96 protein-coding genes, 1 tRNA gene, 2 pseudogenes and 1 riboswitch (2 of these 100 running past the window's edge) are annotated in these 114,834 nt (G+C 71.8%); of the genes and pseudogenes, 63 read left to right on the plus strand and 36 right to left on the minus strand.

Annotated features, from left to right (window positions below):
* The 6 genes from AIF0345_RS04700 to AIF0345_RS04725 form a co-directional block, all read left to right on the plus strand.
* A protein-coding gene (locus AIF0345_RS04700; protein WP_268916542.1) for a hemolysin family protein crosses the window boundary here: on the plus strand, window positions 1–892 show its 3' portion. Its footprint begins 485 nt before the window's first position; 892 of the gene's 1,377 nt are visible here — the last part of the coding sequence; its start codon lies off the left edge, out of view; its stop codon occupies window positions 890–892.
* A complete protein-coding gene (locus tag AIF0345_RS04705) occupies window positions 889–1,986 on the plus strand; it encodes a CNNM domain-containing protein (protein ID WP_285297437.1) in 1,098 nt (365 codons plus the stop codon). Before AIF0345_RS04700 ends, AIF0345_RS04705 begins: the two co-directional genes overlap by 4 nt.
* Before the next feature lie 327 nt (window positions 1,987–2,313).
* Window positions 2,314–2,679 (plus strand): hypothetical protein, encoded by a 366-nt coding sequence (locus AIF0345_RS04710; RefSeq protein WP_268916544.1) that lies wholly within the window; start codon window positions 2,314–2,316, stop codon window positions 2,677–2,679.
* 532 nt (window positions 2,680–3,211) lie between these two features.
* The gene (locus tag AIF0345_RS04715; protein WP_285297440.1) at window positions 3,212–4,054 is read left to right on the plus strand and encodes a M23 family metallopeptidase; all 843 of its coding nucleotides are present in this window, start codon (window positions 3,212–3,214) and stop codon (window positions 4,052–4,054) included.
* A gap of 28 nt (window positions 4,055–4,082) precedes the next feature.
* Window positions 4,083–4,829: a glycerophosphodiester phosphodiesterase gene (locus AIF0345_RS04720; protein WP_229118393.1), complete on the plus strand. Its 747-nt coding sequence runs from the start codon at window positions 4,083–4,085 to the stop codon at window positions 4,827–4,829.
* Window positions 4,830–4,869: 40 nt separating this feature from the next.
* Window positions 4,870–6,594, plus strand: coding sequence for a carboxylesterase/lipase family protein (locus tag AIF0345_RS04725; RefSeq protein WP_285297442.1), 1,725 nt, complete (start codon window positions 4,870–4,872; stop codon window positions 6,592–6,594).
* Between the two features lie 66 nt (window positions 6,595–6,660).
* On the opposite strand, the gene AIF0345_RS04730 is transcribed toward AIF0345_RS04725, so the two are convergent.
* Together AIF0345_RS04730 and AIF0345_RS04740 are read right to left on the minus strand one after the other, a co-directional pair.
* Window positions 6,661–6,864: a hypothetical protein gene (locus tag AIF0345_RS04730; protein ID WP_285297444.1), complete on the minus strand. Its 204-nt coding sequence runs from the start codon at window positions 6,862–6,864 to the stop codon at window positions 6,661–6,663.
* 673 nt (window positions 6,865–7,537) lie between these two features.
* Window positions 7,538–7,610 (minus strand) — tRNA-Arg (locus AIF0345_RS04740).
* 243 nt (window positions 7,611–7,853) lie between these two features.
* Between AIF0345_RS04740 and argS the strand changes: the two genes are divergently transcribed.
* The 4 genes from argS (at window position 7,854) to AIF0345_RS04760 (ending at window position 12,643) form a co-directional block, all read left to right on the plus strand.
* A complete protein-coding gene (gene argS / locus AIF0345_RS04745; protein ID WP_169740327.1) occupies window positions 7,854–9,530 on the plus strand; it encodes an arginine--tRNA ligase in 1,677 nt (558 codons plus the stop codon).
* Window positions 9,531–9,689: 159 nt separating this feature from the next.
* Window positions 9,690–11,108 (plus strand): diaminopimelate decarboxylase, encoded by a 1,419-nt coding sequence (lysA, locus tag AIF0345_RS04750; RefSeq protein WP_285297447.1) that lies wholly within the window; start codon window positions 9,690–9,692, stop codon window positions 11,106–11,108.
* A 156-nt stretch (window positions 11,109–11,264) separates the two neighbouring features.
* Window positions 11,265–11,444, plus strand: coding sequence for a hypothetical protein (locus AIF0345_RS04755; protein WP_156966625.1), 180 nt, complete (start codon window positions 11,265–11,267; stop codon window positions 11,442–11,444).
* A 449-nt stretch (window positions 11,445–11,893) separates the two neighbouring features.
* Window positions 11,894–12,643: a hypothetical protein gene (locus AIF0345_RS04760; RefSeq protein ID WP_285297449.1), complete on the plus strand. Its 750-nt coding sequence runs from the start codon at window positions 11,894–11,896 to the stop codon at window positions 12,641–12,643.
* 1,120 nt (window positions 12,644–13,763) lie between these two features.
* On the opposite strand, the gene AIF0345_RS04765 is transcribed toward AIF0345_RS04760, so the two are convergent.
* The 5 genes from AIF0345_RS04765 to AIF0345_RS04785 form a co-directional block, all read right to left on the minus strand.
* The gene (locus AIF0345_RS04765) at window positions 13,764–15,515 is read right to left on the minus strand and encodes an ABC transporter ATP-binding protein (protein ID WP_285297451.1); all 1,752 of its coding nucleotides are present in this window, start codon (window positions 15,513–15,515) and stop codon (window positions 13,764–13,766) included.
* On the minus strand, window positions 15,512–17,335 hold the full coding sequence (locus AIF0345_RS04770; protein WP_285297453.1) for an ABC transporter ATP-binding protein: 1,824 nt from the start codon (window positions 17,333–17,335) through the stop codon (window positions 15,512–15,514). Before AIF0345_RS04770 ends, AIF0345_RS04765 begins: the two co-directional genes overlap by 4 nt.
* 88 nt (window positions 17,336–17,423) lie before the next feature.
* The gene (locus tag AIF0345_RS04775; RefSeq protein ID WP_268916553.1) at window positions 17,424–18,329 is read right to left on the minus strand and encodes an energy-coupling factor transporter transmembrane component T; all 906 of its coding nucleotides are present in this window, start codon (window positions 18,327–18,329) and stop codon (window positions 17,424–17,426) included.
* A complete protein-coding gene (locus tag AIF0345_RS04780; RefSeq protein WP_285297455.1) occupies window positions 18,326–20,122 on the minus strand; it encodes an ABC transporter ATP-binding protein in 1,797 nt (598 codons plus the stop codon). Before AIF0345_RS04780 ends, AIF0345_RS04775 begins: the two co-directional genes overlap by 4 nt.
* Window positions 20,119–20,751, minus strand: a complete 633-nt coding sequence (locus AIF0345_RS04785; RefSeq protein WP_285297457.1) for an ECF transporter S component — start codon at window positions 20,749–20,751, stop codon at window positions 20,119–20,121. The genes AIF0345_RS04780 and AIF0345_RS04785 overlap by 4 nt, the downstream gene beginning before the upstream one ends.
* 254 nt (window positions 20,752–21,005) lie before the next feature.
* On the opposite strand from AIF0345_RS04785, the gene AIF0345_RS04790 reads away from it, so the two are divergent.
* From AIF0345_RS04790 to AIF0345_RS04825, 8 genes are all read left to right on the plus strand, one after another.
* A complete protein-coding gene (locus AIF0345_RS04790) occupies window positions 21,006–22,340 on the plus strand; it encodes a homoserine dehydrogenase (RefSeq protein WP_043561219.1) in 1,335 nt (444 codons plus the stop codon).
* A 2-nt stretch (window positions 22,341–22,342) separates the two neighbouring features.
* On the plus strand, window positions 22,343–23,245 hold the full coding sequence (gene thrB, locus AIF0345_RS04795; RefSeq protein WP_268916556.1) for a homoserine kinase: 903 nt from the start codon (window positions 22,343–22,345) through the stop codon (window positions 23,243–23,245).
* A 355-nt stretch (window positions 23,246–23,600) separates the two neighbouring features.
* Entirely contained in the window at window positions 23,601–23,891 is a 291-nt protein-coding gene (locus AIF0345_RS04800; RefSeq protein ID WP_268916557.1) for a hypothetical protein, read from the plus strand.
* A 46-nt stretch (window positions 23,892–23,937) separates the two neighbouring features.
* Window positions 23,938–24,618 (plus strand): DUF6891 domain-containing protein, encoded by a 681-nt coding sequence (locus AIF0345_RS04805; protein ID WP_285297462.1) that lies wholly within the window; start codon window positions 23,938–23,940, stop codon window positions 24,616–24,618.
* A gap of 367 nt (window positions 24,619–24,985) precedes the next feature.
* Complete coding sequence (rho, locus tag AIF0345_RS04810) at window positions 24,986–27,052, plus strand: transcription termination factor Rho (protein ID WP_285297464.1); 2,067 nt, start codon at window positions 24,986–24,988, stop codon at window positions 27,050–27,052.
* Window positions 27,053–27,437: 385 nt separating this feature from the next.
* A complete protein-coding gene (locus AIF0345_RS04815) occupies window positions 27,438–28,481 on the plus strand; it encodes a Gfo/Idh/MocA family protein (RefSeq protein WP_285297466.1) in 1,044 nt (347 codons plus the stop codon).
* A gap of 11 nt (window positions 28,482–28,492) precedes the next feature.
* A complete protein-coding gene (locus AIF0345_RS04820) occupies window positions 28,493–28,879 on the plus strand; it encodes a sugar phosphate isomerase/epimerase family protein (RefSeq protein ID WP_285297468.1) in 387 nt (128 codons plus the stop codon).
* 48 nt (window positions 28,880–28,927) lie between these two features.
* A complete protein-coding gene (locus tag AIF0345_RS04825; RefSeq protein ID WP_353962068.1) occupies window positions 28,928–29,458 on the plus strand; it encodes a sugar phosphate isomerase/epimerase family protein in 531 nt (176 codons plus the stop codon).
* Between the two features lie 31 nt (window positions 29,459–29,489).
* Here the strand turns inward: AIF0345_RS04825 and AIF0345_RS04830 are convergent, their stop codons facing one another.
* The 6 genes from AIF0345_RS04830 to AIF0345_RS04855 are packed head-to-tail and all read right to left on the minus strand — an operon-like array spanning window position 29,490 to window position 33,623.
* The gene (locus tag AIF0345_RS04830) at window positions 29,490–29,801 is read right to left on the minus strand and encodes a substrate-binding domain-containing protein (protein ID WP_285297891.1); all 312 of its coding nucleotides are present in this window, start codon (window positions 29,799–29,801) and stop codon (window positions 29,490–29,492) included.
* Complete coding sequence (locus AIF0345_RS04835; RefSeq protein ID WP_268916561.1) at window positions 29,759–29,905, minus strand: hypothetical protein; 147 nt, start codon at window positions 29,903–29,905, stop codon at window positions 29,759–29,761. The genes AIF0345_RS04830 and AIF0345_RS04835 overlap by 43 nt, the downstream gene beginning before the upstream one ends.
* A 58-nt stretch (window positions 29,906–29,963) precedes the next feature.
* Window positions 29,964–30,620 (minus strand): TetR/AcrR family transcriptional regulator, encoded by a 657-nt coding sequence (locus AIF0345_RS04840; RefSeq protein ID WP_285297469.1) that lies wholly within the window; start codon window positions 30,618–30,620, stop codon window positions 29,964–29,966.
* The gene (locus AIF0345_RS04845; protein ID WP_285297470.1) at window positions 30,617–31,750 is read right to left on the minus strand and encodes an ABC transporter permease; all 1,134 of its coding nucleotides are present in this window, start codon (window positions 31,748–31,750) and stop codon (window positions 30,617–30,619) included. Before AIF0345_RS04845 ends, AIF0345_RS04840 begins: the two co-directional genes overlap by 4 nt.
* The gene (locus AIF0345_RS04850; protein ID WP_285297471.1) at window positions 31,747–32,826 is read right to left on the minus strand and encodes an ABC transporter permease; all 1,080 of its coding nucleotides are present in this window, start codon (window positions 32,824–32,826) and stop codon (window positions 31,747–31,749) included. Before AIF0345_RS04850 ends, AIF0345_RS04845 begins: the two co-directional genes overlap by 4 nt.
* Before the next feature lie 14 nt (window positions 32,827–32,840).
* Complete coding sequence (locus tag AIF0345_RS04855) at window positions 32,841–33,623, minus strand: ABC transporter ATP-binding protein (protein WP_268916565.1); 783 nt, start codon at window positions 33,621–33,623, stop codon at window positions 32,841–32,843.
* Window positions 33,624–33,920: 297 nt separating this feature from the next.
* Between AIF0345_RS04855 and AIF0345_RS04860 the strand changes: the two genes are divergently transcribed.
* The 12 genes from AIF0345_RS04860 to AIF0345_RS04915 all read left to right on the plus strand — a co-directional run bounded on the left by AIF0345_RS04860 (window position 33,921) and on the right by AIF0345_RS04915 (window position 46,070).
* Complete coding sequence (locus AIF0345_RS04860) at window positions 33,921–34,808, plus strand: hypothetical protein (RefSeq protein WP_285297473.1); 888 nt, start codon at window positions 33,921–33,923, stop codon at window positions 34,806–34,808.
* Between the two features lie 263 nt (window positions 34,809–35,071).
* Window positions 35,072–36,397, plus strand: coding sequence for a hypothetical protein (locus AIF0345_RS04865; RefSeq protein ID WP_285297475.1), 1,326 nt, complete (start codon window positions 35,072–35,074; stop codon window positions 36,395–36,397).
* A gap of 317 nt (window positions 36,398–36,714) precedes the next feature.
* Entirely contained in the window at window positions 36,715–36,927 is a 213-nt protein-coding gene (rpmE, locus tag AIF0345_RS04870) for a 50S ribosomal protein L31 (RefSeq protein ID WP_043562944.1), read from the plus strand.
* A gap of 138 nt (window positions 36,928–37,065) precedes the next feature.
* On the plus strand, window positions 37,066–38,154 hold the full coding sequence (gene prfA / locus AIF0345_RS04875; RefSeq protein WP_285297477.1) for a peptide chain release factor 1: 1,089 nt from the start codon (window positions 37,066–37,068) through the stop codon (window positions 38,152–38,154).
* 84 nt (window positions 38,155–38,238) lie between these two features.
* Window positions 38,239–39,132, plus strand: coding sequence for a peptide chain release factor N(5)-glutamine methyltransferase (prmC, locus tag AIF0345_RS04880; RefSeq protein WP_285297479.1), 894 nt, complete (start codon window positions 38,239–38,241; stop codon window positions 39,130–39,132).
* A 662-nt stretch (window positions 39,133–39,794) separates the two neighbouring features.
* The gene (locus AIF0345_RS04885; protein ID WP_268916618.1) at window positions 39,795–40,052 is read left to right on the plus strand and encodes a type II toxin-antitoxin system Phd/YefM family antitoxin; all 258 of its coding nucleotides are present in this window, start codon (window positions 39,795–39,797) and stop codon (window positions 40,050–40,052) included.
* Between the two features lies 1 nt (window position 40,053).
* Complete coding sequence (locus AIF0345_RS04890; protein WP_268916571.1) at window positions 40,054–40,317, plus strand: Txe/YoeB family addiction module toxin; 264 nt, start codon at window positions 40,054–40,056, stop codon at window positions 40,315–40,317.
* A gap of 59 nt (window positions 40,318–40,376) precedes the next feature.
* Window positions 40,377–41,093, plus strand: coding sequence for a DNA alkylation repair protein (locus tag AIF0345_RS04895; protein WP_268916572.1), 717 nt, complete (start codon window positions 40,377–40,379; stop codon window positions 41,091–41,093).
* A 186-nt stretch (window positions 41,094–41,279) separates the two neighbouring features.
* Complete coding sequence (locus AIF0345_RS04900; protein WP_285297482.1) at window positions 41,280–41,438, plus strand: hypothetical protein; 159 nt, start codon at window positions 41,280–41,282, stop codon at window positions 41,436–41,438.
* A gap of 3 nt (window positions 41,439–41,441) precedes the next feature.
* Window positions 41,442–43,715 carry a UvrD-helicase domain-containing protein gene (locus AIF0345_RS04905; protein WP_285297484.1) on the plus strand — a complete coding sequence of 758 codons (2,274 nt, stop codon included), beginning with the start codon at window positions 41,442–41,444 and terminating at the stop codon, window positions 43,713–43,715.
* Window positions 43,716–43,806: 91 nt separating this feature from the next.
* The gene (locus tag AIF0345_RS04910) at window positions 43,807–45,216 is read left to right on the plus strand and encodes an MFS transporter (protein ID WP_285297486.1); all 1,410 of its coding nucleotides are present in this window, start codon (window positions 43,807–43,809) and stop codon (window positions 45,214–45,216) included.
* Entirely contained in the window at window positions 45,213–46,070 is an 858-nt protein-coding gene (locus tag AIF0345_RS04915) for a carbohydrate deacetylase (RefSeq protein WP_285297488.1), read from the plus strand. The genes AIF0345_RS04910 and AIF0345_RS04915 overlap by 4 nt, the downstream gene beginning before the upstream one ends.
* A 73-nt stretch (window positions 46,071–46,143) precedes the next feature.
* Here the strand turns inward: AIF0345_RS04915 and AIF0345_RS04920 are convergent, their stop codons facing one another.
* Window positions 46,144–47,187, minus strand: coding sequence for a LacI family DNA-binding transcriptional regulator (locus AIF0345_RS04920; RefSeq protein WP_285297490.1), 1,044 nt, complete (start codon window positions 47,185–47,187; stop codon window positions 46,144–46,146).
* Window positions 47,188–47,537: 350 nt separating this feature from the next.
* Between AIF0345_RS04920 and AIF0345_RS04925 the strand changes: the two genes are divergently transcribed.
* From AIF0345_RS04925 to AIF0345_RS04940, 4 genes are all read left to right on the plus strand, one after another.
* Window positions 47,538–48,587, plus strand: a complete 1,050-nt coding sequence (locus AIF0345_RS04925) for a Gfo/Idh/MocA family protein (RefSeq protein ID WP_285297492.1) — start codon at window positions 47,538–47,540, stop codon at window positions 48,585–48,587.
* A 51-nt stretch (window positions 48,588–48,638) separates the two neighbouring features.
* Window positions 48,639–50,174: a sugar ABC transporter ATP-binding protein gene (locus AIF0345_RS04930; RefSeq protein WP_268916577.1), complete on the plus strand. Its 1,536-nt coding sequence runs from the start codon at window positions 48,639–48,641 to the stop codon at window positions 50,172–50,174.
* On the plus strand, window positions 50,171–51,205 hold the full coding sequence (locus AIF0345_RS04935; protein WP_268916578.1) for an ABC transporter permease: 1,035 nt from the start codon (window positions 50,171–50,173) through the stop codon (window positions 51,203–51,205). Before AIF0345_RS04930 ends, AIF0345_RS04935 begins: the two co-directional genes overlap by 4 nt.
* A gap of 119 nt (window positions 51,206–51,324) precedes the next feature.
* Window positions 51,325–52,299: an ABC transporter substrate-binding protein gene (locus AIF0345_RS04940; RefSeq protein WP_043562967.1), complete on the plus strand. Its 975-nt coding sequence runs from the start codon at window positions 51,325–51,327 to the stop codon at window positions 52,297–52,299.
* Window positions 52,300–52,605: 306 nt separating this feature from the next.
* On the opposite strand, the gene AIF0345_RS04945 is transcribed toward AIF0345_RS04940, so the two are convergent.
* From AIF0345_RS04945 to AIF0345_RS04965, 5 genes are read right to left on the minus strand one after another with little or no spacing between them, the layout of a single operon-like run.
* Window positions 52,606–53,295: an N-acetylmannosamine-6-phosphate 2-epimerase gene (locus AIF0345_RS04945; protein ID WP_268916579.1), complete on the minus strand. Its 690-nt coding sequence runs from the start codon at window positions 53,293–53,295 to the stop codon at window positions 52,606–52,608.
* Complete coding sequence (locus AIF0345_RS04950; RefSeq protein WP_285297496.1) at window positions 53,288–54,211, minus strand: alpha/beta hydrolase; 924 nt, start codon at window positions 54,209–54,211, stop codon at window positions 53,288–53,290. The genes AIF0345_RS04945 and AIF0345_RS04950 overlap by 8 nt, the downstream gene beginning before the upstream one ends.
* The gene (locus AIF0345_RS04955; protein ID WP_268916581.1) at window positions 54,208–55,008 is read right to left on the minus strand and encodes an alpha/beta fold hydrolase; all 801 of its coding nucleotides are present in this window, start codon (window positions 55,006–55,008) and stop codon (window positions 54,208–54,210) included. Before AIF0345_RS04955 ends, AIF0345_RS04950 begins: the two co-directional genes overlap by 4 nt.
* Window positions 55,005–56,363 (minus strand): sugar porter family MFS transporter, encoded by a 1,359-nt coding sequence (locus tag AIF0345_RS04960; RefSeq protein WP_268916582.1) that lies wholly within the window; start codon window positions 56,361–56,363, stop codon window positions 55,005–55,007. The genes AIF0345_RS04955 and AIF0345_RS04960 overlap by 4 nt, the downstream gene beginning before the upstream one ends.
* 2 nt (window positions 56,364–56,365) lie before the next feature.
* Window positions 56,366–57,376: an ROK family protein gene (locus tag AIF0345_RS04965; RefSeq protein ID WP_285297498.1), complete on the minus strand. Its 1,011-nt coding sequence runs from the start codon at window positions 57,374–57,376 to the stop codon at window positions 56,366–56,368.
* 184 nt (window positions 57,377–57,560) lie between these two features.
* On the opposite strand from AIF0345_RS04965, the gene AIF0345_RS04970 reads away from it, so the two are divergent.
* The 4 genes and pseudogenes from AIF0345_RS04970 to AIF0345_RS16645 form a co-directional block, all read left to right on the plus strand.
* Entirely contained in the window at window positions 57,561–58,247 is a 687-nt protein-coding gene (locus tag AIF0345_RS04970) for a GntR family transcriptional regulator (RefSeq protein WP_285297499.1), read from the plus strand.
* Window positions 58,248–58,782: 535 nt separating this feature from the next.
* Complete coding sequence (locus AIF0345_RS04975) at window positions 58,783–60,222, plus strand: sugar porter family MFS transporter (RefSeq protein WP_285297501.1); 1,440 nt, start codon at window positions 58,783–58,785, stop codon at window positions 60,220–60,222.
* An 88-nt stretch (window positions 60,223–60,310) separates the two neighbouring features.
* Window positions 60,311–61,489, plus strand: a complete 1,179-nt coding sequence (locus AIF0345_RS04980; protein WP_285297503.1) for a Gfo/Idh/MocA family protein — start codon at window positions 60,311–60,313, stop codon at window positions 61,487–61,489.
* A gap of 96 nt (window positions 61,490–61,585) precedes the next feature.
* A pseudogene (locus AIF0345_RS16645) lies at window positions 61,586–61,693 on the plus strand (LacI family DNA-binding transcriptional regulator); the annotation flags it as partial.
* A 371-nt stretch (window positions 61,694–62,064) separates the two neighbouring features.
* Here AIF0345_RS16645 and AIF0345_RS04985 read toward each other — a convergent pair.
* Window positions 62,065–63,093: a LacI family DNA-binding transcriptional regulator gene (locus tag AIF0345_RS04985; protein ID WP_043562981.1), complete on the minus strand. Its 1,029-nt coding sequence runs from the start codon at window positions 63,091–63,093 to the stop codon at window positions 62,065–62,067.
* Between the two features lie 251 nt (window positions 63,094–63,344).
* Between AIF0345_RS04985 and AIF0345_RS04990 the strand changes: the two genes are divergently transcribed.
* From AIF0345_RS04990 to AIF0345_RS05020, 7 genes are all read left to right on the plus strand, one after another.
* The gene (locus tag AIF0345_RS04990; RefSeq protein ID WP_043562982.1) at window positions 63,345–64,250 is read left to right on the plus strand and encodes a sugar phosphate isomerase/epimerase family protein; all 906 of its coding nucleotides are present in this window, start codon (window positions 63,345–63,347) and stop codon (window positions 64,248–64,250) included.
* Between the two features lie 214 nt (window positions 64,251–64,464).
* Entirely contained in the window at window positions 64,465–65,223 is a 759-nt protein-coding gene (locus tag AIF0345_RS04995) for an NAD(P)H-binding protein (RefSeq protein WP_268916588.1), read from the plus strand.
* A gap of 83 nt (window positions 65,224–65,306) precedes the next feature.
* Window positions 65,307–65,750 (plus strand): helix-turn-helix domain-containing protein, encoded by a 444-nt coding sequence (locus AIF0345_RS05000; RefSeq protein WP_229118517.1) that lies wholly within the window; start codon window positions 65,307–65,309, stop codon window positions 65,748–65,750.
* A gap of 122 nt (window positions 65,751–65,872) precedes the next feature.
* Window positions 65,873–66,190, plus strand: coding sequence for a ribonuclease HepT family protein (locus AIF0345_RS05005; protein ID WP_268916589.1), 318 nt, complete (start codon window positions 65,873–65,875; stop codon window positions 66,188–66,190).
* Between the two features lie 369 nt (window positions 66,191–66,559).
* Window positions 66,560–66,787: an LbetaH domain-containing protein gene (locus tag AIF0345_RS05010; RefSeq protein ID WP_156966731.1), complete on the plus strand. Its 228-nt coding sequence runs from the start codon at window positions 66,560–66,562 to the stop codon at window positions 66,785–66,787.
* Between the two features lie 83 nt (window positions 66,788–66,870).
* Complete coding sequence (locus AIF0345_RS05015; RefSeq protein ID WP_268916590.1) at window positions 66,871–67,188, plus strand: nucleotidyltransferase family protein; 318 nt, start codon at window positions 66,871–66,873, stop codon at window positions 67,186–67,188.
* A complete protein-coding gene (locus AIF0345_RS05020; RefSeq protein ID WP_043562992.1) occupies window positions 67,185–67,532 on the plus strand; it encodes a HepT-like ribonuclease domain-containing protein in 348 nt (115 codons plus the stop codon). Before AIF0345_RS05015 ends, AIF0345_RS05020 begins: the two co-directional genes overlap by 4 nt.
* Before the next feature lie 411 nt (window positions 67,533–67,943).
* On the opposite strand, the gene AIF0345_RS05025 is transcribed toward AIF0345_RS05020, so the two are convergent.
* The 4 genes and pseudogenes from AIF0345_RS05025 to AIF0345_RS05040 form a co-directional block, all read right to left on the minus strand.
* Entirely contained in the window at window positions 67,944–68,588 is a 645-nt protein-coding gene (locus tag AIF0345_RS05025; protein ID WP_285297504.1) for a DJ-1/PfpI family protein, read from the minus strand.
* Between the two features lie 115 nt (window positions 68,589–68,703).
* Window positions 68,704–69,147, minus strand: coding sequence for a formylglycine-generating enzyme family protein (locus AIF0345_RS05030; RefSeq protein WP_285297505.1), 444 nt, complete (start codon window positions 69,145–69,147; stop codon window positions 68,704–68,706).
* A gap of 26 nt (window positions 69,148–69,173) precedes the next feature.
* Window positions 69,174–69,431 (minus strand): annotated as a pseudogene (locus tag AIF0345_RS16530) (hypothetical protein); the annotation flags it as partial.
* Between the two features lie 536 nt (window positions 69,432–69,967).
* Window positions 69,968–70,825, minus strand: coding sequence for a hypothetical protein (locus AIF0345_RS05040; RefSeq protein ID WP_285297506.1), 858 nt, complete (start codon window positions 70,823–70,825; stop codon window positions 69,968–69,970).
* Between the two features lie 315 nt (window positions 70,826–71,140).
* On the opposite strand from AIF0345_RS05040, the gene AIF0345_RS05045 reads away from it, so the two are divergent.
* Together AIF0345_RS05045 and AIF0345_RS05050 are read left to right on the plus strand one after the other, a co-directional pair.
* Entirely contained in the window at window positions 71,141–74,119 is a 2,979-nt protein-coding gene (locus AIF0345_RS05045; protein WP_285297507.1) for an ATP-dependent helicase, read from the plus strand.
* A gap of 260 nt (window positions 74,120–74,379) precedes the next feature.
* Window positions 74,380–75,426 carry a CPBP family intramembrane glutamic endopeptidase gene (locus AIF0345_RS05050; RefSeq protein WP_285297508.1) on the plus strand — a complete coding sequence of 349 codons (1,047 nt, stop codon included), beginning with the start codon at window positions 74,380–74,382 and terminating at the stop codon, window positions 75,424–75,426.
* Between the two features lie 59 nt (window positions 75,427–75,485).
* Here the strand turns inward: AIF0345_RS05050 and AIF0345_RS05055 are convergent, their stop codons facing one another.
* From AIF0345_RS05055 to AIF0345_RS05070, 4 genes are all read right to left on the minus strand, one after another.
* Window positions 75,486–76,205, minus strand: coding sequence for a nitroreductase (locus tag AIF0345_RS05055; protein WP_043564027.1), 720 nt, complete (start codon window positions 76,203–76,205; stop codon window positions 75,486–75,488).
* 79 nt (window positions 76,206–76,284) lie between these two features.
* Window positions 76,285–76,917 (minus strand): sugar O-acetyltransferase, encoded by a 633-nt coding sequence (locus AIF0345_RS05060; protein WP_268916597.1) that lies wholly within the window; start codon window positions 76,915–76,917, stop codon window positions 76,285–76,287.
* On the minus strand, window positions 76,914–79,394 hold the full coding sequence (locus AIF0345_RS05065; RefSeq protein WP_285297509.1) for a glycoside hydrolase family 3 C-terminal domain-containing protein: 2,481 nt from the start codon (window positions 79,392–79,394) through the stop codon (window positions 76,914–76,916). Before AIF0345_RS05065 ends, AIF0345_RS05060 begins: the two co-directional genes overlap by 4 nt.
* The gene (locus tag AIF0345_RS05070) at window positions 79,391–81,064 is read right to left on the minus strand and encodes an MDR family MFS transporter (protein WP_268916599.1); all 1,674 of its coding nucleotides are present in this window, start codon (window positions 81,062–81,064) and stop codon (window positions 79,391–79,393) included. The genes AIF0345_RS05065 and AIF0345_RS05070 overlap by 4 nt, the downstream gene beginning before the upstream one ends.
* Window positions 81,065–81,312: 248 nt before the next feature.
* On the opposite strand from AIF0345_RS05070, the gene AIF0345_RS05075 reads away from it, so the two are divergent.
* The 3 genes from AIF0345_RS05075 to AIF0345_RS05085 all read left to right on the plus strand — a co-directional run bounded on the left by AIF0345_RS05075 (window position 81,313) and on the right by AIF0345_RS05085 (window position 84,689).
* Window positions 81,313–82,599 carry an ABC transporter substrate-binding protein gene (locus tag AIF0345_RS05075; protein ID WP_268916600.1) on the plus strand — a complete coding sequence of 429 codons (1,287 nt, stop codon included), beginning with the start codon at window positions 81,313–81,315 and terminating at the stop codon, window positions 82,597–82,599.
* A gap of 147 nt (window positions 82,600–82,746) precedes the next feature.
* Complete coding sequence (locus tag AIF0345_RS05080; RefSeq protein ID WP_273168776.1) at window positions 82,747–83,811, plus strand: carbohydrate ABC transporter permease; 1,065 nt, start codon at window positions 82,747–82,749, stop codon at window positions 83,809–83,811.
* The gene (locus tag AIF0345_RS05085; protein ID WP_268916602.1) at window positions 83,808–84,689 is read left to right on the plus strand and encodes a carbohydrate ABC transporter permease; all 882 of its coding nucleotides are present in this window, start codon (window positions 83,808–83,810) and stop codon (window positions 84,687–84,689) included. The genes AIF0345_RS05080 and AIF0345_RS05085 overlap by 4 nt, the downstream gene beginning before the upstream one ends.
* A gap of 18 nt (window positions 84,690–84,707) precedes the next feature.
* Here AIF0345_RS05085 and AIF0345_RS05090 read toward each other — a convergent pair whose 3' ends face one another.
* The 3 genes from AIF0345_RS05090 to AIF0345_RS05100 form a co-directional block, all read right to left on the minus strand.
* Window positions 84,708–85,553 carry an SDR family oxidoreductase gene (locus AIF0345_RS05090; RefSeq protein WP_285297510.1) on the minus strand — a complete coding sequence of 282 codons (846 nt, stop codon included), beginning with the start codon at window positions 85,551–85,553 and terminating at the stop codon, window positions 84,708–84,710.
* Window positions 85,554–85,607: 54 nt separating this feature from the next.
* Window positions 85,608–88,133, minus strand: coding sequence for a glycoside hydrolase family 31 protein (locus AIF0345_RS05095; RefSeq protein WP_285297511.1), 2,526 nt, complete (start codon window positions 88,131–88,133; stop codon window positions 85,608–85,610).
* A gap of 136 nt (window positions 88,134–88,269) precedes the next feature.
* Window positions 88,270–89,439, minus strand: coding sequence for an ROK family transcriptional regulator (locus AIF0345_RS05100; RefSeq protein ID WP_285297512.1), 1,170 nt, complete (start codon window positions 89,437–89,439; stop codon window positions 88,270–88,272).
* 128 nt (window positions 89,440–89,567) lie between these two features.
* Here AIF0345_RS05100 and AIF0345_RS05105 point away from each other — a divergent pair, with 128 nt between their 5' ends.
* Window positions 89,568–91,424 carry an alpha-glucosidase gene (locus AIF0345_RS05105; RefSeq protein ID WP_285297513.1) on the plus strand — a complete coding sequence of 619 codons (1,857 nt, stop codon included), beginning with the start codon at window positions 89,568–89,570 and terminating at the stop codon, window positions 91,422–91,424.
* A 392-nt stretch (window positions 91,425–91,816) separates the two neighbouring features.
* On the opposite strand, the gene AIF0345_RS05110 is transcribed toward AIF0345_RS05105, so the two are convergent.
* From AIF0345_RS05110 to AIF0345_RS05120, 4 genes are all read right to left on the minus strand, one after another.
* Complete coding sequence (locus tag AIF0345_RS05110; RefSeq protein WP_285297514.1) at window positions 91,817–92,434, minus strand: Imm5 family immunity protein; 618 nt, start codon at window positions 92,432–92,434, stop codon at window positions 91,817–91,819.
* 176 nt (window positions 92,435–92,610) lie between these two features.
* Window positions 92,611–93,225 carry an Imm5 family immunity protein gene (locus AIF0345_RS05115; RefSeq protein WP_285297515.1) on the minus strand — a complete coding sequence of 205 codons (615 nt, stop codon included), beginning with the start codon at window positions 93,223–93,225 and terminating at the stop codon, window positions 92,611–92,613.
* Between the two features lie 142 nt (window positions 93,226–93,367).
* Entirely contained in the window at window positions 93,368–93,703 is a 336-nt protein-coding gene (locus AIF0345_RS16840; protein WP_449701838.1) for a hypothetical protein, read from the minus strand.
* Between the two features lie 185 nt (window positions 93,704–93,888).
* Window positions 93,889–95,199, minus strand: coding sequence for a chloride channel protein (locus AIF0345_RS05120; protein WP_285297516.1), 1,311 nt, complete (start codon window positions 95,197–95,199; stop codon window positions 93,889–93,891).
* A gap of 216 nt (window positions 95,200–95,415) precedes the next feature.
* Between AIF0345_RS05120 and AIF0345_RS05125 the strand changes: the two genes are divergently transcribed.
* The 3 genes from AIF0345_RS05125 to AIF0345_RS05135 all read left to right on the plus strand — a co-directional run bounded on the left by AIF0345_RS05125 (window position 95,416) and on the right by AIF0345_RS05135 (window position 100,662).
* Window positions 95,416–96,675, plus strand: coding sequence for an MFS transporter (locus tag AIF0345_RS05125; protein WP_285297517.1), 1,260 nt, complete (start codon window positions 95,416–95,418; stop codon window positions 96,673–96,675).
* Between the two features lie 187 nt (window positions 96,676–96,862).
* Window positions 96,863–98,596: an ABC transporter ATP-binding protein gene (locus AIF0345_RS05130; protein ID WP_285297518.1), complete on the plus strand. Its 1,734-nt coding sequence runs from the start codon at window positions 96,863–96,865 to the stop codon at window positions 98,594–98,596.
* Window positions 98,593–100,662, plus strand: a complete 2,070-nt coding sequence (locus AIF0345_RS05135) for an ABC transporter ATP-binding protein (protein ID WP_285297519.1) — start codon at window positions 98,593–98,595, stop codon at window positions 100,660–100,662. Before AIF0345_RS05130 ends, AIF0345_RS05135 begins: the two co-directional genes overlap by 4 nt.
* 105 nt (window positions 100,663–100,767) lie before the next feature.
* Here AIF0345_RS05135 and AIF0345_RS05140 read toward each other — a convergent pair whose 3' ends face one another.
* Window positions 100,768–103,101 carry a 6-phosphofructokinase gene (locus AIF0345_RS05140; protein ID WP_043563473.1) on the minus strand — a complete coding sequence of 778 codons (2,334 nt, stop codon included), beginning with the start codon at window positions 103,099–103,101 and terminating at the stop codon, window positions 100,768–100,770.
* Between the two features lie 354 nt (window positions 103,102–103,455).
* Here AIF0345_RS05140 and sucC point away from each other — a divergent pair, with 354 nt between their 5' ends.
* From sucC to AIF0345_RS05185, 9 genes are all read left to right on the plus strand, one after another.
* Window positions 103,456–104,652 carry an ADP-forming succinate--CoA ligase subunit beta gene (gene sucC / locus AIF0345_RS05145; RefSeq protein ID WP_285297520.1) on the plus strand — a complete coding sequence of 399 codons (1,197 nt, stop codon included), beginning with the start codon at window positions 103,456–103,458 and terminating at the stop codon, window positions 104,650–104,652.
* A 3-nt stretch (window positions 104,653–104,655) separates the two neighbouring features.
* The gene (gene sucD, locus AIF0345_RS05150; protein ID WP_285297521.1) at window positions 104,656–105,606 is read left to right on the plus strand and encodes a succinate--CoA ligase subunit alpha; all 951 of its coding nucleotides are present in this window, start codon (window positions 104,656–104,658) and stop codon (window positions 105,604–105,606) included.
* Entirely contained in the window at window positions 105,603–107,276 is a 1,674-nt protein-coding gene (locus AIF0345_RS05155; RefSeq protein ID WP_285297522.1) for a cell division protein PerM, read from the plus strand. The genes sucD and AIF0345_RS05155 overlap by 4 nt, the downstream gene beginning before the upstream one ends.
* A 262-nt stretch (window positions 107,277–107,538) precedes the next feature.
* Entirely contained in the window at window positions 107,539–108,936 is a 1,398-nt protein-coding gene (locus AIF0345_RS05160; RefSeq protein ID WP_285297523.1) for a GntT/GntP/DsdX family permease, read from the plus strand.
* Window positions 108,937–109,028: 92 nt separating this feature from the next.
* Complete coding sequence (locus AIF0345_RS05165; protein WP_285297524.1) at window positions 109,029–110,381, plus strand: D-serine ammonia-lyase; 1,353 nt, start codon at window positions 109,029–109,031, stop codon at window positions 110,379–110,381.
* A gap of 34 nt (window positions 110,382–110,415) precedes the next feature.
* Window positions 110,416–111,108, plus strand: a complete 693-nt coding sequence (locus AIF0345_RS05170; protein WP_285297525.1) for a helix-turn-helix transcriptional regulator — start codon at window positions 110,416–110,418, stop codon at window positions 111,106–111,108.
* A gap of 6 nt (window positions 111,109–111,114) precedes the next feature.
* A riboswitch (ZMP/ZTP riboswitch) is annotated at window positions 111,115–111,200 on the plus strand.
* 53 nt (window positions 111,201–111,253) lie between these two features.
* Window positions 111,254–113,026 (plus strand): bifunctional phosphoribosylaminoimidazolecarboxamide formyltransferase/IMP cyclohydrolase, encoded by a 1,773-nt coding sequence (gene purH / locus AIF0345_RS05175; protein WP_404976002.1) that lies wholly within the window; start codon window positions 111,254–111,256, stop codon window positions 113,024–113,026.
* An 82-nt stretch (window positions 113,027–113,108) separates the two neighbouring features.
* Window positions 113,109–113,507: a hypothetical protein gene (locus AIF0345_RS05180; RefSeq protein WP_043563462.1), complete on the plus strand. Its 399-nt coding sequence runs from the start codon at window positions 113,109–113,111 to the stop codon at window positions 113,505–113,507.
* A 156-nt stretch (window positions 113,508–113,663) separates the two neighbouring features.
* On the plus strand, window positions 113,664–114,834 hold the 5' portion of the coding sequence (locus AIF0345_RS05185; RefSeq protein ID WP_285297892.1) for a dicarboxylate/amino acid:cation symporter. 152 nt of this gene lie beyond the right edge of the window; the window shows 1,171 of its 1,323 coding nt (coding positions 1–1,171); the start codon lies at window positions 113,664–113,666; its stop codon lies beyond the right edge, outside the window.

Below are 114,834 nucleotides of genomic sequence, written 5' to 3' on the forward strand. Positions count from 1 at the left end.
GGTCCTGCACCGCATGGGCATCGAGCCGGTCGAGGAGATCAGCGGCACCCGCAGCGCCGGAGAGCTCGCGGCCCTCGTGCGCCACAGCGCCGAGGAGGGCGCCCTGGACCCCTCCACCGCCACGCTGCTGACCCGCTCGATCGGGCTCGGGGCGCTGACCGCCGTCGACGTCATGACCGACCGGGGCCGCCTCCACGTCCTGGACCAGGACGACACGGCCGACGCCGTCGTGGCCCTGGCCCGCACCACCGGCCACTCCCGCTTCCCGGTCATCGGCGAGAGCCCCGACGACGTCCTGGGCATCGTCCACCTGCGCCGCGTCATCGCCGTGCCCTACGAGCGGCGGGAGAGCGTGCCGGTGACCTCCTCCTCCCTCATGACGCCCGCCCCGCGGGTGCCCGAGACCATGCCGCTGGCCGCCCTGCTGGTCGAGCTGCGCAACCAGGGCTCCCAGATGGCCGTCGTCGTCGACGAGTACGGCGGCACCGCGGGCGTGGTCACCCTCGAGGACGCCATCGAGGAGATCGTCGGCGACGTCGCCGACGAGCACGACCGGCGCCGGGCCGGGGCGCGCGCCGACGCCTCCGGGGACTGGCTCGTGCCCGGCTGGACGCGCCCCGACGAGCTCGCCGCGCGCACCGGCCTGCACGTGCCCGACGACGGCCCCTACGAGACCCTCGCCGGCCTGGTCATGACCGAGCTCGGGCGCCTCCCGCAGATCGGCGACACGATCGCCACGCCGCGGGCCGCGCTCACCGTGGAGGCCATGGAGGGGAGGCGCGTCACCCGCCTGCGGGTGCGCCCCGTCGCCGGGCCCGCTCGGGACGACGCCGCCGGGGACGCCCCCGCGCCCCGGGGCCCCGCCGGGCGCGACGGGGAGGAGGGCCGATGAGCACCCCGGTCGCCCTGATCATCACCGTGGCGCTGCTGGCGGGCAACGCCTTCTTCGTCAGCGCCGAGTTCGCCGTCACCTCCTGCCGCCGCTCCCAGCTCGAGCCGCTCGCTGCCGCCGGCGACGCCCGGGCCGCCACCGCTCTGTGGGCCCTCCAGCACATCTCGCGGATGCTCGCCACCGCCCAGCTCGGCGTCACCGTGTGCTCGACGGGCCTGGGCGTCGTCGCCGAGCCGGCCATCGCGCACGCGCTGACGCCCCTGCTGGCCAGGATCGGCATCGGCGACGCCGGGGCGCACGCGGTGGCCGTCGTCATCGCCCTGGTCCTGGTCGTCTACGTCCACGTGGTCTGCGGGGAGATGGTCCCCAAGAACATGTCGATCGCCGCGCCCGAGAAGGCGGTGCGGCTGCTCGCCCCGCCCCTGGTGTGGGTCTCCCACGTCTTCGGCCCCGTGATCACCGTGCTCAACGGCTTCGCCAACTGGACGCTGCACCTGATGGGCCTGGAGCCCAGGGAGGAGGTCGCGGCCGCCTTCAACGCGGCCGAGGTCGCCTCGATCGTCGAGCGGTCCACCGCCGAGGGCGTCCTGGAGGACGACACGGGTCTGCTCACCGGCGCCCTGGAGTTCTCCGAGGAGACCGCGGGCAGTGTCATGGTGCCCGTGGACTCCCTGGTCACCCTGCCCGGGGACTGCACGCCCGAGGACGTCGAGCAGGCCGTCGCCGCCACCGGCTTCTCCCGCTTCCCGCTCGTGGGCGGGGGAGCGGGCGGCGAGGCCGCCGACGCCGGTGGGGCCGGTGAGGGCGAGACGCGCGACGGCCCGATCGTCATCTCCGGCTACGTCCACCTCAAGGACATCCTGTACGCCACCGAGGCCCAGCGCAGCGAGCCGATACCGTCCTGGCACGCCCGCGCGCTCGTGCCCGTGCACGCCGGCGACGAGGTCGAGGACGTGCTCGCCGCCATGCAGCGGACCGGCGCCCACCTGGGGCGGGTGGAGGACCCCGAGGGCGTCACCATCGGCGTCGTCTTCCTCGAGGACATCCTCGAGGAGCTGATCGGGGAGGTTCATGACGCCATGCAGCGCGGCTGACGGCGAGCCTCGCGTGTCTGCGCGGTCGGCCCGACGCGGTGTGGTGTACTGGCGCGCCTGGAGTGTGCCCGGGTCCACGGAAGAGGCGCGCTCCGGGTGTTAAAGTGCCAAGGTGGAGATCAGCGACCAGTCGACGACACGGCGTCAGCGCCGTGAGGCTGAGCGCGCCGCACAAGCGCAGCGTGAGGCCGAATCACATGCGATGAACCGGATCGGCGCCCGTCAGCAGCCTCGCGGGCGCACCACCGCGTACACGGGCGCGCATGCTGGTCCCGCAGGGGACGCACGGCCCGTGCCGCGCAGGAGCTCCGCCCGGGCGCCCTCCGGGTGGAGGCCCGGGCCTCCGACGGCCGCGCCACCCACGCCCGCGACGCCGGTCACGGGACGCCCCAGACGCGCGGCCGACCGCCCCGTCGCGGCACCTGCGCGGCCCGCGGCCCCCGCGACAGGGCCCGCGGAGTCTGCCGCATCCTCAGCATTCTCAGCATCTTCGGCGTCCTCCGCGACTTCTTCCGCTTCCCCGGCCCTGAGGCCCCGGGCGCCCTCGTCCTTCCGCCCCCGGCCCGCTCCCCGGGCGCCACTGGGCGGGCGCACCGTCCCGGCCCCATCACCCCCCTCTCCCGCCCGCTCGGGCCCGCAGTCTCCTGCCTTCCGCGCCGCGCCGCCGACGCCCCGGGAGACAGCGCCTCGTGAGCCCGCCGGTCCCGGCGAACCGCCCACCGGCGTCATCGCCTGGGACGACATCATCTCCTCGCCGGCGTCTCCGCCCGGGAGAACGTCCCCGAAGTCCAGGAGCGGCACCCGCTCCAGGCGTCCCTCGCGTCCCGGGGCCGGCGCGGGGACCCGCGCCGGCGCGCAGCCCGAGCCCGCCCGAGACGCGGGGCGGGGCGCCGGGCGCGCCTCGGGCCGTGCGCACGCTTCGAGGCCCGGGCCGGTTCCCGGGCCCGGGCCGGTTCCCGGGCCCGCTCGGGCCGTCCGGGGCGGCCCTTCTGCGCCTGCGGCCCCCGTACCGGCGGCCCCCGCGCCCGCGGCTCCCGTACCGGCGGCCCCCGCGCCCGCGGCTCCCGTACCGGTGGCCCCCGCGCCCGCGGCTCCCGTACCGGCGGCCCCCGCGCCCGCGGCTCCCGTACCGGCGGCCCCCGCGCGGGAGGTGAAGGACCGCGCCCCGCTCGGGCGCCCGCGTGATGCCGCACCGACAGTTGAGAGCCAGCCGCTCTCGGGGGAGGTGAACGACGAGAACATCGTCGCCCCGCCCGCCCGCCCCAGGACCGGCGCCGGCTGGGTCGGCCGCATCAGCGTCATGACCGTGCTGGGCCTCGTGACCGTGGTCGTTCCGATCAGCGCCCACGTCTCGGCCAGCCCGCTGGCCTCCGCGGCGCTGAGCACGCAGACCGCCGACCCGGCGCCCGAGGCGAGCGCGCCGCCGTCCTCGGTGGCCGCGGCCGTGCTCGGCTCCGACGCCGACGTGGACCCCCAGTCCGACTCCGAGATGTCCAACGACCCCGACGCCGCGGCCAAGGCCCGCATCCGGGAGGCCCGTGAGAATCCCACCACGACCTGCGCCTCGCAGACGGGCGGGGCCTCGGGCGACGCCAGTGCCCTCAGCAAGGCTCCGGAGATCTTCTATCCCATGGTCTCGGGCACCTACACCATCTCCTCGCCCTACGGCTACCGCCTGCACCCCACCCTGGGCTACATGAAGCTGCACGCCGGCCAGGACTTCGCCGCCCCCGTGGGCACGCCCATCTACGCCGTCGCCGCCGGGAAGGTCGTGACGGCGGGCATGGACGAGGGCGTCGGCACCGTCACCATCGAGCACCAGATCGACGGTCAGACCTGGTACACGAGCTACATGCACATGTACGAGGACGGCATCTACGTCCACGTGGGGGACACGGTGACCGCCGGCCAGCTCATCGCCGGCGTCGGCAACACCGGGCGGTCCTCCGGACCCCACATGCACTTCGAGGTGCGCACCAAGAACGACACGGCCGACGAGTCCACGGTCGAGCCCCAGAAGTGGCTCGACGACCACCACGCCGCCGAGCTGTCCACGGACTGCTCCTGAGCGGCGCCCGGGTGCGCAAGGAGGAACGATGAGACCCAGGCGGCAGTGCGCCGTGATCGCCCACCGCGGCGGAGCCCGCGAGGTCCCGGAGAACACGTGGAGCGCCGTCGAGCACGTCGTGTCGCTGGGCCTGGAGTGGATGGAGACCGATCTGCGGGCCACCGCCGACGACGTCGTGGTGCTGTCCCACGACGCCGGTCTGGGGCGGGTGAGCGGCATGGAGCGGTCGCTGTCCGAGATGACCTGGGACGAGGCCGCCGAGCTCGATGCGGGCGACGGGCGCAGCCTCGTGCGCCTGGACGAGGTCCTGGAGGCCCACCCGCGACTCGCGCTCAACGTGGACCTCAAGGAGCCCGCGGTGGTGCAGCCGGCCCTGCAGGTGGTCCGCGTGGCCGACGCCCTGAAGCGGGTGCGGTTCGCCTCCTTCTCCGCACGCCGTCTGGCGATGCTGCGCCGTCAGGAGCCGCGCGCGACCACATCCCTGGGGGGATGCGACATCGCGGGTCTCATGCTGCTCAGCGAGGCGGCGCTGCCCCTGCCGCACACGCGCTGGGGGTGGACGCGGGGAAGGGTGGACGCCGTGCAGGTGCCGCCGACCTACCGCGGGCTGCCGGTGGTGACACGGCGCTTCGTGGCGCAGGCGCACGCCGCCGGGCTCGAGGTGCACGTGTGGACGATCGACGACCCCGCGCAGATGCACCGTCTGGCAGCGCTGAACGTCGACGCCGTCATGACCGATGTCCCGAGCCTGGCCCTGGAGACCCTGGGGGGCTGAGGGCCTTCACATCGGCGCCTCCGCGGGAGACAGTGGGCACATGCAGGATGAAGCCCTCTCGCCCCCCATCAGCGGCGCCGGCGGCGCTCCCCACGTGTCGGCGACGCCGATCGCCCTTCCCACCGGCGAGGAGGGCCCCCGGGTTGATGCGCCCTGCGGGCCGGTGCGCGGGGTGTGGCGGCGGATCGTCTCGGCTCCCGGGGCCCGGTCGCCCCATGCCCGCTTCGAGCGCTCGGCGGCCTTCTACAACATCCCCTACGCCGAGCCCCCGGTCGCCGGGCGCCGGTTCATGGCGCCCGTGCCCCGCGCCCGGTGGCGCGAGGAGCGCGAGGCCGTCCTGCCCGGCCCGACGCCGCAGCGCGGCTCCATCTTCGACGACCCCGCCATCCCCGAGCCCACCGTGGTGGGGGAGGACATGCTCAACCTCAACATCTTCACCCCGGCGCCTGGGGACGCGGGCGCCGGGCTGCCGGTCTACGTGTGGATCCACGGCGGCGGGTGGTCCTCGGGCTGCCAGGCGAGCCCCTGGTACGACGGCGCCGCCTTCAATCGCGACGGCGTGGTGACGGTGGCCCTGTCCTACCGCCTGGGCTTCGACGGCTACGGCTGGGTGGAGGGCTCGGACACCCCCTTCAATCGGGGCGTGCTCGACCAGATCACGGCCCTGGAGTGGGTGCGGGACAATATCGCCGCCTTCGGCGGGGACGCGGGCCGGGTGACCATCGGCGGGCAGAGCGCCGGAGGAGGCAACGTCCTGACCCTCATGGCCTGCCCCCGCGCCCGCGGCCTGTTTCACGGGGCGATCAGCGAGTCGGGCGCCGTCACCGACGTCCCCGCCGACCGCGCCCGGTCCACCGCCCACGAGATGGCGCGCTTCGCCGGCGTCGAGCCGAACCTGGAGGGCTGGCGCGCGCTGGACTACGACCGGGTCTTCTCCACCACCGCAGGCTTTGAGAGGCAGATCGAGAGGCGGGTCGAAGGGCACTGCGCAGAGCCGGCTGCTCCCGACCCGCTGGTCGGGCGCATCCGGGCCGCGCTTATCCCGGGTCCGGACACAGGAATCATCTATGGCCCCGCGGTCGACGGCGACCTGGTGCCCCTGCCCGTGCGCGAGGCGCTGGCCCGGGGCTCGGGTGGCGATATCCCGCTGCTCGCCATGAGCACGACGCACGAGTTCATCTGGTCGGCCTTCGGGCTCGCCCAGGAGCTCGGCGAGCGCAGCGCGGCGGAGATCATGACGCGGGCAGGCCTGGACGCGGGACTGGCCGCGGATTACGTGGCATCCCATCCCGAGTTGGCGGGCGGCGAGCACCTGCGGCTCGGCAACCTGATCTCCGATACCATGTTCCACACCCCGCTCCTGGGCTGGGCGCGGGCCCGGCTGGACTGCGCAGGACCGGACGCTCGGGCGGCGGGCACCTGGCTGAGCCGCTTCGCGTGGGAGTCGCCCGAGACGGGGTGGTCGACGCACTGCTTCGAGGTGCCCTTCGCCTTCGACTGCCTGGCCCACCCCTACTGCGGCCACACCCTGCGCTCGGCGCCTCCCCAGGCGCTGGCCGACGCCGTGCACGGCGACTGGGTGCGCTTCATCCTCGCCGGTGACCCGGGCTGGCGGCCCTGGGACGGGCGCGGCCTGGGGCGGACCTACGGGGACCCGCGTGGCGCCTGGCCGGACGGGGCCGTCGACGGCGAGGTCTTCGCCGTCGAGCAGCGCCTCCTGGAGGCCGGGGAGCGGCTCGCCGAGGCGGCGCCGAGGGAGGGCTGAACGCTCGCCCGCCGGGCAGGACCCGCCTGGACGGGCTGCCTACCGCCGGTGAAGACCGGTCCGGGCTCAGCCCCCCAGGACAGTGCCGTCGTCGAAGACCGCGCGCATCTCCGTGCCGGGCGGCGCCAGGACAAGGGCCTTATCCTCGTACAGGCCTCGGACGAGCCGGTGCTTGTCCTGCGGCACCGGCAGGCGCACCGAGGTGATGCGGCGCGCCCCGCCCGGGTGGGTGAAGTCCGTCGGGCGCGGGTCGATGGAGAAGTGCGTCATGAAAAAAGGGAAGGTCCGGGTCGGCGGGGAAGAAGACCCGGTAGCGCAGCGTACGGCCGGCGGTGTCCGTGCGGTGCGGGCCGAGCTCCAGGCCGTCGTCGTCCAGGGAGCGGACGGCATAGCGGAACTGGGCGTCGTCGCCCTCCAGGCACAGCCCGCACAGGCCCTCGGCGCACTCGTCCCAGCTGGCAAGCCGGCTGAGAGCCCGCCAGTGGCGCCCCCCCGACGAGCGCGGTCAGCTTCTTGAGTGCCTTGGGGGTGCCGGTCCTGGCGAGAAGTTCAAGATAGGGGCCCTCGCTGAAGTAGGCGAGTGCGTTGATCGGGTTCCTCCGCCGGCCGTACTCGACGGCGAAGCCCCTGTTGCGGAAGTCATCGACCGCCGCGCCCAGGTCCTTCATCTTGTACAGGACATACCCCAGATCCGTGGGCGTCATGGTAGGGCGGCCGCTGAGCGGCTGCGAGGCCCGTCATAAGGCTCTCGCGGCGGCAGCGGGTCCGCCTGCGCGGCACGATGGCCGCCTGCTCGTCCGCCGGGAGCCCGTAGGCCTCCGCGCGGCCGAGCAGCGGTGCGCCGGAGAGGTCGCGGACAAGGTGACCGACGGTGCCGAGGCCTGCGCCCGGGAGACGTCAGCGACGGCATCCCGATGAAAAAATGCCGCCACTGACGGGCCGGTGCCCCGAACAGGATTCGAACCTGCGGCCTTCTGCTCCGGAGGCAGACGCTCTATCCACTGAGCTATCGGGGCCCGGTGCGGGACTCTACCAGCACCGGGCCCGCAGGTCGAAACCGGGTCGAAGATCGAGGGAAGCGAGTTTCGACACCGCTGGCGAGCGTGAGCGTGACCCGGCGCGGTGGTGACGGCGCGGGTGAGGCGTGCGCATCCGGCCTCGTTGACTCGCGTATGCTTTTGCTCACTGCACTTGCTGAGCTGCGAGTTCCGACGTCACGCAGGAATTGCCGACCCTCGCCGCTCCGCTACTCTGTGCCCGTGACCCCCGAAGAGCTCGCTGAAGCGATCCGCACCGTTCTGTCCACTGCCGCGACCGACGGCTCTCTCGCCCTGCCGGTCGAGGATGTGCCGCTTCCCCGGGTCGAGCGACCCCGCAACCGCAACCACGGCGACTGGTCCACCAATGTCGCCATGCAGCTGGCCAAGAAGGCCGGCACGAACCCGCGCGCGCTCGCCGAGCTCCTCGTGCCCCGCCTCGCCGAGCTCGACGGCGTCGACTCCGTGGAGATCGCCGGGCCGGGATTCCTCAACTTCCGCGTGAGCGCCGCGTCCGCCGGAGAGCTGGCCCGCACCATCGTCGAGGCCGGGGAGAGGTACGGCCGCAATGAGACCCTGACCGGCCAGCACGTCAACCTCGAGTACGTCTCGGCCAACCCCACCGGGCCGGTGCACCTGGGCGGAGCCCGCTGGGCCGCCGTCGGCGACTCCCTGGCCCGTATCCTGGTCGCCTGCGGGGCCACCGTCACCCGCGAGTACTACTTCAACGACCACGGCACCCAGATCGACCACTTCGCCGAGTCCCTGCTCGCCGCGGCCCGCGGCGAGGACACCCCCGAGAACGGCTACGGGGGCGCCTACATCGTCGAGATCGCCCAGAGGGTGACCGACGACGAGCTCGCCGCGGGGCGCCCCGCCCCGGCGACCCTCGAGGACGCCGCCGCCACCGAGGTCTTCCGGGCCCGCGGCGTGGAGCTCATGTTCGCCGCTATCAAGGACGAGCTGCACGCCTTCCGCTCCGACTTCGACGTCTTCTTCCACGAGGAGTCCCTGCACAGCTCCGGTGCTGTGGGGCGGGCCATCGACATCCTGCGCGGGCGCGGGGTCATCTTCGAGGCCGATGGCGCCACCTGGCTGCGCACCACCGACTTCGGGGACGACAAGGACCGCGTCCTGATCAAGTCCGACGGCAACGCCGCCTACTTCGCCGCCGACGTCGCCTACTACCTGGACAAGCGCTCCCGCGGCGCCGACTGCGAGATCTTCCTGTTCGGCGCGGACCACCACGGCTACGTCGGCCGCATGATGGCCATGTGCGCCGCCTTCGGGGACACCCCGGGCGTCAACATGCAGATCATTATCGGCCAGTTCGTCAACCTGGTGAAGGACGGAGCCCCGGTGCGCATGTCCAAGCGCGCCGGCACCATCGTCACCCTGGAGGACCTGGTCGACGCCGTCGGCGTGGACGCGGCCCGCTACGCCCTGGCGCGCTCCTCCATGGACTCCACGATCGACATCGACCTGGACCTGCTGGCCTCCTCCTCCGCGGACAACCCCGTCTACTACGTCCAGTACGCGCACGCCCGCATTCGCAGCGTGGCCCGCAACGCCGCCGAGCACGGCGTGTCCCGCCAGGCGGGCTTCTCCCCGACGGCGCTGGACGACCCGGCCGACGCCGTCCTGCTGGGGGCCCTGGCCCAGTTCCCGGCCACCGTGGCACAGGCCGCAGCCCTGCGCGAGCAGCACCGCGTGGCCCGCTACCTGGAGCAGCTCGCGGCCGCCTACCACACCTGGTACGGGGCCACCCGCGTCACCCCGCGGGGCGACGACGCCGTTGACTCCGGTCACGTGGCTCGCCTGTGGCTCAACGACGCCGTCGGCCAGGTCATCGCCAACGGCCTGGACCTCCTGGGTGTCAGCGCCCCGGAGCGCATGTGAGAGGAGAGGCCCGCGAACGCGCCCGCCCGGTCGTGCGACCGATCTCGGTGCGGGCTACGACCGGTCTCGAGCCGGATTCGGACCGATCTCGTGAGACCGGTTCACTTCCGCGTCGAGATCGGTCGGCGCGGCGCCCGTGCCGGAACCAGAAGGAGGATCATGACCGCTGCGACTGTTCCCGCCGGTGAGGCGGCTCCGGGCACCCTGGTCTGCCCCGAGCCCTCCGAGCGCCCCGACCTGTGGCCGTGGTCCGCGCGGCGCCGCGACGACGGGGTCCTCGAGGTCGGCGGGATGGCCCTGACCGACATCGCCGCGGACTTCGCCACCCCCGTCTTCGTCATGGACCGCGTCGACCTGCGCGGGCGCGCCCGGGTGTGGGCCACCGCCATGGCCGAGGAGTTCTGGGACGGCTACGGCATGAGCGGCGGCGACGCCTACTATGCGGGCAAGGCCTTTCTGTGCTCCGACGTCGTGCGCACCGTCACCGGGGCCGGCATGGGGGTGGACACGGCCTCCCTGGGCGAGCTCACCATGGCGCTGCGCGCCGGCGCCCCGCCGTCGATGGTGGGCCTGCACGGCAACAACAAGCTCGACGCCGAGATCGAGACCGCCCTGCGCGCGGGGGACGGCCGGGGCATTGAGCGGATCTTCATCGACTCCCTGGACGAGGTCGCCCAGATCGAGTCGGTCGCCGCCCGCCTGGGCACGACCGCCCGCGTCATGATCCGGGTCAAGACCGGCGTGCACGCCGGCGGCAACGAGTACGTCTCCACCGGGCACGAGGACCAGAAGTTCGGCGTGGGCGCCTTCGACGGCCAGCTCGACGAGGTCGTGGACGCCATCACGGCCTGCCCGCACCTGGAGCTGCGCGGCCTGCACAGCCATATCGGCAGCCAGATCCAGGGGACCGCCGCCTTCGAGGAGGCCGCCGGCATCATCTGCGGGCTCGCCGCGAAGGTCGGGGCCCGGACGGGTGCGCTGCTGCCCGAGATCGACCTGGGCGGCGGGGTGGGTATCGCCTACTCGGGCGCCGACCCGGTCCCCACCGCCCCCGTTGAGGCGGCGCGCGCTATCGCCCGCACCGTGCGCTCGGCCTGCGACCGCCTGGGCATCGAGGTTCCGCGGGTCTCCGTGGAGCCGGGGCGCTCCGTGGCGGGCCCCACCACCCTCACCCTCTACCGGGTGGGTGTGGTCAAGGACGCCCTCCTCGCCGACGGCGCTCGCCGTCGCTACGTCTCCATCGACGGCGGCATGGCCGACAACATCCGCCCGGCCCTCTACGGGGCCAGGTACACCGCCGCCGTGGCCAACCGCGTCTCGCAGGCGCCGGTGGTGCGCTGTCGCGTGGTCGGCAAGCACTGCGAGTCCGGCGACGTCGTCGTGTGGGACGTGGACCTGCCCGACGACGTCTCCCGCGGCGACCTGCTGGCGGTGCCCGCCACCGGCGCCTACGGCTACTCCATGGCCTCGAACTACAACATGCTCACCAAGCCCGGCGTCGTGGCCGTCGAGGACGGCGACGCCCGCTGGGCGGTGCGCCCTCAGACCATCGAGGACCTCCTGGCCCTCCAGGGCTGAGGCGCAAGGGCCGGGCTCCCCTGGTCCGGCCGCATCGCGGGGCGCCTATACCCGCAGCGCCGGGGGTCTTTCTCATCCCGGAGGACGAGATGCCGTCGGGCGGATTCCTCCCCGAGACTCTGCCCCGGAGCTGTGAGGCTCCTTACGCTGTGTGGCATGAGCGCAGCAGTGTCATCTCTCGAGGTCCCTCCGCCGCCGGTTCACCGCAGCGGCGACCTGGTCCTGCCCTACTCGGCGGATCTGGGCAGGGTCTTCCGCCGGGCCTGGGCGGCGGTGACGCGCCGACGGCGGCCCGCCGGGGTCGGCGGGTCCGCCCGGGCTGCCGACCGCCGCTGAGGCGCTTTCTCAGCGTTTTCAGGGCTCGGCGTAGAATCGGGGTCATCCTCGGAGGCTCGGTGCGGCTGCTCTCGGGCTGTGGCGGGGCGGGCAAGACGACCCGAGCTGCTCCGGCTGCGGCGCGAGCTCGACCGTGGCGCCTACGTCCCCGTATATCTGGGTACCGAGGACTACCTCAACACAGAACTTCCTCCGGGCGGCGGCTCCCTCCTCATTGCGCTCGCGGCCGGCTTCGTCGGCGGCTGCGAGGAGGCCGACGTCCCGAAGCAGAAGATCGTCGCGCGGATGAGGTCCTTCCCCGATCGCCTTGATATCAAGGGGGAGGCCGGCACGGCCGTGTCGGCGGGCCCGGTCGCCCTCGATCTCAAGGCCACGCTGCACGACGACGAGGGCCTCCGCGCCCAGGTCGCAGGGCCCTGGAGCCTGACCGGAAGGTCTTCAAGAAGGAGATGCGCGCCTTCTTCCAGGCGATGGACGCCGCCATGCCCTCCGGGAAGACGCCGGTCTTCATTGTGGACTCCATAGACCACTGTCGCGGACGGGCCGCCACCTTCGATGAGGTCCGAGATTCTGTTGAGTCGCTCTTCTCGAGGTACGCCTCGGAGCCGGCCCTGCCCGACATGCACGTGATCTACACGGTTCCGGTCTATGCCGAGCCTGCGGGCTGGGAGGGGCGGATCTGGCCCGTTCTCAGTGTCAAGGTACAGGAGCGCGATGGCGGGGACTGCCGTGCGGGGATCGACCTCCTGCGCCAGGTGCCCGCCAGTCGCGCCCCAGGCGGTGACCCCGAGAGGCTCCTCGGGAGTCGGATCGACCGGGTGATTCGCGCCTCGGGCGGTCTGTTCAGAAGAGCTATTCCGTCTGGTCTGCGCGCTCCTGGTCAGCTCCTGGTCAAGGACGGCGCGCTTCCGGTGGGCACGGCCGACATCGATCAGGAGGAGCGTCAGCAGTGCTCGTACGCCGCTGCGGGGCTCACGGAGGAGCAGGAGCAGTGGGAGATCCTGCGAGCAGTGCGTCAGACCGGACAGCTGCGGGTGCCGTGCGAGGGGACCGCCGAGGCGTGGGCGCTCCAGGCTCTCGGGCATGTCATGTGCTGCCGCAACGGGAGGGTTGGCTGGTACCGTCCGCCCTCTTCCGGACAAGCTCTTGGACGAGGCGTGACATGCCGTTCCGGGAACCCGACGAGGCCGTCAGCGTAGATCAGGCGTGGTCGGACCCGCGGCACCACCTGGAATGGGCCGGGGCTGAGCCCACAGCCGTGTTCCTCGCTGTGCGGTCCCGCGACCAGGCGGATGATCTTAGGGAGAGGACCGCCCTGTGGTGTCGCAGAAGTCGTGAGCGGTGGACACCATGTGAGGCGGATGAGGACTCTGCCGACTGGTTACGACGCGAGCTGCCAGGACCGGGAGTCCTTTGGTTCGCCCTCTGGGCAGAGGAGCAGCGCGTAGACGTACTTCATGCGCTCAATGAGGTGCGCATTCGTCTCGCCGATTCGAGAGGGGCGCCTGGTTCTCTGCGGTCCGATTCCTCTGCTCGGGCAGGCTGCTCGCGAGGCTGCCGGTCTGTGGCCCGCGCGCTCCTTCGCTCATGTTGTGCGTGCTGTGAGCCCACCTTCTGGCTCGCCGCATCAAGCGGTCGAGAACATGGAGTGGAAGTCGGAGCTCATGGAAGGCGAGAGGTATCGTTCCGCCTGGCGACTGACGATTCCCGAACAGCTGCGCACTCCCGAGGCCGGCGCGGCGCTGCGGGAAGTGGGGCGACCCCGTTCCCTGCTCCCGGCGGACCCGGTCGGTGCGCGAGGAGTTCTTGACGAGTCCAGGATTAGTGGTTCCCCGATCCCGCAGTATTGTTTTCGGGCTGACGCGGGCGGAGATCGCCGGTCTGCTCGATGGCGGGATCGCCATCGAGGCGAATCCTGCTTCTGTGATGGCTGGTTTACGGGGAGTTCCTCGAGGCTTCCGCGCTGGCGCTGCCGACGCTGTGATGCAGGCCGGAGAGGTTTTCGGTGCTTATGGATGCGACTGCGGAGGCGGCGGTGGAGTCGTTGAGAACTGACCGCAAGCTGGCGAATTCGTTGGGTACGCCGGAGTCGCTGCACGACCTGGGGCTTTCGCTAAACAGTGTGGGGCTTGCGGCGGAGCGGCATGGTGGCTCTGAGGTGGGGGAGCAATGCTCGGAGGAATCTTTGACAATATTCTGCGAGGTTGCGGACCTTTTAGGCGCGCCCCGGACGATTGAGGACTTGATGGGCGCCCTCACAACGACTGTCATTGATAATCAGCCATAACCGTCGCGAGGGCGACCGAAGATTCGCCTCCCTCAGTTCTCTGCGCTCATCTCCGCACCCACGAGTCTCCACCTGTCGATGGCCTCCTGGTCGTCCCAGAAGCGCCGGTAGGTGCCGCCCGCCGCGTAGAGCTCATTGTGCGCGCCCACCGCCTCCACGGCACCGTCGACCAGCACGACGATCCGGTCGGCCCGGCGGATCGTGCTCAGCCGGTGCGCGATGACGAGCACCGTGCGCCCCCGGCTCAGCTCCTCCATGGCCCGGGTCACCACGGCCTCGTTCGCCCCGTCGAGCGCGCTGGTCACCTCGTCCAGGAGCAGCACGGGCGCGTCCTTGAGGAAGGCGCGGGCAATGGCCACGCGCTGGCGCTCGCCGCCGGACAGGGCGGAGCCGCCCTCGCCCACCGGCGTGTCCCAGCCGCGCGGCAGGCGCTCGACCACCTCGGCCAGGCCCGCCCGCCGGGCCGCCTCGCGGACCTGCTCCGCGCTCGCCCCCGGACGGCCGATGCGCACGTTCTCCTCGATCGTGGTGTCGAAGAGGTAGACGTCCTGGAAGACCATGGAGACCCGCTCCATGAGCGCCTCCACGCGCGCGGCGCGCACATCGACCCCGCCCACGCTCACGCTTCCCGAGCTCGCGTCCCAGAACCGGGCCACGAGCCGCGCGATCGTCGACTTGCCCGACCCGGACGGCCCCACGAGCGCCGTCACGCTGCCCGCCGGGAGGGTGAGGCACACGTCGTGGATGACCTCCCGCCCCGGGACGTACCCGAAGGACACGTGGTCCAGGACGACGTCGTAGGGGGCGCCCGGCACCGCCGCCGCCCCGGCCTCGGGCTCGTCCATGACGGGCGTGTCCAGGATGGAGCCGATGGACTCCAGGGCGGCGTCCGCCTCGTGCACGGGGGATACGTAGAAGGCGAGCATGCCCACCGGGTCGGCGAAGCGCACCGCCATGAGTGACAGGGCCACGAAGACCGCCGGGTCCACTTGTGCGCCGAGCAGCAGCGACGCCCCGACCGCAACGGCCAGGACCATGCCCGCCTCCACGAAGGTGTGGAAGCCGATGGCCGCGGGAGCGGCGGCGCTCATGGCCCGGCTCGCCGCCTCGTGGTCCTCCGTCAGGTCCCGCTCCAGGGGCTCCCAGCCGTCGCGGCAGGCGCCGGTCGCCCGCAGGACCGGCTGGAGGCGGGCGAGCTCCAGGACCCGTGAGGCCAGGCGCCGGGTGGAGACCTCGTGCTGGCGGTACTCCGCGACGACCGCGCGCTTGAGCCGCCGCAGCGCCCACACGCACCCGGGCAGGGTGATGATCATGGCCAGGCCCATGCGCGGCTCCTGCCACAGGGACACCACGGCGATCGCCGTCGCCGAGCCGCTCATGGAGGCGATCTGCGGCAGCACCAGCGAGGGCAGGTGGGACAGGGCGTGGATGTCGGTGGACGTGGCCGCGGCGACCCGGCCGGTGGCGGCCGAGTCGAACCAGCCCAGCGGCAGGTGCTGGACCTTCTGCCCGACGGCGCGGATGAGGCCGCCGCACACGTCGTCGGAGCCGATCCTGTAGGAGCGCACCGTCGCGGCGGCGCTGATGACGGCGGAGGCGCAGGCGGTCGCCATAATCGCCGCCAGCCAGGCGCCCGCGCCGGGGCCGCCGGACAGGAAGGTCCGCAGGAAGGGGACGAGCAGGCCCAGGGCGGCGCCCTGCAGGACGCCGGCGACGGCGTGGGCGACAATGAGTCCCTTCAGGTGCGAGTGCCCGCCCAGGTAGCGGTCGAGTCGGGTGATCACTGCTGCGCCTCCCACAGGGTGCGGTAGAGCCCGCCGGCGGCGAGCAGCTCGGTGTGCGTGCCCCTCTGGACGACGCGCCCGCTGTCGAGCACGACAATGGAGTCGGCGTCGACGACCGTGGCCAGGCGGTGGGCGATGACCAGGACGGTGCGGCCGCGGGCGAGGGCGGCAAGGGCTTCCTGGATCTCGCGCTCGGAGTGCGGGTCCGCCTGGGCGGTGGCCTCGTCGAGCAGAAGGATCGGAGCGCCTGCGAGGAAGGCGCGGGCCAGGGCGATGCGCTGGCGCTCGCCGCCCGACAGGTGCGCCCCCTCGGAGCCCAGGACGGTGTCGTAGCCGCGGGGCAGGGCCGTGATCCGCTGGTGGATGCGGGCGGCCCGGGCGGCGGCCTCCACCTCCTCGCCGGTGGCATCCGGTCGGGCCAGGCGGATGTTCTCGCGGGCCGTGTCCGCGAGGACCCCGCCCTCCTGCAGGACGATCGCCATCCGGGAGAGCAGGTCCTGGCTGGAGGCGTCGCGCACGTCGGTCCCGCCCACGCGCACGCTCCCGCCGGTCACGTCCCAGAAGCGGGCGACGAGCCGCACCAGGGTGGACTTGCCCGAGCCCGAGGGGCCGACAACGGCGGTGACCGTCCCGGGCCGCAGCCCCAGCGAGACGTCGTCCAGGACGAGCGGGCCGTCCTGGCGGTAGCGGAAGGAGACGCGGTCCAGGGCGACGTCCACGCCGCCGCGCTCGTCGTGGCCCACCGGGACGGGGGCCTGGGGCTCGGGCAGCGCGGGCTCGGCGAGCAGCTCCCCGATGCGCTGCGCGGCGTCCCGCGCCTCGATGAGGCTGTTGCCCATGGAGGCCAGGTTCATCATGCCCGAGGGCAGGCCGACCCCGACCAGGAGGAAGGGCAGCACCCCGACGGGCTCCATCAGGCCGCGCCCGACCATGACCCAGCCGGTCGCGATAATGGGCAGGAGCATGAAGGCGGGGCCCATGAGGGCGCTGAGCACCGCCATGGGGCGGCCCGGCCCGCGCATCCACTTATACGAGGCCCTCGTGTAGCGGCCCAGCGCGTCGGAGAACCGGCCGAACAGCGTCCCGCTCAGTCCGAAGGCCTTGACGGCGGCGATGCCGTCCGCCATCTCCACGGCGGCGGACGCCAGCTGCTTCTCCGACTCGTTGAACTCCTCGGTCAGCTGCTTCATGGTGCGGGCGGCCAGCGCCCCGGCGACGGCGACGGCGGCCGCCAGCCACACCAGGAGGACCAGGGTGAAGACCCAGGAGCGGGTCAGCAGGTACACCAGGCCGAACAGGGGCGCTCCGATCGCCATTCCCAGGTCGGAGCCGAAGTGGGCGATGAGGGCGTGGACCTTGGCGGTGTCCTCGGTGATGGTCGAGCGCACGCGCCCGGAGGACTCCTCCGTGTGCCATCCCAGCGGCAGGCGCGCCAGCACCACGGCGATCCGGCGGCGCAGGTCGGTGCGGAAGCGCAGCTCGACCCGGTGGGCGTAGCCGGTCCCCCACAGGTAGATCATGTGCCCGCCCATGAGCCCGACGGAGATGGCGGCGACCCAGGCCCATGCCGTCCGGGCGGTCAGCGTGGCGGCGAGAGCCTGCTGAGCCAGGGCGGTGACGCCGATCGCCGGCAGGAGGCCGAGGGCCGCCCCGGCCATCCCGCAGCAGAAGGCGAGAACGATCGAGGGCCGAACCGGGCCGAGGAGCTGTTTGAGGGCGATCTCGGACGCCGGGGGCGCCTGCCCGGTGGTGTGCCCGGCGTTGGTCGTAGTGGCGGTGGGCGACGGTTCAACAGTATCGGTCTGTGCTTCTGCGGTCATTGCGAACTCCGTAAGAAGGAGGAGCGCCATGGTCTATGGGGGTCAAGCGAGTCTCACCTTACAGCGATTCCGTGGAGGTGATGGAGCATCAGATGTCGTGGATGACGAGCCCGTCGCCGCTGAAGCGCACGGCGATGGCGGCCGCCAGGGCCCAGCAGACCAGGACGAGGACGGTGTCGCGCCACCGCCAGCGGGGGGCCGAGCGCTCGCTCCGGGTGCGGTGGGCGCCGAACCCGCGCGCGTCCATCGACATGGACACACGCTCGGCGTGACGCACGGCCCCGGCCATGAGGGCGGGCACCGCCGACCACCGCCGCGCCAGGGGCCTCAGGAGCGGCAGCCGCGCCCGAGTGCCGCGCAGGGCGTGCGCCTCCTGGATGACCCGGTACTCGGCGGCGAAGCGCTCCCGGAAGCCGAGGGCCGCCATGCCCGCGTAGCCGATGCGGTAGGGCACATGCAGGTGGATCACCATCGCCCGCAGCAGGTCCTGGGGGCTGGCGAGGAGGCCGGTGAGGAGGAACAGCGACAGGGCCGTGCCGAGCTTGCCGCCCAGGCGCGCTCCGGCGACGACCTGGTTGAGCTGGAGGCTCGCGCCGAAGGCGTCGATGACGACCGGGGAGGCGCCGACGCGCTCAATGGGGGCGGAGACGGCCAGGAGCACGGCGATGACCGCGGCGAGCGCGAGGACCGCCGCAGCCAGGAGAGGGCCGCGCCGCAGGTCGGTCAGGATCAGGAGGACGGTGGCGGTCCCGAGCGCCCACAGCGCCGGGACCGGAGTGGTCTGGATCGCGACCACGACGATGATCGGCACGATGGCGGCGAAGGGGGACAGCGGGTCCAAGGCGAGCAGGCCGCCGAGCCCCGGACCGGCCCCCTCGGGCGAGCGGAGGCCGGCCGACGTCGTGCCCTCTGAGGCCGGGGCGGCGTGCGCAGCATCCTCGACGGCCGGGGCGCTCCCGACCGCGGCCGGGGGGACAGGGGCCGGATCGCTCATGCCAGCTCCTTCCAGGAGACGCGGGTGGGCGTCGCCGCCCCCAGGTCCGCGGCGGCGCGGGTCAGGCGGGCCAGCGGCGGCGGGCGCAGGCCGGCGCGGGCCAGCAGCGGGGCGTCGGCGAGGACCTCGCGGGCCGGGCCCTCGCTCAGGACCGTTCCCCCGGCCAGGATGAGGACGCGGTCGGCGTGGTCGGCGGCGAGCTCCATGTCGTGGGTGGTGATGACCAGGCCCGCCCCCTGGGCGGCGACGTCGCGGAGGCGGCCCATGAGCGCTTCGGCGCCCCGGCGGTCCTGGCCGAAGGTCGGCTCGTCCAGGCAGACGACCTCGCGGTGCTCGCCGAGCACCGAGGCCACGGACAGGCGCCGCTGCTGGCCCCCGGAGAGCAGGAAGGGGTTCGCGTTCGCGCGGTCGACCAGGTCGAAGCGGGCGAGCATCTCATCGACCGCCTGATCCACCCGGGCCTCCTCGGCGCCTTCCAGGCGCATGCCGTGGGCCAGCTCGTCGCGCACGGTCGGCTCGAGGAACTGGTGCTCCGGGTTCTGCATGACGAGGGTCACCGCCCTCCCGGGGCGACCGGGCCGACGCGGCCTCCCGGCGATGGTCACCTCTCCGGTGGTCCACGCCTCCAGGCCCGCGAGCGCCCGCAGGAGCGTGGACTTGCCCGAGCCGTTGATCCCGACGACGGCGAGGACCTCGCCGCGCCTCAGGGCCAGGTGCACGCCGTGGAGCACCTCGTGGCGGCGCCGTCCCCGCCCGCGGGGCACCGAGAGGTCGCGGGCCACCAGGACGGGCTCCTCGTCGCGGGCGGTGCCGTCGGCACCGCCCCGCGGCGCGGGGTCCTCGGCGGGCGTGGGGCGGGCCGGGCCCGCGCAGAGGGCGGACGGGGCCGCAGCGAGCTCCTGGGCGGCGTCGTCGAGCGTGAGCGGGAAGGCGCTCTCGTGGCCGGCGCTCGCGGCGGTGAGCCCGTGGCCGGCCAGGAGATGGTGCAGGCGCACGGCCGTGGGCAGGCGGATGCCGGCCGCGGCGAGAGCCTCGCCGCGGACGCTGAAGACCTCCGCCGGCGGGCCGGTCGCAATGGTCTGGCCGTCGGCGTCCAGGGCGATGACCCGGTCGACGGCGCCGATGAGCTCGTCCAGGTCGTGCTCGACGACGAGGACCGCCGTGCCCCGCTCCTTCAGGGCGGGCAGGAGCGCGTAGAAGTCGGCCGAGCCGGACGGGTCGAGGTTGGCGGTCGGCTCGTCGAGCACGAGCAGCGCCGGCTCGACGGCGAGGGCCGCGGCCAGGACCACCCGCTGACGCTGCCCCCCGGAGAGGTCCCAGGGGCTCGCGTCCGCGTAGCGGGCCATGCCGACCGTCTTGAGCGCCGCCAGGGCCCGCGGCTCGATCCGTCCGGCGGGGACCAGCAGGTTCTCCAGGGTGTAGCAGACCTCGTCCAGGACCCGGGTGGTGACGATCTGGGAGTCGGGGTCCTGCATGACCATGGCGACATTGCGGGCCAGGTGGGAGATGTCGGCGTCGGCCACCTCCTGGCCCGCCACGAGGACGCTGCCGCGGTAGTCGGAGGGCACCGAGTGCGGCACGAGCCCGTTGAGGGTGAGCGTGACGGTGGACTTGCCGCAGCCCGAGGGGCCGAGCAGGAGCGTCGTGGTCCCGGCGGGGAGCGAGAGCGTCACGCCCGCGGGGATCCAGGCCTCGGTGCCCGCGTAGCGCACGCTCGCCCGGTCCAGGCGGGCGAGCGCGGACGCGTCCTCGTCTCCGGCGTCTTGGGCCGCCCCGGCGGTGGGGGCCGTCATCGGGCGACGCCGACGCCGGTGCGCGCCAGGGCCCGCTTGAGCAGCAGGCAGACGCCCGCGCCCGCCCAGCAGGAGACGATCGCGAGGACAATGCCCAGGGCCGTCTGGTGGCCGGTGAGAGCGATCTGGAAGCCCCAGCCGTAGGCGGCGGCGTTGAGTCCGCCGAAGATGACGCCGGAGATGGCGTAGACCCACCAGGCCCATTTGCGGTAGAGGAGCAGGGCCACTGGTGCGCCCACATAGCACGAGCCGATGATGTTGCCGAGGATCGCGGTCGGGCCCTGCGGGGTGAGGAAGGCGGAGATGACGCCCATGACCAGGCCGCCGATGACGAAGGCTCCCGGCTTGTTCACAATGACGCCGGGCAGGAGGTAGGGGATGATCCATGCGCCCATGAGGGCGCACATAATGAGGATGCCGCGTGGGTTGACCGCCACGACGACGGACAGGTAGGTCAGCGGGACGACGAGGATCGACCCCACCACGCCGAGAGCGGCGACGGTCATGAGGTTGCGGGTGCCCAGGACCGAGTCGCGCAGACCACCGCGGGCCGAGGACCGGATGACGGGCTCGTCGGGGTCGCCGACCGGGTCGGGGCTCGGAGCGGGAGGGGTCCCGGACGCGTTCATGGTGTGCTCCTGGGCGGGTGAGAGATGGGCGGGTGAGAGACATCTGTCATGACGTCTGCTCAGCACGTGGATGACGGATGTGGGAGTGGAGCTTAAGTGAGACTCACCCAAGGTAAGACCGCTTCTCAGGTAAGGTCAAGGCCGGTCTCGCTGAGGGTCGTGCCGGATGAGTGCGGACGCGCGGGCGTTGCCACTTATGCTGGGGCGCGACGCAGTCGCCCTCCGGCGAGTCCCTCTCAAGCAAGGTGGTCCCCGTGACTGAGCAGCCCCAGCCGGCCTCCCCCCTCCCCGGCGCCGCACCCGCGCTGCGGGTCGGCGTCCTCGGCTCCGGCACCGTCGGCACCCAGGTAGTCCGGCTCCTGCTGGAGCAGGCCGACGACTTCGCCGCGCGCAGCGGCGCCCGCATGGAGATCACCGGCATCGCCGTGCGCGACCTCGACGCCCCCCGGGACCCGGCCGTCCCCCGCGCCCTTCTGACGGACGACGCCACCGCCGTCGCCACCGGCAACGACATCGTCATCGAGCTCATCGGCGGCATCGAGCCTGCCCGCACCCTCATCCTGGCGGCCCTGAAGTCCGGCGCCAGCGTCATCACCGGCAACAAGGCCCTCATCGCCGCCCACGGGCCCGAGCTCTACGACGCCGCGGCGGCCGCCGGCACCGACTTCTACTACGAGGCCGCCGTCGCCGGCGCCATCCCCGTCGTCTACGCCCTGCGCGAGTCCATGGCCGGCGACCGGGTCACCAGCGTGCTCGGCATCGTCAACGGCACCACCAACTACATCCTGGACGAGATGAGCACCAAGGGCCTCTCCTTCGAGGAGGCCCTGGCCACCGCCCAGGCCCTCGGCTACGCCGAGGCCGACCCCACCGCCGACGTCGACGGCCTGGACGCCGCCGCCAAGGCCGCCATTCTCGCCTCCCTGTCCTTCCACACCCGCGTCGGCCTGTCCGACGTCCAGGTCGAGGGCATCCGCTCCGTCACCGCCGACGACATACGCGAGGCCCACGCCTCCGGCTGCGAGATCAAGCTCCTGGCCATCGCCCAGTACCGCGACGACGCGCACGCCCGCGGCGTGTCCGTGCGGGTCCACCCCTCGCTCGTGCCGGCCGACAACCCGCTGGCCTCCGTGCACGGGGCCTTCAACGCCGTCCTCATCGACGCCGAGGCCGCCGGCCGCCTCATGTTCTACGGGCAGGGCGCGGGTGGCGCCCCGACGGCCTCCGCCGTCCTGTCCGACGTCGTCGCGGCGGCGTCTCACCGTGTCAACGGCGGCCAGGCCCCCCGCGAGTCGAGCTACGCCGACCTGCCGATCCTCGGCCCCGGCTCCGCGATCACCCGCTACCAGGTCCAGCTGCGCGTGGACGACAAGCCCGGCTCCCTGGCGATCGTCGCCGGCGTCTTCGCCGACAACGACGTGTCCATCGACTCGGTGCGCCAGAGCACCTATGTCGGCGGGCGCGACGCCATTGTCACCATCGTCACCCACCCCGCCGGCGTCTTCCACCTTGATGCGGCCGTCAGCTCGCTGCGCGAGGAGGACCGCGTGCTCGAGGTCGTCTCCGTCCGGCGCGTCGAGGGGCAGTGACCATGCGCCTGGCCAATGAGCGGGCTGCCGTCCGGGTGCCCGCCACCACCGCCAACATGGGGCCCGGCTTCGACTCCTTCGGCATGGCCTTCCGCTACTACGACGAGGTCGAGGTCCGCCCGGTCGCGGGCGCCACCCACGTGCGCGTCGAGGGCGTGGGGGAGGGGATCGTCCCCACCGACGACGACAACCTCGTCGTGCGCGCCCTGCGCGCCGGTCTTGACGCCGTCGGTGCGCCGCAGGCCGGATTCGAGATGCGCTGCGTCAACCGCATTCCGCACGGCGGGGGCATGGGCTCGTCCGCCTCCGCGGCCGTGGCCGGTCTCATGCTCGCCCGCGGCCTGCTCTCCGAGCCCCGGGCCCTGTCCGACGGCAAGGTGTTCCGCATCGCCACCGACTTCGAGGGGCATCCGGACAACGTCGCGCCGGCCGTCTTCGGCGGGGCGACCGTGGCCTGGGTGGAGGCCGACGGCACGCCCCGGGCCGCCCCCATGCCGGTGGACGGCTCCCTGTCGGTGAGCCTTCTCGTGCCGCCGTCCGCGACGCGCCTGAGCACCGAGGAGGCGCGCGAGGTCCTGCCCGACCGTGTGCCGCGGGCCGACGCCCTGTTCAACACCTCGCGGGCCGCCGTGCTCATGCTCGCGCTGGCGGGCCGCCCCGACCTGCTCATGGCCGGCACCGAGGACCGCCTTCACCAGGACTACCGCCGGGGCGTGCTGCCCGCGTCGACGGCGGTGATGGACTCCCTGCGCGCCCAGGGCTATCCCGCGGTCATCTCCGGCGCCGGACCCACGGTGCTGGTGCTGGCGAATGTCTCGCAGCAGACCCGCTTCACCCTGGAGCGGCACGGCTGGATGGTTCTGCGGCCCGGCATCGACACCCGCGGCGCGGTCCTGACCCGCTGAACCGGCCCCCGCGACGGCCAGGTCGCCCGTACGCGTGAAGCAGCAGCAGGTCAATGGGGTCCGTGCACGTTGAGAGAAGAGGACGGCACCTGGTAGAGATGCCTCCTGCCGTGCTTGAGAACGCGACGTGATCATGATGCAGACGGGTACGCGGTGCCCGCACCGGAGAGGAGCGTCCTCATGGGTACTGGAGGTACTGGGCGGCCGTAGCGCGCGGCCGTACGGCTAATATGGCCGCGCTTGTCGCCACCCATATCGGTCAGGCCCTCAAGGCGTCGTCCTCGCCATCCCCAACCGGAACAATCTGCTGTACAATCTGCCCGACCCCGCTGGCCCGTCCGGCGCCGTTGAGAGCATGCTCCAGACGATGTACGCGGTGGTCTTCGACCCCGGTGCCAACAACCATCCCGGAGGCGTTCTCAGCTCCGCGGTCTACTACCGGGCCCCTGAGGGCGCGCCCGAGCAGGCGACTTGGTTCCGCGAGGCCTATGGCAGGATCTCGGCTCTCCTCATCCCCGGAGAGCTCTTCAGCGGGCGCTTCCCCCAGCATTTCATCCAATCCGCATTGACGGGCCCTGACGGGCGCCCGCAGGATCGCCCGAGAAGCTTCTGGACGCGTCTCAGGACGATGGTGAGCGCTTGGTGAGCGGTCCCCATGGGCGGAGTCAGGGAGGGGCTCTACGATGGAGGGCATGAGCTCGACGAGAGATTTCCGTGATTTCAATAGTCAGCCTCAGGGGCTGCGCCTGTCCGCCGACATTATTCCTCCTTCAATCGAGGAAGAAGTCCGCGCGGCGATCTGGAACCAGGTTGTTCTGGGCAACGCCGATGAGGCGACCCTGGTTTTTGATATCACTGACCAGTTCTCGGAGGAGGCGCCGGTCAGTGAGGACGGCGTTCGCACCGCCGTCCGGTACCTGCTCGCCGCCCGCCGCAGGCAGCAGGAGTCCTTCGGGGAGGTCGTGACCAACCTCGACAGCGCCTTCGCCGCTCTGCGCGAGCGCGAGATCGTCGCCGAGCAGGCCTTCTCCTGCTGCAACAACTGCGGCTTCGACGAGATCCAGGAGGTGGCCGACGGCCCGCAGTGGGCCGGCTTCGTCTTCTTCCACATGCAGGACGCCGAGCGTCTCGTCGAGACGGGGGAGACCTACCTGTCCTACGGGATGTTCTGGCGCCACTACAAGACGCGCGAGGAGTTCGACGCCATGAGCGGGACCGAGAAGGACGCCTACTACGAGGAGCAGACCCTCGACCTCATGCGGCGCGTCGTCGTCCCCGTATTGCGCGGGCACGGCATGGAGGTGGACTGGGACGGCGACCTGAGGACCCGCGTCCTCGCGCGCGGCGCGGAGTTCTACCGGGCCATCTCCTGAAGTCTCGGGAAGCCCCGGCCAAGGGGCGCCGTTGCGGCGGTCCGGAGGCGGCAAGGCCTCGGCAGGGGAGGCCTCCCGCGCCGTATGACCCGCACAGGGAGGGGTGCGGGTGAACAGGCGCACAGGAACGTGGCGTGCGCTATACGGACGGCAGGCGCTGTGCGTATGCGTTCACGGTCGCGGGCTGCTACACTTTTCGCATCTGCCCTGCGGATTGCACCGCACCGCAGATTTCATGAGACCCGGACGTGGGGCCCAGCCCCACCACAGCCCGGCAGTGCATGGCCCACCCCGTGAATGGTTCCGGGGGGAGTCCCCCAGTTGAACGTTTCCCTTCGTGGAGCGCAATCACACCGTTAGGATACTCGTGACCGAGACCTCCAGCGCCCAGCCCTCGCTTTCGACAATGCGCCTGGCCGAGCTTCAGCAGCTCGCGTCCTCGATGGGCCTTAAGGGCATCTCCCGTATGCGTAAGAGCGAGCTTGTCGCCGCTATTCGCGGCGGAGCCTCCGGCGGCTCCGCCGCGACCCCCGCCCGCGCTCCTCGGAGCGGCGCCGCCTCTGGAGACAGGGCGACGGCGGCGACGAATGCGCCCGTGACCGAGACCGCCGCCAAGCGGGACGGCAAGGCCGAGTCCGCCGAGTCCGCCGAGACGGCCGACTCATCCGAGACACAGCCGGCCGGTACCCAGCCGTCCGGCGCCGAGCGGGCCGAGCCCGGCCAGGCGCAGTCCCGTCCGCGTCGTCGTGCGACTGCGGCGACGAGCACCCCGAGGACCGGGCCCCCCGCCCTCGAGCTGCCGATCCGCCTGGAGGAGGACGACGACGGCGCCGCGGGCGAGAACCGTGGCCGTGGGCCGGTGCGCGGGCGCGATGCTCAGCGCGGCAACGAGCAGGGCGCCTCGGAGGCTTCGCGACGCGGGCGCCGTCGGGCCCAGGCCGCTGCGGGCGCCCCGGAGCGGGCCGATCGCGAGCACTCCGACTCCCCGGAGGGCCATCTCGATGCGAAGGCGGCGCTCATGCGCGACCTCGCCGACGCCACCGGCACTCCCGCCATCGAGCCCAGTGAGCGCAAGCGCCGCGACGGCGGCGGGCGGGGCAATGAGACCGACTGGGACGAGGAGGGCCGCGGCGGGCGCCGTCGTCGCGGTCGCAAGCGCCGTGACCGCGATCGTGACCGCGACGGCTCTCAGGGCGAGGGCGGCCAGGGGCGCGGCCAGCAGCCGCGCGAGGACGAGGTGCTCCTGCCCGTCGCCGGCATCCTCGACGTCTCGGACCACCAGCACGCCTACCTGCGCACCTCCGGCTACCTGTCCGGCCCCAAGGACGTCTACGTCTCCGCCCACCAGATCAAGGACAACGGTCTGCGTCCGGGCGACGCCATCACGGGCTGGGTCCGCGAGGGCGGGGAGACCGCCCACCCCGGCGGCCAGAGCCGCAGCAACCGCCGGCAGAACCGTGCGGGCCGTGTCAAGTACAACCCGCTGGTGAGCGTCGAGACCGTTAACGGGATGGACCCCGAGCGGGCCAAGCGCCGCCCCGAGTTCACCAAGCTCACTCCTCTCTACCCCCAGGAGCAGCTGCGGCTGGAGACCACGCCCAAGGCCATGACGCCGCGCGTCATCGACCTGGTCGCCCCCATCGGCAAGGGGCAGCGCGGGCTCATCGTCTCCCCGCCCAAGGCGGGCAAGACGATCGTCCTCCAGCAGATCGCCAACGCGATCAGCGTCAACAACCCCGAGGCCCACCTCATGGTCGTGCTCGTCGATGAGCGCCCCGAGGAGGTCACCGACATGCAGCGCACGGTCAAGGGCGAGGTCATCGCCTCCACCTTCGACCGCCCCGCCTCCGACCACACCACCGTCGCCGAGCTCGCCATTGAGCGCGCCAAGCGCCTGGTGGAGCTCGGCCAGGACGTCGTCGTGCTGCTGGACTCCATCACCAGGCTCGGCCGGGCCTACAACCTGGCCGCTCCGGCCAGCGGCCGTATCCTGTCCGGCGGTGTGGACGCCTCCGCCCTCTACCCGCCCAAGCGCTTCTTCGGGGCGGCCCGCAATATCGAGAACGGCGGGAGCCTGACGATCCTGGCCACGGCACTGGTGGAGACCGGTTCGAAGATGGACGAGGTGATCTTCGAGGAGTTCAAGGGCACCGGCAACATGGAGCTGCGCCTGTCCCGCCAGCTGGCGGAGAAGCGCATCTTCCCGGCCGTGGACGTGGCCGCCTCCTCCACCCGTCGCGAGGAGCTGCTCATCGACCCCGCCCAGCTCAAGATCATGTGGCGCCTGCGCCGCCTGTTCACGGGCCTGGAGCAGCAGCAGGCCCTCGAGCTGGTCCTCGGCAAGCTCAAGGACACCCAGTCCAACGCCGAGTTCCTCATGGTCATCTCCAAGACGACGCCGTCGGGAACCTCGCTGGCCGACTCCGAGGAGTAGGTGCGGCGGAAGGCGCCGGAGGGGGCCGTGCGGCCACTCGATCCGACTGGTCGTGCGGCCCCCTCCGGCGGGATCGGTCGAGCTCCGCGTCGAGATCGGTTCAGAGCACCAGGCGCCCCATGGCTCTCTTCGACCGCTACGCGCTGCGTCGCCTTCTGGGGCCCGCGGAGGACGGCGAACCCGTATGAGCGCGGGCGGCCGGCTCGCTTGGACGCGATCCCGCCGCACACCCGCCCCCGTTCCGACGGCCCGACGGCGAACCCGACGCGCCGCCGCTCCGTCCCCCCCCCCGCGGCGGGCCGCGGTGTGCGAGGGCTCCTCACTGCGGACGTAAATGATTACGCTCCGTGTTGGCGGGAGAACGCCCCGCATCGTTCGAGGAGGAATGATGGAGACAGGCCTGAGAGTCGGAATCATCGGTACCGGCGTCATGGGCGCCGACCACGCCCGCAACCTCGCCCGGGGAGTGCGCGGCGCCGCGCTCACGGCGATCGCCGACGCGGACGCCGCACGCGCGAACGCGCTCGCCCAGGACGTCGGAGGCGCAATCGTCTACCCCGGCGGGGAGGAGATGATTGCCTCCGGCCGGGTCGACGCGGTCATTATCGCCGTCCCCGACCCGCTCCACGCGCCGCTGGCCCGGGCCTGCCTCGAGGCGGGACTGCCCGTCCTGTGCGAGAAGCCCCTGGCCCCCACGGCCTTCGAGGCCGCCGACGTCGTGCGCGCCCACCGGGCGCTGGAGCGTCCGCTGCTCACCGTCGGCTTCATGCGGCGCTTCGACCCCGGCTACCGGGCCATGCGGGCGCGCCTGGCCTCCGGGGCCGACGGCGCCCTCCTGATGACCCACTCCGTGCACCGCAACGTCGAGGCCTACCCCGGCCAGGACTCCAGCGCGACGGTGACCAACTCCGCCGTCCACGAGATCGACATCCTGCCCTGGCTCTCCGGGCACGACATCGTCGAGGTCCAGTGGGCCTGCGGCCGCGCCTCGAGCCTCATCTCCGAGCGCCACGACCCCCAGCTGCTCCTGCTGCGCGACTCCGCCGGCATCCTGCACACCGTCGAGCTCCAGGTCCACGCCCGGTACGGCTACGACGTGCGCTGCGAGCTCGTCTGCGAGCGCGCCAGCGTCGAGCTGCCCGGCGTCCCCGCCCTCGTCGAGGCCGACGAGCTCGTCGTCTCCTCCGGCCTGGCCCGCACCAGCGCCTACCCCGCCGACTGGCGCCCGCGCTTCGCCGCCGCCTACCGGGCCGAGCTCTCGGCCTGGGTGGACGCGGCCCTCCACGGGCGCCTGCCCGAGGACGCCGCCACGGCCGAGGACGCCCTGCGCACGACCGTCGTCGCCGAGGCCCTCGTGCGCTCCATGAACGACGGCGGTTGCCGCGTGAGCGTGCCCGCGCTCGACGAGGTCCTGGCCAAGGGGCGCTGAACCGCTGGGCCATGGAGATCGGCATCGTCACGGACTCCTTCGCGCACCTGCCCTTCGAGCGGATGCTCGACACCGCCGCCGGGCTCGGCCTCACCGCCGTCGAGCTGCCCACCGGCGGCTGGTCGAGCGCGCCCCACCTCGACCTGGCCGCTGTGCTCGGCGACGCGGGCGAGCGCGACCGCTGCCTCGGCGCGATCCGCGAGCGCGGGCTGCGCGTGAGCGCCCTCAACATCAACGGCAACCAGCTGCACCCGGTCATCGGCGGCAGGATCGACGAGCTGGTGCACCGCACCGTCGACCTCGCCGAGCTCATGGGTGTCGGCACGGTCGTCCTCATGTCTGGCCTGCCCGCGGGCGCGCCCGGGGACCGCACCCCCAACTGGGTGACGACGTCCTAGCCCCCGGAGACCCAGGAGGTCCTCGACTACCAGTGGAACGAGGTCGCCATCCCGTACTGGCGGCTGCTGGCGCGCTACGGCGAGGAGCGGGGCGTGCGCTTCGCCGTCGAGATGCACGGCGACCAGCTCGTCTACAACACCGCCACCCTCCTGCGCCTGCGCGAGGCCGTCGGCGACGTCGTCGGCGCCAACCTCGACCCCTCCCACCCCATGTGGATGGACGCCGACCCGCGGGCCATGGCCGCGGCCCTCGCCGGCGCCGTCTACAACGTCCACGCCAAGGACGCCCGCGTCAACGAGGCGATCAGCGCCGTCAACGGGCTCCTGGACACCCAGCCGCCCGAGCGCGCGGCCACCCGCGCCTGGAACTACGTCACCCTCGGCCTGGGGCGGCCCGGAGGCCGTCAGTTCTGGGGGCAGCTCCTGGCCGACCTGCGGGCCGGCGGCTACGACGGCGTGCTGGCCATCGAGCACGAGGACGTCCTCTTCGACGCCGTCGAGGGCGTGGAGGCCACGGTGAGCCTTCTGCGCGAGGTGACCCCGGTGCTCCCGCCCAGCTGGAAGCCGCAGGACGTCTGAGGCGCCCCGCCCGTCCAGGGGCCGGGCGGTCTCAGCGCTCCGGGGCCCGGGCGGTCGGCTCCTGGACGACCAGCCGAACCGGCAGGATGATGTCGCCCACCTCGCGCGGGAGGTCGGAGGCCTCCTCCACGGCCAGCCCGCCGGGCTCGCGGGCGGGCTGGGCCACGGTGGTCGGGGACGGGCTGAGCAGCCAGGCCCACGGGATGTCGTTGAATCCGCACACGGCCACGTCCTGCGGGACCCGGGTGCCGACGCCGGGCAGCGCCCGCAGGAGGAGCGCTGCGGCGTCGGTCAGCGGGGTCAGGCCGCCCGGGGTGAGGGGGCGTGGATGATCGCGGCGCAGTCCGGGGCCGGAGCGCCGCGCAGGTAGCCGCGCTCCCGCAGCGGGTCGAGGTTCGCGTTGCGCAGCTCGACCGTGGAGTCCCGGGCGGCGCGGGAGGCGTCCATGAGGCCGGCGCGGCGGTGTGCGGGTGGGGATGTCGTGGCTGACGTACCCTATTGCCCATCAGAGCGCGGGAGACGAGGGCGTCTGCCCGGCGGGTCGTGCGGCCGCCGCGCGCGGGGGAGCCGCCTGGTCGATGGCGTCCTGGAGGAGATCGCCGTAGACGACGACGGCCTCGTCGCGCGACAGGGCGGCGGTGTGCTCGCTCCGCAGGAGACAGCGGGCGGTGATGTACCCGGCGATGATCGTCTCGGCCTGAGCCATCGCCCGCCCGCGTCGGGCGCGCCCCGCGGGCAGGAGCTCCTCGGCGACCTGCCTGATGCGCTCGCCGATGACACGGGTCAGCAGGGTGCGGGTCCGCGCGTCGCCGGTGAGGGTGGAGACGAGGCGGTCGCCGTAGGGGGACTCGTAGACGGCGGTCAGGAATGCGAACAGCCTTCGCCCCATTCCGGGCAGGCCCGGCGAGGTGACGTAGTCGATGACCCGGTCGGCGTTGATCGGCACGTGCATGGCCTCGAAGAAGAGCTGTTCCTTGGAGCTGAAGTAGTAGTGGATGAGAGCGGGGTCGCATTCGGCGGCGCGCGCCACCGCGCGCAGGGAGACGGCGGAGAAGCCGTCGCGCAGGAACACCTCCCATGCGACGGCGAGGATGTGCTCGCGGGTCTCGGGGCTCCCCGGGCGCCGGCCGCGCGGGCGGGGCCCCTCGGCGCCGGTCGTCATCCGCGGCCTCCTGGTCGTCGGCGGGCGAACCGCCGGTGGTACATGAGTGTGGCAGTGGCCAGCAGTATGGCGCATACGACTACGAGCAGGCGGTAGGAGGCGCCGGCGTCGTCAACGGGGTAGCCGAAGGCTCTGGACCGGATGAGGCCGAGCGCCCAGGTGTTGGGGATGGCCTCGGCCAGGACCCGTTCGGGGCCTGCGAGGTAGCGGGCGGGTGAGGTCCCGCCGCCGAGGAACCAGCAGAGCACAGCGGCGACCATGGCGCCGACGGCGGCGCCCGCGAACTGTCTGACGCTGAGGGCGAGGATGGTCGCCACGGCCATCCAGATCCCTGTGATGAGCACCAGCGGCACGAGGGCCGGAAGCAGGAACGCGGTGACGTTCAGGCCGCAGACCACCCGGATGAGAACCCCGTTGAAGGCGGCCGTCAGGGCTCCCAGGAGCAGTGAGAAGAGCAGGCGGGCGCACCAGAACGGCCAGGGACCGGCGGGGCTGAGGGCGTACTCGGCCGCCGTCCCCAGGGTCTTCTCCGCGAACAGGAGGTACAGGAGGCTGAACATCGACCCGATGAGGAAGGCGAGCATGAAGATGCCGGCGGCGATGAGCTCGAACCAGTCCACCTGCGAGTCCACGGTGTACTCCTCGTCCACCTGGAGGTCGTAGCCGGGGTACTCGGCGTCGTAGAAGGAGACAATGCCCTCCTGGAGGTAGAGGCGCAGGTTCTTGGCCATGTCCGCGGAGTAGTTGTTGACGTGGAACTCCACGGCGAGGGAGCCGCGGTCCTCGACGCGCCGGGTGAAGTCCTCGCCGATCACGACGACGCCGGCGATCTGGCCGCGCTCATACAGCTCGAGGGCCTCCTGCTCGTCGCCGGTCCGGCTGGTGAAGTACGGCCGGCCGCCCGCGGGCGAGGTCTGCGCCAGGATGTGGTGCTCCAGGCGCGCGCCCAGCCGGCCGGCGTCGTGGTTGACCACGGCGATCCCGAGTGAGGACATATTGCCGAAGGTGATCCAGAAGACCAGCAGGATCGCCGTCGGGGCGATGACGCCCGCGGCGACTGCACGGGGGTCGGCGCGCAGCAGGAGCACGAGCTTGCGCAGCTCGGCGGTGAAGCGGGGCAGGGCGCTCATGAGGAGGCTCCCGGACGGCGCAGGCGCGCCAGGTACAGCCCGGTGGCGCCGAGCACTCCGACGACGGCGGTGACCGCCAGGGCGGTGAGGGCCGCCTGCGGGCGCAGGCGCCCTCCCAGGTAGGACCAGCGCGCGAGATCAATGAGGTGCGTGGCGGGGTTGAACCGTGAGAGCGTGACGGCGGCCGGGCCGAAGACGAACATCGGCCCCAGCCCGCCTCCGCCGACCCAGCACACCAGGGCGGTGACCAGGGAGGTCAGGAAGGAGGTGAGGGTGTTGCGGCTGGCGAAGCCGACCATGAGGCCGAAGGCGGAGGAGGCCAGGTATCCGAGGGCGAGCCCTCCCGCCAGGGGCAGGGGGCGGGCCGGGGACAGGCCGGTGAGCAGCTGGAGGACCCCCACCAGGACGACGCCCGCGACCGAGCACTGGACAAGACAGGCGCTCAGCTTGGCCGCGATCACGAGGCCGGGGCGGGTCGGGGCCAGGCGCAGCCAGAGGATCGTTCCGCGCTCCCACTCCCGGGTCATGGACAGCAGGCCGAACAGCAGGCCGGAGAACAGCGCCCCGAAGCCGAGTGCCGACAGGCCGAATGTGGTCGACCAGGGGATGTCCCGGGGATAGGTCGGATGCTCCTCCACGCCGACGTCGCCGCCCTCCAGGTGCGCGGAGGACCAGGTGTACACCGCGCCGGTGAGCCGGTTGCGGAAGTTCTTCGTCATGTTGGTGTTCACGTCGTTGACATAGTGGACGATCGTGCCGGACGTCCGCCCGTCCCGGGCGGAGGGCTCGGCGGCGATGACCACGAGGTCGGTGCTCTCGCCCCGGGGCGGGTCCGCGGTGCCGGGCTCGACCTGGAGGTAGGGCGGGTTGCCCGGGGCGCGGTTGGTGGCCAGAACCTGCGCGAACTCGCTCCGGTCGGGGCCCGGGTGGACGGTCAGGGGCAGGGTGATGTCCCCGCGCACCATGAGCATGAAGAGCGCCATGAACATGACCGGGCTCAGGATCGTCAGCAGCGTGTAGGGGAGGGCGGAGCGCACCTGCCGCAGCTCGGCCCCCACCAGAATGAGGCAGCGCATGGTCGGTGCCCTTCTCAGTCCCGCAGGCCGCGGCCGGTGTGGGACAGGAACACGTCCCCGAGCGAGTCCGCCCCCGCCCGGCTCTTGAGCTCGGCCGGGCTGCCCTGTGCGACCAGCCGGCCGTGATCGAGGATGACCAGGTCGTCGCACAGGTAGTCCGCCTCGCCCATGACGTTGGTGGTGACAATGACGGTGATGCCCTGGCCCCGCAGGGCCCTGATGTAGTCCCAGATCCGATACGTGCCCTGGACGTCGACCCCGAGCGTGGGCTCGTCCAGCAGCAGGATCCTCGGCCTGTGCATGAGCGCCCGCCCGATGCACAGGCGACGGCGCATTCCGCCGGAGAAGGTCCGAACCGGGTCGTCGGCCCGCTTGGCGAGCTCGACAAGCTCCAGGGTCTTCTCGATCCGGTCGGGGATCTCGCCCACCGAGTCCATGAACAGCGCCCCGTGGAAGCGGAGGTTCTCCCGTGCGGACAGGTCCGGGTAGACGCTGTCGCTCTGCGGCACCAGCCCGATCAGCCCGCGGACTTCGACCGCGTCGCGGACCGGATCGAGGCCTCCCACCCTGATGCTTCCCCTCGACGCGGCGAGCAGGCCGGTGATCAGGTTGATCACGGTGGACTTGCCGGCGCCGTTCGGCCCCAGCAGCCCGTAGACGCGCCCCTGCGGGACGCGCCAGGTGAGTCCGTCCACGCGCGGCTCGCCTCCGAGCAGGACGCTCACCCGGTCGAGCTCCACCATCCAGCCGGTGTCGGCGTCCTCGGGGGCGTTTACTCTCCCGTGTTCCTCTCCCATGCTGCGCTCCTCATACCTGTCCCGCGCGGGCCGCCCGCCGCGGCCGCCATGACTCACCGTCGCGCTCGCGTCGACGAGCGGCAAGCACTGATGAATTACCGGGCGCCGGAGACAACTGTTCTGGCGTCCGGGTGCCGGACGAGGGGCGGGAGATGATGAAATCATCGTCCTGTGCGGCGACGACGAGCCGGCGGGGGTCGGTGAGATGAGGTCTCGGTCACTTTATGGCTGGTCGTCCACGAAGGAACAGGTGTACAGTCGACTGTGACCCGTACCTCTCCGCCCGAAGGACGTCCCGTGAAGCGATCCCACATCACTACCGGTCTGCTCGGTGCTGTGCTGAGCGCTGGTCTGCTCCTCGCGCCGGTTGCGGCGGCCGATACGACAACAAGCGACGGCTCGTCCGAGCCGTCTCCGACCGCCACTGCGAGCCCGACACCCACTCCTGGCCCAAAGAGCGCCGCCGACTCCCCCGAGGCTCCGAGGCCGAGCTCCGGTGGGGAAGAGAGGGCGCCCGGCGCCGCCGAGGATCCGGCGGAGCCCGGCAAGGGCGACGCCGGTGCTGGCGGGGATCCGGCGGCCGCGACCCCGGCGGAGGCCGGCGAGGCGCCTCCTGTCGGCCCCGCTGATCCTGCTGAGTCCGCCGATCCCGCCGCCGAGGATCCCGCACCGGCGACGGCGGGCGCTGTCGTCGCCGGCGACCCGGGGATGACCTCCAAGAACAAGCAGTACAGCAACGAGGCCTCGATCGTCTCCATCCATCGAGAGGGCTGCGTCCTGACCTTCGAGGTCCAGGTCAACACCGCGGGCACCTACATCATTGCCGTCTGGGATGACGGTGCGCAGGTCGGCACCGTGGAGGTCGGTGGCGCGGCCGACGAGGTCGTCACCGCCACCTACACGATGGGTGCGAACGTCGGCACCGAGGCGTGGGGCTATGACTTCCTCCTGAAGTCGGGCGAGGCCAAGGTCCAGTACATCGACTGGAACTTCGAGGGCTCGGAGATGGTGATGACCCAGTGCGCCGCCGCGGCGGCCTCTCAGGTCCCGGTTGCCGCCACGGCCTCCTCCAAGCCCGCTCACGCTCTGGCCAGGACCGGTCCTGCTGTCGGCCTGGGCGTGCTGATCGTGCTGGTCCTGATTGGCGGGGGCATCGCACTGCGCCGCTTCCGCCACAAGTCCTGAACCAATAGCTGACGGGCAGGTGCATGCACCGTGGCGCTGCGACTCCCAATGGGGCTGCGGCGCCACGGCAGTTCCAAAGAGAGACCAAAGTTGGGACTTTAGACCGTTGCGCGCATGGGAGTGGCATGTACTAGGGGCGTGGTTGCGGTTCCGGTCATGGAAAATGGCAAGTTTTTGTTCTTGTGGGACCGCAAAGGCCTTTGTTGCGATGAAGGGGCAGACACCTGGATCTGCTCCTGACATCAAAACGAAGGACACCCCTCATGCGACGAAGCATTATCACTGGTGCGGCTGCCGCTCTTCTCGCCGGCTGCCTCGTGGCGCCGGCATCCGCGGAAGAGGCCCCGGACCCCGCCGCCGATCCCGTACCTGCCGCCGAGGCCGCCGAGCCTGCGGCTGAGGCGCCCGCCGAGCCTGCGGCTGAGGCGCCCGCCGAGCCTGCGCCCGAGGCCGAGGCGCCCGCCGAGGCCGCCGAGCCTGCGGCTGAGGCGCCCGCCGAGCCTGCGCCCGAGGCCGAGGCGCCCGCCGAGGCCGCCGAGCCTGCGGCTGAGCCTGCCGAGCCTGCGCCCGAGGCCGAGGCGCCTGCCGAGGCCGCCGAGCCTGCGGCTGAGCCTGCCGAGCCTGCGCCTGCGCCCGAGGCGCCTGCCGAGGCCGCCGAGCCTGCGGCTGAGCCTGCCGAGCCTGCGCCTGCGCCCGAGGCGCCTGCCGAGGCCGCCGACCCCGCGCCTGCGGCTGAGCCTGCCGAGCCTGCGCCTGCGCCCGAGGCGCCTGCCGAGGCCGCCGACCCCGCGCCTGCGGCTGAGCCTGCCGCCGAGCCCAAGGCTGCCGCAGCACCCGAGCCCGTGGCGGCCTCTGCACCCGCAGCACCCGAGCCGGTGGCTGCCGCAGCACCCGCGGCCGCCGACCCCAAGGACGGGGAGCTGATCGACATCAGCGGCCAGGCCCGCATTGCCCCCTCCCTGCTCCACAACGCTGAGATTCTCGGCGTCACCCGCGACGGCTGCCTCCTGACGATCACGGTCAAGATCAATGTTGACGGCTCCTACACGCTCCAGGTCTGGGATGACGGGGAGCTCATTGGCGAGCTGCCGCTGTCGGGCGAGGCGGGGGACATCCGTGTGCTCCAGTACCTCATGACTGCGAACGTCGGGACCCTGGCTCGAGGCTACGACTTCGTCATTGTCAACGAGAACGGCGATAAGGTCGTCCAGTACGACTGGGACTTCGAGGGCTCTGCGAACGTGATGGCGGAGTGCCACGAGAAGGCGGCGTGCGGTGGCGCGGCGTCAGGGACTGCGGCCGGTGAACCGGCCGCCATGGCTGGGGTCGCAGCGGCTTCTGAGTCGGCTGAGGCCGCTGGATCCGCCGAGCCGGTCGCAGCCGCCGAGCCCGCCGAGCCGGGCGCGGTTGCCGAGCCGGTTGCGGCCGCCGAGCCGGCGAAGGCCGCTGAGCCCGCCGAGGCCGCCGCCCCGATGGGAACCCCCGAGCTGGCCCACACGGGCACGAGCGCCCTGATCTTCGGCCTCACCTCGGTGCTCCTCGTTGGTGCGGGGGCCGCCGCTCTTCGTATCAGGCGTCGTCGCGCCTGAGGCGGAGCCGCGAGGCTGACGGGCAGCTGACCCGCTTCACCGACTGCGGCTGAACCGATTCCCGGGCCCGGGAGGACCATCACGGTCCTCCCGGGCCCGGCCGGTCGACGCCGCAGTCCTTTCGCCGAGACCGGTTCGGTTCCGCGTCGAGATCGGTCCGTGCGACAGCGCGGAGGACGCCCGGGTGCGCTGAATCACGCGGCCACCGCCGTCGTCTCATTGTGCGCCCGAGGAGCCGGTGGCACAATCGCTCCCGGCCTCCGGTTCACCCGCACCCTCATGCGGGACCCGGGACCCTCTGAATGCTAGGAGATACCATGAAGCAGGGGATTCACCCCGACTACGTGCCCACCACTGTCACGTGCACGTGCGGCAACACCTTCGAGACCCGCTCCACCGTCACCTCCGGGGAGATCCGCGTGGACGTGTGCTCGGCCTGCCACCCGTTCTACACGGGCAAGCAGAAGATTCTTGACACCGGCGGTCGTGTGGCCCGCTTCGAGGCCCGCTACGGCAAGCGCAAGAAGTAGCCGGCCTGCACGACGCCGACGGGCGCTCCGAACGAGCCCCGTCGGCGTCGTCGCGTCTGGTCGAGATCGGTTCAGTTCCGCATCGAGATCGGTTCCAGATACCGCGCCCCCCGTCCATCCCGAGGCTCCGAGGACACCATGAGCGAGGACTTCTCCGCCGTCGAGCCGCTGCTCGCCGAGTACGCCGACCTGGAGCGGGACATGGCCGACCCGGCCGTCGCCTCCGACCCCGGCGCCATGCGCCGCCTGGGCCGCCGCTACGCCGAGCTCGGACGGGTCGTGACCGCTCACCGCGCCTGGCGGACCGCCTCGGAGGACCTCGCCGACGCTCGTGAGCTCGCCGTCGACGACGCCGACTTCGCCGCCGAGCTTCCTGGGCTGGCCGAGGCCGCGGCCGCGGCCGCCGACCGGCTGCGCGAGGTGCTGGTGCCCCGCGACCCCGACGACGCCCGCGACGTCATTATCGAGGTCAAGGCGGGTGAGGGCGGCGAGGAGTCGGCGCTGTTCGCCTCCGACCTGGCCCGCATGTACGCCCGCTACGCTGAGCGCATGGGGTGGGTCGTGGAGATCCTGGACGCCGCCGAGTCCGACCTCGGCGGGTACAAGGACGTGCGCCTGGCCATTAAGGCCCGCGGCACGGCGGAGCCCCAGGAGGGGGTGTGGGCGCACCTGAAGTACGAGGGCGGCGTGCACCGCGTCCAGCGCGTGCCCGTCACCGAGAGCCAGGGCCGCATCCACACCTCCGCCGTCGGCGTGCTCGTCATGCCCGAGGCCGACGACCCCGGCGAGCTCGAGATCGACGCCGCAGACCTGCGCATCGACGTCTTCCGCTCCTCCGGGCCGGGCGGGCAGTCCGTCAACACCACTGACTCGGCCGTGCGCATCACCCACCTGCCCACCGGCATCGTCGTGTCCATGCAGAACGAGAAGTCCCAGCTGCAGAACAAGGAGGCGGCCATGCGCGTGCTGCGCGCGCGCCTGCTCGCCGAGCGCGCCGCCGCCGCGGCCGCCGAGGAGGCCGATGCCCGCCGCTCCCAGGTGCGCACCGTGGACAGGAGCGAGCGCATCCGCACCTACAACTTCCCCGAGAACCGCATCGCCGACCACCGCACCGGCTACAAGGCCTACAACCTGGACTCCGTGCTCGACGGCGACCTCGGGCCAATCATCTCCAGTGCGATCGAGATGGACGGGGCCGAGCGCCTCGCCGCGATCGGCGAGAAGTGACGCCCGCCCCCCGCCGCACTTCGCCGAGATCGGTCGAGTTCCGCGTCGAGATCGGTGCAGAGCCCCATGTGTCCCATGTGCCCCATGAGTCACCTTGACCGCTATGCGCTGCGCGGCGAGGTGCGGGCTGCCGCAGCGCGTCTTGCGGACGCGGGCGTCGCCTCGCCGGAGAACGACGCCCGACTGCTCGCCGAGCACCTGCTGGGCGCTCCGCTGCTTCTGGCCGACGGCGCCGACTCCGACTTCCCGTCCGCCTACCGCTTGCTCGTTGCGCGCCGCGCCGCACGTGAGCCGCTCCAGCACATTCTGGGCGTCATGTGGTTCCGGGGCCTGGAGCTGGCGAGCCGACCGGGTGTGTTCATCGTCCGCCCCGAGACCGAGGTGGTGGCGGAGGCCGCCGTCGAGGCCGCCCGGCGGATGACCGACGACGACGGCGCCCCACTCGCCGTCGACCTGTGCGCGGGCTCGGGCGCAATCGCGGTGGCGCTCGCCCGCGAGGTCCCCCAGGCGCGCCTGGTCGCCGTCGAGATCGATGAGACGGCCGTGGCTCTGGCTCGGGAGAACTGCGAACGCCTGGCTCCCGGGCGGGTGGAGGTGGTCCGCAGCGATGCCGCCGACCCGCGAGTGCTGCACGAGCTGGACGGGCGAGTCGACGTCGTCGTCTCCAACCCGCCGTACGTGCCCGCCGGCGCGCTCGAGGACGTCGAGACCCAGCGGCACGACCCGGAGGCGGCCCTGTTCGGCGGGGGAGAGGACGGGCTGGCCGTGCCGCGCGCCGTCGTCGACCGTGCAGCCGCCCTCCTGCGGCCCGGCGGCGTCCTCGTCATGGAGCACGACGCCGGTCAGGGTCGGGCGCTGCGCGAGACTGCGCTCGCCGCCGGCTTCGAGGCGGCGCTCACCGGACAGGACCTCACCGGCCGCGACCGCTATTTGCGTGCGGTGCGCGCATCGGGGGCGCCGGGCTCCGACCGCCCCTGATGGCGCGCGCCGTGCGCAGTCGCCCCGGACTCCGAGGCAGTCGATCGGCTCCTGCGCGAGGTGACCCATCGCCGTCGTCGCCAGCCGGCACCCTGTGCGCCAACGAAGCGCTCTTGCGCACGAGTTCAGCCATGTTGTCCATTGCGATGACGGCCTCGTGCTGAGAGAGGGTGAGAGAGGGTGAAGGATGCCGACGGCTGGCGCCAGAGCGGCTCGCCGACGCTTTCGCACGCCACCTTCTTGTTCCTTGCGCTGCGATCCTGCAGATCACCGGAGCTGTTGCCGATGGCCTCAAGAAGGCGTGGATGCCTATCTGGACACCGGACCTGGCCATGCGTTACGGGTGGGGCGACTCCTGCGCCGCGCTCCAAAGCGGATCCAGGCCGCACGCGCCCATTGCGCTGGCTCCTTGCCAGGGCCGGTGAGGGCTATCGGCGGGCGTGGTCTCTCCACAGATGGTGTCTGCGCTCCGCGGACTGCCGACTGAGGATGTCCTGGGCGAGCGGGCGAGCGCCGGGGTGCATCCGCCGGCCGCGGGGCCCGCTCGGGCGGTGCCGGAGAGTCTTCCCGCTCCATCACTCGATCTTGCTGATCTTGACGCGCTCCTTGGAGACGAGGATGTGGCGTACACTTTCCTGTACGTCTCATCTCAGGAGGACGCCGTGAAGACCATGAGCTACAGCGAGTCCCGCGCCCGTTACGCCGAGGTGCTGGACTCCGTTGTCGATGACTGCGAGGAGGTCGTCATCACCCGGGCGGGGCGCGAGCCGGCGGTCATCGTCTCCCTGGCGGAGTACCAGTCCCTCAAGGAGACCGACTACCTCCTGCGCAACCCCGCCAACGCCAAGCGCCTGCTCGAGGCCGTTGCGCGCTCCCGAGCCGGTCAGGACACCTACCACGATCCTATTGAGGTCGACTGAGGTGGCGATCGCATGGGACGACTCGGCCTGGGAGGACTACCTGTGGTGGCAGGTCCATGACCGCAAGGTGCTCAGGCGCATCAACCTGCTCCTGCGCGACATCCAGCACTCCGGCCACGAGGGGATCGGCAAGCCCGAGCCTTTGCGGTACCAGCTGACCGGCCACTGGTCGCGGCGCATCACCGATGAGCACCGCCTCGTCTACCGCATCGATGACGGTGGGGACATCCACATCGTGGCCTGCCGCCACCACTACGGCGACTGACCCGGCCGGCGCTCACCGGCTGGACGCGGCCGGTGAGCTTGACGGTGTACAGTACTGACGTGACCCCACTGGCAGATGTCCGTCCCGATGAGGAGACGGGCGCCCTCGTCCGCGACCTGCGCGAGGCGCTGGCCGCAGCCGGCGACCCCGCGAGGGCCGAGCAGCAGCGCCGCTACCTCAAGTCGGCCATGGAGATGTACGGCGTCGGCGTCCCCCGCACCCGCCGCATCGCCCAGGCGGTCGCCGCCTCCCACCCCTGCCTGTGGCGCGACGCCACCGGCTGGGAGGCCGCGCTGCGCCGGGTGTGGGACACGGCCGAGCACCGGGAGGAGCGGTTCGCGGTGCTCGCCATCATCCGCTCCAGGCACTCCGCGCAGCATGCCGAGCGCATCGAGTCCCTCGCCCTGTACGAGCACCTGCTGCGCACCGGGCAGTGGTGGGACCTGGTGGACGAGGCCTCGCACGCCGTCGGCCTCGTGGTGCGGGCGCATCCCGCCGCTGCCGCCCGGATGCGCGCCTGGGCGACTGATGCGGACCTGTGGGTCCGCCGCAGCTCGATCATCTGCCAGCTTCAGCACAAGGAGCGCACCGATACGTCCCTGCTCGGGGACGTCATCGAGGCCAACCAGGACGACGGCGAGTTCTTCATCCGCAAGGCGATCGGCTGGGCGCTGCGGGACTACGCCCGCACCGACGGCGCCTGGGTGCGCACCTTCGTTACGAACCACCCGCGCCTGTCCCCGCTGAGTCGGCGCGAGGCGCTCAAGCACCTGTGAGCCGGGGCCCTGTGAGGGCCGAAGACCTGTCGCCGGCCCGGAGAGTCTCCGCCCCCGGTGCGCGTCCGTGGCATCCGGCCTCGCACCGCCGGCCCCGCTCCTCTTTCCCAGGGCGACGGCGAGATTCTCCGGCGGCGGGGCTCCCGCCGCTGAGCCCATGGGGGCGGGACGTGCGAGGATGCCCCCATGAGCCTGACCGCCCCCGCCGGGTCCTCCCAGCATCGGGAGATGAGACTCCGGTTTCAGGCCGTCCTGCGCAGGACCACTCGCCTGCTCGACGAGATCTTGCCCGTCATCATTGCGGTGGCAGCCATGTTGGTGCGTGTCCGTCTGGATGAGGAGTGAGACGTGCCCACTCTGGTGATGATCAACGTCAAGGACGGCATGGACTCGTCCATGAACAAGAAGGCCTACACCTTCCTGGAGAAGCTCAGGGCCGATGACACCCTTCCCGGCCTGCACATTGAGCCCATCCAGTCGGCCGCCGACCCCCGAGTGCGCACGGGCAGGGTGGACCGCAATTTCCGGGCCGTCCTGTTCAAGGTGGACAGCAGCTTCGGGCCCGTCTACGGATTCTACGGCATCTGGCCGCATGACAAGGCCATTAAGATAGCGCGCACCACCCGCCTGACCACGAATCCCGTCAACGGGGTCCCCGAGATTCACCGCATTACCGATGCCGTCGAGGCGCTCGCCGAGGACGCCCCGGTCACCGGCGCCCCAGCCGAGGCGCCCGGCAGGTCCTTTGCCTCCCCGGCTCCTGAGGGTATCTCGGTGCAGAGCGCGAACGTCATGGGGAAGGCCCCCGGCTGGGAGCCGGGCCTGACCGTGCAGATCATCCACGACCGTCTCGGTGTGGACGAGGAGCTCGCTGCCCGTGCACTCGCCGCGCCCACCGAGGACGCTCTGGAGGACATTATTGTGTCCGCGAGCGTGGCCTGGCAGGCTGACGCGCTCCTGGATCTGGCCACCGGGAAGTCGCTGGAGCAGGTGCGCAGCGACCTCGCCCTCGACCAGGGTGCCGTCATCGAGGGCACGGAGGACGAGAAGCTCCTCGCCGGCCTGAACCTGCCCGCCGCCCGCATGACCTTCTACAAGGTCGAGGACAGTGACGAGCTGCGCCGGATTATTGATAGCGGGGACTTCGGTGCCTGGCGTATCTTCCTCCACCCCCAGCAGCGCGAGTACGCGGAGAAGTCCCGTAACGGCTCCTTCCGCCTGTCCGGGGGCGCGGGCACCGGCAAGACCGTCGTCGCCGTCCACCGCGCCCGCAACCTGGCCCGGGCGAACCCCCGTGCGCGCGTGCTGCTGACCACCTACACCCGTAACCTGGCCGACGACCTGGCCTCCCAGGTCCACCAGTTCTCCGGTGCGCAGACGGTAAAGCGGCTCGGTGGGTCCGGTGTCTACGTCAGCGGTATCGACCAGCTCGTCTGGGCCATAATGAAACGGGCTCGCGCCGGTATTGCCGACGCCGTCAAGGACGTGCTCGGGCACCCCCGGGAGGACCCGCTGAAGTCCTCCGGCGCCAGCTGGGACCAGGCCATTGACGAGGCCGGACGGATCCTTCCCGCCGAGATCGCCACCACGGCCTTCTTCGAGGCCGAGTACGAGACCGTCATCCTGCCCTACCGGGTCACCACCGAGTCCCAGTACCTGAGCGTGCGGCGTCAGGGCCGGGGACTGGCTCTCAGCCGGGCCAGGCGCGCGGCGGTGTGGAAGGTGATCGCGGCCTACCGGTCCGCCGGCCGTGCGGAAGGGGGGACCAGCTTCGCGGAGAAGGCGGCGATCGCAGCCGCGTGGCTTGAGCGGACCGGTCAGCACCTCTTTGACCACGTGATCGTCGATGAGTCCCAGGACCTCACCCCCGCGCACTTCCAGCTGCTGCGTGCGCTGGTCGCCCAGGGGCCCGACGACCTCTTCCTGTGCGAGGACTCCCACCAGCGCATCTACGGCCAGAAGGTGACCCTGTCCCACTACGGGATCGAGATCCGCGGGCGGGCCCGCCGCCTGACGCTCAACTACCGGACCACCGCGCAGAACCTGGCCTGGGCCGTGAACGTGCTCGAGGGCGGCTCCTTCACCGACCTGGAGGGACTGGTCGAGAAGCACCCCTACCGCTCCTCGCGCTCCGGGCCGCTGCCGTTCCTTGCCCGTGCGAGCTCACCGCACGAGCAGATACTGTGCGTCACCGCGATCGTGCGCAAGTGGTTGCTGACGTCTGCGGCCGGGGAGACCGGTGCTGGGGCCCCGGCCCCCGAGACGATCGCCGTCCTCGTGCCCGACAAGCGCCAGCGCGACCAGGTGGCCGCCGCGCTGGGCGAGCAGGGCCTGGAGGTGCAGGTCGTGGACCGTGAGGAGGTCAGGCCCGGCAGGCCGCTGGTCATGACCATGCACCGCGCCAAGGGCCTGGAGTTCACGCACGTGCTCCTGCTCGACGTCAACACGCTCCTCGACCCCCGGCGCCGCTACCGGGAGCCCCTGGACAAGACGGCCCTGGCTGACTGGCGGCTGCGTGAGCGCTCGCTGCTGTACGTGGCGGCCACGCGGGCGCGCGACGTGCTCGCGGTCGTGCCCGCGGCGCGGAAAGTGGCTTCGAGAAGGCCGTCGGTGGCACGATAGGGCGGCACGAGGGACCACCGGATCCCAGCCACCCCGACGATCCTCCCACCACACACCGCGGTCCCGGTGAGGAGGCCCCGAAGGACATCCCATGGAGACCACCCCAGCTCCCGCCCCGCACCGCAGCACCCCGCCGTGGCGCTACGCCATCGGCATGTTCGGCACCTCGATCCCCATCAACGTCATCAAGGGGTCGATGCTCTACTTCTACGTCTCGGTCCTGGGAATGGACGCCGCGGCCTACGCCGGGGTCTACGCCGTCTACGGCGTGATCGACGCCGTCGACAACCCGGTCTTCGGCTACATCTCGGACCGCACCCGCAGCCGCTGGGGGCGGCGGCGCCCCTACCTGGTCGTCGGCGCCCTGCTGCTGCTGGGCTCGATGATCGCCCTGTTCTGGGTCCCCGACGCCGTCGTGGCCCGCAAGACGGGCATGCTCGTGGCGTGGTTCGCCACCTTCGCGATCCTCTCGGAGGCCTCGGACTCCCTGATCAACGCCAGCTACGGCGCCCTGCTTCCCGAGCTCTTCCCCGCCGAGCGCCGTCGCGCCCTGGCGAACTCCCTGCGGCAGGGCCTGCAGCTGGTCGCCATGATCATCTCCCTGGGCCTGACGCCCCTGCTGGCCCGCAAGGTCCTGGGCTGCGACGTCTCCAGCCCCCAGTGCACCGACCCGACCCGCGGGTACGAGCTGCTGGCGGTCATCTACGGCGCGGTTGCCAGTGCCATCATTATCTTCATGGCCCTGGGCATCCACGAGAACCCGGACGTCGTGGAGGAGACGCGCCCCCGGTTCATCGCCTCGATCATCGAGATCATCACCAACCGCTACTTCTGGACGGTGGGAGTCGTCTCGGCCTGCTACGGCGCCGCCATGTCGCTGGTGCTCGGCGGCCTGCAGCTCTACGTCGACCACTCGCTGGGGGGCGGCGCCCTGCAGGCCACGGTCCTGCAGATCACCGTCATCCTGGGCTCGATCGGCTTCCTGGCCGTGTGGACCGTGATCGTGCGACGGCGCGGCGCCGCACGGACCTGGAGGCTCGCTCTGCCCGTGGCGGCCGTGTCCTTCCTGCCCCTGTTCCTGGCCGGCAACCTGGCCACAGCCATTGCCGCCGGTCTGTGCGTCGGCTTCGGGTACTCCGGCATGCTGGCCACGAACGACTTGATCTTCGCCCGCATCCTCGACCACGACGCCGCCGGCACCGGCATCCACCGCGAGGGAGTCTTCCTGTCCGCCTTCGGGGTCCTCGGCCGGCTCAGCGCCGTCCCCGTCTCGGTCGCGCTGCTGTCCCTGGGTTGGTTCTTCGGCTACCACTCCGGCGCCGACCCGGGACCGCGGGCGGGGCTCGCCTGGCGGGTCTACATGTCCCTGTACCCCTTCGGCCTGCTGATGATCGGCGTGGTGATCTCACGGTTCATCCAGGTGCCCGCCGACACCCCGGCTGCCGACACGCGCGAGGAGAGGGCGGGCGAGAAGGGCACGGATGAGGAGAGTCGCTCGTGAGCACCCGCCGCGTGGTGGTCACCGCCGATGACTACGGCTACGACCCGGCCAGCGCCGAGGTGGTCCGCGGCCTGCTCCGCGACGGCTGCGCCTCGGCCACCACCGTGCTGGCGGTCTCGGAGCACCTTGGCCGGGTCGCTCCCGGGCTGGCGTCCCTGCGTGAGCAGCGCGAGCTCGGCATCGGGCTCCACCTCGCCACCAGCTCCGACCGGGGCCGTGAGCCGTGGGCGCCGCTGTCGCCGGAGGGGACGGCCCTCGCCGACCCCGACGGCAACCTGCCGGTCGACCCGGCTGTCGCCGAGGCGCGCGCCACCCCCAAGGCCATCGCCGCGGAGGTCGCCGCCCAGCTCGCCCGGTTGGGGGACGTCGGGCTGGCCGCGGACCGCATCGACTCCCACGCGGGCACCGTCTACGGCCTGCACGGCGGGGCGGGGCCGGTCCCGGTGCTGGCCGTCTGCGCCGAGCGCCACCTGGCTCTCCGCCTGCCCCGCGCCCTCGACGCCGCCCTGCTCGGCGGCGAGGTCCCCGTTGCCCTGGCCCGGGCCCACCGGCGGGCGGTCGAGGCCGCGGACGCCTTCGGCGTCGCCCTGCCGCAGATGATTCTCACCGACCCGCGCCCGGCTGCCGGGATCGGCGCCTACGAGTCCCTGCGCGACTTCTACACGGGCCTGCTGCCCGCGCTGCCCGAGGGCACCTCGGAGATCTTCGCCCACCCGGGGGCGGACACGCCGTGGGCCCGCCGGCGCTTCGGTGCTGAGTGGGACAAGCGCGTGTGGGAGGCGCGGCTGCTGCGCGACCCCGCGTGGCACGAGGCCCTGGAGCGGGAGGGCATCGAGGTCGTCGCCCACTGGTAGCCGCGCCGTCGTGCAGGTACCGTGCAGATCCTGCGCCCGCCCCGGCGCCGCGTTCCGGCGCCACCGCGCCCGGTCAGGTCGTCGTCGGGGGAGCCGACGAGGTGCGCTGCACCAGCACGGGCGCCGGGGGAGTGCCCGGCTCCTCGACGTCGGCCCGGCCCAGGGCCCGGAGCATCGCCCGCGCGGCGATCGTGCCCAGGGCGCGGGCGTGCTGGTCGACCGAGGTCAGGCCCGCGCGTGCTCCGATCGAGGTGTTGTCGTAGCCGACGACGGAGACCTCCCGCCCCGCGACCAGGCCCAGGTCGGCGACCGCGTCCAGCACGCCGAGCGCCTGCACGTCGTTGCCGCAGAAGAAGGCTGTCGGAGGCGGGGTCCGGCTGAGCTCCTGGCGAGCCACGCGCATGGCGCCCTCGACGGTGATCGGCGCCGGCACCGAGCGCGGCGGAAGGGCGCCGGCCTTCATGACCTCCCTGTATCCGCGGACGCGCTCCTCATAGGGCAGGGGGCGGGGGAGGCGGATGTGGACCACCCGGGTGTGCCCCAGCGAGAGGATGTGCTCGGTGGCGAGCGCGGCCCCTCCGCGGTCGTCGTTGACGACGCTGCGGATCACCGGCCTGCGTCCGGTGCGGTCCTCCCGCGTGCTCGGCGGCGGGACGATCTCGCGGGTGATGGAGACGACGGGGACGGCCTGGACGGCCCGGTACAGCGAGGACGTCGATCCGGAGTATCCGGCCAGCATGATCCCGTCCGGCCTCAAGGACGTGAGAGTCCTCAGGGCCGCGTCCTCGACGCCCTTCTCGACGCCGCCGCACATGATGAGGGCGCTGTGCCCGCTCGGGCCGAGCACCGCCTCGATGGCCTCGTGGACGTCGGTGAAGACCGGATTCGACAGCGACTGGACGAGCAGCCCGATGAGGAGCCGCGAGCGGTTGCCGGCCAGCGCGGAGGCGATGGCGTTGTTGACGTACCCGAGGGACTCCGCGGCTGCGAGCACCCGCTCCCGCTTCTCGGAGGAGACGTGGGGCGAGCCCTTGATGGCCAGCGAGACGGTGGCCCGTGAGACGCCGGCCAGTGCGGCGATGTCCGCCTGGGTGGCGTAGCGACGACGGCCGGACATGGCACCTCCCAGTGGGATGGGGACGATGGGACGGCCGGAGGCTCGACCTGCGCCGTCACCCGGGCAGGATCCTTCACATCGGGAACTCTAACGGACAACCGCCCGGGAGGGCGCGGCGGGGGCCGACGACGGGCGGGCCGGGGGAGGCCGGCGCCGTTCGAGTCGATCCGTTCTCATAGCGCTTGTCATGACAAGTTGTCGCGGTGTAGCATCCGTCTCGCTCGTCGGGCGATGAGGCGCGACGAGGCGCGACCCCCAACTCATTAAGGATAACGAATCCCCTAGAAGTATTAGCACGTGTCAATAGCACGTGCTGACTCGTTCTCTCCGCTGGCCCGAAGGAGGTCCAGATGACCACTCGTGGGAGTACCCCTCTCATTCGGATCGCACTGCTCGGCGTCGGGCGGATCGGCGTCGGCCATGCCGCGGCCCTCGCGGCCAATCCCGCCGTGGAGCTCGTCGTGTGCGACATGGACGCCGAGCGCGCGGCTCGGGTCGCGCACGACCTGGAGCCCGCTTGCGGCGCGCCCGTCGTCGCCGCGACCGTCGAGGAGTCCCTGGAGAGCCCGGACCGTGTCGACGGGGTCGTCATCGCCACCCCGACGACGACCCATGAGGAGCTCATCATCCGCGCCGCGGGGGCGGGGCTGCCCTTCTTCTGCGAGAAGCCCGTCGCGGCCGACCTCGCCGGAACCGAGCGCTGCATCGAGGCCGTCCACGAGGCCGGCGTCGTCTCCCAGATCGGCTTCCAGCGCCGCTTCGACCCCGGCTACGCCGAGGCCCGGCGCCGGGTGCGCTCCGGCGAGCTCGGCGAGGTCCACCGGCTGCACGTCCTGACCTGCGACCAGACGCCCCCGCCCGAGCAGTTCGTGGCATCCTCCGGCGGCATCTGGCGCGACTGCCTCATCCACGACATCGACATCCTGCGCTGGGTGACCGGCCGCGAGGTCGAGGAGGTCTTCGCCTTCGGCTCGGTCCGCGGAGCGGACTACTTCGCGGCGCACGGCGACGTCGACGAGGCGGTCGCCGTCCTCAGGCTCGACGACGGGGCCCTGGCCACCGCGCAGACCTCGCGGAACAACGGCCAGGGCTACGACGTCCGCATGGAGGTCGCCGGCACCAGGGGCAACGCCGCCGTCGGGCTGGAGCCCAAGGCGCCTCTCGTGAGCGTCGAGCCCGGCGCGAGCTTCCCCGACGAGGCCCCGTGGGACGACTTCATCGCCCGCTTCAAGGCCTGTTACGAGGCCGAGCTGGCCGCCTTCGTCGATGTCGTCGCGGGGCGGCGCGAGAGCCCCTGCACCGTCGACGACGCCCTGGAGGCCCTCCGCGTCGCACTCGCCCTCGGCGTCTCCCGCGAGGAGGGGCGGCCCGTCAGGGTCGCCGAGATCCGTGGCCACTGATCACCAACCACTGCCGGAACCACTACCAACACGGAAAGGAGAGTGCGGGACATGACGACTGACGGCTCGGCGGCGCCTCTGCTTGAGGCGCACGGGATCACGAAAAGATTCCCCGGGGTGCTGGCCCTCGACGACGTGCGGTTCACGCTCCGCCCCGGTGAGGTCCACTCGCTGGTCGGCGAGAACGGAGCGGGCAAGTCCACGCTCATGAAGGTCCTGGGGGGCATCTACAGGCCCGACGCCGGTGTGATCCGGCTCGGCGGAGAGGAGACCGTGATCAACGGGCCCCTGGACGCGCAGTCCAAGGGGATCTCCATCATTCATCAGGAGCTCAACCTCATGCCCGACCTCACGGTCGAGCAGAACATCTTCTTCGGGCGCGAGCAGTTCTCGGGAACGCGGTTCAACCTGTCGCCCAGGAAGATGCGCGAGGAGACCAGGGCCCTCCTGGAGCGGGTGGGGCTGAGCCTGAAGCCGGACGCGAAGGTGGGGGACCTGACCGTCGCGACGCAGCAGATGGTCGAGATCGCCAAGGCGCTGTCCTTCGACGCCAAGATCCTCATTATGGACGAGCCCACGGCCGCGCTCACCGAGCGCGAGACCGAGGCGCTGTTCCGCGTGATGAAGGACTTCATCAGCGACCGGACGGCGATCGTCTACATCTCGCACCGCATGAACGAGATCAAACGGGTCTCGAACACCATCACCGTCATGCGCGACGGCCGGTGGATCTCCACGAGTCCCGCGGAGGAGATGACGATCGACGACATTATCGAGAAGATGGTGGGGCGCAAGATCGCCACGGACATCCGTCCGGAGCCGCTGGACCCGCGGGCGCCGATCCGGCTCAAGGTCGAGGGCCTGAGCACGAAGGACCTCCTGAGGGACGTCAGCTTCGACCTGCGCAAGGGCGAGATCCTCGGATTCGCCGGCCTGGTGGGCGCCGGCCGGACGGAGGCGGCCCGAGCGCTCATCGGTGCCGATCCCAGCACGGGCGGTCGGGTCGAGATCGACGGCAAGGAGGTCCGCATCAAGTCCCCGGAGGACGCGGTGCGGCACTCCGTCGCCTACCTGTCGGAGGACAGGAAGCGCTACGGCCTCCTGCTCGACAAGAGCCTGGTCGAGAACACCGCCCTGCCCTCCTACCGGTCGTGGGCGCGCGGCATCATCGTGGACGACTCGAGGGCCGCCGGAACCACCGACACCTATATCGGGCGGCTCCGGGTCAAGACGCCCTCGAAGTGGCAGAACACCAAGAACCTCTCGGGCGGCAACCAGCAGAAGGTCGTCATCGGAAAGTGGCTGGCCCGTGACTGCGACATCCTCATCTTCGACGAGCCCACGCGGGGCATCGACGTCGGAGCCAAGGACGAGATCTACGACCTGCTCAACAGTCTGGCGGCCCAGGGCAAGTCGATCATTGTCATCTCCTCGGAGATCCCCGAGGTCCTGCGTCTCTCCCAGCGCATTGTCGTCATGTGGGAGGGCCGCGTCACCGGTGTCCTCAACAACGAGGACGCCACCCAGAACTCAATCATGGCGCTGGCCACAGGCCAGGTCCCCGCGACGACGAAGGAGTCAGCGTGAGCACCGTGCAAGCAACCGCCCCCGATGCGGAGAAGAAAGCGCTCCGCGGCCAGAAGAAGAAGGGAGACCGATCGAGCTTCCTCACCCGGCACGGCTCCCAGGTGCTGGTGGTGGTCTCCGAGTTGATCCTCATCGCCGGCTTCGCGATCGCCAGCCCGTACTTCCTGCAGGTCGCCAACTTCTCGGCGCTGCTCCTGGACGCCTCCGTCTACGTCCTGCTCGCCCTGGGCCTGACCTTCGTCATCGCCACCGGAGGCATCGACCTGACACCGGGATTCGGCATCGCCTTCACGGGCGTCTGCCTGGCCGTGGCCATGAAGTGGGCCGCCGGGGCCGGAATGGGCATGGCGCTGGTCATCCTCATCGGCGTGGCCGTGGGCCTGCTCGCCGGGGCCCTGATGGGGACCGTCAACGGCATCCTCGTCGCCTATCTGCGCATGCAGCCCATGATCGCCACGCTGGCCATGATGCTCATCGCCTGGGGCATGGCCCTGGTCATCTCCGGAACCTCCGCCATTCCGCTCTCGGAGTTCACGGCCTTCCTCAGGCTCGGCCAGGGCCGCACGCTCGGGGTCACGAACGCGCTCTACCTCATTGCGATCGTGGCCGTCATCGCGGCCTACCTCCTCAACCGCACCCTCATCGGCCGCTACGCGCTCGCGATCGGCTCCAACGAGGAGGCCACCCGCCTGTCCGGCGTGAACGTCAAGAAGTGGAAGATGCTCGTCTACACGCTCGGCGGCACCTTCACCGGTCTCGCGGGCGTCCTCATGGCCTCGCGCCTGGCGTCGGGCAAGCCCGACGTCGGCCAGTCCTACGAGATGTACGCCATCGCCGCGGCGGTCCTGGGCGGGGCCTCGCTGCAGGGCGGCCGGGCCTCGGTCTTCGGCTCGGTCGTCGGCGCCATCGTCATCGCCACGATCCGCAACGGCGCCGTGCTCATGGGCATCCCCGACCAGTGGCAGAAGGTCCTCCTGGGCATCGTCGTCCTCGGCGCGGTGTACCTGGACGCCCGACGCCAGAAGAGCTGAGCCCCGCCGTCAGGCGGAGACCCGCTCACAACCGATTCATCACCCCCACCGGTCCCGGAGAGTCCTGGACCATGACACAACTGACACAACTGACACAACTGACACAAGGAGAACGAACAATGAGGTTCAAGAAGGCTCTCGGTCTCGTGGCGGCGCTGGCGCTGTCGATGACCGGTCTGACCGCCTGCGGCGGTTCGGGCGGTACCGCCGGCGGCGGTGGCGGCGGGACCATCGCGGTTGTCGCCAAGGGCTACGCCAGCCCCTTCTGGGCCGCCGTCAAGGCGGGCGCGGAGGCCGCGGGCGCCGATCTCGGATACAGCATCACCTTCAACGGTCCCGACACCGAGACCGACGTCCCGCGCCAGAACGACCAGCTTCAGCAGGCCCTGGTCAAGCAGCCGTCGGCGCTCGTCTTCGCCGCGCTCGACTCGGACTCGCAGGGCACCGTGCTCCAGCAGTTCACGGACGCCTCGATCCCGGTCGTCGCCTTCGACTCCGGCGTTCCGGGCTCGGACATCCCGAAGACGACTGTCGCCACGGACAACGCGGCCGCCGCCGGCGAGGCCGCGAGCCACCTGTCCGGGCTCATCGGCGCCAAGGGGAAGGTCGCGATCATCTGCCACTCGCAGACCTCGGTGACCGGGCAGGACCGCGAGCAGGGCTTCCGCGACTGGGTCGCCAAGAACGCGCCCGGCATCCAGATCGTCGACGTGCAGTACAACAACTCCGACCAGGCCGTCGCCCAGCAGCAGGCCGCCGCAATCCTCCAGGCGAATCCGGACCTCGCCGGGATCTTCGCCACGGACGACGACGGCGCCGTCGCCGCCGCGCAGGCGACGGAGACCGCCGGCATGACCAAGACGGTCAAGATCGTCGGCTTCGACTCCGGCAAGCCGCAGATGGACCTCATCACCGCCGGCACCATCGCCGGCTCCGTCACGCAGAACCCCTACGAGATGGGCTACCAGGCCGTCGTCGCGGCCGACAAGGTCATCAAGGGCGAGACCGTCGAGACGTTCATCGACTCCGGCTACTACTGGTACGACACGACCAACATGAAGGACGAGAACATTCAGAAGGCCGTCTACGAGTGACGGGTCCTGAGGGGCCCTCTCCCCGCCCGACGGCGGTCTCGGAGAGGTCACGGGCCCGGCGGCTGCCGCCGGCTGCGGTGCTCCCGTCGCCCTTCCACCCTCTGCGCGCGGGCCCCGACGCCTGCAGAGGCCTCGCGCCCTCGTCCCCCGCCAGTGGGCTGGGGACGAGGGCGCGGGGGCGACGCGGGTTTCTACCGATCTCGGCGAGGGGGAGGTGTGAGCCGGGTCGCGCCTCGTTGGAATCACCCGTGAGGGCCTCGCCGCGACGGGCGGGCCTCCGTTCCCCCGGCGGTGCCTCCCCGCCCGTCAGCGCTTCAGCTCCTGCGCGATCCCCTTGCGGAACCAGCGGGTGATCGATGCCGGGTGCGTGATGGCCGTGCCCACCGTCACCGCCGTCGCGCCGCGCTGGAAGGCGGCGGCGGCCGCGGCGGCGTCGTGGATACGGCCCTCCGCCACGATGGGAGCCTCGGCGCGTCCGGCCAGCTCCTCGATAAGGTCCAGGTCCGGGCCGTCCGTGGCCGGCCGTTCACCGGTGTAGCCGGCCAGGGTCGTGCCGATCACGTCGGCGCCGGCGTCCAGGGCGGCCAGACCGTCCTCCAGCGATCCGCAGTCCGCCATGACGGTGACCCTCGGGAACTGGCGCTTCAGCTCGGCGAGGGTCTCGGTCAGGGTGCGCCCGTCGGGGCGGGGACGGCGCGTGCCGTCGACGGCCACGATGTCGCACCCGGTCCCGGCCACGGCCAGCGCGTCCTTCAGCATGGGCGTGATGTAGACGTCCTCGTGACCGGTTTTCACCAGGCCGATGATCGGCACGTCCAGCAGCGGCCGGGCCAGGCGCAGGTCCTCCAGGCCCTTCAGCCGGACTCCCGCGGCGCCGCCGCCGACCACCGACTGGGCTACCTGGACCATGGTCTCCGGGTGGAGCATCGGCTCACCGGGATACGCCTGGCAGGAGACGACCAGCCCGCCGCGGAGCGCCTCGATCGGGTCACTCATGGGACATCTCCCCTGTCGTTGAGGATGCGAGTCGGCTCAGAACGAATTCTCTCGCGCGCTCGGCGACGGCGGGCCCGTCCAGGCCGAGGACCCCGTGGCACGTCCCGGGAAGCAGGAGCGCCTCCGTGGGGACGCCGGCCTCGGTGAGGGCCCGCGCGAAGGCGAGGTCCTCGTCCATGAGCGGATCGCACTGGTTCGCCAGCAGGAAGGTCGGCGGGAATCCCGTCAGGTCGGTCTCCCTGGCCGGGGCCGCGTGGGTGTCGGCCTGCGCGCCCCCGAGGTAGGCCGCCCAGGAGGCGGTGGCGTTCTTCAGGTCCCATACGGCCGTGTCGGCGGCGTCGCGCATGGAGGGCGTGTCCAGGCGGTCGTCGAGGACCGGCTCGATGAGGAACACCCGGTCGGGCATCGTCTCGGCGCAGTCGCGGCAGTGAAGGGCGAGCCCCGCGGCCAGGTTCCCCCCGGCGGAGTCCCCGTAGACGATGCGCGCCGCGTCGGGGTGCCGCGCCAGGATCCACCGCCACGCCGCCACGCAGTCCTCGAGAGGCGCGGGGTAGGGGTGCTCGGGAGGAAGCCGGTAGTTCGGGCTGACCACGACGGCCCCGGTGCGCAGCGCCAGCAGGGCGTTCCAGTCGTCGTCGTACGCGGCCTGCCCCGCCACGAAGCCGCCGCCGTGGATGGACAGGATCACCGCGTTCGCGCCCGCGGCCGGGGTGTGGAGCCTCAGCTCCAGGTCCGCGCCCCCGCTCGGGGCGGTGCGCACCGTGCGCCTCACGCCCTCGGGAGCGGGAGTCTCGTGGCCGAGGATCGCCGCACCGGCCGCTCGCATGGTCTGCGGATCCCAGGTGGTCTGCGGGGGGACGCCGCCCACCGCCGCAGCCACCTCGGGGTCGAGCAGACGAGCAGGTTCCAGCGTCATGACGCCGCCTCCTCCAGGAAGGGGTCGCACACCGCGTGGAACCCCTGGGCCCGGTCGCGGCGCACGCAGTGCGAGGCGCCCGGAACCACGGCCGTGCGGATCACCGGGTTGCCCAGGAGGCGGACCGTCTCCAGCCCGTCGGCGCCGATCAGCACGTCGCCCCCGTCGGAGGTGACCAGCAGGGTCGGTACCGTCAGGGCCGCGGCGACCCCGGTCCAGGGGGTGCGGACAGACACCTCGCCGGTGCGCACGAAGTCGCGATCGACCTGGACCTTGCCCTGCAGCCAGGCGCAGGCCTCCTCCAGGTCCCACGCGGGGTACGCCTCGCGGTTCTCCGTCAGGGCGCGGCCGGGGTCGTCGCAGATCCGCGCCATGCGGTCGGCCAGGGCCGGGGCCCCCGCCCGGTAGGAGGCCGCCTGCTCATCGGAGAGCCAGGCGGGCTCCTCCAGGATGACGGCATCGACGAGGTCGGGGCGGGCCGCTGCGGCAGCGGCGGAGACCGCTCCCCCCATCGAGTGGCCGATCAGGATGCAGGGGGCCTCGTGGCCGCGGTCCTCGACGAGGGCGATGAGGTCCTCGACCATGACGGCGACCGGATCGGCCAGCTGGGCGGGCGTGAAACGGGCGGACAGGCCGTGACCGCGCGCGTCCACCGACGTCACGTCGTAGAGGTCCTGCCAGCGCCGGTGCTCGGCGGCCAGAGAGGCGGCGTTGTCGGTGACCCCGTGGCTGAGGAAGAGTTGCGCGGACCCCGCCCGGACGGTACGGGTGCAGGCGATCCCCGCGCCGGCGGTCATGCGTCCCTCCGCACGTGTTCGCGCTCGATGTCCTCGAGCGTCTTGCCGCGCGTCTCGGGGATGACCTTGATCGCGAAGACGGCCAGCAGGGCCGTGGCCACGGCGTAGATGCCGAAGGTGCCCGCGCCGCCGAGGACGTCGAAGAGGCTGAGGAAGGTCAGGGAGACGATGAAGCTCAGCGTCCAGTTCACCCCGGTCGTGAGGCTCATGGCGGTGGCGCGGATACGCAGAGGGTAGAGCTCGGAGGGAATGATGAAGACGACGATGTCCAGGCCGACGGCGACGGCGGCGATGTAGAGGAAGATGCAGGCCACACCGATGAAGGACTTCGCGCCGGACTCGATGCCGCCCATGAGCAGGAAGGCGAAGACGGCGAGGCAGACCGCCTGACCGGCGGCGCCCGCGGCGAGGAGCCCGGTGCGGCCGACCCTGTCGACCAGGCCCATGCCGACGACGGTGAAGACAAGATTGATGACGCCCACGCCCACGGTGGCCAGGAGCGCCGAGGAGGCGCCGAGGCCCGCGCTCTCGAAGATCGAGGGGGCGTAGTAGACGACCGCGTTGACGCCGGTCAGCTGGCCGAGGACCTGCAGGCCGACGCCGGCGACGAGGACGTGACGCAGCCGGGGGTCGAGGAGCGCCCTCCACCCCTCCGACTCGACGGCCTGGCTGCTGGTGGCGCGGATGTCCTCCAGCTCGGGATCGATCTCCTCGGGAGCGCGGAACTTCTTCAGCACCCTGCGGGCGTCGTCGGCGCGGCCGTTGACGGCGAGCCAGCGCGGGGACTCGTCCAGGCTGAGGACACCGATGCCCAGCAGCAGGGAGGGGATGACGGCCAGGCCGATCATCCAGCGCCAGTCCTGGCTGATGCCGGCCAGGGCGTAGTTGGACAGGTAGGCGAACATGATGCCGGAGACGATCATGAGCTGGTTCAGGCCGACCAGTCGGCCCCGCAGCTCGGCGGGGGCGAGCTCTGAGATGAACACCGGGACGATGCTGGAGGCGCAGCCGACGGCCAGGCCGAGGATGACGCGGGAGACGACCATGATCGGCACGGATGTGGAGAAGGCCGCCAGCAGTGAGCCGCCGACGAACACGGCGGAGGCGACCAGCAGGATCGGACGGCGCCCGAACTTGTCGGACAGGCGCCCGGAGGTCATGGCGCCGATGGCGGCTCCGACGGTCAAGGAGGAGACGACGATGCCCGAGGTCAGGGAGCTCAGGCCGAAGTAGTCGGTCATGGCGGGCAGCGCGCCGGAGATGACTCCGGTGTCGTAGCCGAAGAGCAGGCCGCCCAGGGCGATAATGAGGGCCGCCCAGATGACGTGCCCGCTGTGGGCTTTGGTCGTGGACATGGTCAGTCTCCCGTTCGTTCTGCGAGTCGTTCGGTGCTGGGCGCCCACCCCAGGTGGATGAGGGCGTAGGCGGCAGCGCCGAGCAGTGCTGCCTGCGATCCGCGGATCGCGGTGGTCAGGGGCGTGGCGGCGACGACATCCATGGCGTCGTGGGCCACCCCCTGCCTGACGGCGTCGAGCCATCCGCTGTAGGCCTCCGTCACCCCGCCGGCCAGGGCGACCAGGTCGACGTCGACGGTGTTGAGCAGGCTCCCGATGACCCGGCCGGTGGCGAAGCCGGCGATGCGGTAGGCCTCCTGAGCGGCGGCGTCCCCCCGCTCGGCGGCCGAGGCCAGGCTCCGCCCGTCCCGGCTGGCCTCCTCATCGGCACCCAGTCCTGCGGCGATGCGCAGGATGCCGGGCCCGGAGGCGAGGCCCTCGAGGTGGCCGCTGCGCCCGCAGGTGCACTCCACGCCCTCGGCCTCGCTGACGCCGATGTGGCCGATATGACCGGCCGCGCCGTGCGAGCCCTGCAGCAGACGGCCGTGGGTGACGATGCTGCCGCCGATTCCCGTGCCGACTGCCACCATCAGCATCGAGTCGCGTCCTCGCCCGGCGCCGAAGAGCGCCTCGCCCAAGCCGTGGGCGTGGGCGTCGTTGAGGGCGTAGAAGGGCGCGCCGAACGCCGCGGCGAAGGGCGCGGCCAGATTCGCGCCGGCCCATCCGGGGATGGTGTCGGTGGCGTGGGTCACTATGCCGTGGGCGGAATCGATGACGCCGCCGGCGGACATGCCCACGGCGTCCAGGCAGGTGCCGGGACGGGCCGCGAGCACCTCCTCGGCCACTCGGACGGCGGCGGCGAGGACTCCGCCGTGGCCGTCGGATGCCACGGTCGGAGTCGTCGCTGTCTCGACGATCTCCGCGTCACCGCCCCTGATGCGCACCAGTGCGGCATTGATCTTGGTTCCGCCGATGTCCAGCGCCACGACGCTGCTCGCAGCGCCGGCGTCGTCCCTCGACGATGGGGATTGCACGGGAGGCTCACTCTCCTTCGAGTCGTTCTGCGCGGGAGCCGGGTGGGTCCTGACGCATCCGTCGGGCGGTCCTCGGCCCCTCATAGCACCCTATGGTGTTACCGAGCACCCTAGGGTGCGCGACATGAATAGTACACCTGATCTAGGGTTGTTGAGAACACCCCAATGAAGTGGAGACGGAAACGTGCACAAGTACGAGCGCATCCGAGAGGCGATCTCCGCCATGGCGGCCGAAGCGGGCCCCGGCGCGCAGATCCCCCCCGAGAAGGAGCTGGCCCAGCGATTCGGCGCGTCGACCATGACAGTGCGGCGCGCCCTGCAGATCCTCACGGAGAGCGGTCTGCTCCACGGGGTGCCCGGCAAGGGGACCTTCGTGGCCCGCCCTCGTGTGACCAAGATGACGCGCGTGTCGAACTCCTTCACCGAGGCCCTCCAGGCCTCGGGGCGCCGGGCCGGCAGCCGCCTGATATCGGCCACCCTGCGTCCGCCGGTCGACGAGGCCGAGCGCGCCTTCTTCGACGTCGGTGAGGGCGGATTCGTCGTTGAGGTCCGGCGCGTGCGCCTGGGGGACGACGTCGCCATCGGCTTCGAGACGGCGGTGCTCAACGCGGCCGCCCTGCCCCAGATCCTCGGCCACGACCTGACCGGGTCGCTCTACGAGCTCATTGAGCAGCGCTACCACCTCGAGATCGAGCGCACCGGCATCATCGTCTCCGCCCGGCTTCCCACCGAGTCGGAGGCGAGGCTGCTCGAGGTCGCGCGCACCGCGCCCTGCCTGCAGACCGTCGTCACCTCTAGGGTTGCCGGAGGCCCGAACCTGGAGCGCACCGTGGCGCTGTACCGCGGAGACATGTATGAGCTGGCGCTCTGAGGGGGCTCCCCGGGCGCATCGGGCGGGCCGGTCCGACGGCGAGGCCGCCCGTCCGTCTCCGTGAGCGCCGCGAGTCCGGTCCCGTTGCGGGCCGGGTCCGCGGTGCTGGATGGCTCGGCCCGCGAGGAGCCGGTCGGCCCTGCGGCGCGCGCCCGGGCGGGCGGGCTCTGCGGCCCGGGCGGCGGAGCCGGGTCCGCGGGGCTCATCACCGGGACCCGCCGGCCGGAATTCCCCGGGCGGCTCGGCGCAACCGATTGGGACCGGTACCGATCATTCTCCATGTCGATTCCGCGGGCGCGAGTCGAGGCGGCCATGAGGTGCGGCGTGCACATGGCAGCGGGTTTCGGATGGACAGGCGTGTTTGCAACCTTTCCTCGCTTCGGTCGTGGCCAGCTGGGCGTGGCGTCCGCCCTCGCCCAGATCGAATTTGTCCGTACTAAACTATTGACACCGGTCCCACTGCCGTCGCATACTCGTGTCGCAGAGGTTGTCACGTGACAATCCGGTTCACAACGTTCGTCAACGAGGATGACCAATGACCGCACAGCCCTCTCCACCGCCCGACGCCGTCCGGCTGCACTCCGTCAGGCGCCGACTCAATATAGCGACCGTCGTCATCACCTTCGGCGTCCTCGCCTTCGGCTACGACACCGGAGTCATCTCCGGCGCCCTGCCCTTCATGACCCGTTCGACTGCCGAAGGAGGCCTCGGCCTCACGCCGACCACCTCGGGCATGGTGACCTCCTCCCTCCTGTTCGGCGCGGCCTTCGGGGCGATCATCGGCGGGAGACTCTCCGACCGGCACGGGCGCCGCCGCAACGTCATGATGCTGGCCCTCGTGTTCTTCCTGGGCGCCCTCGGGTGCGCCCTGGCGCCGAATCTCCCGATCATGCTCGCCTGCCGCATGATCCTCGGCTTCGCCGTCGGCGGCGCCTCGGCCACGGTCCCGATGTTCATCGGCGAGCTGGCCCCCGCCGAGCGGCGCGGACCGCTCGTCTCCCGCAATGAGCTCATGATCGTCACCGGTCAGCTCATCGCCTACGTCTCCAACGCCATTATCGGCCTCGTCTCCGAGGGCGGGCACGCCTGGCGCCTCATGCTCGGGCTGGCCGCCATCCCCGCAGCCGCCCTGTGGATCGGCGTCCACTTCGTGCCCGAGTCCCCGCGCTGGCTCGTCAGCAGGGGGCGCGGCGCCGAGGCCCTCGAGGTCCTCGCGCTGCTGCGCACCGGCGACCCCCGCCCCGAGGTCGAGGAGATCGCCGAGATCGTCAAGAAGACCGCCGAGGCGCAGTCCAACGCCAGGGAGCACCTCGGGACGCCGTGGATCCGCCGCATCACCCTCATCGGCATCGGGTTCGGCATCGTCATCCAGCTCACCGGCGTCAACGCCATTATGTACTTCGCCCCGACGGTCCTCATGAGCACCGGCATGGGCACACAGGCCTCGCTCGTGGCGACGATCGCCAACGGCGTCGTCTCCGTCATCGCCGTGGCCGTCGGCCTGGTCGTCATCGGCCGGTCGAGCCGCCGCATGATGCTGCGCATCGGCATGAGCGGCCTGGTCGTCTCCCAGATCCTCCTCGGCCTGGCCTCCCTCCTGCCCGAGGCCCCCTGGCGCGGCTACCTCATCCTCGCACTCATGCTCTGCTTCCTGTGGTTCATGCAGATGTTCTGCAGCATCGTCTTCTGGCTCATGATGGCCGAGATCTTCCCACTGCGGGTGCGCGGGCTGGCCATGGGGATCGCGGTCTTCTGCCAGTGGGTCTCCAACGCCTTCGTCACCCTCTTCTTCCCGATCCTCCTGGACAGGATCGGTATGAGGACCTTCTTCATCTTCGCGCTCCTCAACTTCCTCATCCTCATCTGGGAGCAGAGGTACCTGCCCGAGACCAAGGGCAAGTCCCTGGAGTACCTCGAGGAGGAGCTGGCCTCCGGCTCCGACGCCCGCGACCCCGGCCCCCTGGCCATCGGCTGAGCCCGCACACCCGCTCCGGACCCACCCGCCGCACTATCCACCGCTATTCAGCACGCCTGTTCACCACAATCCGAAAGGAACCACCACCATGTCCCGCACGTCCCGCGACCTGCGCATTGCCGTCGTCGGAGCCGGATTCGCCGGCCAGGGCCACGCCTTCGGCTTCCGCAACGCCCAGATGCTGCCCGCCCTCAAGGGCGTCAACGTCCGTCTGGACACCCTCGTCGAGCCCAGCGCGCCCCTGGCGCAGACCGTCGCCGCCAAGTACGGCTTCGAGCGGACCGCCGCCGGCATCGAGGAGATCATCGACCGCCCCGAGATCGAGGCCGTCTCCCTGGCCCTGCCCAACAACGCCTACATCGACGTCGTCCCGAGGCTGCTCAAGGCCGGCAAGCACGTCTTCTGCGAGAAGCCGCTCGGCCTGAACTCGGCCGAGGCCGAGGAGATGACCCGCGCGGCCGAGGAGGCCGGCGTCGTCACCTCCGTGGGCTTCTGCCGACGGCGGGTGCCGGCGCTGGCCGCTCTCGCGCAGGTCGTCCGGGACGGCGGCATCGGCACGGTCCACTCCTTCCGCGCCAGCTACTTCGCCGACTACGCCTCCGACCCGAAGGCGCCCCGCACCTGGCGCTTCGTCAGGAGCGTCGCCGGGGGAGGCGCCGTCGCCGACATCGGCGCCCACATCATCGACACGGTGCGCTTCGTCCTGGGCGACATCGCCGAGGTCGTCGCCTGCCAGCTGGAGACGGTCATCAGGGAGCGCCCGCTGCCCACCGGTGGCACTGGTCACAGCCAGGGCGCCTCCGCCACCGAGTCCGGCCCCGTGGAGAACGACGACAACGCCGTCATCTCCCTGCGCACGGCGGGCGGCGCCATCGGCTCGGTCAACCTCTCGCGCATCGCCACCGGGATCACCGATGTCTTCGCCATCGAGGTCTACGGCGACAGGGGCTGGGCCAAGTTCGAGTCGCCCCACTCCGACGAGTTCTACCTCTGCCAGCCCGAGCAGTCCGCCCCCGGCCTCGACGGCCCCCGTCAGATCATCGCCGGTCCCGACTTCCCCTACTTCGGGGACGTCGCCTGCATGCCCGGCCGCGGCGTGGGCACCGGCTACGGCGAGAACCTCATCGGCGAGATCCAGGAGTTCGTCGCCGCCGTCGTCGGCAAGGGCGAGGTCACCGTGCCCTTCGCCGAGGCGATCCCGACCATGCGGATCATCGAGGCCGCGGAGAAGGCAGCCGCCACGGGCGCTCCCGTGACGCTCGCCTGAGCGGCGCCGCGAGAGCCTGGGGCGGCGCCCGCCGGGCGGGCGCCGCCCCAGGCCTGCTCGTGAGGGGGAGTCCGCGCCCACCGCCGTGTCGCCCAGGTGGACCTCGCCCGTCGCGCGGGCGTCCCCCGCTCATGGGTCTCCCGCGTCGTGCGCGGCCTGGACAAGGCCAGTGAGGCCAGGTGCGAGCGCATCCTGGCGGCGGTCCGCGAGCTGGGCTGCATCGACAACGGCCGCGGACACGAGCGCATCGCCCACCTCCGGCTCCCGCCGACGATCCCCTACGAGGAGCGCGCCGCGGCCATGGAGGACGCCGCTCTCGCCCCCGGCTCGCCACGCCGCGCGCCCAGGGCCGGCGGGACGCCCGGGAGGCCGCCCGCGCCCTGCTCGGCGACCGGGGGCCGCCGAGCAGGGGCGCATCGCGGCCCGCTTCATCCGCCCCCTCCCGGGGACGCGGGCGCCGAGGAGGCCGCAGGACTCTCCCGCCGGGTCCCGGCGCCGGCCCTCGCCGTGCGGCGGGCGACGGCGCCGCCGAGGCGCGCCGGAGCGGTGATGCCCGCCCCGGCGGCGCGAGGGGCTCAGGACGGGGGAGCGGAGGACCCCCGCACTGACAGCCCGCTGGGCGGGAGGACCTCGAGGCGCTGCGGCGCGTCCGGGGCGGTGATGCGGTCGATGATCATCCGGGCGGCCAGGCCCCCCTGGGCGGCGGTGGACAGGCCGACGGAGGTCAGGGAGATGGGCGGCAGCGCCGCCAGGTAGGAGTCGTCGATGCCGACGACGCTCAGCTCTCCGGGGCAGGCGACGCCCAGGTCCGCCGCGGCGGACACGACGCCGATCGCCGCCAGGTCGTTGGACGCGAACACGGCTGTCGGCCGGGGGCCGGGGCGGGCGAGCAGGTCGGCAGCGGCGGCGCGCCCGCCCTCGGTGCTGGAGTCGGAGTCGACGACGACGGCCGCATCGGCCAGGCCCTGCTCGGCCATGAAGGCCTCGTAGGCCTGTGCGCGGATCCGGAAGGTGCCGTTGTCCAGCCCCCGGACGTGGGCGATGCGCCGGTGCCCCAGGCCGTGCAGGTGCATGAGGGCCAGGCGGGCGGCCGCGGCGTCGTCGGGAACGACGACATCGAGGGAGGCGTCGTCGAACTCGTGGTTTCCGGCGACGACGGTGGGCACGGAGCGGATGGCCGTCACGAGGCGCTCCGAGACCGGCATCGTGCCGGCCAGGACGATGCCGTCGACCTGGCGCTCGGCGAATGACGTGATCAGGCTCTCGCCCATCGACTGGTCCAGGCGGGTGTCGCACATGAGCATGGAGTACCCGGCGTCGCCGAGGACCTGGGCCAGGCCGTTGAGGAAGTCGACGAACCACGGCTGGCGCAGGTCGTGGACGAGGACGCCGATGGCGCGCGACTGCCTCCTCGTCAGGCTCCTCGCGGCGGCGGAGGGGCGGTAGTCGAGCTCCTCGATGGCGGCGGCGATCGCCTTGCGCGCATGGGCGCTCACCATGGCCGGGTCCTGGAGGTAACGGGAGACGGAGGACTTCGAGACCCCGGCGCGCCCGGCGACGTCGCGGATCGTCGTGCCCGTCCTCGGGCGCGCCTGCTGTGCCACGGGCGACCGTCCTCTCCTCGTCTTCGCGGGTGCCGGGGCATCATAACCTCCTCGTGGGGCCGGTCCCGCTCAATTGGCCCATTTTACTGCCGAGGCCGCGGACCGCTTCGACTAACGCCAGTACTTGACATCGAGAGTGTGTAGGAGAATGATTGGGACCGGTCCCAGTCCAGAGTTGCAACGGGCTCCGGCGCGGGACCCCGCAGAGGCTGCCGCCCGCGGCCCGCCACGACTGCCCCAAGGAGACAACGATGTCCTCAACCGTCACCAACGCCCGCCTCGGCTCCGCCCCCGACTCCTGGGGCGTGTGGATGCCCGACAGCCCCAAGCAGACCACCGGCGCCCGCTACCTGGACGAGATCGCCCAGGCCGGGTACCGCTACATGGAGATCGGCCCCTACGGATTCCTCCCCACCGATGCGAGCGAGCTGGCCGACGAGCTCGCCAAGCGCGACCTCAAGGTCTCCGCCGGCACCACCGGCGGCGCCTTCCACCGGGCAGAGGACTTCGAGGCCATCACCAGGGAGGCCCTCGACGTCGCCCGCCTGGCCGCCGCCGTCGGCGGCACGTACGTGGTCCTGCTGCCCGCCATGTACCGCGACCTGTTCACCGGCGAGTACGTCGAGGGCAAGGAGCTCGACGCCGACGGGTGGAAGCAGCTCGTCAGGGCGACCCAGGAGCTCTCCGAGATCATCAAGGGCGAGACCGGCCTGCGCGCCGTCTTCCACCCGCACGCCGACTCCCACGTCGAGACCCAGCGGCAGACCTGCCGGTGGCTCGACGACACCGACCCGGACAGGATCGGCCTGTGCCTGGACACCGGGCACATCGAGTACTGCGGCGGCGACTCCGCCGAGATCATCCGCCGCTACCCCGAGCGCGTGGAGTACATCCACTTCAAGCAGGTCGACCCGGCCAAGATGTCGGTGGTCAAGGACAAGGACCTCGGCTTCTACGACGCCGTCCAGATGGGCGCCATCTGCGAGCCGCCCGGCGGCGTGCCCACCGCCGAGTCCATCACCCGGGAGATGTGGCGCCTGGACCCGAGCATCTTCGTGATCGTCGAGCAGGACCTCTTCCCCTGCCACCCGGACACGCCCTTCCCGATCGCGCTGCGCACCGCCTCCTACCTGCGGGGCGCCCGCATCGCCCGCTGAGACGAGGCGCGCGAAACGATCCGCCCGGCGCCGCCCGCGCCCTCCGCCCCGGGACGGCCGGAGGGTGAGAGCGGCGCCGTCGCGGCCTGGGCAGGGGGCGGTCGGGGCGCGCTCGGAGGGGAGGCCTGTCAGCCGGGGACTGCCAGTGCCTGGCAGCCTCGCCGCAGGGGGCGCAGACTTGCTGAGCAAGTCCCCATCCGTACTCGGGAGCATCATGACCACAGTTCTCGCCATTGGAGCCACCGGTCAGGTCGGCCGCCTCGTCGTGGAGGAGGCGCTGGCGCGCGGCCTGACCGTGCGCGCCCAGACCCGCGACGCCGGGCGGGCCCGTCGCGCCCTGCCGGAGGAGGCTGAGATCGTCGAGGCCTCGCCGATCTCAGTCGACGAGCTGAGCCCGCACGCGGGCGACGTCGACGCCGTCGTCCTCACCCACGGCGGCGACACGGACGGCGACGGCAGCAGCTTCTACGCCGTCATCCCCGCCCTCCTGGACGCGCTGGGCGGCAACGGCGCCCACATCAGCCTCATGACGGCGATGAACACGAGCCACTCGGCGGGACCGAGCCGCTACGGCTTCGTCGAGTGGAAGCGGCGCGCCGAGCGTCTCGTGCGCGCCGGCGGCCACCCCTACACGATCGTGCGGCCCGGCTGGTTCGACTACCAGGGGCCCGGCGACCGGCGCATCGACCTGCGCCAGGGCGACCTCGTCACCGGCCGGCCCGGCGTGGACCGCCGCCACATCGCCCAGGTCCTCCTGGAGGGCGCCCTCAACCCCTCCGGGGCGCGGCGCACCGTCGAGGTCTTCAGCGCCGCCGGCGCGCCCGTGACCGACTACGAGGCCCTGTTCGCCGCCACCCGCGCGGACGAGGCCGGTGCTCTCGACGGCGTGCTCGACGCCAACAACGTGCCGCTTGCCGATGAGCCGGCCCGCGTCCGCGACGACATCGCCCGCCTGGGCCGACGCGGGGCCTGACCCGCATCCGATAGCAACTATGCTATAAACTGCTACAATACGGGTTCGTGGGACGGTTCCGTGTGGGGGAGGCACCCGCTCTCGTGCGGGGTGCAAGGGCTGACGCGGGACTCACGCAGGCTGAGCTCGCACGTCGTGCCGGCATCCAGCAGTCGAGCCTCGCCCAGATCGAGGGGGGACGTCGTGCCGTCTCTGAGGAGATGCTGGAACGTATTCTCTCCGCCGCGGACTACAGACCCTCGGTAGCCCTCGCTGCGCATGCGGACAGGATTAACGAGCTGGGACGCAGACGGGGCCTGGTCGACATCCGGGTCTTCGGCTCGGCGCTCGCGGGCGAGGACGGTTTCCACAGCGATATCGACCTGGTTGTCACGCCCGAGGCGGGAACGGACCTTTTTGACGTCTTGCTCTTCGCCGCGGAGGTCGAGGAGCTGACCGGCTTTCCCGTGGACGCGGTCTCGGACCAGTCGCGCGCCGCGCGGGACGGTGTGATGGCCTCTGCGCTCGCCTCGGCGGTACCGCTGTGAGCGGGGGAGGAGGACGCGACGGCGCCGCATCGGGTTCCGGCAGTCAGGATCGTTTCCGGCCCGCAGCTCGTGCGAGTGTGCGGGACGCGCATCGCCTTCGCCTCCCCATTGAGAATATCCGGATGGAGCTGGTGTCGATCGAGGCCCGGACGGCCCTCGTCGCGAGTACAGAGAGGTCCGAGTTCCGCGACGGGACGGCGGCCTATGATGCGGCGTCGATGGCGATGATCCGCCTGGCCGCACTGTTGGAGCGGCAGGAGATGACCGAGACGGCCGAGGCCGCGTTGAGCCGGGACGAGCTGGCGGCGATTCGGACGACCCGCAATATCGCAGCGCACGCCGGGTACCGGAATATGAATGACGATCTCCTCTGGCTCGCCGTGACCGAACGCGTCCCGGATATTCTTGAGCGCCTGCTGTCCGCGCTGCCCCGGGCCTGACCGAGGAGCCTCGACGTGCTGGGAGGCCGAGGGTCCTTGCCGTGCGCCCTCGTCCTGTCGGCGCGGATCCGGGAGGCTGCAAGCATGATTCCGGTGCGTTGCGGGCGGGCACGCGGACGTCATGGGTACTGCGTCCGCCCGCCGCCGGGCCTCCGTCGGCTGAAGACGGCCTTGACCGGAAAAGGCGGCTCCCGCGCACTCTTCAGGCGCTCATCGGTCTTGGGCGCAGCGGGGATCGGCGAATTCACCGGCGACTCGATGCGTCGGTCTGCGGTTGAACGTCAGTTCGAGGTGCTCGGTGATGCCTTGGACCGTGTCCGCCGTGCGGACTCCGAGACCTCTCGGAGGATTCCCGACCTCGCTCGGGTCATGGGGCTGTGGGCCGATCTGCTCGGCCTGAAGGAGCCCGACCCGACGATCCGGCTGTTCGCCCCCGCGCAGGTCGATTTCGGCAGGAGGATGCGGATCGCGTCGAACGTCTTCATCGATCGCAGCTTCACGGCCATGTCGATCGGCGGGATCACCATCGGCGAGGGCGTCGTCGTCGCCGGGCCCCGCCGAGTGCGACGGTACGCGCCGTCTTCGCGAGCGTGTTGACGTGCGGGTGATCGGCGATGCCCGGACGCCGGGGTGTCCGTCCGGCACTGGGAATCGGCGCCCGTGTCTGGGAGACTGACGCCATGACCCCGACAGTCGAGAGTCTTGAGGCGCGCGAGGCGCTGACGGCGCATCGCGACGAGGTCGATGCCCTGCTCGCGCGTTACGGCGCCTCCAACCCGCGGCTGTTCGGCAGCGTCGCCCGCGGTGACGCCGGACCTCTGTCGGACATCGATCTCCTTGTCGACCTGGAGGACCCGCGGCGGCGCACCCTGATGCGGCTCGGCGGCCTCAACGAGGGGCTGCGCCGCGTGCTCGGGCGTCCAGTCGATGTGGTCGCCCCCAGCGTCCTGCGCGCCGGCGTGTCCCGGCAGGCTCTCGCGGACGCGGTGGCGATATGAGCAGGGCGGTCCCGGACAGGCTGCGGGACATCCTCAAGGCGATCGACCGGTGCCAGGCGTACCGCGCGCCGATGACTTCGGCGGACCGGTCCCTCTCCGCCATGGCGGAGGACGCCGTTCTGCGGAACATCGGCGTCATCGGAGAGGCCGTCAACCATCTGCCCGACGACCTTGCCCGCCGGCACCCCGAGGTCGATTGGGCGGCGATCGTCGGAATGCGGAACGTCGTCGTCCACGAGTACTTCGGCGTGGACATCGCGATGCTCCTCGACGTGCTTGACACTGACCTACCGCAGCTCGCCGACGTGCTGTCGGCGGAGTTGGAGGGCGGGTCGGCGGGCTGAGATATCCGGAAAGAAGGATAGGTGCCGCGTTGAGCCCAGACGAGCTGGCGGCGACGTCGACTTCCTGCCCGGGCGGCCAGACCGGATGGATGACTATTTCGGCCTCCGGGAGGAGCTGGTCCGGTCGGCCCGTCGGTCTTGTGGTCGCCGAGTCCGTCCGTGACCCGTACTTCAGGGCCTGCGCCCCGGCAGCTGCGGAGGATGTCTGTGCTGCCTGGAACTGCCGCCCATCTTTGGGAGAGGATTCCCGACCTCGCTCAGATCGTGGGAATCTCGCCCGACCCGGCCGCTGAATGATCTTGCGAGCAAGTGGAGTCCGGCGTCAGAAATCGGCTCAGTGAGCGTGGATCATTCCGCAGATGCGCCGAGCACCTCAGGCCGCAGCATGACACATCCCGTGCTCCCGGGGCATCACTCCCACGAGCTCTGCCAGGTGCCGGTGGCCTCCATCAGGGCCTCGTAGTGGCGGGGCTCTCCGGTCAGGTAGAGCTGCTCCCAGGCGTTGATGACCGGCTCCGGGGCCAGGCGCGTGACCCGCATGACCTCGGCGGTGAAGGGGACCGCGTGGACGCCGGAGGCGGTGGTGATGCCCCGGTCGGTGACCGCGGGGGCGTCGACGTAGCGGTCGCCGCCCCGGTAGCCGCTGGGCTTGAGGAAGTCCGCGGCGTTCGATGTGTGGCGGCGCTCATCCAGGAACCCGTTGCGGGCCAGGAGGTACGTGGCCCCGCAGATGGCGGCCACGGGCACGTCGTGAGCAAGCAGGTCGGCGACGGTGCCGGCAAGGCGCTCGTGCCCGCCCTCGGTGTAGTGGTTCCCGCCGGGGATGACCAGCGCGGCGAGTGAGCCGTCGTCGACCAGGCCTGCCAGCTCGTCGAGATCCGCGGCGGGGGAGAGCGGCAGGCCGCCGAGCGAGCGGACCGGTGCGAGGCCGTCGCCCACGAGCAGCAGGCGGAAGCGCCCGGGACGAACCGCCTCGACCGCGGCGATCCGGGTGGTCAGATAAGCGTACTCCCAGTCGGCCATGGTCTCGGTGGTGTACAGCGCGATGGTCCGCATGACGCGGGTCCCCTCTGAAGCTCAGGTGACACCATCCTGCCACTACCGCGAGGTCCTCTCCCGCCGGAGCGATGGCGGAAGGCGAGGTCGTGCCGTGCCCGTCCGCGGAAGCCGGTCATCCGTGCGAAGGACCGACGACCAGGTCGCGCAGCGGCGTCCACCCCACGGGCAGCGGCCCGCTCATGCCGGCCCGGGCGCGGTCCTGATCTGCCGACCAGCCCTGCGCCGCACCCGCGTCGCCCGTGCCCACCGCGCCTCGCGCGAGCCTCAGCCCCACGCCGTCGACGACGGCGTCGGGCGCGCTGCCCCGACGCGTCGAGGCGCGCACGCTCCACGGGGGATCCGCCCAGCTGCCGCCGCGGAACACCCGGTAGTCGCTGTACCGGACGGGATCAAGACAGTCCCAGCACCACTCCCGCACGTTTCCGAGCATGTCGTGCAGGCCGAAGGCGTTGGGTCGCTTCCGCCCGACGGGCTGCGGGACGTCGGGCTCGTCGAGCGAGGTCCACGCGACCTCCCGCAGGTCCCTGTAGCGGGGCCGCTCGTGCCGGCCCTGCACGCGTACTCCCGCTCAGCCTCGGTCGGCAGTCGGAATCTGTCGGCCCGCACGTCCCAGTGCACCCGGCGATCGTCGACGGCGTAGGCGGGCCGCAGTCCGTGAGCGGCGGACAGCCGGTTGCACAGGTCGACGGCCTCGAACCACGCCATGCCGCTCGCCGGCCGGTCGCACCCGTCCGGGACCAGCGCCGAGCGGGAGATGGAGAAGGCCTCAAGCGTCACCGTGCGCCGAGTGCCGCGGCGGGCGTCATGGAGATCCACGGTTCCTGGAGCGAGGAGCGCCATCTCGCCGATCCGGTAGTTCACGACGCGAGCCTACGGGACGTCTCCGGCGGGCGCCGTTGACGCATACCGTTTGGGATCCGCGGACGACCTCGATGATCTTGTGGCTTGGAGTGCGTGGTCGGTCGGGCGTCCACTCGTGCTCCAGTGCGGGCCGGACCGGATGGGTGTCCATCAGAATGACATTGGCTGTTCGAGACGTCGAAGCGCGAATGGAGAACCGCATGATTGCAAGGATCCCTCTGGGGCGCACAGTACCGGGGCGCCCCAATGTCATTCTGACGGACATCCGTCCTGCGCGCGGCCCCCAGCCCCACGCCCCGCACACGGCCGAGGTGCGCGGGCGAGAGCACCGACCTCGCCCGCTGCCTGGGAATCGATTATCGAGGGGGATTGGCAGGCGGGGCCCGTCAGACGGCGGCGCCGGTGCCCGGTGCGGCCGAGCACCGGCGCGTGCCGGGACTTGAGAGATCATGCCGTCGCATCCTGCGGGCGCAGTGCCTCACTCGTGTGCGGCAGGCCGTCCGAACGACGGAAGGTCAGTTCGCAGGATGCTCGATAATGTCGACCTCCTCGATAACGATCTTCTTATCGGTCGTCTCGTCCTCGGGGAGCCCGGTGGCGGCGGGAAGCGATGCCAGATACTTCTGCAGGCTTTTGGCGCCCGGCCTGAAGGTGGCATAGGTGAGCCCGCCGGAGACGAGTCCTCCCACCACGGGCACGAACTTGCTGACGCTCTTCGCGAACGTGTCCTTGGTGACCTTGACGCCGACGACGCGCAGAATGCTCTTCATCGGGCTGTACCACCACGTCTTGGTGAGGGCCACCTTTTGGATGGCCTTTTCCACGCCGATTCTCGCCGGTTGCTTGGCGAACTCGGTGACAGCCGCGGTCGCGCCGCCGACGCCCATAATGACGCCGAGCAGGACGACGAAACGGGCGAATGTCTCGTCATCGATATTCCCCTCCTCACTGACGAAGGCGGGCCAGCCGTAGGCGTAGGCCAGCTTTTGCTCCAGGCGCATGACATGACCGAAGTACTGGGTCAGGTCGGCGGGGATGGTCCCGATCATGGCGAGTCCGCCCGGGAGTCCGGCGAGCGTGGACAGGGCGGTCGTCCGACCGACCTCCACCTTGATCGCCGACGCCGCGATAGCGTCCATGGTTTTCGGATCGATGCCGGCCTTGACCGGAGAGGCGGCAATGGCCCGGGCGATGACCTCCTCGGCGGTTCCGTGCTTGCGGAGCTCAGTGTGCAGATACGAGCCCCGGTCGATTCGTACGCCGGGGAGGGCGAGTGCCGAGTGAAGAACCTTCTCGAAGTTCTGCCCGAGCAGGTCGGCCTCCTTCTCGGAGGCGATGTCTGCGAGTCCTGCGGGCGTGGCCTGCGGCGTCATGGGGATGCCTCTATTTCTGGGTATTTCTGGGGTTGTGAGAAACAGGGACGTCGCCGTCCCGACGGAGGGTCGTACAGCGCCGCAGGCGTCCGGGCCAGGCCCTGCGCCGCGGTCGCGACCACACCGCGCCCGCCCGGCCTGGATCAGCTCCAGGGCAGGCGGGGCGCGCTCCCAGGGCGTGCGTTTGTGGAGTCCGGCTGCGCCTTCGGATGACCGCCCCGCGCGCTGCGAGGCCAGAGCCACGGCGAACCGGGCCCGGGCCAGGCCCCGTGTCGCGACCGCACCGCGTCCGCCTGGCTTAGGCTTGGCCCCACGATGAACGCGACGAACTCCCTCTTCGGTGGACTGCCCATGCCCGGCCACGGCACCGGCTCCACGCCCCCGCCCGAGGCGGTACTGCCCTCGCTGACGCCCGCCGACGACTGGCCGGGCGGCGCCTGGGCCGACGCCGAGCCGCCAGACGAGGACGACGGCTATGACGGCTATGACGACGACCCCGCCGTCTTCGTCCCCTCCCAGCAGGACCAGGCCGAGGCCGACGCCTGGGAGAACCGGCAGCACGAGGCCGCCGCGCTCGTCGCCCGGGCCCAGGCGGGGGCGGCCGCGGCCCGCGCCCGCAGCGGCGAGGCCGGCACCGTGCCCTCAGCGCCGTCGCCGTCGTCGTACGCCCCCGGCGCCCCCGCGCGGGGCGTGACCGTGGCCGACCCCGCGGACCTCCTGACCGGCCTCAACCCGGCCCAGGCGCGGGCCGTCACCCACGCCGGAAGCCCGCTGCTCATTATCGCCGGAGCCGGCAGCGGCAAGACCCGGGTACTGACCCACCGCATCGCCCACCTCATCGCCACCGGCCGCGCCCGCCCCGGCGAGATTCTCGCCATCACCTTCACCAACAAGGCCGCCGCCGAGATGCGCGAGCGCGTCACCGCCCTGGTGGGCCCCGCCGGGGAGCGCATGTGGGTCTCCACCTTCCACTCCGCCTGCGTGCGCATCCTGCGCCGCGAGCACGACGCCGCCGGCCTGCGCTCCACCTTCTCCATCTACGACGCCGCCGACTCCACCCGCCTGGTCACCCTCATCGTGCGCGAGCTCGGCATCGACCCCAAGCGCTTCACCCCCAAGACCTTCGCCCACCGCATCTCCGACCTGAAGAACGAGCTGGTCACCCCCGCCCAGTACGCGGAGAGGGCTGTCACCTCCAACCCGTTGGACCGCCACCTGACTGAGGTCTACCGCGCCTACGCCGAGCGCCTGGCCGCCGCCAACGCCCTGGACTTCGACGACCTCATCATGCGCACGGTCCAGCTCCTCCAGACCCGGCCCGCCGTGGCCGAGATGTACCGGCGCCGGTTCCGCCACGTGCTCGTCGACGAGTACCAGGACACCAACCACGCCCAGTACGTGCTCGTGCGCGAGCTCGTCGGCGGGCCCGGGACCTCGGGCGCCGGCAGCCCCGTCCCACCCGGCGAGCTCACCGTCGTCGGCGACTCCGACCAGTCCATCTACGCCTTCCGCGGCGCCACCATCCGCAATATCGAGGAGTTCGAGCAGGACTACCCCAGTGCCCGCACCATCCTGCTGGAGCAGAACTACCGCTCCACCCAGAACATCCTGAGCGCCGCCAACGCCGTCATCTCCCGCAACTCCGGGCGCCGGGAGAAGAACCTGTGGACCGACTCCGGCGACGGGCCCGCGATCGTCGGCTACGTCGCCGACTCCGAGCACGACGAGGCCCGCTGGATCAGCCAGGAGATCGACCGCCTGTCCGACGTCGAGGGCGTGCGCCCCCGCGACGTCGCCGTCTTCTACCGCACCAACTCCCAGTCACGCGCCCTGGAGGAGGCCTTCCTGCGCTCCGGCCAGCCATACAAGGTCGTCGGCGGCACCCGCTTCTACGAGCGCCGCGAGATCAAGGACGCCATCGCCTACCTGCGCGCCATTGACAACCCCGACGACGACGTCAACCTGCGCCGCATCCTCAACGTCCCCAAGCGCGGCCTGGGGGACAAGGCGGAGTCGGTCCTGGCCGAGCACGCCGCCCGCCACGGAGTCTCCTTCGGCACCGCCATCGCCGACGCCGCCGGGGCGATGCGCCCGGCCGACGAGGGCGACGCCGCCGGGGACCTGGACGCACCCGGCCAGGGGCCGCCCGCCGTCGAGGGCCTGACCGCCCGCGCCCGCACCCAGGCGACCCGCTTCCACGAGCTGCTCGCCTCCCTGCGCGGCCGGCTCACCGAGGGCGACGGCGTCTCCGACCTCCTGGACTCCGCCCTGGACGCCTCCGGCTACCTCGCCGAGCTGCGCGCCAGCGACGACCCGCAGGACGCCACGCGCGTGGAGAACCTCGCCGAGCTCCACTCGGTGGCCTCCGACTTCCAGGCCGCCAACCCCGAGGGCACCCTGGCGGACTTCCTGGAGCGGGTCAGCCTTGTGGCGGACTCCGACCAGCTGCCGCCGTCGGCCGACCTCGCCGCCATGTCCGAGGGGGAGCGGGCGGCCGCGGCCGCCGCCGAGGAGCAGGGGCAGGTCACCCTCATGACCGTCCACACCGCCAAGGGACTGGAGTTCCCGGTCGTCTTCGTCACCGGCATGGAGGACGGCACCTTCCCGCACTCGCGCGCCCTGGCCGAGGACGCCGAGCTCGCCGAGGAGCGCCGCCTGGCCTACGTGGCCCTCACCCGCGCCCGCCAGCGCCTCTACGTCACCCGCGCCGCCGTGCGCAGCGCCTGGGGCGCCGCCAGCGCCATGCCCGCCTCCCGATTCCTGGACGACATCCCCGCCGAGACCATGGAGTGGAAGCGCATCGCCTCCTCCATGGACGCGCTGCGCGGCGGCGGCACCGGCTGGGGGAGCGGCTGGGGCGAGGGCGGCTTCGCCTCCGGGCGCGGGCCCTACGGCGGCCGGGGCGGGCCGGGCGGGAGGGAGGCGGACGACGACGACTTCGCACCGGCCATTGGCTCGGGGCGGCGGGGCGGCGGCCGGCCGAAGCGGCTCGGGCGGGTCGAGACCCCCAAGGACCGGGCCGAGGCGAGGCGCGCCAAGCGCCTGGCCGCCCGCGGCAAGCCGGTGCGGCTCGACGGCAGCGGCGACGCGGACTCGGACTCCGCGGCCCTGCCAGAGGCGGTGGCCGGCCTCAAGGCCGGCGACCGGGTGCGGCACACGTCCTACGGGGTGGGCGCCGTCGTCGGCCTGGAGGGATCGGGGCGCTCCACAGTGGCGCGCGTCGAGTTCACCATCGACGGCGCTGCGGTCACCAAGCGCCTCATGCTGCGCCTGGCCCCGATCACCCGGGCCTGAGCGACTGACGCGCGGCAGACGGTGGGTCGTGGCCGAGGTGCCCGGAGCCGGGCGCGGGTGGTGCCGGCACCATGGAAGGGCGAGCCGCTGGGTGATGGCATTGCCCTGTGACACGTCATCCCTCTTCCGACGCCCCCTCCGCCGAGCGTTGTCGGGCGGACTGCCCATACCGCGGCGGGAGCCGCTGCCCGGACGATCCTGGGACGCCTCTCCTTCCTCGAGACGACGCCGGAGGCGGGCGCACTCGGGATCATGGGGCCATGAGCTGCACTTCAGTACCACCCCGTGTACGGCGCCCCGGCTTCCTCGACCATCTTGTTCCGCCGGCGATCGAGTCGGCGCACAGGGACGAGGACGCCGCGCGGCTCTGGGGCGTCCAGCTGCCCCTGGGCATTCTGCTGTACGTCGTGGCGCAGGCGCTCGGAGGGGCGACGGGCGCACTTGTCGGCGTTGTCCTCGGAGAGACGACGAAGGACGCGATTGCGGGAGCGGCAGGGCGTCGGATCACGCTCTTCCCCACCGGCCTGCTCATCGGCTCGGTCGTGACGGCCGTCATCGGCCTTGCTGGATACCGGGGGCTCATGCGGCTCGTCCGCAGGAGGACGGTCCGCGAGCTGTCCGGCCCGGGCCGGCTCCGCGAGCTCGGCGCCGGCCTGGGGTGGGGGGCCGCTCTCATGGTCGCGGTCTTCGCCGTCCTCGCCGTGATCGGCTCCTACCGGATTGCCGCGGTCGGCTGGGACAAGGGCATTCTTGTCGGCCTGGCGGCCGGGATCATGGCCGGTGTCGGCGAGGAGCTCCTCTTTCGGGGCATCCTGCTCCGTCTTCTGGAGGCGTGGCTCGGCTCGTGGTGGGCGCTGGCCGTGACCGCGGTCCTGTTCGGCGCAGTGCACCTCGGCAATACGGATGCCACCGCGTTCGGCGCTGTGACCATCGCCCTGGAGGCGGGCGTGCTCCTGGGGGCGTGCTACCTGGTGACGCGGCGACTGTGGTTCGTGATCGGTCTGCACGCGGCCTGGAACTTCGTCCAGGGCGGCATCTTCGGCTCCGAGATCTCGGGGGCGGTCAGAAGCCGGGGGCTGTTCGAGGCGTCGTTCAGCGGCTCGGACGTCCTCACCGGGGGCGGCATGGGCGTAGAGGGCTCCGTGGTCGCCGTCATCGTATGCACGGCGGCGGGTGCGGCCATGGCGGTCACCGCGCATCGGCGCGGGCTCATCGTCCCGCCCGTGTGGCGACGTCGTCGGGAGGCGCAGGATGCGGAGACCTCCGCGGCGACCGCGGGCGGCCCCGCTGAGCGCGGCCCTCGCTGAGCAGCGCGCGGAAGGGGCGGCGGGCTCGTGCGATGGGCGGTCGCTCGGCCGCAGCCGGTTCACGACCGGGCCGGCACCAGCCGCACGGGCCGCCGCTCCGCCCGGAAGTCGTTGACCGGGGCGTCGGAGGCGTAGCCCAGGGCGAAGCCCGTGATGAGGCGGTAGTCGGCCGGCACCTCGAACTCGGCGTCGAGCGGGCCGCGCCAGGTGGCGAGAATCCCGATGGGGCAGGAGTCGACCCCGCGGGCCCGGGCCGACAGGAACAGGGTCTGGAGCATGATCCCGGCGTCGAGGGCCGCGAAGGGCATGAGTCCGGAGTGGATGAGGACGAATCCCATGACGGGTGCGCCGAAGGCCTCGCAGTTGCGTCGGTTCACTTCGTCGCGCCGTGCCCGGTCCCCGCGCGCCACTCCGAGGTGCTCGTACAGGGCCCTGCCGACGGCGATCGAGTGCACACGCAGGTCCGCCGGGTAGGGTGCCCAGACCTTGTAGTCGCCGTCGGGGATGTTGCCGGCCAGCGCCAGCCTGGCCAGGGCCCCACGCTCCCTGTGCTGCACGCCGAGCGTCTTGTCGAACTCCCGCACGTAGGCCGCGCGCAGCCGGTCGGCCCGGTCCCCGGTGGCCAGCGCCAGCATGAAGGGGCGCGTATTCGACCAGCTCGGCGCCTGCCGGGCGTCGTCGAGAATCTTGTCGAGCACCTCGGCCGGCACGGGGTCGGGGCGGAAGTCCCGCACCGAGTGCCGGGAGGCCGCCAGGTCTGAGAAGGATGCGGCGTCCACGCTGACTCCTTGACGTGTTACTGCTGGGGCTGTTGTTGCTCAGAACCGATCTCGGTGCGGAGCTGGACCGATCTCGGCGTCAGTGGCGGGGGCCGAAGGTCGAGTCGTCCAGGGTGCGGACGACGCGCGCCGGGCTGCCCACCGCCAGGGAGCGCGCCGGGATGTCCCGGGTCACCACCGAGCCCGCGCCGATGACGCAGCTTTCGCCGATCCGCACCCCCGGGCACACGATGACGCCCCCGCCGAGCCACACATTGTCCTCGATGACGATCGGGTCGGCGCTCTCCAGCCCGACCCGCCGCGGCGTCGGCTCCAGGGGGTGGACTGGGGTGAGCAGCTGGACGCCGGGGCCGATCTGGCAGTGCGCGCCAATGGTGATGGGGGCGACGTCCAGGGCCACCAGCCCGTAGTTGGCGAAGGTGCCCTTGCCGACGGCGATGTTCTCCCCGTAGTCCACGCGCACCGGCGGCAGCAGACGGGCGCCCGGCGCGAGGTGGGGCAGGGCGGCGCGCAGGTGCTCCTCGGCGTCGTCCTCGCCCATGGCGAAGGCGCGCTCGTAGAGGTGGAGCTCGCGGCGGGCGCGGGCGGCGATCCGGGCGTTGTCCGGGTCGTCGGAGACGTACCAGTCGCCGGCGAGCATGCGCTCGCGGTTGGTACGCGCGTCCCCGGCGAAGTAGGGCCGGGCCTGGGCGAAGGGGGTCTCCTCGGTCATGAGCGCGAGCCTACCGGCCCGGTCGCCGGCCCCATCGGAGCCGGCCCCGCCAGGGCCCGGGTGGTCAGCGCCATGCGCAGCACATTGCGTCCCGTGCGCTGGAGCTCGCCCAGAGTCAGGTGCTCGCCGGAGCCGTCGTCGGGGTCGTAGCAGGCCAGGACGGCGTCGTCGTGCCCCTCGGCCCGGGTGCTGGTGTACGTGCGCCCGCCGGGCATGAGGACGTCGACCTGCGCGCGCACGCGCGTGGCGGAGTCGGCGAGAGAGGCGAAGAGCGGGTCGGGGGCGTAGCGCATCCACCAGTCGGTGATGACCAGGCCCCTATAGCCCCACTCCCCGCGCAGGATCGTGGTGGCCAGGTCGTAGCTGTAGTGGGCCCACTGCCCGTTGATCTTGTTGTAGCTGGTCATGATCGTGCGGGGGCGGGCCCGCTCCACGCAGATGCGGAAGCCCCGCAGGTAGATCTCGCGCAGGGCCCGCTGGGACACGCGCGAGTCGTTGACCCACCGCTGAGTCTCCTGGTTGTTGCAGGCCAGGTGCTTGGGGCAGGCGGACGCGCCCCGCGACTGGATGCCGCGCACGTAGGCGGCCGCCGTCAGGCCCGTCAGCAGCGGGTCCTCGGAGTAGTACTCGAAGCTGCGCCCGCACAGCGGGTCGCGGTGGATGTTCATGCCGGGGGCGAGCAGGACGTCGGAGCCCTTGCGGAGCATCTCCTCGGCGTGGAGGCCCTCGAGCTCCTCGACCAGGGCCGGGTCCCAGGCGGAGGCGAGCGCCGTGCCGCACGGCAGCAGGGAGGCGAAGGCCGACACCCGGATGCCCGACGGCCCGTCGGTGGTGATGACCGGCGGCACGCCCAGAGCGCGCAGACCCTCGGTCAGGCCCCCGAAGGCGCCGGCGTTGCCGGGCGCCCCCAGCGGGGAATTCATCTCAATGTCGCCGTAGGCCAGCTGGGCGAGGTCCTGCGCGCTCAGACGGGCCACGACGTCGTCCAGGTCCGCCCTGCCGGCGGCCACGTCCCGCAGGGTGGGGCCGGTCCCGCTCCCGCCGGGGCCCGCGGCCCCGGCGGGGCCGACCGGTTCGGGCAGGCGGGAGACGATGCGCTCGCGCAGGTCGACTGTGGCCGTGGGCACCGGCTCCCAGCCGACGACGACGCCCCCGTCCCGCCCGCGCACCGGCGTCATGCGGTCGAAGGGATGGTCGGGGGAGGGGGCGAGCGCCTCCTCGAGCTGCTCGAGGACCTCGGCGGCCCCGACGTCGACGGCGCCCGCCGCGGCGGTGTCCCGCACGGACAGCCCCACGTGGAGCGGGTGCGCGCCCGCCTCGAGCACCCAGGCGTTGCGGTGCCCGGTGGCCCCGGAGTCGTCGAAGGAGGCCAGGCGCTCCACGGGGAAGGACAGGTCGAGCTCCTGGGTGCCGCCGGGAGCGAGCTCGGCGGTGCGGGCGAAGGCGACGAGCCCGCGTGCCGGCGAGGCCAGCGCGCCGCGCGAGGCCGGGGCGGCGTAGACCTGGACGACCGTCGAGCCCGCCCTCCCCCCGGTGTTGGTCGCCGACGCCGTCAGGCGCACGACGTCCCCCTCGCGCACGGGGGCGCCGGGCGCCACCGCGAAGGTCGTGTAGCCCAGGCCGAATCCGAAGGGGAACTGGACGGCGTCCGGGGCGAAGGTCTCGAAGTAGCGGTAGCCGACGAAGACGTCCTCGGCGTAGTGGTTGGCCTCGGGGTCCCCGAAGTTCGCCGCCGAGGGGCAGTCCTCGTAGCGGCGGGCGATGGTGTCCGGCAGGCGCCCGCCGGGCTCGACGGCGCCGCGCAGCACGTCGGCGACGGCGCGGGCCCCTTCCATCCCGCCCGGCCAGGCGAGCAGGAGTGCGCTCGCGCCCAGCTCTTCGGCCCAGGACAGGTCCATGACGTTGCCGGAGTCGACAATGACGACCGTGCGCTCGAAGCGGGCGGCCACCCGCTCCAGCAGGCGCCGCTCGGGCGCGGTCAGGTAGTAGGAGCCGGGCTCCAGGACGTTCTCCCGGTCCTCGCCGGCCGCGCGGCCGATGACGACGACGGCGACGTCGGCGCGGGCCGCGGCCGCCTCCACGGCCGCCTCGTCCAGCTCCATCTCGGGGTGGGAGCGCGGCCACTTCCCCCACTCCGGGGCGCCGACTGCCTGGGAGGCGCACCAGCTGCGGTAGGTCTCAGCGAGCCCGGAGTCGACGGCGACGCCCGCCTCGACCAGCGAGTCGAGCAGGTTGGTGGTGTAGGGGGCGTTGACGTCCCCGCCCGAGCCGTACCCGACGGCGAACCAGTCGATCTGGACGCGCCCGAAGACGGCGACGCGGGCCGCCGGGTCCAGCGGCAGGACGCCGTCGTTGGCGAGCAGGACCGTGCCGCGGGCGGCCGCCGCGGCGGCCAGACGGGCCAGGCGGGGGTCGACCCGCCGGTCGTCGTCGGCGCTGGCGCTGGTGAGTCCCTGGGCGACCTCGCTGGTGGTCATTGTCCGGCCTCTTCCTCGAAGCGTGCGGTGGCGCCACCAGCATAATCGTCCGAGTGGTCGGCGACCAGGGCGTCGGTCGCGGCGAGCTCCTCCTCGAGCTGCTCCAGGCCGGTCCGCGTCGACAGGGGCAGGGGGCGGAACAGCGCGGCGACGGCGGCGGCCGTGATCAGTACCGGGGCCAGCCCCAGCAGCACCGGCGCCAGCGCATGGGCGTAGGCCAGGTGCACGGCGTCGGCCGTGACCGGGTCCAGCGCTCGCACGGCCTCGGGCGTCACCGTGGACACGCCCTCCTCGTCGAACCCGACCAGCGCCAGGGCGGCCGTCAGCCGGGAGGTGAACAGGACCCCGATGATGGAGTTGCCCAGCGAGACGCCGATCTCCCGGAAGAAGTTGTTCGTGCTGGTGGCGGTGCCCAGCATGGAGGCCGGCAGGGCGTTCTGGATGATCAGGACGCTGAGCTGGAGGAACATGCCGATGCCGAGCTGGAGGACGAACATGCCCGCGCTGATCCACCACACCGGCGCGGTGGGCGGCACCAGGCCGAGGACGACCATGCCCGTCGCGCCCAGCAGCGAGCCGAGGACCGGGAAGACCTTGTACCGCCCCGTGCGGGTGACCAGGGCGCCGGAGACCATGGAGCCGATGAACATGCCGGCGCTGCCGGGCACGAGCAGCAGCCCGGACGCCGTCGCCGAGACCCCGTAGACCATCTGCAAGTAGGTCGGCAGGTAGCCGTTGATGCCGAACAGGCAGGCGCACATGAGCACCGCCACGACGGTGGCCACGACGAAGGTGTGGTCGGTCAGGATCCTCGGCGGAAGGATGGGGTCGGCCGCGCGCCGCTCGACCGGCACCAGGGCCGCCCAGGATGCGGCGGTGACGGCACCCAGGCCGATTATGACCGGGCTGGACCAGGCGTAGGTGGTGCCGCCCCAGGTGGCGATGAGCACGATGCCGGTTGAGCCGGTGGCGCTGAGCGTCAGGCCCGCCCAGTCGACGGTGAAGGCGCGCTCGCGTCGGGGCAGGCGCAGGGCGGCGGCGACGGCGATCCACGCGAAGACCCCGAAGGGCAGGAAGAACCAGAACACCCAGCGCCAGCCGAAGGAGTCGGTGAGCCAGCCGCCCAGCAGGGGGCCGAGGATCGCGGCGACGCCGAACATGGCCCCCAGGGGCGCCATGTAGGTGCCGCGCACGCGCGGCGGGATGAGGTCGCCGGTGATGGCCTGGGAGGAGATCATCAGGGCGCCGCCGCCCAGGCCCTGGATGAAGCGCGCGGCCACGAACAGCAGCATGGACGGCGCGAAGCCGCACAGCACCGAGCCGCCGATGAACAGGACGATGCCGGTCAGGTACAGGGGCTTACGGCCGACGACGTCGCCGAGCTTGCCGGTGACGGGCATGGCCAGCGTCTGGGCGATGGTGTAGGCGGTGATCGCCCAGGACATGTGGGCCACCCCGCCGAGGTCCCCGATGATCGTGGGCAGCGCGGTGGCGACGACCGTGTGGTACATGGCCGTGAGGAAGACGACCATCATGAGGCACACGTAGACGACCCAGAACCGGCGGTCGGGCCGGAAGGTCATGCTCTCGATCGACCCGGCGCCGGGCGGGGCGCCGCTCGGGCCGGTCGTGCCCACCCGCGGGGCGGGCTCACGTGCTGGGGTGCTCATCGGTTCTCCTCGGGGTGCGCCGGTCCATTCTGCCAAATGGTCGGTTCGGGGGGGGCGGGCAAGCCGGGCCGGTCGGGCCGGAATATGACGGGGCGGAAGATAACGAATTGATAACGGTACGGATGATCGGGCGCCTGCCCGACGCCCTCCGGCCTAACGTTGCCCTCGACACCTCGTCCGACTGCGGATCTCCCCACCACCACCCGTCCGTCATGCGCGTTTACAGCGTTTCAAGGAGGAAACTACAGATGACTGCTTCGCTTCCACGGCGTCGGTTCATCCAGGGCTCCGCCCTGGCCGCGGCTCTCGGCGCCGCCGCAGCCTGCTCGAATGGCCGGGGGGGTGACACCACTGCTGACTTCTCCGGCACGGGCCCGATCACCTGGGTCCAGGGCAAGGACAACTCCGACGGCAAGGTGCAGGAGCGCATCGACGCGTGGAACGCCGACAACCCGGACGAGCAGGTCACCCTCATTGAGCTCTCCGCCGAGGCGGATCAGCAGCGCCAGTCCCTTATCAACAACGCCCAGACCCAGTCCGATGCCTACGACGTCATCTCCGTAGACAATGTCTGGGTGGCGGAGTTCGCGGCCAACCAGTGGATCCTCGAGCTGCCCATCGACGAGCTCAAGAACGACGACATTATTGAGTCGGTGTGGAGCACCGGCATCTACCGCGACAAGCTCTTCGCGGTGCCCTTCGTGACCGACTCCCCGATCATGTTCTACCGCAAGGACTTCCTTGCCGAGGCGGGCGTCAAGGTGCCCACCACCTGGGACGAGGTCAAGTCCGCCATCGACGCCGTGCGCAAGGTCTCCGGCCATGAGAGCATCGGCGGCTTCGGCGGCCAGTTCGCCAAGTACGAGGGCCTGACGTGCTGCTCCTCGGAGTTCATCCACACCGCCGGCGGCGCCTTCTACGACGACTCCAACGCCGTCACCATTAACTCCCCCGAGGCCGTCAAGGGTCTGCAGAACCTCATGGACGGCTTCAAGGACGGCTACATTCCCACGAAGGCCCTGGAGTGGAAGGAGGAGGACGGCCGCAACGCCTTCGAGGCCGGCGAGCTGCTCTTCTACCGCCAGTGGCCCTATCAGTACGACAACAACCTCAAGGCTCTCGGCGAGGAGAAGTTCGGCGTCGCCGCGCTGCCGACCATTGACGGCAAGAGTTTCGTGCCCACCCTGGGCGGGCACAACTGCGGAATCTCGGCCTACTCGAAGAACAAGGCCACGGCGCTGAAGTTCGTCAAGTGGTGGATCTCCGAGGACTCCGAGCGCTACGCCCTCGAGACCCAGACCCTCGCCCCCATCCTCGGCTCCCTGTACGAGGACGCGGACCTGCTCAAGAAGTTCCCGTACCTGACCACTCTGCGCGCCTCCCTCGATGCCGCCAAGGGCCGGCCCAGAGAGGTCTCCTACGGCGACGTGACCGCGGCGATCCAGGACGCCATCTACCCGGCGATCCAGCAGAAGACCACGGCCCAGGACGCCATTACCGGTCTCGAGAGCGCCCTGAACAACATCCAGGGCTGAACGCCCGGCCCTCACCCCGGTGGCTCCGCCCCGCTCACGGGGCGGAGCCACCGGCGGCCGACCGGGACAGGCGTCCGCACCCGATGGCCGCCGGCGCGCGGTGAGGGCTGGCGAGAGCCAGTAAGAGCTTTGGTACGAGGGAAACCCATGAGCACAACGTCGTCGCACTCGCCGGGACTCGTGAACCGGCGGTCCAAGTCCAGCAGGGCTCAGTCTCGCCTGGCCTGGATACTCCTGACCCCCACGATCGTCGTCCTGACGGTCGTCATCATCATCCCCATCCTCCAGTCCCTGCAGCAGTCCCTGTACGGCAAGGCGGGCCTGGACGAGGAGACCGGCTTCGTCTCCAAGGTCGCCCCCTTCGTCGGCCTGAAGAACTACGCCGACATCTTCACCTCCGCGGGAGACCGCTTCTGGACCGCCGCCTGGAACACGACGCTCTTCGGCGTGGTCACCGTCGTCCTGGAGACGGTCCTGGGCGTCGCCATGGCGCTCATTATGCACAAGGCGATGCGCGGGCGCGGCTTCGTGCGCGCCGCCATCCTGGTGCCGTGGGCCATCCCCACCGCCGTCTCCGCCATCCTGTGGGGATGGATCTTCAACCAGAACGGCGTCGCCAACGCGATCCTCGGCCAGCCCATTATGTGGGCCTCGGGAAACGCCTCGGCCAAGACGGCGATCATTATCGCCGACGTGTGGAAGACCGCCCCCTACATCGGGCTGCTCACTCTCGCCGGGCTCCAGGTCATCCCGGACGAGGTCTACGAGGCCGCCAAGATCGACGGCGCGAACGCCTGGAGGCGCTTCACCAGCATCACCCTGCCGCTGGTCAAGCCCGCGCTCGCCGTCGCCGTCCTCTTCCGCGCCCTTGACGCCCTGCGCATGTTCGACCTGCCCTACATCCTCATCGGACCGCGCAAGGGCTCGGTGGAGACGATCTCCATGCTCGTCCAGGACGAGGCCTCCAACCTCCGGTACGGGTCGGCTGCCGCGTACGCCCTCATCCTCTTCCTGTACGTCTTCATCTTCGCCTTCGCCTTCGTCAAGATCACCGGCACCGACCTCGGCGCGAGCGTGGAGAGGAAGAGGAGGAAGGGCGGCAAGCTGCCCGCCACCGTCTTCCTGCCCAGGCGGCGCCCGAGAACGGCCGCCGAGGCCGCCTCCTCAGCCGCTCACCCCACCTATTCCTCCGACACCGGGAGCCAGTCATGAGTATCAAACCCGACTCCGCCCCGGCCGCCGTTGCGCGGAGCACCAGGAAGAAGACTCCGTGGTCCGGCGTCTGGGCGACCGTCGGCATCGGCTTCATCGTCATCTACTGCCTGGCGCCCTTCTACTGGATGATCGTCTCCTCCCTGAGGCCGGACCAGGAGATCTTCGAGAACAGCTGGTGGCCGCGCCACCCCTCCCTGGAGAACTACGAGGCCGTGTTCTCGGCCAAGAACAGCTTCGGTCAGGGGCTGGTCAACTCCCTGGTCGTGTCGGTCACCGTCACCATTGTGGCGCTGGCGGTCGCGACCTTCGCCTCCTACGCGCTGGCCCGCCTCGACTTCCGCGGCAAGGGCGCGCTGCTGCTCGTCGTGCTGGCCACGTCGATGTTCCCGCTGGTGGCGATCATCGTGCCGCTGCTGAAGAACTTCTCCGACTGGCAGTGGATCAACACCTATCAGGCGATGATCATCCCCGACCTGTCGTTCTCGCTGCCGCTGGCCGTGTGGAACCTGACCAGCTTCTTCAGGCAGATGCCCCAGGAGCTGGAGCAGTCGGCCATGGTCGATGGCTGCACCCCGGGCCAGGCCTTCCGCAAGGTCATCCTCCCGATCGCCGCGCCCGGAATCTTCACCACCGCCATCATTATCTTCATCGGCGCCTGGAACGAGTTCCTCGTCGCCGTCACAATGATCAACAATCCCGCCATGCAGCCAGCGACCGTGCTGCTGTCGAAGTTCACCGGAGCCTCGCAGTTCAACACGCCCTTCGGCTCGCAGATGGCTGCGGGCGTCATTATGACTCTGCCGCTGGTGATCATGGTGCTGCTCTTCCAGCGGCGCATTGTCGCCGGCCTGGCGGCCGGCGGGCTCAAGCAGTGATGCCGGCGCCCGGCCCGCTCAGCGCCGGAACCCGCCTTCAGCGCTGATCACCTGTCCGGTCACCCAGGAGGCCTCGTCGGTGAGCAGCCAGCAGATGAGGCGGGCGGCGTCGTAGGGCCGGGCCGTGCGCCCGCGCGGGAACCTGGCGTCAAGAGCGCGCAGCGTCTGGGCGTCCATGTAGCCGGTGTCCACCGGGCCGGGGTTGACCGTGTTGAGACGGATCCCGCGCCCGGCGAGCCCCGCGGCGAGCGAGGGGGTGATTCCGGCCAGGGCCGCCTTGGCGGTGCAGTAGGCGATTTCCTCGGGCATGGGGCCCAGGCCCTGCCCGGAGGTCATGAGCACGGCCGAGCCCGGCAGGGCCGGGGCGCCCTCCTCCGTCCCGTCCGGGTCGGTCTCATGACGATTGGCGAAGTGCTGGGCGTAGGCCTGCACGAGCAGCAGGGAGGCGCGCGCATCGACCGCCCAGTGGTGGTCGAGGTCGCCCGCGTCGATCTGCTCCAGGGCGCCGTCGTGCCCCGATGACGCCTGGTTGCACACGAGGGCGTCGACGCCGCCGAGGGCCCAGGCCGCATAGTCGATAACGACCCGCGGGATCTCGGGGTCGCGGAAGTCGGCCTCGATATCGACCAGCTGAGCCCCCTCGGTCAGGTGGCTGCGCACGGACTCGAGCGTCGCCTCCACGGAGTCGGCGCCCCAGGGCTGCTCGGCGTCGTGGGGGGAGAAGTGGTGGCACGCGAGCGAGGCGCCGAGGTCGGCGGCCCGGCAGGCGACGGCGTGGCCGATGCCCGCGCGCCGACTCACCCCGGTGACGACGACGGTGCGGCCGGCCAGCGGGCCGGCGGAGGAGGGCGTCGAAGTGCTCATGCCCTCATTGTGCCGTGCGCCCGCCCGGTGCCCCCGGGAGATCGCGCGGCGGTCTCAGGCGATTTCGGCGACGGCCGCCAGCACGTCGTCGGGAAGACCGGCCGCCCGCAGGCCCCCCAGGAGCGCCCCGCCCCGCGCCCCGGAGGTCACGACCCGCCACGCGGCGTCCTTGGCGTCGTAGGCGATCCGGGCGGGCTCGAGGATGGAGAGGACCTCCTCGGCCGGCGACGGCGGGGCGGTGCGCACCCCGGTGAGCGCCAGCTCGACGCCGTCGGCGGGGCGGACGACACCCAGGGCGACATCGGTGCCCGCACCCAGGGTGAAGCCGTCGGCCTCCCGGCGGGTGATCACCGGCTCCCGGCGCGCGCCGGCGGTTCTGCCGGCTCCGCTCACGCGTGCGCGCAGCCTCTCGCCGCCCGCGGACAGGAGGCGGACCGTGATCTCGCGCTCGGCGGGGACGACGCCGTCGGGCCCCTCCTGGGCGATCGTCAGGCGGGCCGTGGCGGAGCGCTCGTCCCAGACCAGCGAGAAGCGGGTGCGCACGACGGCGTCCGGCCCTGGGGCGGGCGAGCCGTCGTCCTCCTCCAGCACGAGCTCGCCGTCGGCGCCCGGAATGATGAGGACCGACAGGCGGCGGGGATTGTCCCCGGCGGCCTCGCCGACGTCCCCGGCGCCGACGACGATGCTCCCGGCGCGGGCCAGGACCGGCAGGCGGTCCAGGGTCCGGGAGACGGTGAGCGTCCGCCCGTCCTCGGCCGCCGCCTCGTAGCGCCGCCCGGTGGGCAGGTCGAACCAGGTGCCCCGGGGCAGCCACGCCCGCTCCTGGGCCAGGGCGCTGACCGGGTCGGCCTTGTGGACCATGGGCACGACGAGCAGGTCCCCGAAGAGGAACTCGGCGCGGTTGGAGTAGGCGCCCGCCGCCCGGGGCTCGTCGTGGTAGACGGGGCGCACCGGGGCGACGCCCTCGGTGTGGGCGCGGCGCGCCCAGGTGTACAGGTAGGGCACGAGGCGGTGGCGCAGCCGCAGGTGGGCCTCCATGGTGGCGCGGGCGTCGCGGCCGTACCGCCACGGTTCCTTGGAGCTGAACACCGAGCTCGTGGAGTGGAGGCGGTTGATGGGCGAGAAGCAGCCGAGCTGGACCCACCGGGCCGCCATCTCGTCGTCGTGGCGGCCGAGCATGTGCCCGCCGATGTCGTTGGACCACCAGTAGTAGCCGATGTTGGCGGCGGTGGCCGTGAACTCGGGCTGGAAGCGCAGGGAGTCCCAGGTGGTGATGGTGTCCCCGGAGAAGCCGACGGGCGTGCGGTGGCTGGAGGCGTCGGCGAAGCGGGAGAAGGTGACGGGGCGGCGGCGGTAGCGCTCCACCCGGCCGTCCGGCCCGGTGCGGGTGCGCTCTCGCCCGGAGTCCAGGTAGTGGACGTGGTTGAGCATCCACAGCGGGTCCAGGCCCGGGATGTCGGTGTCGCCGCCCTGCTGCCAGTCCAGCCACCAGAAGTCGACGCCGTCGTCCTCCAGAGGGTGGTGGGCGAGCTCCAGGTAGGCGTCGGTGAAGTCCTTGTCACCGATGTTGAAGGCGATGGCCTCGCCCGAGGCCGGGTCCCTGCCGAGCCGGCGCATCATGGGGGCGTAGGCGGCCTCGTGGCGGCGGACGCCGGCGGCGGGGTGGAGGTTGAGGGTCACCTGCATGCCGCGGGAGTGCAGGGCGTCCAGGAAGCGCCCGGGGTCGGGGAAGAGATCGGGGTCCCAGGTGTAGCCGGTCCACCCGTTGCCGATCGCCGGGTCGATGTCCACCAGGTGCCAGTCCATGTCGAGCACCGCTACCGAGAAGGGCAGCCCCTCGGCCGCGAAGCGGTCCATGAGGGCGAGGTAGGACTCCTCGGTGTAGCGGTGGTAGCGGCTCCACCAGTTGCCCAGGAGCGCCCGCGGGATCAGCGGAGTGGGGCCGGTCAGGCGGAAGAAGTCCCGCAGCGCCCGGCGGTAGTCCTGCCCGTAGCCGAACAGGTACAGGTCGTGGTCCGGGGAGGAGCCGTCCACGGGGCTCGCGCTCGGGCGCGGCCTGACCCACTGGTCCTCCTGGAGGAGCAGGGAGGCGGAGTCGTCGATGACGGCCAGTCCGGTCAAAGAGAGGATCCCGGGGCCCAGCCGCGCCCGGCCGTCGACGTCGTCCAGGGTGCGGCAGGTGCCGCCCAGGTTGGTCGGGAAGGTCTCGTCGGGGTCCCACTCGTCCCCGAACCGCCAGGTTCCGCCGTGCAGGTTGACAACGGCGGTGCGCATGGTCACGCTCAGCCCCGAGCGGGAGAACCCTCGCGAGGGCTGATAGGTCAGGTGGAGGTGCTCGGTGAGGATCTCCACGCGGTCCTCGCCGCGGCGCACGTCGAAGGCGGGGGCCTCGCCCAGGTCGCGGGAGACGACCAGCTGGGTGGCGGCGTCGGTGAACTTGCCCGACCCGGAGCTCTCCATGCGGATGAGCCGGTCGGTCAGGACGGTGAAGCGGGCGTGGTCGCCCACCCGGACGACCGCCTCCGGCCGGGCGGGCGCAGGACGGGGCTCCGCGGAGCCGGCGGAGAGAGGAGAGGGCATGGACGTCAACCTTTTCTGATCACGCGCCTGCCGCGAGGCGCCTCTGAGCGATGGGACGGACGGTGCAGACGATATGCCCGACGGGTGGTGACGGCTGTCCGACAGGGCCGACCGGCGGGCCGGTGGGGGCCGGGCTCTACAGGCGGCCCTCGGCCCGCGCCCTCAGTGCCAGGGCTGCGGCCCCCCGCGCCCAGCTGATGCGGTCGTGCTCGCGCACCACCATGTTGACGGGGGCCGCGCCGGGGCGTCTGGCCGACGCCACGCCGACCATGACCTGGTCCTCGAACAGGGCCGCGACCTCGGCGCGCTCGCCCGCCACCACGACGATGTCGGGCAGGGTGAAGGCGGCCGCCATGGCGATGAGGCGGCCAGTGCGCCGCGCATAGGACGAGCAGATCGCGACCGCGTCGGCCTCGCCACCTCTCGCCAGCTCCACGATCCCGGCCGCGGGCGTCGGGGGCCGGCCCAGCTCGGTCCATGCGCGCTCGATGATCGCGTTGGTCAGGCAGTCCGTCGCCGGGAGCGCGGCCGCCGGCCGGCCGCCGTCGGGGACCGGGATCTTGCCCATGAGACCGAGCTCGGCATCCGGCGTCGTAATGACCTCGCCGTGCGAGACCAGGCCGAAGCCGATGCCGGCGCCCACCGTGATCAGGGCCAGGCGGTCGTGCTCGCGCCCCGCCCCGAACCAGGCCTCCTGCAGGGTGATCGCCACCAGGTCGTTGCCGATGGTCGTCGGAATGCGCAGCCGCGCCTCGACGAGATCGGCCAGGGGGATCCGGTTCCAGCCCAGGAACACGGCGTCGACCACCGTGCGCCCCGCGGCGGTGGCCCCGCCCAGGCTCACTCCCGCGCAGGACGGGGCGGGGGCGCCCGGCCGGGAGCGCGTCAGCTCCTGCGCGGCGTCGGCCATCGCTGCGACGACGTCGGCAGGGGCGTGGTCGGGAAGCGCGCGGCGCGCCGTGGCCAGGACGCTCAGATGCAGGTCGGCGAGCACGGCGGTCAGGGCGTCGCCCGACAGGTTCACCCCGATCATGGTCTCCGCGTCGGCGCGCACCTCGAGGGGGGACTGGGGACGACCCGTGCTGGCCAGGCGCTCGGAGTGGGCGGTGAGGAGACCGGAGTCGATCAGCGGCGTGGTCAGTCGCGTGATCGAGCCGGGGGAGATGCCGACCAGCCTCATGATCTCGGGCCGGGTCATGCGCCCGTGGCGCAGCAGGGTCAGGACGATCGCCCGCTGGGTGTCGCTGAGCCCGGCCCACGGGCCGGGGTCGCGGGGGCCGGGGGGATGCGGTCGCGTGCCTGCCATGGCCGCATTGTGCCCGATGCGGCTCGGGCCGCCGCGTCGGGATCTGTCCCGTGCCGGCGTCGCACCCGCACACGGTACTGTCGTCGTCCTCGACGTGCCGCCCGTTCCCATCCCGTAGGGTCAGCACCATGAGCTACCCATCCCTCGTTCTCTCGTCCCGCCACGTCGGGGACGACGCCGACTGGTGGCGGCGCGCCGTCGTCTACCAGGTCTACCCGCGCTCCTTCCAGGACACCGATGCCGACGGTGTCGGCGACATCCCCGGCATCACCGCCCGCCTGGACCACCTCGACGCGCTCGGCGTCGACGTCGTGTGGCTGAGCCCCGTCTACCGCTCGCCGCAGGACGACAACGGCTACGACATCTCCGACTACGAGGACATCGACCCGCTCTTCGGGAGCCTGGCCGACCTCGACGCGCTCATCGCGGGACTTCACGCGCGCGGCATGCGCCTGGTGATGGACCTGGTGGTCAACCACACCAGCGACGAGCATGAGTGGTTCCGCGCCTCCCGCTCCTCCAGGGACGACGCCAGGCGCGACTGGTACATCTGGCGCCCCGCCCGCCGGGTCCCCGGACTGGAGCCCGGCCGGCCCGGCACCGAGCCCACGAACTGGGGCTCCTTCTTCTCCGGCTCCGCCTGGGCGTGGGACGAGGGCAGCGGCGAGTTCTACCTTCACCTGTTCTCCGCCAAGCAGCCCGACCTGAACTGGGAGAACGAGGACGTCCGCCGCGCCGTCTACGAGATGATGGGGCGGTGGCTGGACCGCGGCGTCGACGGCTTCCGCATGGACGTCATCAACTTCATCTCCAAGACCTACCCGCTGGCCGACGGCCTCAGGCGCGATGGCGACCTGTACGGCGACGGCGCCTCCCTGGTGGCCAACGGCCCCCGCATCCACGAGTTCCTCCACGAGATGAACGAGACGGTCTTCGCGCCGCGGGAGGGCCACATCCTCACCGTCGGGGAGATGCCGGGAGTCACCCTGGCCGAGGCGCCGCGCTACACCGACCCGGCGCGGGCCGAGCTCGACATGGTCTTCCAGTTCGAGCACGTGAGCCTGACCAGCGGCCCGGGCGGCAAGTTCGACCCCAGGCCCCTCGACCGCATCGTCCTGAAGAAGAACCTCGCCGCCTGGCAGGAGGCCCTCGCCCCTGCCACGGACGAGGCCGGACGTATCACCGAGGAGAGGGGATGGAACTCCAGCTACTGGGACAACCACGACCAGCCCCGCGCCGTCTCCCGGTACGGCGACGACGACCCCGCCTGGCGGGCGACCAGCGCCAAGACCCTCGCCTCGATCCTCCACATGCACCGCGGCACGCCCTACGTCTACCAGGGCGAGGAGATCGGCCAGACCAACACGGTCTTCAGCGGCATCGGCTCCTACCGGGACCTGGAGACCATCAACCACTACCACGAGCGGGTGGGCGCGGGCGACAACCCCCAGGCGGTGCTGGCGGGCCTGCCGGTCAACTCGCGCGACAACGCCCGCACCCCCGTCCAGTGGGACGCGGGCCCGCAGGCGGGCTTCACCACGGGCAGGCCGTGGATCGACGTGACTCCCAACTACACCGAGATCAACGCCGCGAGCCAGGTGGGCGAGCCGGGATCGGTCTTCGAGCACTACCGGGCCCTCATCGCCCTGCGGCACAGCGACGACGCCGTGGCGCTGGGCACCTTCCGTCTGCTCGACGCCGACGACGCGGGCTCCTGGACGATCCTGCGCGAGCTCGTGGGCGCCGACGGCGAGCGCGAGCAGCTCCTGCTGCTGGCCTCGTGCGCGCGCGAGGGCCTGGAGATGGGGGAGGGCTCTGCGCTGCGGCGCCGCCTCGCGGCCGAGGGGCTCGACCTGGGGGAGTGGGCCGACGCCGAGCGGGTGCTGGTCGCCTCGCTGCCGGCCGAGGGCGCCGGCGGCTCGGGGACGGGCGCGCCCGAGCGCCTGGCCGGCTGGGACTCGGTCATTCTGCGCCGCACCGTGTGACGCGGGCGCCCGGCGTCGTCGTGATCGGTCGTATTCCGGTTCGAGATCGGTCCGCTTCCGCGTCGCGATCGGTTCGGACCGGCGATACCGGGCGGCATCGGGCATGCGCCGTCGGGCCGGAAGGGCGCTGGCGGTCAGCGGCTGCCGGCCCGTCTTCCCTGAGGTGCCCCGGCCACCGCACCGGCATCCCAGGTAGGACAAATCTTATACAGTTCAAGGCCGCCGCACCCCACACGCCCATAAAAGGCCACTGATATGATACTGACAGCCGCCGACGGCGGATAGAGCGGCAGGCCAGATACGGACTGCCAGCACGCGCCTCCACCGCCTCGGCGAAAAGCCACCCCGACCCCGACAGAGAAGAACCGAGCCAGCCAGGCCCCACTAGCGGGTCAGCCGGCCAGCACCTGCGGGATCGCCACGTCCAGGTACCACCTCCAGAACGCCCGACGAGCCGGCACGTCGGTCTTCTCAATCGGCATCCAGTTCAGGGCGTGGGCTGCCGCTCCCGCGCAGCAGTAACTCGGCTCAAGGGTGTCTGGAAGCAGCTCATCGTCACTCTTCGCATCGTCTGAAATGGCACGTATGGGGTCGCGGAAGCAGGCTGAAATTGTTGTGCTGGATGCGGCGTCCGCAACGAGAACCGCAGACCTGATGACAAGGTCATGAACGTCCGCCAGTTCGTCACGCACGTGAACTATGAAGGAACCTGCGCGTCTATTTGCCTGTTTCGGGTCCGCCTGCTGGTCGATGAGCTCCTGTGCCAGGGTGAGCATCTCCTCGACCCTGCCGTCGCCGGGGAAGGCCCGGTCCCAGACATACCGTACATGGCGCACACAGGCCATCTTCAGCTCAATCTGGCGGCGGTATGAGGCCTCGTCGTCCTGGGGGTCCAGCATGGCCCTCCAGATCCGCGTGCGGGTCGCCAGTGACAGGATCGCCTTGTCGCTGGCGGCCAGCTCGGCCCGGCCGGCCTCGACCTGACGGCCCACTGCGTCCATGTCGATCATGCACCCTACTCTCCTCCACGCGCCGCACCCGGAGAAGCCCGACCGCCAACGGTGCTCATCTCGGCGGTCGGCCCGACCCAATGCGACGGCGGCTCAAGGATCCAGGCAGACGCCCGTGCTCACAGGAACCCTGTCGCCCCAGCCGTGATCCCTGCGGGCACTGCCCCCTGTGGGCGTCAGCCGGCCAGCACCTGCGGGATCGCCTCATCCAGGTACCACGTCCAAAACGCCCGACGAGCCGACACATCCGTCTCCTCAATCGACACCCAATTCAGAGAATTAGAGGATGCCCCCGAGCAGCTGTAACTGGTCTCGAGAGCATCCGGAAGCAGCTCATCATCATCCGTCGCGCTACTCGCGGTATCGTAGTAAGGGTTGCGACTACAGGCTGAAATAACCATATGGGAGGCTGCGTCGGCAACGAAGACTGCGGGCTGATATACGTCATTAAAATCATTCACTTCATCGAATACGTGAACGAGAAAACTATTTGCGAGCCTTTCCGCCCGGTCTGAGTCCACTTGCTGGTCAATGAGCTCCTGTGCCAGGGTGAGCATCTCTTCAACCCTGTTGTCTCCTGGGAAGGCGCTGTCCCAGAAGTGCTGAACGTGGCGTACGCAAGCCACCTGCAGCTCGATCCGGTGTCGGTATGAGGCCTCGTGGTCCTGGGGGTCCAGCATGGCCCTCCAGATCCGCGTGCGGGTCGCCAGCGACAGGATCGCCTTGCTGCTGGCGGCCAGCTCGGCCCGGCCGGCCTCGATCTCCCGGTTCACGACGTCCATGTCAATCATGACACCCTCCTCATCTGTTGCTCTCCAGCGCCATCCGATCCGAGCATAATATCGATCGGTTGCGTCATGATGTTGTTCAAGGCTTTACCACTGTGCCGTCGGGGTAGAATATCCATGTCCCGTCCGGGTCGGTGACGTACCATCATCTCCCCTCGTGCTGGGCGAGCCTGCTGAAGCAGCCCGGACAGTCATCGCAGAGCTCCTTCGCTACACCGATGGCCGGCTCCTTGGCCGTGATCGACTCCTGCCGCTCCGCGTGCGAGGCGTAGTACTGCCCATCAACCCCATGATCGCTTGCACCGGCGCGTTTGACGGGGTGGCCGATCTCCTCCTGCTTGGCGAGGACCTCGTCGACATTGGGCTTCTGGAAACCCGTCTTGGGACGCTTATTCTCGCTCCAGCCACTGGGAGTCTGATTATGGTCCGACGAAGTCGCCTTATCTTTATAGTCTTTGTTTTTTTTCCGATATTTGTCTATAGGTGTTTTGTGCGCGTTGTTGGGTTTCCTGGGAGCGTCTGGTCATCTTGGGGTCGGGGGTCTTGTCTCCGCCGGTTGGACTGCCGGGCGTGTCTCGGACAGCCCTGAAAGCGGTCTTTCAGGGCTGTCCGAGACACGCCCGGCAGTCCAGTCCGCGGCCGGAACTGAACCGATCTCGGTGCGGATTACGACCGATCTCGGCGAGGGAAGCGGGGGAGCGAGATGGGGGAGGAGGGCGGAGAGGTCAGCCGCCAGCAGGCCGCGACAATCACCGTCATGAGCGCCAGCACCCACGCTCCGGGGCGTGCGAGCTCCCACACGAACAGCGTGCCGAACACGGGGGCGCGCTGGGTGATGGCCAGCACCGCCCCGGCTCCCGCCAGCGCGAGCACCGGTACGCTCGCCTCCCAGCCCGCCAGGTGCGCCAGCCCCGCGACCGCGGCCCCCGCGCTGCCGCCCAGGGCGAAGGACGGCGCCAGCAGCCCGCCCGTGGCGCCCGCTCCCAGCGTCGCCCCGGTCAGCAGCGGCTTGAGCAGCACGACGCCCGCCAGGGCCGCCAGCGCCGCCCTCGTCGTCGGCGAGACCAGCGCCGCCTCCAGGGCGTCCCGGCCGTTGCCCGGCAGGACGGGCAGCCACAGCGACGCCGCACCCGTGAGCAGGCCCGCCGCGCCGATGCCCGCCGGCAGCGTCCAGCTGTCCGGGAGCCGGTGCGCCCTGAACCAGCCCCACAGCGTTCGCGCCCCCGCGCCCAGCACCAGAAACACCGGCACCGCCGTCAGCGCCACCACCACGGTGGCCGCCGCCGGCCCACCCACGGCGACGTCGAAGGTCGCACGGCCGCGGGAGTGCAGCCACGAGACGGCCGTCGCGATCAGGCTCACCGGCAGCGCCAGCCACACGCCGCGGCGCCGCGTCCCGGCCGCCATGGTGATCTCGACGGCGAAGGCGGTCCCGCCCATGGGCACGTTGTACATGGCCGCCAGGCCGGCGCCCGCCGCCGCGGCCACGAGCAGGGTAGTGGCGCCCGCCTCCAGGCCCAGCCACCGCGCGAGCCGGGCGGCGACCGCCCCCGCCATGAGGCGCGGCGCCCCCTCACGGCCCACGGAGTTGCCGGCGCCCACGGTGAGCACCTGCAGCACGCCGTCGGCGAACGGCCGCGCCAGCCCCATCCGCGCGGCGGCGGCTCCCGAGCCGTCGGCCACGACGTCCTCGACGCCGACCACGCCCCCGGTGGCGCGCTCCCACCACCACAGCGCCCCCGCCAGGGCGCCGCCGAGGGCGGGAGCGAGCACGCGCCGCCACGCCGGGGCGGCCGCGACCCGCTCGGGCAGCGCCCCCTCGCGCACCCCGTAGAAGAGCCACTCGAAGCCCTCGAGCAGGCAGGCCATGGCGATGCCCACGAGCCCCGCCGCCACGCCCGCCAGCACGACGGCGGCCAGCAGGCGCGCCGCCCGGCCCATGCGGCCGCGCGGCGGGGGAGGGGCGGGGGACGTCATCGGGGACGACGATATGACGTCACCGGACCGCGGCGCTCCCAGACCGGCCGGCGGAGCTCGGCCCCGTCCCGCCGGCGCCGACCGATGAGTAGATATCGCTGGTACCCTGGGCGGGCCCGCGCGCCCGGAGACCCGTGGAATCCCGCGCCGGGCCTCCCGGCTCCCCCCCCCAGCCCGCCGCCTTCCGGCTCCCGACCCACGACCGAGGCTCATCGCATGACCTTCGCCACCACGCGCCGCGCCGCCTACGCGAGCTTCATCGTGCAGGCGATCGTCAACAACCTGGCGGCACTGCTCTTCGTCGTCTTCCACACCCGGCTCGGCATCGACGTCGCCCGGCTCGGCCTGCTCGCCGGCCTCAACTTCCTCGTCCAGCTGCTGACCGACCTGGCCGCCGTCAAGGTCGTCGACCGCGTCGGCTACCGCGCGCCCATGGTGCTGGCCCACGTCCTGGCAGCGCTCGGCCTGGTCCTCATGGCCCTGCTCCCGCAGCTGCTCGCGGCGCCCTTCGCGGGCCTGTGCCTGGCCGCCGCCATCTACGCCGTCGGCGGCGGCCTCATCGAGGTCCTGGCGAGCCCCATCGTCGAGCACCTGCCCGCCGAGCCCGGACGCTCCAGGGAGGCGGGCATGGCCCTGCTCCACTCCTTCTACTGCTGGGGACAGCTGGGAGTGGTCGTGGTCTCCACCGGCCTGCTGGGCGCCCTCGGCCCGGGCGCCTGGTGGGTGCTGCCGCCGGCATGGGCGCTCGTCCCGGCTGTCAACGCCGCCCTCATGGCGCGCGCGCCCATGCCGGCCACCGTGCCCGACCACGAGCGGACATCCCTGAGAGGCCTCATGAGATCCCCGGTCTTCCTCCTCGTCCTGCTGCTCATGGCCGCCGGCGGCGCATCCGAGCTCACCATGAGCCAGTGGTCGAGCTTCTTCGCCCAGCGGGCCACCGGGGTGCCCAAGGCGGTGGGGGACCTGCTGGGCCCCGGCCTGTTCGCCCTGCTCATGGCCCTGGGGCGCACGGCCTACGGGATCCCAGGCCGTCGGGTCCGGGCGATCCCCCTGCGCGGCGCGCTCGCGGCCAGCGGCCTGGGCGCCGTCGTCTGCTACGTGGTGACGGCGTCGTCCCCGGCTCCCGCGGCCGGCCTGGGCGCCTGCGCGCTCACCGGCCTGTGCGTGGCCCTCATGTGGCCCGGCGCGACCTCGCTGGCCGCCGCCCGCTTCCCCGCAGGGGGCGGGGCCATGTTCGCCGTGCTGGCGCTGGCCGGGGACATCGGGGCCGCCGCCGGACCGTCCGCTGCCGGGGCGGTCGCCGCCGCCGCGGGCGCGGCACCCGACGGCGCGCTGAGCCGGCTCGCGGCGCACCTGCCGCCCGACGCCGGGACCGGGCTGCGGCCCGCCCTGCTCGTGTGCTGCCTCATCCCGGCCGTCTTCGCCGCCTGCGCCCTGCTCGCGCGGGGGCGCTCCCCCGACGGCGAGGGCCGGTAGGCGGAGCCCGGGAAGACGACTCGTCGGCCGGCGCTTGCACCCTGACGCGGCGTCAGGGGCTAGTATGCGGCGCGTCCCCGCGGTACCGCGGTCGTGGCCGGGCCCCGCTGCCGGGACCCGGCCCGCCGGGCCGGCCAACCGGCCCGGCCGCGGTCCCGCAGTCGCTCCCCCCGACCTCGGAAGTTCCATGCTCGTCAGTCTTCTGCGCACCCACCTGCGCCCCTACCGGATCCTGCTGGCGGGGGTCCTCCTCCTGCAGATCGTGCAGGTGCTGGCCTCCCTGTACTTGCCCAATCTCAACGCCGACATTATCGATGCGGGTGTCGCCCGGGGCGACACCGGCTACATCTGGCGCACCGGCGCCCTCATGCTCGGCGTGTCCGTGCTGCAGGGGGTCTGCACTGTGGCCGCGACCTGGCTGGCCGCCCGCTCGGCGCTGGGCATGGGACGCGACCTGCGCGCCCTCATCTTCCGCCGGGTCGGGGACTTCAGCGAGCGGGAGGTGTCGGTGTTCGGGGCCGGCTCCCTGATCACCCGCACTACCAACGACGTCCAGCAGATCCAGATGCTCGTGCTCACGGGCTGCACCATGCTGGTGACCGCGCCGCTGCTGGCAGTCGGCGGCGTCGTCATGGCGGTGACCCGCGCTCCCTCCCTGTCCTGGCTCATCGCGGTGGCCGTGCCCGTGCTCGTCCTCGTGGTTGGCCTGGCCGTGAGGCGCATGGTGCCGCTGTTCCGCGCCTTCCAGGAGCGGCTGGACTCCATCAACCGCGTGCTGCGCGAGCAGCTGACCGGGATCCGCGTCGTGCGGGCCTTCGTGCGCGAGACGGCCGAGACCGAGCGCTTCAAGAGGGCCAACTGGGACATCACCCGGGTCGGGGAGAGGGTCGGACAGCTGTTCGTCTTCCTGTTCCCGGCGACCATGCTGGTGCTGGACGCCACCATGGTCGGCGTCATCTGGTTCGGCGGCCACCAGGTCGAGGCGGGCCGGGTGGAGGTCGGCACGCTCGTGGCGTTCATGACCTACCTCATGCAGATCCTCATGGGCATCGTCATGGCCAGCTTCATGACCATGATGATCCCGCGCGCCGCGGTGTGCGCCGAGCGCATCAGCGAGGTCCTGGCCACCGACCCCTCCCTGGCCGCCCCCGCCGACGCCGTCTCGGACTTCCCCCGGCCGGGAGAGGTGGAGATGCGCGACGTCACCTTCGCCTACCCCGGCGCCGAGGAGCCCGTCCTGACGGAGATCTCCTTCACCGCCCGCCCCGGCCAGACCGTCGCCGTCGTCGGCTCCACCGGCTCGGGCAAGACGACCCTGGTCAACCTCATCCCCCGGCTCCTGGAGGCCTCCGCCGGGGCGGTGCTGGTCGGCGGCACCGACGTGCGCCGCGCCGAGCCCGAGACCCTGTGGTTCCAGCTCGCCCTGGTGCCCCAGAAGCCCTTCCTGTTCGCCGGCACCGTCGCCTCCAACCTGCGTCTGGGCCGTGAGGAGGCCACCGACGAGGAGCTGTGGGAGGCGCTGGAGGTGGCCCAGGCGCGCGACTTCGTGACCGAGATGGACGGCGGGCTGGAGACGCCCATCGCCCAGGGCGGCACCAACGTCTCCGGCGGGCAGCGCCAGCGGCTGGCCATCGCCCGCGCCCTCGTGCGCCGCCCGACGGTGCTCGTCTTCGATGACTCCTTCTCCGCCCTGGACGTGGCCACCGACGCCCGCCTGCGCGCGGCCCTGGGGCCGGCGACGGCCGGGGTCACCAAGATCGTCGTCGCCCAGCGCGTCTCGACGATCACCGGGGCCGACCTCATCCTCGTCCTGGACGAGGGCAGGCTCGCCGCCAGGGGCGCGCACGAGGAGCTGCTGGCCACCAGCAGGACCTACCGCGAGATCGTCACCTCCCAGCTCGGAAGCGAGGCCGCCGCATGAGCACCGCCGACTCCGCCGCCCCTGCAGACCCCGGCGCCGCCGGCCCCGCCGTCGAGGGCCTCAGCGAGGAGGACCTCGCGCTGGCCGCCGGCGCCCAGGCCGCCTCCGAGGACTGGAGCGCCGGCCCGCCTCCGGGCAGGGCCAGCGCCTTCTGGCCCTCCTTCACCCGGATGCTCGCCCTCCTGGCCCCCTACAGCCTCTCTCTGGTCGTGACCGCCCTCGCGTCCGTCGTCTCCGTCGTCCTGGCCGTGGCCGCCCCCAGGATCCTGGGGCGGGCCACCAATATCGTCTTCGAGGGCGCCATCAGCTCCCTGCTGCCGGAGGGGACGACCAAGGAGCAGGCGATCGAGGGCCTGATCGCCTCCGGCCACGGCGACATGGCCGACATGGTCCGCGCCATGGACCTCGTGCCCGGAGCGGGCATCGACTACGCCGCCCTGAGCCGCGTCCTGCTGATCGCCCTGGCGGTCTACATCGGCTCGGCCCTCCTGTCCTGGCTGGAGGGGTTCATCCTCAACCGCATGACGGTCAAGGCGATGTACCGGCTGCGCGCCGACGTGGAGGCCAAGATCCACCACCTGCCCCTGTCCTACTTCGACCGCGTCCAGCGCGGCGAGCTGCTCAGCCGCGTCACCAACGACATCGACAACATCACCAACACGCTCCAGCAGTCGCTGTCCGGCGCGCTGACCTCCGTCCTGACGGTGCTCGGGGTGCTGGCCATGATGCTGTCGATCTCCTGGAGGCTGACCCTGGTGGCACTCATCGTCCTGCCTCTCATGGCCGTCATCTTCGGCGTCATCGGGCCGCGCTCCCAGAGGGCCTTCACCGTGCAGTGGGCCAGGACCGGGCGGCTGAACGCGCGGGTCGAGGAGTCCTTCTCCGGGCACGCCCTGGTGCGCACCTACGGGCGCACGCAGGACTCGCGCGAGAGCTTCGACGCCGACAACGACGAGCTTTACCGCGCCGGCCTGCGCGCCCAGTTCCTGTCCGGCATTATGATGCCGATCATGCAGGTCGTCGGGAACCTGGCCTATGTCGCCATCGCGGTGGCCGGCGGGCTCATGGTCGCCGGCGGGTCCCTGCGCCTGGGGGATGTGCAGGCGTTCATCCAGTACTCCCAGCAGTTCTCCCAGCCCCTGGCCGAGCTCGGCGGCATGACCACCGCCGTCCAGTCCGGCACCGCCAGCGCCGAGCGCGTCTTCGAGCTGCTCGACGCCCAGGAGGAGCGGCCCGACGCCGAGGGCGAGGCCCCGCAGGGCGCGGCGGGCGGGGAGGCCCCCGCGGGCGCGCGGGGGGCCGGCGTGATCGAGATGGACCACGTCCGCTTCTCCTACGACCCCGAGGTCGAGCTCATCCGCGACCTGTCGCTGCGCGTCGAGCCCGGCCAGACCGTCGCCATCGTAGGACCCACGGGGGCGGGCAAGACCACCCTGGTCAACCTCCTGATGCGCTTCTACGAGATCGACTCCGGCCGTATCGCCCTCGACGGCGTGGACACCTCGGCCATGCGCAGGCGTGACGTGCGCGCCCGCACCGGCATGGTGCTGCAGGACCCGTGGCTCTTCCAGGGCACGATCCGCGAGAACATCCGCTACGGGCGCCCCGGCGCCTCGGACGAGGACGTTGAGGCGGCCGCGCGCGCCTGCTACGTCGACCACATTGTGCGGGCCCTGCCCGAGGGCTACGAGACGGTCCTGGAGGAGGACGCCGCCAATATCTCGGCGGGCGAGCGCCAGCTGCTCACCATCGCCCGGGCCTTCATCGCCGACCCCGCCGTCCTCATCCTGGACGAGGCCACCAGCTCGGTGGACACCCGCACCGAGCTGCTCGTGCAGCGGGCCATGGGGGCGCTGCGGGAAGGGCGGACGAGCTTCGTCATCGCCCACCGCCTGTCCACCATCCGCGACGCGGACACGATCCTGGTGATGGAGCACGGCGACATCGTCGAGCAGGGCGACCACGCCGAGCTGCTGGAGCGCGGCGGCGCCTACGCGCGCCTCCACGCCGCCCAGTTCGCCCGCGCCATGACCGAGCACGAGGCCCCGCCGGCTGGCCGGCGCTGAGAGGACGCGTCCGGGACCGACGGCGGCTCCTCATCGCGCGCCGAGGGCCGGGGGGCGCCGGGGCGGCAGGACGCGGCCCGTCCGGCAGCCGAGGGCGCCGGTGCCTCACTCCGGGGCCGCGGCCGCGGCGGCGCTCACTGACGCGCCGAAGTCGGGAACGTCCTCCAGGGGGATGGCGCCCGCGTTCTGACTGACCAGGGCGATGGCCTCGCGCAGGCCCATCCACCACTGGTGAAGGGGGCGGCGCGAGGACAGGTCCAGCTCGTCGTTCATGCGCTCCAGGCGGTGGTGGGTGATCCGCCCCTGCGTCAGGCCCACGTAGCTGGAGTGGTGGGTCCCCGCCTCCAGCTGGTCCGACAGCAGGCGAAGAGCGTGCGCCACGAGCTTGGTGGCCATAATGCGGTCGAAGGCGGACGGGTCCCCGCCCTGCTGCAGGTGGCCGATCGCGGCATGGCGCACGTCGTACAGGCCGCGGCCCTCCTGGGCGAAGATCTTGGCGAGCACGTCCAGGGTGTAGTTCTCGCTCGCCCTCTCGTTGCGGATCACCAGGTAGAGCTGGCGGCCCGAGCGGAAGGACTCCACCATGCGCGCCGAGTCCTTGGCCAGCTGGGCCAGTGTGAGGCCGTCCTCGTTGAGGTAGACGCGCTCGGCCCCGGTGGCGATGCCGCTCATGAGGGCGAGGTAGCCGCACTTGCGGCCCATCGACTCGGCCACGAAGCAGCGGTGCGAGGCGGCCGCCGACTGCTTGATCGAGTCCAGTGCGCCGACGGCGTTGTTCAGGGCCGTGTCGGCGCCGATGCTCAGCTCGCTGCCCGGCAGGTTGTTGTCGATCGAGGCGGGCACGCAGATGATTGGGATCTTGAAGGCGGGGTAGCGGTCCCGCTCCGTGACCAGCTTGTGGGCGGACAGGTAGGCGTTGAAGCCGCCGATAATGAGCAGGGCGTCGATCCTGTGGGACTCGATGGCGCGCCCCAGCGCGTAGAGCTGCTCGATGGTGGGGACCTCGCGCCGCGTGCCGAGCTGGGCGCCGCCGTCCCCGACCCAGCCCTCGACGTCGTCCCAGCTCAGCTCGCGCACCTCGCCGTCGAGAAGCCCGGGGAAGCCCCCGTAGACCCCGAGCATGGTGAAGTCGTGGTCCAGCCCCAGGCGCACCGCAGCCCGCGCCGCCGTGTTCATGCCGGGGGCGAGGCCGCCGGCATGGATGATGGCGACCCGCTTGGGCTCGGCGCCGGACTGCCCGTGCGAGGCGGCGACGTCGGGGTCGAGCTCGGGGGGAGTGGACATGGTCTCGAAGATCCGCAGCATCTCCCCGAAGCTCGCGCCGCGGGCGGCCACGGCCCCCTCGTAGTCCCCGCCGGCCACGAGGTCCTTGACCGCCCGCGTGGCACGGATCTGCTCCATCATGGGCAGGCGGGTGATGCGGTTGTGGCGCTCGGCGATAATGACCGGCTCGGAGTCCGGGGTGGCGGTGACCATCTCGTGGGCGGCCGCGCAGCCCAGCAGGGTCGACATCCACCGGTCGTAGGCGCTCGGCTTGCCTCCGCGCTGGACGTGGCCCAGGATCGTCACGCGCGCCTCCTCGCCCAGCTTCTCGGCCAGCACGCGCTTGACGTCGTCGGCGGAGATGCGGTTGCCGGACCGGTCGGTGGCGCCCTCGGCGACCACGACCATGGACTCGCGTCGCCCGGCCTCCCGGCCCTTGGCGAGCTTGCGGCACATGTCCTCCTCCCAGCCGCCGGCGGGCGGGAGCTCGGGCACCAGCACGTAGTCGCAGCCGCCGGCGACGGCGGCCATGAGCGCGAGGTAGCCGCAGTGGCGGCCCATGACCTCGACGATGAAGGTGCGCTGGTGGGAGGCGGCGGTGGAGGAGATGTCGTCGATCGCCTCGAGGATGCGGTGCAGGGCCGAGTCCGTGCCGATGGTCATGTCGGCCCCGACGAGGTCGTTGTCGATGCTGCCGACGATGCCGGTCACCATGAGCGCCGGATGGGCCGCGGCCGTCTCGGGGGGGATCTCGCCGCGCTCGACCAGCTCGGCGACGAGAGAGGGCCAGTTCGTGCGGAACACGTCGGTGCCGGTGAGAGAGCCGTCGCCGCCGATGACGACGAGGCGGTCGATGTCGTGCTCCAGCAGGTTGCGCGCCGCGGCCAGCTGCCCCTCGCGCTCGCGGAACTCCGCGGAGCGGGCGGTGCCGATGAGGGTGCCGCCGCGGTGGAGGATCGAGCCGACCGAGTCCCACTCGAGCGGACGGACGCTGTCGCCCCCGGCGACGGCGCCGGCCCAGCCCTCCATGACGGCGTAGGGCTGGGCGCCCATGCGCAGGGCGGCGCGGACGACGGCGCGCACGGCGGCGTTCATCCCCTGCGCGTCACCGCCAGACGTCAGAACACCGATCCTCACCGGTGCAGCAGTAGTGGTGGTGGCGGGCGCGGCGGTCATCGGTGTCCCTCTCTCGTGGTCCGGCTGGTCCGGTGCCCTCATTGTCCCCCGCCGGTGGGGCCTGCGTCACGCGGATGGCGGCGCTTTTCGTGCCGGTGCCGGCAGCCGGCCCGGGGCGCCCCGGATGCTGCAGTCGAGTCGCATCGGCTCTGCAGGCCCCATCATATTGATGACGCTGGAGCATGCGTGCTCGGCACGTTCGGCTGCGCCCCGGGCGGCGCGTCCTCGACGCGCAGGCGCGCCATGATCGCACGAAGGGGCGGACCGGGACGTTAGGCTCAGTCCGGGAGGCGCTGGCGGCCCGCCCGCCCGGCCGCCTCGAGCGGCTAGAAACGATCCTGAGAGGACGAGCGCATGGATCTGTACGAGTACCAGGCGCGGGAGCTGTTCCGCGAGCACGGGGTCCCCGTGCTGGGCGGAGCGGTCGCCACCACCCCTGAGCAGGCGCGCGAGGCCGCGGCGGAGCTCTTCGGCTCCGGCTCGTCGCTGGTGGTCGTCAAGGCCCAGGTCAAGACCGGCGGCCGCGGCAAGGCCGGCGGCGTCAAGCTCGCGCGCAGTGCGGCGGAGGCCGAGCGGCGCGCCGCCGAGATCCTCGGTATGGACATCAAGGGCCACACGGTGCGCACCGTCCTGATCGCCGACGGCGCCGATATCGAGGCCGAGTACTACTTCTCCGTCCTCCTGGACCGCGCCGAGCGCCGCTACCTGGCCATGTGCTCGCGCGAGGGCGGCATGGACATCGAGACCCTCGCCGCCGAGCGCCCCGAGGCGCTCGCCCGCATCGCCATCGACCCCCTGACCGGCCTGACCGACGACGTCGCCGCGAGCATCGTCGAGGCCGCGGGCTTCGAGCCCGGCCCCACCGCCGCCCGGATCGCCGAGGTCATCGTCCGCCTGTGGGAGGTCTTCACCGCCGAGGACGCCACCCTCGTGGAGGTCAACCCCCTCGTCCTGACCGCTGACGGCACCATCCTGGCCCTGGACGGCAAGGTCACGCTCGACGACAACGCCGCCTTCCGCCACCCCGGGCACGCCGCCTTCACGAGCACCGCCGAGGCCGACCCGCTCGAGACCCGCGCCAAGGACGCCGGCCTGAACTACGTCCGCCTGGCCGGCGAGGTAGGGGTGCTCGGCAACGGCGCCGGGCTGGTCATGTCCACCCTCGACGTCGTCGCCGGGGCCGGCGAGCGCCACGGCGGCATGCGCCCGGCCAACTTCCTGGACCTGGGGGGCGGCTCCTCGGCCGAGGACATGGCCACCGGCCTGGAGGTGGTCGCCTCCGACCCGCAGGTGCGCGCCATCCTCGTCAACGTCTTCGGCGGCATCACCTCCTGCGACACCGTCGCCACCGGCATCGTGACCGCGGTCGGCTCCCTGGAGGGCCTCGACAAGCCGATCGTCGTGCGCCTGGACGGCAACAGCGCAGCGGAGGCCCGCCGGATCCTCGCCGAGGCGGCCCTGCCGGGCGTCACCGTCGTCGAGACCATGGACGGCGCCGCCGACGCCGTCACCGCTATCGCCCACGACACCGACACCGCGCAGGGGGCCTGAGCCATGAGCATCTTCCTCACCGAGAACGATCGCGTCGTCGTCCAGGGCATGACCGGCTCCGAGGGCCGCAAGCACACCCGCCGCATGCTGTGCGCCGGCACGAGGGTCGTCGCCGGCGTCAACCCGCGCAGGGCCGGCACCGCCGTCGCCTTCGACGTCGCCCCCCTCGGCCCGGGAGCCGGGCCGCTGGGCGTGGTCGCGGGCACCGTCGAGATCCCGGTCCACGGCACCGTCGCCGAGGCCAGGGGGGCCACCGGCGCCGCCGTCTCCGTGATCTTCGTGCCCCCGGCCTTCGCAAAGGAGGCGATCATCGAGGCCGTCGACGCCGGCATGCGCCTGATCGTCGTCATCACAGAGGGCATCCCCGTGGCCGACGCGACCTACGCCCGCGCCTACGCCGCCGACCGCGGCGCGCAGATCATCGGCCCCAACTGCCCGGGCATCATCTCCCCGGGGCGCTCCAACGTCGGCATCACCCCGCCCGACATCACCGGCCCCGGCCCTATCGGCCTGGTCTCCAAGTCCGGCACGCTGACCTACCAGCTCATGCACGAGCTGCGCGACATCGGCTTCACCACCTGCATCGGCATCGGCGGCGACCCGGTGGTCGGCACCACCCACATCGACGCCCTGGCCGCCTTCGAGGCCGACCCTGACACGCACCTGGTGGTCATGATCGGGGAGATCGGGGGGGACGCCGAGGAGCGCGCCGCCGCTTACATCCGCTCCTCCATGACCAAGCCCGTGGTCGCCTACGTCGCCGGCTTCACCGCCCCGGAGGGAAGGACCATGGGTCACGCCGGTGCCATCGTCTCCGGCTCGTCCGGCACCGCCCGGGCCAAGAAGGCCGCTCTGGAGGCCGCGGGCGTGCACGTGGGGCGCACGCCCAGCGAGACCGCGGCCCTCGCCCGCGAGCTGTACAGGAAGACCGCCGGCGCGGCGGGGCAGATGTGAGCGCCGGCGACACCCAGGCGCGACGGGACCGGGTCGTCTCGGAGGCCGCCGGGACCGCCCGCGCCGGCTGGCTGCGCCGGGTGGTGCCCGCCGACTGGCCTTTCGCGGTGCGCGCGGGCGTGGAGTCGGTCCTGGCGGGCTGGCTGCTCGTGGTCGTCCCCACGCTGGCCGTCTTCGCCGCCACATCCTCCATGGACGCCGCCGCGGCGCTGTCCGTGGGCACCGCCCTGCGCACCGCCACCGGCCTGTGGGGCCTGGGCCTGGGCGGGCGGTGGGGGAGCGCGGCGAGCCCCGACGGCGCCGTCGGCCTGCCGCTGCTGGGCCTGACCATCATCCAGGCGCTCATCACCCGGTGGTCGGTACGCCGCTCGCGACTCGTCCGCCTGATGTCGGGGCTGTGGGCGGTCCTGACCGCGGTGGCGAGCGCGGCCCTCATCGCCGCGGCGTCGGACCCGGCGGGCTCGCGCCTGTGGACGGCGGTGCTGGGGCTCGGTGCACTGACGGCGCTCATCACCTTCGGCCACCTGCAGCGCGCCGGACGGGGCTGGGCGGGCATGGCCCGGTGGTGGGGGCGCCGCCCGCGCTGGGCGGACCCCGCCCTCGCTCTCGTGCGCAGCACGGCCCTGGCCGTCGCGGCACTGGTCGCCGTCGTCGCGGTGGCGGCCGTCATCACGGGCGCTGGGCGCGTCGGACGTCTTCACGACGCCCTGTCCGCCGGGGGGCTCGTGGCCTCCGCCGGGCTTGTCGTGCTGCAGGCCGGGTGGGCGCCGACCCTGCTCGTGTGGGCGCTGGCGTGGCTGGCCGGCCCCGGCTTCGCCGTGGGGACGGGCACCCTGTTCTCCCCCGACGTCGTCATCGCCGACGCCGTCCCCGTCATGCCCGTGCTGGGGCTGCTGCCCACCGCACCGCTGGGGGCCGTGGGCGTCTACCTGCCCATGGTCATCACGCTCGCCGCCATGGGCGCGGCCTGGCGCCGACGTCGAGAGCTCCTCGGGCTCGAGCTCAGCGAGGCCCTCCTGGCCGCCCTGGCCGCGACCCTCATCGTGACGCTCGGCTGCCTGGCCCTCGCCCTGGGGGCCTCCGGGCCGATCGGTCCCGGCAGGCTGGCCCGGGTCGGCCCGCACCCTGGGTACCTGTGCCTCTTCATCGCCCTGGAGGTCGGGGTCGGACTCGTCGCCGTCGCGGTCCTCACCCACCCCACCACCCACCACCGGCTGACCTCCCGCAGGGCGACGGCGGCCGCCGTCGCCTCCGCGCACGGTGCGCGCGAGCGGAGGCAGGACGAGGCCGAGCCTCCCCGGGACCGGTCCGCCGCCCGTGAGTCCCGCCGCGTCCGCGACGACGGCGAGGGCGCCAGCAGGACGGACGGGGCCGGCCGGGCCGAGACGGCCGAGGAAGGGAGAGGGGCGTCGACCGAGGCCGGGAACCGCCGTCGCGCGCAGGCCGGTGCGGGTCCGCGACGCGAGGCGAGGACGGGGCAGGTCCCGCCTCATCGGGCGAAGGCCGGCGCGGCGAGGCGCCGGGCCGCCGGCGGCGAGGCCGAGCCGGTAGCGACGACCAGGAAGATCCCCTCTCCCGGGGCGACCTTCACCGGCCCCGGGCGGAGCCCCTTCGCGGGGTGGCGCGAGCGGGCGCAGGCCGCCGACTCGGCCTCCGATCGGGAGGACTGAGACGCCCCGCGCGGCCGGGCCGCTACCGGGCGCTCCTGTGTGCGCTGGGACGGCGCCGGCGCGCGGAGAGGGGCGCCCCTCTCCGCGCGCCGATGACTGCTGACCGGCATCTGGGGCGGTACGTCCCGGCGCTTGACACACTTTTATCAGATAGATAATCTTCTATCACTTCGACCGGGGCGAGCCGTGCGCCAATGCGCGGCCACCGCCGGAGCGACGAGGCTCCGTTTATGAGCGTCCCCCAATTCTGCAAGGAACGTCTATGTCCGCACCGGCACTGATATGCGTACTCATTGTCGCCATCGCACTGATTGTGGTGCTGATCGTCAAGGTCAAGCTTCACCCCGCTCTCGCACTGACACTGGCCGCCTTCGGCGTCGGCATTGTGACCGGCACGCCTCTGGACGCCCTCGGCGACACGATCGAGGCCGGTGTGGGCGGGACGCTCGGCTTCCTGGCGCTGATCATCGGCTTCGGCTCGGTCCTCGGGAAGATGCTTGAGGTCTCCGGCGGCGCCGAGCGGATCGCCAACAGCCTCCTGCACTGGCTGGGGCGCGATCGAGCGACCTGGGTCATGATGCTCATCGGCTTCATCGCGGGAATCCCGGTCTTCGTGGAGGTCGGGTTCGTCCTTCTCGTGCCGCTCGTCTTCGTCATTGCCCGGCAGGCCAAGATCTCCGCCATCAAGGTCGCTGTCCCGCTGGTGACATCCCTCATGGTCGTGCACTGCATCGTGCCGCCGCACCCCGCGGCCACCGCGATCGCCGGCACCCTGGGCGCGGACGTCGGAAAGGTCATCGTCCTCGGCCTGCTCGTCGGCCTGCCCTGCGCCGCGGTCGGCGGTCCCGTGTTCTCGTACTTCGGCATCAGGGGCGCCGTCGCCACTCCCGTCACAGCGGGCAGGCTCGCCGCGGACGGCGAGGCGGGAGACGCGGAGGCTGAGGAGGCGGCTTCGGGGAGGCGCCCTGAGCAGGCTCCTGAGCCGGAGGGGAGCCTGCCCGGCTTCGGAATCACTCTCTTCACGATCCTGCTGCCCCTTCTCATCATGGTCGGGCGCACTGTCCTGGTGCAGGCGCTTCCCGAGAGCAGCGGAGCCCTGCCCGTCGTCAACCTCATCGGCAACCCGATCACCGCGCTGCTCATCGCGGTCTTCTTCGCCTACTGGTCGCTCGGTCTCAGGCGGGGTGCGGGAATGAGCGACCTGCTCGACCTGACCGACGGGTCCTTCGGGCCGATCGCGGGGATCCTTCTCATCATCGGTGCGGGCGGCGCCTTCAACGAGGTGCTCATCGCCTCCGGCATCGGCGACGGCATCGCCCGCCTTCTTTCGGCGCTGCCCGTGAGCCCGGTCATTCTCGCCTGGCTCATCGCCCTTCTCCTGCACTTCGCGGTCGGCTCCGCCACTGTCGCCATGATCAGTGCCGCTGGAATCGTCCTGCCGATGGTGACCAACGACCCGTCTCTGTCCCCCGAGGTCATGGCCATCGCCATCGGCGCCGGAGCGATCGGCCTCACGCAGGTCACCGACTCGCTGTTCTGGCTGGTCAAGGAGTACCTGGGCATGTCGGTCCAGCAGACCCTGCGCTCCCTCACCCTGGCCACGAGCTGCGCCTCCGTGGTCGGCCTCATCGGCACCCTTCTTCTCAGCCTGGTCGTCTGACCCGGCGCGCGGGCCGGCGCGTGCGCCGCCCGCCGCCCGCGACCGCTGAACCGATCACCAACGACATGCAGCAACACGAAAGGAATCCCGTCATGACTGACGCCCTCATCCACGGTCGCACCAGCGAGGAGTGGACGCAGGCCCTGCCGCTGATGAAGCCGTTGACAGCGATGACCGAGACCAGCTGGTTCAACCCCGACATCCTCGGCGCCGCCGACGGTCTCGCCGAGGTGGGTCTCACGCGCACGGACATCGAGGACGCCGCCGCGCGCCTGAAGCGCTTCGCCCCGTACCTGGCCACCGTCTTCCCCGACACGCGTGCGACCCTGGGCATTGTGGAGTCCCCGCTTGTCGCGGCTCCCGCGATGCAGGAGGTCATCGAGCGCGACGCCGGTCGCGCCATCCCCGGCCACCTCTGGCTCAAGCTGGATTCCGAGCTGCCGATATCCGGGTCGATCAAGGCGCGGGGCGGGATCTACGAGGTGCTCAAGCACGCCGAGGAGCTGGCCGTCTCGGCGGGCCGGATCAGCCTCGACGACGACTACGCGCTTCTCGCCCGGCCGGAGCTCACCGAGTTCTTCTCGGGCTACTCGGTCGCCGTGGGCTCCACCGGCAACCTGGGCCTGTCGATCGGCATTATGAGCGCCAGGCTGGGCTTCAAGGCCTCCGTCCACATGTCCTCCGATGCGCGGCAGTGGAAGAAGGACATGCTGCGCGCCCACGGCGTCGAGGTCGTCGAGTACGAGTCGGACTACTCCGAGGCGGTCAAGCGGGGGCGCGCGCAGGCGGAGGGGGACCCGACGTGCTACTTCGTGGACGACGAGAACTCCCGCAGCCTGTTCCTCGGCTACTCCGTCGCCGCCCACCGCCTGGCCGGCCAGCTCCAGGCGCTCGACGTCACGGTCGACGACCGGCATCCGCTCATCGTCTACCTGCCCTGCGGGGTCGGCGGGGGGCCCGGAGGCGTCGCCTTCGGGCTCAAGGCCGAGTTCGGCGACGCGGTCCGCGTCGTCTTCGCCGAGCCGACCCACTGCCCGTCGATGTTCCTGGGCGTCTACACCGGCCTTCACGACGCCATGAGCGTGCAGGACTTCGGCATTGACAATGTCACCGCCGCGGACGGGCTGGCCTGCGGGCGCCCCTCGGGCTTCGTCGGTCAGGCCATGCAGCACCTCATCGACGGGTTCGTCACCGTCGACGACGATCACCTCTACACCCTGCTGGCGCAGCTGCACGAGTCGGAGAGGATCGACATCGAGCCCTCCTCGACTGCGGGTCTTGTGGGGCCGGCGCGCGTCGTCGAGGACGCGGAGTACCGGGCCCGGCTCGGTCTGGATGATGAGACCCTCGCCCGTGCGACCCACATCGCCTGGGCCACAGGTGGCAGTATGGTGCCGCGCCCCGAGATGGGGGAGTACGTGCGCAGGGGCTCCGGGCTGCTCTGACCCGCTGGCCGACGGATGACATGGAGGGATGCGGATGCGAGACGACAGCGAGATCATCGCCTCCTACATCCCGCTCGTCTCCTTCCTCGGCGAGGTCGTGGGGCGCAACACCGAGGTCGTGCTTCACGACCTGGCCGACATCGACGCCTCCGTCGTGGCGATCGTCAACGGCGAGGTCTCCGGACGCACCATCGGCTCGCCCGCCACCGACCTCGTGCTGCGCGAGCTCGAGGAGGACTCCGGCGAGCAGGTTCCCTACCGGGTCCACTACACCGCGCAGGCCGGGGGACGGACGCTCGCCTCCTCCTCGTTCTTCATACGCCGCGACGGCCGACTCATCGGGATGCTCTGCGTCAACACCGACCACACTCTCATGAGGCGGCTGGAGTCGCTGGTTGCCGAGGTCTCCGGGCTCTTCCCCGGCGCCGCCGACGCGGGCGCGCCTGTGAGCCGGGAGACCCTCGTGTCCTCCATCGACGGCATGGCGGCCGAGGCGATCGACGACGTCGCCCGCCGGCGGGGCACGAGCCGGGACCGCTTCAAGCCCGAGGAGAGGCTCGAGGTCGTCGCGGGCCTGCACGCCCAGGGCTTCTTCCAGTTCAAGGGCAGCATTCCCGTGCTCGCCTCGGCTCTCGGGGTCTCCGAGCCGACCGTCTACCGCTACGTGCAGTCCGCGCGGTCGCGGGAGAACGACGCCGGGGAGAAGCGGGCGGGCGCAAGCGGCTAGACTGCGACCGGTCGCGACTGGCGAGGGTGGGGCACCACCGGGGAGCGGCCACCGATCACGAGCAGGGGACGTCGCCCGCCTGGGCGTCCCCGCACCGATCGCACCAGGAGCGCCAGTGACCACACAGCCCCAGCCGGCCGTCCCCATCCAGAACGTCCCCGCCGAGGGACCGGCCGCCCCGGAGCGGGTTCCCGTGCGCCGGGCCCTGATCTCCGTCTACGACAAGACCGGACTGGTCGAGCTGGCCGCCGCCCTCGTCGACGCCGGTGCCGAGATCATCTCCACCGGCTCCACCGCCGCCGCCATCGCCGGCGCGGGCCTGCCGGTCACCCCCGTCGAGGACGTCACCGGCTTCCCCGAGTGCCTTCAGGGACGGGTCAAGACCCTGCACCCGGCCATCCATGCCGGGATCCTCGCCGACCGCCGCAAGGCCGAGCACATGAGCCGGATCGCGGAGCTGGGCACGGCCCCCATCGACCTCGTCGTGGTCAACCTCTACCCCTTCCGCGCCACCGTTCGCTCGGGCGCCTCCTTCGACGCCTGCGTCGAGCAGATCGACATCGGCGGGCCCGCCATGGTGCGCGCCGCTGCCAAGAACCACTCCGGCGTCGCCGTGGTCACCGACCCCGCCGTCTACGGCGAGGTCGCCGCGGCCGTGCGCTCCGGCGGCTTCACCCCGGCCCGGCGCCGCGCCCTGGCCGCGCGGGCCTTCGCGCGCACCGCCGCCTACGACGCCGCCGTCGCCACCTGGATGGCCGAGCAGATCGAGAACGACGCCGCTGCAGGTGCGGCGGGCGCGGCGGATGGTACGGCGGACGTCGCCGCGGATGCCTCAGCAGCAGCGCCCGAGGCCGCCGGCTCCGCCCCGCCCGCCTACGTCGGCGTCGGCTACGAGCGCCTGGCGCACCTGCGCTACGGGGAGAACCCGCACCAGCGCGCCGCCGTCTACCGCGCCCCGGACGAGACCGGGGGAGTGGCCGGGGCCCGCCAGCTGCACGGCAGGACCATGAGCTACAACAACTACACCGACACCGACGCCGCCCTGCGGGCGGTCTACGACCACGGCGACGGCACGGACGGCGCCGCCGCGGTCGCCGTCGTCAAGCACGCCAACCCCTGCGGCATCGCCGTCTCCGCCGCAGGCGACGTCGCCGAGGCGCACCGCCGCGCCCACGCCTGCGACCCCGTGTCCGCCTACGGCGGCGTCATCGCCGCCAACGCCGCCGTCACCGCGGCGATGGCCCGCCAGATCAGGCCTATCTTCACTGAGGTCGTCGCGGCCCCGGCCTTCGAGGAGGAGGCCGTGAAGATCCTGTCGGCCAAGAAGAACCTGCGCCTGCTCGTCGTCGAGCCGCCCGAGCGGGAGGGCTACGAGATCAAGCAGGTCTCCGGCGGCGCCGTCATCCAGGAGCGGGACACCTACCAGGCCTGCGGCGACGACCCCGCCGCCTGGCGGCTCGTCGCCGGCCCGGCCGCCGACGGGGCGGCCCTCGCCGACCTGCGCTTCGCCTGGCGGGCCATCCGCTCGGTGCGCTCCAACGCCATCCTGCTGGCCAGGGACGGGGCGACCGTGGGCGTCGGCATGGGGCAGGTCAACCGGGTCGACTCCTGCAGGCTGGCCGTCGAGCGCGCCAACACCCTGGGGCTCCGCTCCACCGGCGACGCCGCCCCGCAGGCTCCCGAGAGGGGCGACGCCGCCGCGGTCCTCCGGGCCGTGCCGCCCGAGCGCGCCCGCGGCGCCGTGGCCGCCTCGGACGCCTTCTTCCCCTTCGCCGACGGCCTCCAGGTCCTCATCGACGCCGGCGTGACCGCCGTCGTCCAGCCCGGCGGATCCATCCGCGACGACGAGGTCATCGCCGCCGCCCGGGCGGCCGGCGTCACCATGTACCTCACCGGCTCCCGCCACTTCGCCCACTGACGGCCCCCGGCGCCCCGCGGCGCCTCCGGGGCGGCAGCACGGTGCCCGGTCGCCGCCTGCCGCCCCGGCGTCGCCCGCTACGATGACGGCCGTGAGCCAGGACCAGAACACGCGGCGGACCGCCGATGCGCACTCGCCGGCGGGCAGGCCGCAGATCTCGGCCGAGGACGCCTGGACCAGGGCGGGGCTTCCCGTCGCCCGACCGCCCGCCAAGCACAAGGAGCCCTACCGGACCCTGGCGGTCCTCGCGGTGGCGGTCGGCCTGGCGGCGGTGCCCGTGATCTCCCTGCTGGGTCACCGGCGCCTGGCCATTGTGTGGCTCGGCATCGGCGTGCTGCTGGTCTCGCTGCTGCGCCTGCAGCGGCCCGATGGCACCTGGATGGCCGCGCGCGGGCGCCTCTTCGACGTCGTCTTCGGGATCATCCTCGCGCTGGCGCTGCTCGCCCTGACCTACTACGCGGACCTGCCGCGGGTCGTGTGAGGCCGCAGGCGCCGAGCCGGACGGCGCCTGCGGGCGGACCAGTCCGCGAAACGGGGACGGCCCGAAAATGCTCCTGTGGCATGCTGCGGCGCAGCAGGGCGGTACCCCACCGCCTGCACCCGCCCGAAAGGCAGTTCCGTGTCACATCTCCGCAAGATGCTCTCGGCCGGCGGCATCCTCGTATGGGTGCTCCTCGCCATTGTCCTCGCCCTGGCCCTGGGCAGTATCAGGATCGGCGGGGGCCCGCTCATCCCGCAGGCCCTGGGGCGCGTCTTCGCGACGTTCTCCGGGCTGTTCAGCCAGTTCCTGTCCTTCGCCATCCCGCTGATCATCATCGGCCTGGTGACGCCGGCGATCGCCGACCTCGGCAGGGGCGCCGGCAAGTGGCTCGGCATCACGACGGCGATCGCCTACGGCTCCACGCTCTTCTCGGGATTCCTGACCTACATCGTGTGCACGGCGCTCCTACCGCGTCTGCTGGCGGGCACGGCCCTGTCGGAGGTCAAGGAGCCCGGCAGCGCGCTGGAGTCCTACTTCAGCATTGAGATGCCGGCGCCCGTGCCCGTCATGACGGCCCTGCTGCTGTCCTTCGTCCTCGGCATCGGCCTGTCGATGGTGCCGCGCGGCGTCCTGCGCAAGGGCTTCATCGAGTTCCGCGCCATCATCACCAGGCTCATTGAGCGGATCATCATTCCGCTGCTGCCGCTGCACATCTTCGGCATCTTCCTCAACCTCACCTACACGGGCGAGGCCTGGTCCGTCATGCACGCCCTGCTGCGGGTCGTGGTCGTCGTCCTCGTCCTGGAGATCGTCATCCTCGGCGCCCAGTACATCACGGCCGGCATTGTCGGCTCCAGGAACCCGGCCAGGGCGCTGGCCACCATGATGCCCGCCTACCTGACGGCGCTGGGCACATCCTCCTCGGCCGCGACCATCCCCGTGACGCTGGCCCAGACCAGGAGGAACGGCGTGTCGGACGCCGTCGCCTCCTTCACCGTCCCGCTGTGCGCCACCATCCACCTGGCCGGCTCGACATCGAAGATCTTCGCCTTCGCCTTCGCGATCGTGCTCACCCAGGGCCTGACCGTCTCGACCGTGCAGTGGGTCGGCTTCATCTTCATGCTCGGCATCACCATGGTCGCCGCTCCGGGGGTGCCCGGCGGCGCCATTATGGCGGCCACGGGCCTGCTGTCGTCCATGCTCGGCTTCGACGACGCCCAGATCGCCCTCATGATCGCCACCTACATCGCCATGGACTCCTTCGGCACCGCCACCAACGTCACCGGCGACGGCGCCATCGCGATCGTCGTCGACCGCCTCGCCGGCG

Origin of the sequence: Actinomyces israelii (genome assembly GCF_030253495.1) — a bacterium.
Classification (GTDB): Bacteria; Actinomycetota; Actinomycetes; order Actinomycetales; family Actinomycetaceae; genus Actinomyces; species Actinomyces israelii.

Coding starts and splice junctions, on each gene's coding strand:
- prmC (WP_285297479.1), top strand. CDS start 38,239: ATGAGTCACCTTGACCGCTATGCGCTGCGCGGCGAGGTGCGGGCTGCC.
- AIF0345_RS04730 (WP_285297444.1), bottom strand. CDS start 6,864: ATGACGCACTTCTCCATCGACCCGCGCCCGACGGACTTCACCCACCCG.
- AIF0345_RS05015 (WP_268916590.1), top strand. CDS start 66,871: ATGACCCCGACAGTCGAGAGTCTTGAGGCGCGCGAGGCGCTGACGGCG.
- AIF0345_RS04960 (WP_268916582.1), bottom strand. CDS start 56,363: ATGTCCACGACCAAAGCCCACAGCGGGCACGTCATCTGGGCGGCCCTC.
- AIF0345_RS04800 (WP_268916557.1), top strand. CDS start 23,601: ATGCTCCAGACGATGTACGCGGTGGTCTTCGACCCCGGTGCCAACAAC.
- AIF0345_RS04945 (WP_268916579.1), bottom strand. CDS start 53,295: ATGAGTGACCCGATCGAGGCGCTCCGCGGCGGGCTGGTCGTCTCCTGC.
- AIF0345_RS04775 (WP_268916553.1), bottom strand. CDS start 18,329: ATGAGCGATCCGGCCCCTGTCCCCCCGGCCGCGGTCGGGAGCGCCCCG.
- AIF0345_RS04820 (WP_285297468.1), top strand. CDS start 28,493: ATGGAGATCGGCATCGTCACGGACTCCTTCGCGCACCTGCCCTTCGAG.
- AIF0345_RS05040 (WP_285297506.1), bottom strand. CDS start 70,825: ATGACGCCGCAGGCCACGCCCGCAGGACTCGCAGACATCGCCTCCGAG.
- rpmE (WP_043562944.1), top strand. CDS start 36,715: ATGAAGCAGGGGATTCACCCCGACTACGTGCCCACCACTGTCACGTGC.
- AIF0345_RS04755 (WP_156966625.1), top strand. CDS start 11,265: ATGAGCGCAGCAGTGTCATCTCTCGAGGTCCCTCCGCCGCCGGTTCAC.
- AIF0345_RS04940 (WP_043562967.1), top strand. CDS start 51,325: ATGAGGTTCAAGAAGGCTCTCGGTCTCGTGGCGGCGCTGGCGCTGTCG.
- AIF0345_RS04930 (WP_268916577.1), top strand. CDS start 48,639: ATGACGACTGACGGCTCGGCGGCGCCTCTGCTTGAGGCGCACGGGATC.
- AIF0345_RS05095 (WP_285297511.1), bottom strand. CDS start 88,133: ATGCCCTCTCCTCTCTCCGCCGGCTCCGCGGAGCCCCGTCCTGCGCCC.
- AIF0345_RS04980 (WP_285297503.1), top strand. CDS start 60,311: ATGTCCCGCACGTCCCGCGACCTGCGCATTGCCGTCGTCGGAGCCGGA.
- AIF0345_RS04725 (WP_285297442.1), top strand. CDS start 4,870: ATGCAGGATGAAGCCCTCTCGCCCCCCATCAGCGGCGCCGGCGGCGCT.
- AIF0345_RS04780 (WP_285297455.1), bottom strand. CDS start 20,122: ATGACGGCCCCCACCGCCGGGGCGGCCCAAGACGCCGGAGACGAGGAC.
- AIF0345_RS04855 (WP_268916565.1), bottom strand. CDS start 33,623: ATGGGAGAGGAACACGGGAGAGTAAACGCCCCCGAGGACGCCGACACC.
- AIF0345_RS04950 (WP_285297496.1), bottom strand. CDS start 54,211: ATGACGCTGGAACCTGCTCGTCTGCTCGACCCCGAGGTGGCTGCGGCG.
- AIF0345_RS05085 (WP_268916602.1), top strand. CDS start 83,808: ATGAGTATCAAACCCGACTCCGCCCCGGCCGCCGTTGCGCGGAGCACC.
- AIF0345_RS04770 (WP_285297453.1), bottom strand. CDS start 17,335: ATGACCGCAGAAGCACAGACCGATACTGTTGAACCGTCGCCCACCGCC.
- AIF0345_RS05065 (WP_285297509.1), bottom strand. CDS start 79,394: ATGACCACCAGCGAGGTCGCCCAGGGACTCACCAGCGCCAGCGCCGAC.
- AIF0345_RS04805 (WP_285297462.1), top strand. CDS start 23,938: ATGAGCTCGACGAGAGATTTCCGTGATTTCAATAGTCAGCCTCAGGGG.
- AIF0345_RS04995 (WP_268916588.1), top strand. CDS start 64,465: ATGACCACAGTTCTCGCCATTGGAGCCACCGGTCAGGTCGGCCGCCTC.
- prfA (WP_285297477.1), top strand. CDS start 37,066: ATGAGCGAGGACTTCTCCGCCGTCGAGCCGCTGCTCGCCGAGTACGCC.
- AIF0345_RS05020 (WP_043562992.1), top strand. CDS start 67,185: ATGAGCAGGGCGGTCCCGGACAGGCTGCGGGACATCCTCAAGGCGATC.
- AIF0345_RS04845 (WP_285297470.1), bottom strand. CDS start 31,750: ATGAGCGCCCTGCCCCGCTTCACCGCCGAGCTGCGCAAGCTCGTGCTC.
- AIF0345_RS05135 (WP_285297519.1), top strand. CDS start 98,593: ATGAGCACCGCCGACTCCGCCGCCCCTGCAGACCCCGGCGCCGCCGGC.
- AIF0345_RS04975 (WP_285297501.1), top strand. CDS start 58,783: ATGACCGCACAGCCCTCTCCACCGCCCGACGCCGTCCGGCTGCACTCC.
- AIF0345_RS04925 (WP_285297492.1), top strand. CDS start 47,538: ATGACCACTCGTGGGAGTACCCCTCTCATTCGGATCGCACTGCTCGGC.
- AIF0345_RS05070 (WP_268916599.1), bottom strand. CDS start 81,064: ATGAGCACCCCAGCACGTGAGCCCGCCCCGCGGGTGGGCACGACCGGC.
- AIF0345_RS04840 (WP_285297469.1), bottom strand. CDS start 30,620: ATGACGACCGGCGCCGAGGGGCCCCGCCCGCGCGGCCGGCGCCCGGGG.
- AIF0345_RS05165 (WP_285297524.1), top strand. CDS start 109,029: ATGACTGACGCCCTCATCCACGGTCGCACCAGCGAGGAGTGGACGCAG.
- AIF0345_RS05100 (WP_285297512.1), bottom strand. CDS start 89,439: ATGGCAGGCACGCGACCGCATCCCCCCGGCCCCCGCGACCCCGGCCCG.
- AIF0345_RS04865 (WP_285297475.1), top strand. CDS start 35,072: ATGCGACGAAGCATTATCACTGGTGCGGCTGCCGCTCTTCTCGCCGGC.
- AIF0345_RS04900 (WP_285297482.1), top strand. CDS start 41,280: ATGAGCCTGACCGCCCCCGCCGGGTCCTCCCAGCATCGGGAGATGAGA.
- thrB (WP_268916556.1), top strand. CDS start 22,343: ATGCGCCTGGCCAATGAGCGGGCTGCCGTCCGGGTGCCCGCCACCACC.
- AIF0345_RS05090 (WP_285297510.1), bottom strand. CDS start 85,553: ATGAGCACTTCGACGCCCTCCTCCGCCGGCCCGCTGGCCGGCCGCACC.
- sucC (WP_285297520.1), top strand. CDS start 103,456: ATGGATCTGTACGAGTACCAGGCGCGGGAGCTGTTCCGCGAGCACGGG.
- AIF0345_RS05130 (WP_285297518.1), top strand. CDS start 96,863: ATGCTCGTCAGTCTTCTGCGCACCCACCTGCGCCCCTACCGGATCCTG.
- AIF0345_RS05050 (WP_285297508.1), top strand. CDS start 74,380: ATGAGCTGCACTTCAGTACCACCCCGTGTACGGCGCCCCGGCTTCCTC.
- AIF0345_RS05120 (WP_285297516.1), bottom strand. CDS start 95,199: ATGACGTCCCCCGCCCCTCCCCCGCCGCGCGGCCGCATGGGCCGGGCG.
- AIF0345_RS05170 (WP_285297525.1), top strand. CDS start 110,416: ATGCGAGACGACAGCGAGATCATCGCCTCCTACATCCCGCTCGTCTCC.
- AIF0345_RS05125 (WP_285297517.1), top strand. CDS start 95,416: ATGACCTTCGCCACCACGCGCCGCGCCGCCTACGCGAGCTTCATCGTG.
- AIF0345_RS05180 (WP_043563462.1), top strand. CDS start 113,109: ATGACGGCCGTGAGCCAGGACCAGAACACGCGGCGGACCGCCGATGCG.
- AIF0345_RS05075 (WP_268916600.1), top strand. CDS start 81,313: ATGACTGCTTCGCTTCCACGGCGTCGGTTCATCCAGGGCTCCGCCCTG.
- AIF0345_RS04910 (WP_285297486.1), top strand. CDS start 43,807: ATGGAGACCACCCCAGCTCCCGCCCCGCACCGCAGCACCCCGCCGTGG.
- AIF0345_RS05110 (WP_285297514.1), bottom strand. CDS start 92,434: ATGATCGACATGGACGCAGTGGGCCGTCAGGTCGAGGCCGGCCGGGCC.
- AIF0345_RS05060 (WP_268916597.1), bottom strand. CDS start 76,917: ATGACCGAGGAGACCCCCTTCGCCCAGGCCCGGCCCTACTTCGCCGGG.
- AIF0345_RS05005 (WP_268916589.1), top strand. CDS start 65,873: ATGGAGCTGGTGTCGATCGAGGCCCGGACGGCCCTCGTCGCGAGTACA.
- AIF0345_RS04760 (WP_285297449.1), top strand. CDS start 11,894: ATGCGCGCCTTCTTCCAGGCGATGGACGCCGCCATGCCCTCCGGGAAG.
- AIF0345_RS05045 (WP_285297507.1), top strand. CDS start 71,141: ATGAACGCGACGAACTCCCTCTTCGGTGGACTGCCCATGCCCGGCCAC.
- AIF0345_RS04920 (WP_285297490.1), bottom strand. CDS start 47,187: ATGTCCGGCCGTCGTCGCTACGCCACCCAGGCGGACATCGCCGCACTG.
- AIF0345_RS04785 (WP_285297457.1), bottom strand. CDS start 20,751: ATGAACGCGTCCGGGACCCCTCCCGCTCCGAGCCCCGACCCGGTCGGC.
- AIF0345_RS04705 (WP_285297437.1), top strand. CDS start 889: ATGAGCACCCCGGTCGCCCTGATCATCACCGTGGCGCTGCTGGCGGGC.
- AIF0345_RS05105 (WP_285297513.1), top strand. CDS start 89,568: ATGAGCTACCCATCCCTCGTTCTCTCGTCCCGCCACGTCGGGGACGAC.
- AIF0345_RS05115 (WP_285297515.1), bottom strand. CDS start 93,225: ATGATTGACATGGACGTCGTGAACCGGGAGATCGAGGCCGGCCGGGCC.
- AIF0345_RS04815 (WP_285297466.1), top strand. CDS start 27,438: ATGATGGAGACAGGCCTGAGAGTCGGAATCATCGGTACCGGCGTCATG.
- AIF0345_RS04720 (WP_229118393.1), top strand. CDS start 4,083: ATGAGACCCAGGCGGCAGTGCGCCGTGATCGCCCACCGCGGCGGAGCC.
- lysA (WP_285297447.1), top strand. CDS start 9,690: ATGACCGCTGCGACTGTTCCCGCCGGTGAGGCGGCTCCGGGCACCCTG.
- AIF0345_RS05025 (WP_285297504.1), bottom strand. CDS start 68,588: ATGCGGACCATCGCGCTGTACACCACCGAGACCATGGCCGACTGGGAG.
- AIF0345_RS05010 (WP_156966731.1), top strand. CDS start 66,560: ATGGGGCTGTGGGCCGATCTGCTCGGCCTGAAGGAGCCCGACCCGACG.
- AIF0345_RS05080 (WP_273168776.1), top strand. CDS start 82,747: ATGAGCACAACGTCGTCGCACTCGCCGGGACTCGTGAACCGGCGGTCC.
- AIF0345_RS04955 (WP_268916581.1), bottom strand. CDS start 55,008: ATGACCGCCGGCGCGGGGATCGCCTGCACCCGTACCGTCCGGGCGGGG.
- AIF0345_RS04990 (WP_043562982.1), top strand. CDS start 63,345: ATGTCCTCAACCGTCACCAACGCCCGCCTCGGCTCCGCCCCCGACTCC.
- AIF0345_RS04850 (WP_285297471.1), bottom strand. CDS start 32,826: ATGCGCTGCCTCATTCTGGTGGGGGCCGAGCTGCGGCAGGTGCGCTCC.
- sucD (WP_285297521.1), top strand. CDS start 104,656: ATGAGCATCTTCCTCACCGAGAACGATCGCGTCGTCGTCCAGGGCATG.
- AIF0345_RS04835 (WP_268916561.1), bottom strand. CDS start 29,905: ATGGACGCCTCCCGCGCCGCCCGGGACTCCACGGTCGAGCTGCGCAAC.
- AIF0345_RS05140 (WP_043563473.1), bottom strand. CDS start 103,101: ATGACCGCCGCGCCCGCCACCACCACTACTGCTGCACCGGTGAGGATC.
- AIF0345_RS05160 (WP_285297523.1), top strand. CDS start 107,539: ATGTCCGCACCGGCACTGATATGCGTACTCATTGTCGCCATCGCACTG.